Source organism: Nocardia vinacea (genome assembly GCF_035920345.1).
Taxonomy (GTDB): Bacteria; Actinomycetota; Actinomycetes; order Mycobacteriales; family Mycobacteriaceae; genus Nocardia; species Nocardia vinacea_A.
In genome coordinates, this window is sequence record NZ_CP109149.1 from 5,906,925 (window position 1) to 6,022,267 (window position 115,343).

At 66.2% G+C, this 115,343-nt stretch carries 49 protein-coding genes and 1 pseudogene (2 of these 50 cut by a window edge); 20 read left to right on the forward strand and 30 right to left on the reverse strand.

What is annotated here, in order from left to right:
- Window positions 1-786, forward strand: the 3' portion of a protein-coding gene (locus OIE68_RS27110) for a YafY family protein (protein WP_327093898.1). 165 nt of this gene lie to the left of the window's left edge; only the last 786 of its 951 coding nucleotides appear in the window; its start codon lies off the left edge, out of view; it ends in the stop codon at window positions 784-786.
- 296 nt (window positions 787-1,082) lie between these two features.
- On the opposite strand, the gene OIE68_RS27115 is transcribed toward OIE68_RS27110, so the two are convergent.
- On the reverse strand, window positions 1,083-1,556 hold the full coding sequence (locus OIE68_RS27115; protein ID WP_327093899.1) for a MarR family winged helix-turn-helix transcriptional regulator: 474 nt from the start codon (window positions 1,554-1,556) through the stop codon (window positions 1,083-1,085).
- A 110-nt stretch (window positions 1,557-1,666) separates the two neighbouring features.
- On the opposite strand from OIE68_RS27115, the gene OIE68_RS27120 reads away from it, so the two are divergent.
- Window positions 1,667-2,794: a GDSL-type esterase/lipase family protein gene (locus OIE68_RS27120; RefSeq protein WP_327093900.1), complete on the forward strand. Its 1,128-nt coding sequence runs from the start codon at window positions 1,667-1,669 to the stop codon at window positions 2,792-2,794.
- On the opposite strand, the gene OIE68_RS27125 is transcribed toward OIE68_RS27120, so the two are convergent.
- Window positions 2,795-3,406: a TetR/AcrR family transcriptional regulator gene (locus tag OIE68_RS27125; RefSeq protein ID WP_327093901.1), complete on the reverse strand. Its 612-nt coding sequence runs from the start codon at window positions 3,404-3,406 to the stop codon at window positions 2,795-2,797.
- Window positions 3,407-3,478: 72 nt separating this feature from the next.
- On the opposite strand from OIE68_RS27125, the gene OIE68_RS27130 reads away from it, so the two are divergent.
- From OIE68_RS27130 to OIE68_RS27140, 3 genes are all read left to right on the forward strand, one after another.
- Window positions 3,479-4,039 (forward strand): peroxiredoxin-like family protein, encoded by a 561-nt coding sequence (locus tag OIE68_RS27130; protein ID WP_327093902.1) that lies wholly within the window; start codon window positions 3,479-3,481, stop codon window positions 4,037-4,039.
- Window positions 4,040-4,182: 143 nt separating this feature from the next.
- Window positions 4,183-4,560, forward strand: a complete 378-nt coding sequence (locus OIE68_RS27135) for a serine hydrolase domain-containing protein (RefSeq protein WP_327093903.1) — start codon at window positions 4,183-4,185, stop codon at window positions 4,558-4,560.
- A 159-nt stretch (window positions 4,561-4,719) separates the two neighbouring features.
- Window positions 4,720-5,103, forward strand: a complete 384-nt coding sequence (locus tag OIE68_RS27140) for a hypothetical protein (protein ID WP_327093904.1) — start codon at window positions 4,720-4,722, stop codon at window positions 5,101-5,103.
- A 59-nt stretch (window positions 5,104-5,162) separates the two neighbouring features.
- Here the strand turns inward: OIE68_RS27140 and OIE68_RS27145 are convergent, their stop codons facing one another.
- Window positions 5,163-6,050 carry a helix-turn-helix transcriptional regulator gene (locus tag OIE68_RS27145; protein ID WP_327093905.1) on the reverse strand — a complete coding sequence of 296 codons (888 nt, stop codon included), beginning with the start codon at window positions 6,048-6,050 and terminating at the stop codon, window positions 5,163-5,165.
- The gene (locus tag OIE68_RS27150) at window positions 6,002-6,523 is read right to left on the reverse strand and encodes a DUF6879 family protein (protein WP_327093906.1); all 522 of its coding nucleotides are present in this window, start codon (window positions 6,521-6,523) and stop codon (window positions 6,002-6,004) included. Before OIE68_RS27150 ends, OIE68_RS27145 begins: the two co-directional genes overlap by 49 nt.
- A 531-nt stretch (window positions 6,524-7,054) precedes the next feature.
- Here OIE68_RS27150 and OIE68_RS27155 point away from each other — a divergent pair.
- Complete coding sequence (locus tag OIE68_RS27155; RefSeq protein ID WP_327093907.1) at window positions 7,055-7,288, forward strand: hypothetical protein; 234 nt, start codon at window positions 7,055-7,057, stop codon at window positions 7,286-7,288.
- Between the two features lie 386 nt (window positions 7,289-7,674).
- Entirely contained in the window at window positions 7,675-7,959 is a 285-nt protein-coding gene (locus tag OIE68_RS47185) for a DUF6968 family protein (protein ID WP_419150806.1), read from the forward strand.
- A 287-nt stretch (window positions 7,960-8,246) separates the two neighbouring features.
- Here the strand turns inward: OIE68_RS47185 and OIE68_RS27165 are convergent, their stop codons facing one another.
- The 5 genes and pseudogenes from OIE68_RS27165 to OIE68_RS27185 all read right to left on the reverse strand — a co-directional run.
- Window positions 8,247-52,142, reverse strand: coding sequence for a non-ribosomal peptide synthase/polyketide synthase (locus OIE68_RS27165; RefSeq protein WP_419150807.1), 43,896 nt, complete (start codon window positions 52,140-52,142; stop codon window positions 8,247-8,249).
- Between the two features lie 336 nt (window positions 52,143-52,478).
- Window positions 52,479-53,243, reverse strand: coding sequence for a precorrin-4 C(11)-methyltransferase (gene cobM / locus OIE68_RS27170; protein WP_327093910.1), 765 nt, complete (start codon window positions 53,241-53,243; stop codon window positions 52,479-52,481).
- A 16-nt stretch (window positions 53,244-53,259) separates the two neighbouring features.
- Window positions 53,260-53,685 carry a PPOX class F420-dependent oxidoreductase gene (locus OIE68_RS27175; RefSeq protein ID WP_327093911.1) on the reverse strand — a complete coding sequence of 142 codons (426 nt, stop codon included), beginning with the start codon at window positions 53,683-53,685 and terminating at the stop codon, window positions 53,260-53,262.
- A 128-nt stretch (window positions 53,686-53,813) separates the two neighbouring features.
- Window positions 53,814-54,431, reverse strand: a complete 618-nt coding sequence (locus OIE68_RS27180) for a response regulator transcription factor (RefSeq protein WP_327093912.1) — start codon at window positions 54,429-54,431, stop codon at window positions 53,814-53,816.
- A 323-nt stretch (window positions 54,432-54,754) separates the two neighbouring features.
- Window positions 54,755-55,909, reverse strand: a pseudogene (locus tag OIE68_RS27185) (sensor histidine kinase); the annotation flags it as partial.
- 130 nt (window positions 55,910-56,039) lie between these two features.
- Between OIE68_RS27185 and OIE68_RS27190 the strand changes: the two are divergent.
- Together OIE68_RS27190 and OIE68_RS27195 are read left to right on the forward strand one after the other, a co-directional pair.
- On the forward strand, window positions 56,040-57,098 hold the full coding sequence (locus tag OIE68_RS27190) for an ABC transporter permease (RefSeq protein WP_327093914.1): 1,059 nt from the start codon (window positions 56,040-56,042) through the stop codon (window positions 57,096-57,098).
- 31 nt (window positions 57,099-57,129) lie between these two features.
- On the forward strand, window positions 57,130-57,843 hold the full coding sequence (locus OIE68_RS27195; protein ID WP_327101821.1) for an ABC transporter ATP-binding protein: 714 nt from the start codon (window positions 57,130-57,132) through the stop codon (window positions 57,841-57,843).
- A gap of 144 nt (window positions 57,844-57,987) precedes the next feature.
- Here the strand turns inward: OIE68_RS27195 and OIE68_RS27200 are convergent, their stop codons facing one another.
- Window positions 57,988-58,917: a LysR family transcriptional regulator gene (locus OIE68_RS27200; protein ID WP_327093915.1), complete on the reverse strand. Its 930-nt coding sequence runs from the start codon at window positions 58,915-58,917 to the stop codon at window positions 57,988-57,990.
- A gap of 141 nt (window positions 58,918-59,058) precedes the next feature.
- Between OIE68_RS27200 and OIE68_RS27205 the strand changes: the two genes are divergently transcribed.
- Together OIE68_RS27205 and OIE68_RS27210 are read left to right on the forward strand one after the other, a co-directional pair.
- A complete protein-coding gene (locus OIE68_RS27205; RefSeq protein WP_327093916.1) occupies window positions 59,059-60,468 on the forward strand; it encodes an MFS transporter in 1,410 nt (469 codons plus the stop codon).
- Between the two features lie 106 nt (window positions 60,469-60,574).
- Window positions 60,575-61,321: a 3-hydroxybutyrate dehydrogenase gene (locus OIE68_RS27210; RefSeq protein WP_327093917.1), complete on the forward strand. Its 747-nt coding sequence runs from the start codon at window positions 60,575-60,577 to the stop codon at window positions 61,319-61,321.
- 325 nt (window positions 61,322-61,646) lie between these two features.
- Here the strand turns inward: OIE68_RS27210 and OIE68_RS27215 are convergent, their stop codons facing one another.
- Window positions 61,647-62,255, reverse strand: a complete 609-nt coding sequence (locus OIE68_RS27215) for a TetR/AcrR family transcriptional regulator (RefSeq protein WP_327093918.1) — start codon at window positions 62,253-62,255, stop codon at window positions 61,647-61,649.
- A 93-nt stretch (window positions 62,256-62,348) separates the two neighbouring features.
- On the opposite strand from OIE68_RS27215, the gene OIE68_RS27220 reads away from it, so the two are divergent.
- The 7 genes from OIE68_RS27220 to OIE68_RS27250 all read left to right on the forward strand — a co-directional run bounded on the left by OIE68_RS27220 (window position 62,349) and on the right by OIE68_RS27250 (window position 72,246).
- Window positions 62,349-63,938, forward strand: coding sequence for a carboxyl transferase domain-containing protein (locus OIE68_RS27220; RefSeq protein WP_327093919.1), 1,590 nt, complete (start codon window positions 62,349-62,351; stop codon window positions 63,936-63,938).
- A gap of 5 nt (window positions 63,939-63,943) precedes the next feature.
- On the forward strand, window positions 63,944-65,977 hold the full coding sequence (locus OIE68_RS27225; protein WP_327093920.1) for an acetyl/propionyl/methylcrotonyl-CoA carboxylase subunit alpha: 2,034 nt from the start codon (window positions 63,944-63,946) through the stop codon (window positions 65,975-65,977).
- On the forward strand, window positions 65,974-67,134 hold the full coding sequence (locus OIE68_RS27230; RefSeq protein ID WP_327093921.1) for an acyl-CoA dehydrogenase family protein: 1,161 nt from the start codon (window positions 65,974-65,976) through the stop codon (window positions 67,132-67,134). Before OIE68_RS27225 ends, OIE68_RS27230 begins: the two co-directional genes overlap by 4 nt.
- Window positions 67,135-67,207: 73 nt before the next feature.
- The gene (locus OIE68_RS27235; RefSeq protein ID WP_327093922.1) at window positions 67,208-67,696 is read left to right on the forward strand and encodes a MaoC family dehydratase; all 489 of its coding nucleotides are present in this window, start codon (window positions 67,208-67,210) and stop codon (window positions 67,694-67,696) included.
- Complete coding sequence (locus tag OIE68_RS27240; protein WP_327093923.1) at window positions 67,693-68,505, forward strand: CoA ester lyase; 813 nt, start codon at window positions 67,693-67,695, stop codon at window positions 68,503-68,505. Before OIE68_RS27235 ends, OIE68_RS27240 begins: the two co-directional genes overlap by 4 nt.
- Window positions 68,506-68,535: 30 nt before the next feature.
- Window positions 68,536-70,476, forward strand: a complete 1,941-nt coding sequence (locus tag OIE68_RS27245; protein WP_327093924.1) for an acetoacetate--CoA ligase — start codon at window positions 68,536-68,538, stop codon at window positions 70,474-70,476.
- Between the two features lie 147 nt (window positions 70,477-70,623).
- Window positions 70,624-72,246 carry an IS1182 family transposase gene (locus tag OIE68_RS27250; RefSeq protein WP_327093925.1) on the forward strand — a complete coding sequence of 541 codons (1,623 nt, stop codon included), beginning with the start codon at window positions 70,624-70,626 and terminating at the stop codon, window positions 72,244-72,246.
- Between the two features lie 153 nt (window positions 72,247-72,399).
- Here the strand turns inward: OIE68_RS27250 and OIE68_RS27255 are convergent, their stop codons facing one another.
- The 17 genes from OIE68_RS27255 to OIE68_RS27335 all read right to left on the reverse strand — a co-directional run bounded on the left by OIE68_RS27255 (window position 72,400) and on the right by OIE68_RS27335 (window position 88,639).
- On the reverse strand, window positions 72,400-73,641 hold the full coding sequence (locus tag OIE68_RS27255; protein WP_327093926.1) for a TetR/AcrR family transcriptional regulator: 1,242 nt from the start codon (window positions 73,639-73,641) through the stop codon (window positions 72,400-72,402).
- A 180-nt stretch (window positions 73,642-73,821) separates the two neighbouring features.
- Window positions 73,822-75,111, reverse strand: a complete 1,290-nt coding sequence (locus OIE68_RS27260) for a TetR/AcrR family transcriptional regulator (RefSeq protein ID WP_327093927.1) — start codon at window positions 75,109-75,111, stop codon at window positions 73,822-73,824.
- A gap of 100 nt (window positions 75,112-75,211) precedes the next feature.
- A complete protein-coding gene (locus OIE68_RS27265) occupies window positions 75,212-75,652 on the reverse strand; it encodes a type II toxin-antitoxin system VapC family toxin (RefSeq protein WP_327093928.1) in 441 nt (146 codons plus the stop codon).
- Window positions 75,649-75,918 (reverse strand): type II toxin-antitoxin system prevent-host-death family antitoxin, encoded by a 270-nt coding sequence (locus OIE68_RS27270; protein WP_327093929.1) that lies wholly within the window; start codon window positions 75,916-75,918, stop codon window positions 75,649-75,651. Before OIE68_RS27270 ends, OIE68_RS27265 begins: the two co-directional genes overlap by 4 nt.
- A gap of 74 nt (window positions 75,919-75,992) precedes the next feature.
- Window positions 75,993-76,682: a hypothetical protein gene (locus OIE68_RS27275; RefSeq protein ID WP_327093930.1), complete on the reverse strand. Its 690-nt coding sequence runs from the start codon at window positions 76,680-76,682 to the stop codon at window positions 75,993-75,995.
- A gap of 12 nt (window positions 76,683-76,694) precedes the next feature.
- Entirely contained in the window at window positions 76,695-77,873 is a 1,179-nt protein-coding gene (locus tag OIE68_RS27280) for an MCE family protein (RefSeq protein ID WP_327093931.1), read from the reverse strand.
- Window positions 77,870-78,949: an MCE family protein gene (locus OIE68_RS27285; RefSeq protein ID WP_327093932.1), complete on the reverse strand. Its 1,080-nt coding sequence runs from the start codon at window positions 78,947-78,949 to the stop codon at window positions 77,870-77,872. The genes OIE68_RS27280 and OIE68_RS27285 overlap by 4 nt, the downstream gene beginning before the upstream one ends.
- Window positions 78,946-80,046, reverse strand: coding sequence for an MCE family protein (locus OIE68_RS27290; RefSeq protein WP_327093933.1), 1,101 nt, complete (start codon window positions 80,044-80,046; stop codon window positions 78,946-78,948). Before OIE68_RS27290 ends, OIE68_RS27285 begins: the two co-directional genes overlap by 4 nt.
- Complete coding sequence (locus tag OIE68_RS27295; protein ID WP_327093934.1) at window positions 80,046-81,050, reverse strand: MCE family protein; 1,005 nt, start codon at window positions 81,048-81,050, stop codon at window positions 80,046-80,048. The genes OIE68_RS27290 and OIE68_RS27295 overlap by 1 nt, the downstream gene beginning before the upstream one ends.
- Window positions 81,047-82,069, reverse strand: a complete 1,023-nt coding sequence (locus OIE68_RS27300) for an MlaD family protein (RefSeq protein WP_327093935.1) — start codon at window positions 82,067-82,069, stop codon at window positions 81,047-81,049. The genes OIE68_RS27295 and OIE68_RS27300 overlap by 4 nt, the downstream gene beginning before the upstream one ends.
- A 4-nt stretch (window positions 82,070-82,073) precedes the next feature.
- Window positions 82,074-83,483 carry an MCE family protein gene (locus OIE68_RS27305; RefSeq protein WP_327093936.1) on the reverse strand — a complete coding sequence of 470 codons (1,410 nt, stop codon included), beginning with the start codon at window positions 83,481-83,483 and terminating at the stop codon, window positions 82,074-82,076.
- Window positions 83,484-83,489: 6 nt separating this feature from the next.
- Window positions 83,490-84,353: an ABC transporter permease gene (locus OIE68_RS27310; RefSeq protein WP_327093937.1), complete on the reverse strand. Its 864-nt coding sequence runs from the start codon at window positions 84,351-84,353 to the stop codon at window positions 83,490-83,492.
- Between the two features lies 1 nt (window position 84,354).
- On the reverse strand, window positions 84,355-85,215 hold the full coding sequence (locus OIE68_RS27315) for an ABC transporter permease (RefSeq protein ID WP_327093938.1): 861 nt from the start codon (window positions 85,213-85,215) through the stop codon (window positions 84,355-84,357).
- Entirely contained in the window at window positions 85,212-85,400 is a 189-nt protein-coding gene (locus OIE68_RS27320) for a hypothetical protein (protein WP_327093939.1), read from the reverse strand. Before OIE68_RS27320 ends, OIE68_RS27315 begins: the two co-directional genes overlap by 4 nt.
- On the reverse strand, window positions 85,400-85,624 hold the full coding sequence (locus tag OIE68_RS27325; RefSeq protein WP_040695729.1) for a hypothetical protein: 225 nt from the start codon (window positions 85,622-85,624) through the stop codon (window positions 85,400-85,402). Before OIE68_RS27325 ends, OIE68_RS27320 begins: the two co-directional genes overlap by 1 nt.
- Before the next feature lie 349 nt (window positions 85,625-85,973).
- Complete coding sequence (locus OIE68_RS27330; RefSeq protein ID WP_327093940.1) at window positions 85,974-86,867, reverse strand: NAD-dependent epimerase/dehydratase family protein; 894 nt, start codon at window positions 86,865-86,867, stop codon at window positions 85,974-85,976.
- 29 nt (window positions 86,868-86,896) lie between these two features.
- On the reverse strand, window positions 86,897-88,639 hold the full coding sequence (locus OIE68_RS27335; protein WP_327093941.1) for a hydroxysqualene dehydroxylase: 1,743 nt from the start codon (window positions 88,637-88,639) through the stop codon (window positions 86,897-86,899).
- 356 nt (window positions 88,640-88,995) lie between these two features.
- Here OIE68_RS27335 and OIE68_RS27340 point away from each other — a divergent pair, with 356 nt between their 5' ends.
- Together OIE68_RS27340 and OIE68_RS27345 are read left to right on the forward strand one after the other, a co-directional pair.
- Window positions 88,996-89,802 (forward strand): carboxymuconolactone decarboxylase family protein, encoded by an 807-nt coding sequence (locus OIE68_RS27340; RefSeq protein ID WP_327093942.1) that lies wholly within the window; start codon window positions 88,996-88,998, stop codon window positions 89,800-89,802.
- Between the two features lie 580 nt (window positions 89,803-90,382).
- A complete protein-coding gene (locus OIE68_RS27345) occupies window positions 90,383-91,723 on the forward strand; it encodes a helix-turn-helix transcriptional regulator (protein WP_327093943.1) in 1,341 nt (446 codons plus the stop codon).
- Window positions 91,724-91,780: 57 nt separating this feature from the next.
- Here OIE68_RS27345 and OIE68_RS27350 read toward each other — a convergent pair whose 3' ends face one another.
- The gene (locus OIE68_RS27350) at window positions 91,781-91,999 is read right to left on the reverse strand and encodes an MbtH family protein (RefSeq protein ID WP_327093944.1); all 219 of its coding nucleotides are present in this window, start codon (window positions 91,997-91,999) and stop codon (window positions 91,781-91,783) included.
- A gap of 26 nt (window positions 92,000-92,025) precedes the next feature.
- Window positions 92,026-115,343, reverse strand: the 3' portion of a protein-coding gene (locus OIE68_RS27355) for a non-ribosomal peptide synthase/polyketide synthase (RefSeq protein WP_327093945.1). 1,933 nt of this gene lie beyond the right edge of the window; the window shows 23,318 of its 25,251 coding nt (coding positions 1,934-25,251); the start codon falls outside the window, past its right edge — the gene reads right to left on this strand; its stop codon occupies window positions 92,026-92,028.

The following is a 115,343-nucleotide window of genomic DNA, read 5'->3' on the forward strand; positions in this document are numbered from 1 at the left end:
GGTGTCGCGGGATACCGCCTCGGGGCGGGTGCGAAACTGCCGCCGCTGCTGCTCGACGACGATGAGGCGGTGGCCGTTGCCGTCGGGTTGCGCACCGCGGCGGGTGGCACCATCGCGGGCATCGCGGACAGCTCGTTGCGCGCGCTCACCAAACTCGAGCAGGTACTGCCGTCGAGGCTGCGGCATCGGGTCAGCCTGCTCCAATCGGTCACCGTCACAGTGCCTTCCGCGGGTCCCATCGTCGATCCCGATGTGCTGACCGCCGTCGCCGGTGCCATCCGCGACAATCATCGCCTGCGCTTCGACTACCGAACCCACGGCGGCACCACATCATTGCGCACCGCCGAACCGCATCGCCTGGTGCACACCGGTCGGCACTGGTACCTCGTCGGTTGGGATATCGACCGCGCGGACTGGCGCACCTATCGCGTCGACCGTCTGCGCCCCCGCATTCCCACCGGCCCGCGCTTCACCCCGCGCGAACCACCCGAAACCGACCTGGCCCACTACATCACCAGCGGCACAACAACTTCCCCCTACCGCTATGCCGCCCGCGTCACCCTGTATGTACCCGCCCAGGTCGCCGCAGAACGCATCGCCCCGACCGTCGGCGTCATCGAGGCCATCGACGACCAGACCTGCCTACTCCGCACCGGCGCCAACTCGCTCGACGAACTGGCCATCTACATAGCGACTTTCGGCTTCGACTGCCGAATCCACGAACCCGCCGAACTGATTGCCCATGTCCGCGAACTCACCAACCGCCTCACCGCGGCGATCGACTAGCGGCACACCGGTACGGCGGCGACGGTCTAGATTCGAGGACCGCACCGGGTACGGCGAGTCCGGCCCACCTTGGCGAGGGTGATGGCAGGCGGATTCGGCCGTCGGCCCAACACTTCGCCGAACGCCGCGAATCCAACCGATATCGGCTGGCCGTCGACAATCAGAATCGTCCACTTTGAGACGTGCTGGATGGATGCGCCTGCGGCTTCGAGGCAGGTCACCTCGCCAACGCCTGCCGGTTGCGCGGGGTCCGGTCCGGCCAACTGTCCGTCGGCCCAGGAAGGGATTTCGGTGTTCTAGTCGTCCTCGCGCGCGGTGGCTTCCGGGTTCACCTGATCACGAATGGCGCGCAGACCGGCGACGAACGCGTCCAGTTGATCGGGGGGCAGCAGACCGGTGAACCAGCGTTCGATGACCTCGAGGTAGTCGGGGAGTACGCGCGCCAAGCGGGTCGCACCGGCGGCGGTGAGAACGGCGTAGGAGCTGCGGCGGTCCACCGAGTCGAGTTCGCGGCGCACGAAACCATTGCGCTGCAGGCGGTCGACCAGTCGGGTGACGCCGCTGGTGGACAGGTTGGTCTGGGTGGCGAGATCGGTCATCCGCAGACGACGCTCCGGTGAGCGGCTCAGGCGCATCAGCGCGTTGACGTCGAGGCCCGACAGACCGTGTTTCTTCCAGGTCGGTTCCAACTTGCGCGTCAGGCCTTCGTACGCCTCGTAGAGCAGGCCCATGGTGGTGAGCCTGGGATCGTCGAAGAGTTCTGCGTCCACGGTGGCGAGCTTAGCCGAGATACTTGCGATGAGGATAGTTGACATGCGGAACATATGCGCTAGATTGTTGTCATCGCAATATTCCTCACCGCAACTAAATGGAGATTCCGATGACTACCTCTTCGCGCTGGGTCGCGGGCTTCCGTTCCACACTGGTCGACCCCACCGAGCGGATTCGTTTGGCCGAGCCGCGCAGTTTCGCCGATGAGACCGTGCGTCAGGTGCTGCACCTGGTCGGGGGCGGCGAGCAGCTGCGGGTGCGGCTGACGAACCGTTACGGTTCGACGCCGGTGACTATAGGCGCGGCCCGGATCGCGGTGCGCAAGTCCGGGGCCGAGCTCGTCGCGGAGACCGATACCGAGCTGCGTTTCGACGGCCAGGCGCAAGTGATCATTCCGGCGGGGGCCGATATCGTCAGTGACCCGGTCGATTTCGCGACAACGGCGAGTACGGATCTGGTGCTGAGTATCTACCTGCCGAAAGAGACTGGCCTGGCACCCTTTTCGCACCTGCCGATGGAATCCAGTTTCGTGGCCGCCGGTGATCAGGTCGCCGCGATCGCGCTATCCGAAGCCGAGGAGACCACCTCGCGCTTCTATGTGACCGGTGTCGACGTGCTCACCTCGACGAATGACCCGATCGTTGTCGCGTTCGGCGACTCCTGGTTCGAAGGCGTCGGGTCCACACCCGGCGCCAACCATCGTTCCGTCGACGTCCTCAACGAACGTCTCACCAGCGGTTGGGTTCTCAATCAGGGCATCGGCGGGACCCGCTTGCTGACCGACCAGATCGGCGAACACGGGCTGGCCCGTTTCGACCGCGATGTGCTCGGAGTTCCCGGCGTGACGCATGTCGTCCTGAACTTCGGTATCAATGATCTGATCCTCGACAACAGCACGTCATCGGCCGAGGCGCTCATTGCCGGTTTCACAGAATTGGCCGGACGTGCCCGTGCGGCGGGACTTGCGGTGTACGCCAACACCATTGGCCCGTTCGCCGGTGTCATCTATCCGGACCTGAATGTCGCCGAGGGCCGAGTGGTTCGCCGTGATGTCAACGAATGGCTCCGCACCACAAGTATTTTCGATGCCGTGTTCGATGTGGCTGCTGCCGTCGAGAATCCAGACGATCCCGACTTCATTCGACCCGATCTGGACAGCGGCGACGGTCTGCATTTGAACGATGCGGGTCACCGCATCATGGGTGAGACCATGGCGATCCCGGGGCTTACCGACTAGTTACGGGGCCAAGCCGCGCAGGACGATTTCGATGCCGAGACGGAATTCCGTCTCGGCATCGACATTTCGGGCGTCGGTGGCGGTTTCGACGAGTACCGGGTAGTCGGCCGGGGCCAGTCGGGTCATCGCGGCGGTGCCCGCGCCGGAGAGTGGGCCGTAGTGCTCGTTCTCGAGGTGGCCGAGCAGGAAGGCCATCAGGGTGCGCTGGGCCAGGACTCGGCCGATTCCGGTGAAGCCCGCATCGGTGAGGATGGTCAGCATCGCCTCGATCCAGCGCAGGCTGTTGGGGGCGGACTGGCGGTGGCGCACGACCAGCGGGACCGTGGCCGGGTGGGTGGATACCGTCGTGCGCATGCGATTCAGGAGGGCCGCGACGCGATCGCGCCAGTCCGGGTCGGTCGGTGGCGTGAGGTCGATATCGGCCAAGAGATGGTCGACGACCAGCAGCTCGAGTTCGTCGCGGTCGGCGACGTAACGGTAGAGCCCCATGGTGGCTATGCGGAGTTCCTTGGCAACCGCGCGCATGGTGAGGCCGGACAGACCATCGCGGTCGAGCACCGCGACGGCAGCGCCCGCGATGGCGGAGCTGGTCAGCGAGCGAGGGCGGGGCACGGGTTGACAGCGTACAAGGTACGCGCATACTTGTTGTAGGCGTACGTCGTACACCTACGAAAGGGAGTTTCCATGCCATTGCCGACCACGGTGCCCACCCGACAACTGGTCACCATCGCCGACAGCACAATTCGGATTCCGGACCAGGATTGCCTGATCCACCTGCAATTTCGCCGCTTCGCCGGCTGCCCGATCTGCAACCTGCACCTACGCTCGTTCGCGGTGCGGCACGCCGAAATCCTCGCCGCCGATATCCGCGAGGTGGTCGTATTTCATTCCAGCGCAGCCGAATTGCGCACATACGAAGGCGACCTCCCCTTTGACCTGATCGCCGACCCGTCCCGAACCCTCTACCGCGAATTCGGCATCGAAGCCAAACCCCGCGCCCTCGTCGACCCCCGCGCCTGGCCCACCATCCTGCGCAGCGTCGCCACTGTAAGCAGGGCCGTCCGCCGCAAGGAAAAGCCCGCTCCCCCATCGAACCCCGAAGGCGGGCGGCTGGGGCTGCCCGGCGACTTTCTCATCGCGCCCGACGGACGCGTGCTCGCCAGCAAATTCGGTAAACACGCCGACGACCAATGGTCCGTCGATGAACTGCTCGCGCTCGTACCTGCCCCGGAAACTCGGCCTTGACCAGGAAGTCAGCGTCTGTGGACTCCGTCCGACTTCAGGTCTTTGAGCCGTGTCAGCGGCGCGTCAGCGGGGGCGGGCATGTTCTGGGCAGGCCGCACGGGAGACCTCCCTGGTGTGGCGGACAGAACGGAAAGGGTTGGACAATGGCTGAGGTTGCGCTGGATCGATTCGTTGCGGAGATGGCTGCGAAGTTCGAGGTTCCGGGGGCGGCGGTTGGAGTGTGGGTTGATGGGCGGGAGGTCTTCGCCGCACATGGGGTGACGAGTATCGAAAGTCCGGTGCCGGTGGATCGGGACACGATGTTCGTATTGGGGTCGGTGAGTAAGACGTTCACCACGACGGCGTTGATGCGGCTGGTCGCGGAGGGCAAGGTCGATTTGGCTGCGCCGGTGCGGCGGTACGTGCCGGAGCTGGAGCTGGCCGATGACGCCGTCGCGGCGGAGATGACGGACGAACGCGGCCGGATCGTGGGCGCAGATATGGCCGGACGGATGTTCAACCGGGTCTCGACCACGGCCTGATCTGCGAACAAGTGATAGCCGTTGCCCAGCTCGGCAATGGCTATCACGTGCTGTGCCAGCCGCATCAGCGGCACGGTCCGGTGAGTGAAGAGCGGTTAAGGCGTTGTAGCGCTTCGGCTTTCTTCGCTTCCGACTTGCGAATCCCTTGCCGCACATGCCGTGGCAACATCAGGGATCGCCGTCTCTTCTGTTGTGGTCGCGGTGTTTTCGGTAGCACTGGTTCGACAGTCGCGTATCGTCCGAGCGATATCGGTGCTGCTTGCGATACTCGCAACAACCTCCTGCCTGTTGCAGGTAGCGAAAATCTACTTTGCCGCCGTCGGCCACCGCGAGCTGGTTTTCCAGGATCACGTGGTGGTCAATCCTCGTGGACTACTGGGGTATTTCAACATTCCGCTCGTGCTGACCTACACAGCCGACATCGCATTGTGGTTCGTCTGCCTTTTGTTGTCGATGGCATCCACAGCGGCATTCAAGAGCCGGACAACCGACCGAAATTCAACTGAGCCCACAGATCTGCCAGGCCGTCCCGGTTCTTCATAGACGGCGGAGAACCAAGGCTCATTGTTGGCGTTCAGACCGACGGCATGTCGTTAGTACCGCTAGGGCTTGCTACGCCAGCGGCCGAGCGCGGCCCCGACCAGCGCCCGAGCATCCTTGCCGGTCACGGACTGCCTTGCGAGTGTTTCGAACGCTCGGGCGTACAAGGCGATCTCTCGGGGTTGAGTGATTGTCAGCTCTGCTGTGATCGCTTCAACCATCACCATTCGTTCATCGAACATGACGAAGTTGGTTGCAGGCGTGAGCCATTCAGCATTCGAGGGCACCACGCCGAACAGCATCCGAGGTAGCCCCATGACGGCTAGGAGCCGGTCCAGCTGACCGATCATGACCTCGGCGTTGCCCACGGTCGTAGACAACGACTGCTCGGTGATCACGATGTGGAATCGGTGGTCACCGTGGTAGAGGACCTTTTGCTGCTCGAGCCGTTTCGACACTCCTTGGTCTACGTCGTTGGGAATCCGGTAGAACTCGGTGACCCGGCGTAGTACCGCCTCGGCGTACTCGGCGGTCTGGAGCATCCCCGGGATCAGCACCGGTTCGTAGATCCGCATGAGCTTGGCCTGTTCAGCGAGCGTCACCGACTGTTGTTGTCGGCGTTTGGTGCCAGTGTGTAGCAGGCGCTTGTATTCGAGGTACGCCGATTCGATGTTGCGGACGGTCGCGACGAGGTCGGACAACTGGCTCTCTGTGTCCGTGTGGATACAGTACGTGCGCAGTTGCGCCTCGGTGGGGGTTCGGTGGCCGGTTTCTATCTTGGACACGAGCGACTCGTGCCAGCCCGCCAAAGCGGCGAGCTGGCGTCCGGTGAGTCCGGTGTCCTTCCTCATCTCGCGGAGGCGCTTCCCGAGCGCTTCCCGCTGTTCATAAACCGAGTTGGTCACAGCGTGGCGTGCGCGAACTCGGCGTAGGGCGTGGCCAGCTTCCACAGCCGTTCTCGGATGCTGCGGCAGTAGGCGACTATGTGCGGGTCGTCGGTCGTGACGCCCCCTACCCCGGAGCCGTTGGTGTCGACGACGTTGAAAGTGACGAGCGAATCGTCGTACAGCCACCAGTCATCTGCCGGGAGTTCTCCGGCGAGATGCCTTGGAACGTAACGGATGTCCTCTCCAGCGTCGGCGTTCTCGGGTGTGATCGACAACAACCAACGGTGATAGTCCGGCAGCGGCACCGTGACCACTCGTACCCGCGAGACTGCGATGCCCCGGTTAGTGGCATCCCGCATCAGGTTCAGCCACGGCTGAAACCACGCGTAGTCATCGTCTCTGTGTCCAGCAAGGAACCGGTCGAGCTGCGGGTTCTCGTCGTCAACGTCGTAGGCGTCCTTGGTTTCGAGGTGGAACGCTGAGCGCTCAGCTTGCCGAAACAGATCCCAGAACGCCTCGCCTTGCAGCAGCTGCACCGTAGAACTTCCTTTCTCGCCTCGGCACCTCGATAGCCGTCTCGTCCTCGGCTAGGTCGAGTCGATCCAGCGTCTCAGCATCCGTAATCGGTCGTCCAGCGAGGATGAATGTTCCCCGGCCGGTGTCGGTCATAGTCGCCCCGACGAACGTATCCGGCTCAGCGAACCCGAGTAGCAAGTGGGGAATCTCGATAGTGCCGGGATGGTCGGTTAGTCACCCCTGGACGAGGTAGCTGTCTTGGTCGGTGGCGTACAACGTCGGGCAATGGCCTTGTCCTGACCCGCCGCTGCCCAGGAACTTCAAGCGCATGATCTTGGCTCCCGTCTAGGAGTGTGACCGTGTGTGACACTCCCGTAAGCAATAGTGCCTCATTTCGACCGGCTATTCCGCCTGTAAAAGAACTTTTGTCAAGTTCCGTCAAGTTACTAGATGCCACGGCTCTGGACTCCTTAGCGTCTGAGCTGGCCCCCGTGACATGTGACGCCAACCGGTCACGGGGTGCCTACCAACACCGGACTACAGGAGTCGAGATGGACAGGCCCACACGACTGTTCGTGTTCCCAGGCGGGTTGCTGGAGGTCGCCGACTACGGCGACGAGAACGACGGTCCGGGGGTGTACCTCGAGTTGCGGAGTCCAGCCGATCGTGTGCTACCGCAACGGGTTCCGGGTGCAGCCGTCGTGGATCACCGCGTCAGCCCTGTCGAACCTGCCGACGCCGAGACGTGCGCCACGGTGCTGCGACTCCTCCAAGATCTGCCGTGATTGCGCTCGGCTGGGTTGTCGCGATCGGGCTACCGCTGGCGGTGACTGTTGGAGTGATCGTGTGGCCGGAACGGATTCCGAAGGACCGCCGTCAGGGAAATCCGCGGACGGATCGAACGTGAGGACACGAGCATCTCCGGCCAAACTAGCACCGGTACAACGCATTTGGTTCTTCTGTCCCTGCTACCGCGCGGGCTCCTCGCAAACCGACGCACCCGGGAGCAGACGCTACCCGGGACGTCCGAACCACGGACGCCGAACATCTGATCAGCAATCTGAATTCCTCGGGGGAATCATGCGAAACCTAGTGATCCGGTCCTTGGTCATTCTCGGTATCGGCCTATCGGCCGGTCTGCCCGCCACTCCGAGCGCGCCCCGCCATGGCAATGACCTGGGAGCTCGGGGAACCGATCGCGACCCGCGAACTCCGCAAGGGCGATGATCCAGTGGTCGTCTCGTTCGGGAAGCCAGAGCCGTCCGAAGGCGGTTCATACTCATGCCCCGTTCGGATCGAAGGCATGGAGGCGGAGCCGTTGACACGGGCTATCTTCGGTGTGGATGCGGTACAGGCCCTTATCGAGGCAATGACCTTCGCTGGTCGTCTGCTCGAAGCCAACGAAGGCGAGTACACGTTCCTCGGGGAATCCGACCTCGGATTTCCTCGAAGCTGACACACAGCCCCAGATGCGCACAACCCCCGACCGGAGCGACTCGGTCGGGGGTTTTCTGTTGAACTCCGGAAGGCCACGGAGACACGCACCCCATTGCTGCCGGATGGGTAAACCGTAGAACCGCGAGGCCAAGGTGTCGGCCGCGCATGCTGCACATGATCTCGAGCAGCGGTATCGACCACGGGGCAGCAGTGCCCGGTCGGCGATAGAACTCGGAAAGGCAAGAGCCCCGTACCGTTATCTGTTCGAGGTGCGGGGCTCTTGCCTGCCGCGCGGGGCGGTCTCGGCTACTCGATGACCACGATTCGCACGTCCTCGTCCGCGGCATCCGTCGACTCGTGCACGGTGACGAACCAGTGGGTGACCTCGCCGTCGGCCAGGTCGTCCGCGATGTCGTCCGCGCCGGGGAGCACCGAGAGTGCGCCTGCGGTTGCTGCGGCCAGGGATTCGAGGAAGGCGACTCGACCCGAGACCGCGGTGGTGAAGGTCGTCGACTCGTAATCGATCTCGTATTCCGAGCGGAACTGCTCGGCCTGTTCGAGGGCCTCGGTCTGACTGAAGGCGCGGGGGGCGCCGTCGGCTGCGAGGACTACGAAGGCCGGGTGCTCCTCAGCGAGCGGGCGGACCCGATCGGCGTAGGAGACCGGGTGCGATGGGGCGGCTGCCAATTCGGCCTGGACCGTCGGGTCGCTCGGGACCAGCCAGTTGATCGGGCCGTCGGTCGGTTCCAGCGTGATACCGAAACCTGCTCCGGCGGTGGTCATTTCGGCGGCGGACAGATCACCGGCGAAGAGGCAGGCGGCACCGGCCTTCTGGATGGCCCAGACCGCGACCGCCGCGTCCACCGAACGCGGCAGCGCCAGGGCCACCACATCGCCGGGTCCGGCACCGTGCGCGATGAGCACCCGGGCCAGTTGCGAGGAACGGCGATCCAGGACGTGGTAGGCGATTTCGTCGCCGTCCACCAGCAGCGCGGGCGCCTCCGGATCCGCCTCGACCACCTCGGCGAGCACCTTCGACACCGTGCGCGCACCGACCCGGCCCACCGGTTCCGGTGCGGCCGCCGTTGCCGCGATACCGGATTCGACGAGCAGGCGGGCCCGCTCACCGGCATCGAGGATATCGATATCGCCGACCAGTCCGGCGGGATCGCCGAGCAGTGCGTCCAGTACGCGGATCAGCCTGGTGGACAAGGTTTCCACCTCTTCGGCGGTGAACCGGCTGAGCAGGTACTCGAAGGTGAATTCGAGGGTGGACTCCGCGGTCACCTGCAGGGTGAGCGGGTAGTGCGTCGCGCTTTCCATACCGACACCGGTCACCGACATGCCGTCGATCGAACTCGCCGCGGCGATCGCCTCCCGATCGATCGGGTAGGACTCGAACACCAGCAGGGTGTCGAAGTGCGAGGCGATTCCGGCGGCCCGCTGGATATCGGACAGGCCGACGTAGTGGTGGTCGAGCAGGTCGGTCTGGTCGCGCTGCAACCGCTCGAGCTGATCGTCGATGGTCGCGCGGTCATCGATGCGCACCCGGACCGGGAGCGTATTGATGAACAGACCGACCATCGACTCCACACCGGTCAGCTCGGCGGGCCGACCCGACACGGTGGCGCCGAAGACCACATCGGCGCGGCCGGTGAGCCTGCCGAGCAGGATGCCCCAAGCCGCCTGCACCAGGGTGTTGACGGTAATGCCGAGTTCGGCGCAGTGCTTGGTCAGCTGACGGGTGCGGTCGGCGTCGATCTCGGTGACCAATTTTGCGGTCTCGTAGGTCTCGGCCGTCCGCGCCGGCGGCGCCAATTCGGTCGGTTCGGTCGCACCGTCGAAGGCATCGGCCCAGACCCGCAGCGACGCGTCCTGATCGCGAGTGGCGAGCCAGTCCAGGAAGTCGCGGTAGGAGGAGACCTGCGGCAGTGCCGACTGGTCGCCACGCGTCGCGTAGAGCACCAGCAGATCCCGCATCAACAGCGGCATCGACCAGCCGTCGATCAGCACGTGGTGCGTGGTGATCGCCAGCGTCCATTCCTCGGCCGCGGTGCGCAACAGCGTGTAGCGCACCAGCGGCGGGCTGGACATATCGAAGCGGTCCGCATGGTCGGCATCGATCCGGCGACGCAGTTCGTCGGCCCGCTCCGCCTCCGGCACATCGGTGAGATCCTCGATGCGCCAGGGCACTTCGATCCGATCGAGCACGACCTGCCGGACCTGACCGGTGGAATCGGTGACGAATGCGGTGCGCAGGTTCGGGTATCGATCCAGGATCGCCTGCGCGGCCGCGTGCAACCGCTCCACATCGACCGCTCCGGCCAGCTGCACCACGGCCTGCATGGTGTAGACGTCCACGGTGGCCGTGGTCATCAGCGCGTGGAAGAGCAGGCCGGACTGCAGCGGCGAGACCGGCCAGACATCGTCGAGGCCCGGGTAGGTCTGCTCCCACAGGTCGATATCGGCCTGGCCGACCTGCACCAGCGGCAGATCCGACGGCGTATGACCGCCGGCGTCCGGCCGCTGCGCGTGCTTCGCCAGCGCGGTCAGCGCGGCAACCCACAGCTCCGCCAACTCCTGTACCTGCTCCGGGGACAGCAGACCGACCGGGAACTCGAAGGTGGCCAGCAGCCGCGGACCATCGTCCTCGTCGCCGACGGTGACGGCGATATCGAGCGCACCGTTCGCGGGCATGGTGGCATCCCGCTCGGTCTTGATCGCCGCTTCCTGGTACCGGAAGCCGACCTGACCCGCCAGCGGGAGATTCAGCAGCCCGTGGCCGACGCCCTGATCGGGCACCGCGAGCAGTTGTTCCTTCACCGACTTGATGATCGAACCCGCGGCAGCGCCGCCGTCGAACGCGTCGGCCAGATCGATCCCGCTCAGCGCGAGACGGGCCGGGTAGACGGCGGTGAAAGCACCGACGGTGCGCGACAATTCGGCACCGCTGACCGCCGCCCGAGCGTCACCGTCGAGCCGGATCAGCACATCCGATCCGTGCTCTGCACCGCGCCAGCGCACCAGCGCCATGGCCAAGGCCGACAGCAGCCCGTCCGGCACGCCGCCGTGGAACCGCGCCGGAACCGTGGTGAGCAGGACCTCGGAGATCTCCGTCGGCACCTCGATGCGGACCCGTCGCGTCGTGGCGACGGTATCCAGCGCCGGATCGAAGGCGCGCGCGCCGAGCAGCGGATCGGGTGTGGCCGAAACCTTTTGCCAGAACGGCAGTTCGGCGGCGCGGCCGCTCGCCTGCTCGGTCAGGCCGTAGGCCCAACGCCGCAGCGAGGTACCGACCTCCGGCAGGGCGACCTGGTCGTCGGCGAGCAGATCGAGCAGATCGCCGGTCAGGATGCCGAGGGACTTCGGATCGGCCGCGAAGCCGTGCACCACGACGAGCATGAAGTTGCCGCCGTCGAGCCGGTCGGCGGTGCAGCGCACGAACTGCGCCATTACACCGTTGGCCGGATCGAGGCGATCCGCGGCGGCCGCGCGTTCGTTGTCGGCGAGCCGCATGAGCTCGTCATAGCCGTAGTCGTCGTCGAGGGCGGTATCGAATGCGACCTCTTGCACCAGCGCATCGATATCGATGGCACCGCGCTCGAGTGCTTCGAATTCCCAGACCTCGTCGACCTGGCGCAGACGAGTGCGCAGCGCATCGTGCCGATCGACCAGGGCGGCGATCGCCGCACGCAGCCGATCCCCGTCGAGGTCGCTCGGCAGTGCCACCGCCGCCTCGTAGGAGAAGCGCTGGTACGCCGTGCCGTTCGCCAGCACCGCGGCGATGCCGGGCGGCAGCGGGATCTCGCCGATCCCACCACCGGGCAGCTCCGCCATGGTCGCCTGCCGCAGATCTGCGGCCGAGGTCGCGATCGCGGCGAGTCCGGCGACGCTGCGCTGGTCGAAGACGTCGCGCACGGAGAACACCACGCCCTGTGCCTTCGCCCGCGATACCAGCTGGATCGACAGGATGCTGTTACCGCCGACTGCGAAGAAGTCGTCGTCCGCGCCGATCCGTTCGATACCGAGCACATCGGCGAACACACCGGCCACGATCTGCTCGACCGGGGAGACCGGCGCGCGGAAAGCGGCATGTTCGAAGGTGGGCTGCGGCAAGGCGTTTCGATCGAGCTTGCCATTCGCATTGAGCGGCAGGGTGTCCAGCGCCAGGAAGGCGCTCGGCACCATGTAGGAGGGCAGCTCCGCGGCCAGTGCAGACTGCACTGCACCCTTATCGAGCTCACCGGTGGTCGGGACCACATAGGCGACCAGGCGGTCACCGAGTGCCGGATCGGTATGCGCGAGCACCGCTGCCGAGGCGATCGAGGTCTGCCGCAGCAGGGCCGCCTCGATCTCGCCGAGTTCGATGCGGAAACCGCGGATCTTGACCTGGAAGTCGGTGCGGCCGCGATACTCCAGCTCACCAACGGCATTCCAGGCCACCAGGTCACCGGTACGGTACATCCGGGCGCCGGATTCGAACGGATCGGCCACGAACCGCTCCGCGGTCAGATCGACCCGGCCGAAGTAGCCACGCGCCAATTGCGCACCGGCCAGATACAACTCACCCGAAACACCCACCGGCACCGGGCGCAACCGCGAATCCAGCACGTAGACACGGCTGTTCCACTCCGGAGCACCGATCGACACCGAGACGGTGTCCGCATCGGTCACCTCGTGGTTGGTGATCGAGACCGCGGCCTCGGTCGGACCGTAGAGGTTGAACAGGCCGGCCGCATTCGACTCCCGGAACCGCTGCGCCGTCGCGGCGGGCAGCGCCTCACCGATGGCGAGCACCCGGCGCAACGACTCGGGCAGTTGTCCGTCCGATTCGATCAGCAGCGCATCCAGCATCGACGGCACCGCATGCAAGGTGGTGACGGCGGTATCGCGCATCAGCGTGTTGAGGTAGGACGGATCGCGATGTCCGTCGGCGGACGCGATGACCAGTCGGCCACCGGAAACCGCCGCCGACCAGAACTCCCACACCGAGAGGTCGAAGGTCGCGGCCGTCTTCAGCAGCACCGCATCCTCGGCGCCCAAGCCGAATTCGGCTGTCTTCCACAGCAACTGGTTGACGATCGCCGCATGCGGCACCGCGACACCCTTGGGGCGACCGGTCGAACCCGACGTGAAGATCACGTAGGCCGTATTCGCCGCGCGCAATGGCGCGATCCGCTCCGCGTCGGCGATCGGCGCGTCCGTGACGTCCGCGACTGCATCCATCCGGACGACGGCGGTCACCGAGGTCTGGAAATCGGTGTCGGCGTTGGTCACCACACACAGTGGCCGAGCGGTTTCGAGAATGTAGTCGGTCCGCTCACCCGTCTGATCCGGATCCAGCGGCACGTACGCGCCACCGGCCTGGGTCACCGCGTACATCGCGACCACCAGGTCCACCGAGCGGCGCAGCGCGAGCGCCACCCGCGCCTCCGGTCCGACGCCCAGCGAAATCAGGTGCCGCGCAAGCTGATTCACCCGGGAGCCGAGCTCGCCGTAGGTGACGGCGGTTTCGTCGTCGCCGACCAGCGCCACCGCGTCCGGTGTGGCGGCCACGGTCCGATCCAGCAGCGAGGCCAGCGTCGCGGAGGCATCCACCTGGTGCGCTGTCGCATTCCGGCCGGAGACCAGTTCGCGGCGTTCGTCCGCGGCCATGATCTCGAGATCGCCGACAGCCGAGCGCGGCGCCGCGATGATCTCCGCGAGCACACGTGCGAAGCGATCGGCGAAGCCACGGACGGTATCCGGATCGAACAGGTCGGTGGCGTAGGTGAAGTACCCACCCATACCCGACGGAGTGCCGTGCTCGTCGTAGCTGTCCGCCACGATCAGATGCAGATCGAACTGCGACAGCTGGGTGTCGATATCGAATCCGGCCACCGTGAGCCCGGGCAGTTCCAGCGTGGTCCGCGCCAGGTTCTGGAACGACAGACCCACCTGGAACAGCGGATGCCGAGCCTGCGAACGCACCGGGTTCAGCACCTCGACCAACCGCTCGAACGGCACATCCGCATGCGCGAACGCCTGGATATCCGTTTCGCGCTGGCGCCCGAGCAGATCCGTGAACGCCTCGCCGCGCTCCAACTGGGTACGGAACACCAAGGTGTTCACGAACATGCCGATCAGATCGTCGAGCACAGCCTCACCACGACCGGCCATCGGTGTGCCGATCGCGATGTCATCGGTTCCGGAGAGCCGCGAGAGCATTACCGCGAATGCGGTGTGCACCACCATGAACAGCGTCGCCCCCTCGGCCCTGGCCAGACCGACCAGCGCACGATGCGTTTCGGCATCGATACTCAGCTCGACCTTGCCGCCCGTGAAGGACTGCACGGCGGGACGCGGGCGATCCGATGGCAGATCCAGCTGATCCGGCACATCCGCCAATGCCGACTGCCAGTAGGCGATCTGCTTGGCCGCCAACGACTCCGGATCATCCTCGCTGCCGAGCAGTTCGCGCTGCCAGATCGAGTAGTCCGCGTACTGCACCGGCAGCGGCGCCCACGTGGGCGACTCGCCGACCGAGCGGGCCGCGTACGCCGTCATCAGATCCCGGGTCAGCGGGCCCATCGACGAACCGTCACCGGCGATGTGGTGCACCACGAGCACCAGCACGAACTCGTTCGGGGCAGGAGCGGAGCCTGCGGAGCGACCCGAGGACACAGCGGCGGGTGCGTCCGTCACCTGGAACAGCTCGATCCGCACCGGCACCTCGGCGGTGACGTCGAACGGCGCCGCCATCACCGCGATCACCGTGGATTCCAGCTCGGCGGCCGCGATCGGCCGCAGGTCCAGAGCCGGAACAGCCTGCGCCACCGGCAGAATCACCTGCGCCGGGGCGCCTGCGGTCTCCGGGTACACCGTCCGCAGAATCTCGTGCCTGCCGACCAGATCCGCCATGGCCGCCCGCAGCGCGTCGACATCCAGCGCACCGGTCAACCGGACCGCGATGGGCAGGTTGTAGGCCGCCGACTCGGTGTCGAAGCGGTTCAGGAACCACATCCGCTGCTGCGCCAGCGACAACGGCACCGGATCCGGCCGCGGACCGGCGACCAGCGGCCGCCGCTCGCCCACACCGGACAGCTGCTCCAGCTTCACCGCCAGGGCCGCCACGGTCGGCGCCTCGAACAGCGCGCGCACCGGCACCCGCCCACCGATCGCGGCGCTCAGGCGCCCGACCACCTGGGTGGCGACCAGCGAGTTGCCGCCGAGGGCGAAGAAGTCGTCGTCGGCGCCCACGCGCTCGATACCGAGCACATCGCTGAAGACGCCCGCCACGATCTCCTCCACCGGCGTTGCCGGGGAGCGGAATTCGCGAGTGGTGAAGGTCGGTTCGGGCAGGGCCTTGCGGTCGAGCTTGCCGCTGGAATTCAGCGGGAAGGCGTCGAGCACCACGACGGCCGCCGGAACCATATAGGCCGGAAGTACATCCGACACCTCGGCCAGCAGTGTCCGCTGGTCGATCGACTGCCCCGGCGCGGGAACCACGTAGGCGACCAACTGGTCGCCCAGCGCCGACGCGGCTACCAGCGCCACCGCCTGGCTCACCGCGGCATGGGCGAGCAGCGCCGTCTCGATCTCGCCGAGCTCGATCCGCTGTCCGCGGAACTTCACCTGGAAGTCGGTGCGCCCCAGATATTCGAGGCGATGATCCGCATCCGCCGGTTCGCGCCAGACCACCAGGTCGCCGGTGCGGTACATCCGCGCACCGGGCGCGAACGGGTTGGCCACGAAGCGATCCGAGGTCAGATCCGGCCGCGCGACGTAACCGCGGGCCAGCTGATCACCGGCCAGGTACAGCTCACCGGCCACCCCGGCAGGCACCGGCCGCAGCCGCGCATCCAGCACGAACACCTGGGTGTTCCACTGCGGCAAGCCGATCGGCACGGTGCGCACATCCGTGTCGCGCGCGGGCCAGTAGGTCACCGACACCGCGGCCTCCGTCGGCCCGTACAGGTTGTGCAGCACCGCATCCGAAACGGACCGCCACGCCGTCACCGTTTCCGGCGGCAGCGCCTCACCGATCACGAACACGTCCCGCAGCGTCGGCAGCGAGCCCGCTGCCAGCTGTGCGGCGAACACCGTCAGCATGGACGGCACGAAGTCGGTGACGGTAACCCCGTGCGCGGCAATCGCATCCGCCACGTAGGCCGGGTCGCGATGGCCGTCGTGGGTGGCGACCACCAGCTTCGCGCCCGCGCGCAGTGGCATGAAGTAGCCCCACAGCGACACATCGAACGTGGTGGCGGTCTTCTGCAGGTACACGTCGGCCGAGCCGAGCGGGTACTCCGCGAGCATCCACTCGATCTGATTGTTGATCGCCTCGTGCGATACCGCGACGCCCTTGGGACGCCCGGTCGAACCCGAGGTGAAGATGACGTAAGCCGGGTTGTCCCGGGTGACCGGGCGCAGCAGCTCACCGGGTTCGATCGGAGCGGAGGAGAACCCGTCCAGCTCCAGCGAATCCAGTTCGAGCACCGGGATGTCCGCGGGAACCGGCACCGCGTCGGCCGCGGTGGTGACCACGCACGCGGGCTGGGCGGTATCCAGAATGTGCGCGATCCGCTCCGCCGGATGATCCGGATCCAGCGGCACATACGCGCCACCGGCCGTCACGATCGCGTACATGCCGACAACCAGATCCAACGACCGCCGAACTGCGAGGCCGACCAGCGACTCGGCACCGACACCCTGCGAAATCAACAGGCGGGCAAGTCTGTTCACCCGTTCGTCGAATTCGCGGTAGGTAAGGGCGGCGCCTTCGAACACCACCGCGACGGCATCCGGATGCGCCGCTGCGGCGCGCCGGTACCCGTCGAGCAGCAGTTCGGGCTGCACCGGATGCGCGCTGGCATTCCAGCCATCCAGCATCCGTTCCCGCTCCACCGACGTGAGCAGCTCGAGATCGCCCACCGCCGCACGCGGCGCGGTGATGATCTCGCCGAGCAGCCTGGTGAACCGGTCCGCGAACCCTTCGACCGTGCTCCGGTCGAAGAGATCGGTGGCGTAGGTGAATACGCCGGCGATGCCCGCGGGAGCCCCGGACTCGTCGTACAGGTCGCTGAGAATCAGGTGCAGGTCGAACTGGGAGATGCGGGTATCGAACTCCACGCCGGAGACCGTGAGATCCGGCAATTCCAGGGTGGTCTGGGCCAGGTTCTGGAACGACAGACCCACCTGGAACAGCGGATGCCGCGCCTGCGAACGCACCGGGTTCAGCACCTCGACCAACCGCTCGAACGGCACATCGGCATTGGCGAACGCCTGGATGTCGGTTTTCCGCTGCCGTCCGAGCAGATCCGCGAACGGCTCGGCCGAATCCAGCCGGGTACGGAATACCAAGGTGTTGATGAACGTGCCGATCAGGTCGTTCAGCGCCGCCTCACCGCGGCCCGCCATCGGCGTACCGATCGCGATGTCGTCTGTGCCGGACAGCCGGGACAACAGGACGGCCAGCGCCGTGTGCACGATCATGAACAGCGTCGCACCCTCGGCCTGTGCCACGCCGCTGAGACCGCGGTGGGTATCGGCGTCGATGCGTACCTCGACGGTGCCACCCGCGAAGGACTGCACCGCGGGCCGCGGGCGATCCGCGGGCAGGTCCAGCTGCTCCGGCAGATCGGCCAGTGCGGTCCGCCAGTAGGCGACCTGCTTGGACATCAGCGATTCCGGATCGTCCTCGCTGCCGAGCAGTTCGCGCTGCCAGATGCTGTAATCCGCGTACTGGACCTCCAGTGGCGCCCAGTTGGGTGCGACACCCGCCGAGCGGGCCGCGTACGCCGTCATCAGATCCCGCGTCAGCGGTCCCATCGACGAGCCGTCACCGGCGATATGGTGCACGACCATCGCGATCACGTACTCGGGAGCCGAACTTTCGGTGTCGATCTCGAACAACCGCACCCGCACCGGCACCTCGGCGGTGACGTCGAACGGCGCCGAAATCAACTCGACCACAGCGGTTTCGACCTGATCCGGTGTGACCGTCCGGACGTCCAGCTCCGGAATCGCCTGTCCCACCGGCAGAATCAGCTGCACCGCACCCGACGCGGTCTCCGGGTAGATGGTGCGCAGGACCTCGTGCCTGCGCACCAGATCCGCGATCGCGGCGCGCAGTGCGGCCACATCGAGCGCGCCGGTCAGCCGCACCGCGATCGGGACGTTGTAGGCAGCGGACTGGGTGTCGAAGCGGTTGAGGAACCACATCCGCTGCTGCGCCAGCGACAGCGGAATATGTTCCGGCCGTGGACCGGCGACCAGCGCGTGCCGTCCGCGCCCGTCGGCGTGCTGTTCGACCCGGATGGCCAGTGCGCCGACGGTCGGCGCCTCGAACAGCAGTCGCACCGGGACGCGGGTGTTCAGCGCCGCGCCGAGGCGCGCCGCGACCTGCGTCGCGAGCAGCGAGTTGCCGCCCCACGCGAAGAAGTCGTCATCCAGGCCGAGCCGCTGCGCCTGCGCTCCGGAACCGAGGTGCAGCACCTCGGCGAAGGTATTCGCGACGATCTCCTCGATCGGGGTGACCGGCGCGCGGAAGACGGCCTTCTCGAAGGTGGGCTCCGGCAATGCCTTTCGATCCAGCTTGCCGTTCGCGTTCAACGGCAGCGCATCGAGGGTGAGGAAGACCGACGGCACCATGTAGGACGGCAGCTCGGCGGCCAACGCCGATTGCAGCCGCGTGTTGTCGAGCTCATCGACTTCGGGCACCACGTAAGCGACCAGCCGGTCGCCCAGATTCGGGTCGGTGTGTGCGAGCACCGCAGTGGCCGCAACCTCGGGCTGCCGCAGCAGGGCCGCCTCGATCTCACCGAGCTCGATCCGGAAACCGCGGATCTTCACCTGGAAGTCGGTGCGTCCGCGATACTCCAGCCCGCCCTCGCTGTTCCAGGCCACCAGGTCACCGGTGCGGTACATGCGCTCGCCGGTGCCGAACGGGTTGGCCACGAAGCGATCCGCGGTCAGCTCCACGCGTCCGAAGTAACCGCGCGCCAACTGCGCACCGGCCAAGTACAGCTCACCGGAGACACCGACCGGAACCGGACGCAGCCGCGAATCCAGCACGTACACCTGGCTGTTCCACTCCGGAGCACCGATCGGCACCGAAACGGTGTCGGCATCGGTGACGGTGTGCGCGGTGATCGACACCGCGGCCTCGGTGGGGCCGTACAGGTTGAACAGCTCGGCCGCGTTGTCACGCCGGAATCGCTGCGCGGTCGTCGCGGGCAGCGCCTCACCGATCGCCAGCACCCGCCGCAGCGACTGCGGCAGGCGGCGACCGGATTCGGTGAGCAGCGCGTCCAGCATCGACGGCACCACGTGCAGTGTCGTGACGCCGGTGGAGCGCATCAACTCGTTGAGGTAGGCGGGATCGCGGTGACCATCGGCATCGGCGATGACCAACCGGCCACCGCAGACGGCGGCCGACCAGAACTCCCAGACCGACAGGTCGAAGGTGGCCGCGGTCTTGAGCAGCACCGCGTCATCGGCGCCGAGGCCGAATTCGGCTGTCTTCCACAGCAACTGGTTGACGATCGCCGCATGCGGCACCGCCACGCCCTTCGGCTGGCCGGTCGAGCCCGACGTGAAGATCACGTACGCCGTATTCGCCGCGGCCAGCGGCCGCAACCGGTCGCCGTCGGTGATCGGACCGTCCGCAACGCCGGATAGATCCAGCTCGTCGAGCGACACCACCTCGGTCACGGCGCTGTGGAAATCATCGCGTCCGGTGGTCAGCACACAGACCGGTGCCGCGGTGGTCAGGATGTAGTCGGTGCGCTCGGCGGGCTGATCGGGATCGATCGGCACATACGCCGCACCGGACTTCGCCACCGCGTACATCGCGACCACGAGATCCACCGAGCGCCGAATGGCCAGCGCCACCCGGTCCTCCGTACCGACACCGAGCGTGATCAGGTGACGCGCCAGGCGGTTGGCCCGGCCGTCCAACTCGGCGTAGGTGAGCGTCGCGTCCTCGGCCACCAGCGCCACCGCATCCGGGCTCGCCGCCACCGTGCCGTCCAGCAGCGACACCAGCGTGGTCGAGGCGTCGATGTCGAGCGAATGCGCGGTGTCGTTCCAGGCGTGCAGAATTCGCGTGTTCTCGGCGGGCGAGAGCAGATCGATCTCGCCGACCCGCACGTCGGCGTCGGCCAGCACGGCATCGAGCACCAATACGAAGCGGTCGGCGAAACCCTGCACCGTCGCCTCGTCGAACAGATCGATGGCGTAACCGAATTCGGCGACGATCTGGGCGGGCGTACCGTCCTCGGCGTAGCGGTCGTACAGCGTGACGTGCAGATCGGTCTTGGCCAGCTGCGAATCGAAGTTCACCGCACTGACCGACAGGCCGGGCAGCGTGAAGGTGGTCTCGGCCAGGTTCTGGAACGAGAGTCCGACCTGGAACAGCGGATTGCGCGCCGTCGAACGCTCCGGGTTGAGCACCTCGACCAGCCGCTCGAACGGCACATCGGCGTTCGCGAATGCCTCCAGGTCCCGGTCGCGCACATCGGCGAGCAGGTCGGCGAAGGTGTCACCGGGCTCGATGATGGTCCGGAACACCAAGGTGTTGACGAACATACCGATCAGATCGTCGAGTTCGCGTTCACCGCGCCCCGCGATCGGGGTACCGACCGCGATGTCGTCGGTACCCGAGAGCCGCGAGAGCAGTACGGCCAGCGCCGCGTGCACGACCATGAACAGCGAGGCGTGCTTGGCCCGCGCCAGCTCGTGCAGCTTGGCGTGCTTGTCCGGTGCGATCTCGAAGCGAATCGCCTTGCCCTGGAACGACTGCGCGCGCGGGCGCGGCCGGTCTGCGGGCAGCTCCAGCTGATCGGGCATACCCGCGAGCGCGGACTGCCAGTAGGCGACCTGCTGCGCCGCGAGCGATTCCGGATCCTCCTCGGAGCCGAGTACCGTACGCTGCCACAGCGCGTAGTCGGCGTACTGCACCGGCAGCGGCTGCCACTGCGGGATCTCACCCTGCGCCCGTGCCACATACGCCGCCATGACGTCGCGGGCCAGCGGACCCATCGACGAACCGTCGGCAGCGACATGGTGCACCGTGAACGCCAGCACGTGTTCCTGTTCGGCGAGCCGGAACAGCCCCACCTTCAGCGGCACCTGCACGGTGACATCGAAGGTGGTGAGCGCGAATTCGATCACCGCGCCGACCAGGTCCGATTCCGAGATATCGATGACGGTCAGCTCCGGCACGGCCTGGTCGGCGGGCAGGATCACCTGGTGCGGGCCACTGGCCGAACTCGGGTAGGTGGTCCGCAGCACCTCGTGCCGGGCGAACACATCGCCGAGCGCCTTTTCCAGCGCCCGCACATCCAGCGCACCGGACAACCGCACCGCGAGCGGGATGTTGTCCACGGCCGAGGTGGTGGTATCGAACTGGTTGAGGAACCAGTACCGCTGCTGCGCGGGCGAGAGCGGCACCCGGGCCGGGCGCTCCCCCGCGACCAGCCGCGGCCGGGTGCGGCCGGATCCGGCATTGTGTTCGGCCTTGGCCGCCAGCGCGGCGACCGTCGATGCCTCGAACAGATCGCGGACCGCGAGCTGGGTATCCAGCGCCGCGCCGATGCGCGCGGTCACCTGGGTGGCCAGCAGCGAGTTGCCGCCGAGTTCGAAGAAGTCGTCGTCCAGGCCGACCCGTGCGACGCCGAGCACATCGCTGAATACGCCCGCCACGATCTCCTCGATCGGGGTGGACGGTGCGCGGAACACCTTCGCCTCGAATACCGGCGCGGGCAGCGCCTTGCGATCCAGCTTGCCGGAAGCGTTGAGCGGGAACGCATCCAGTACGACGAAGGCGGTCGGCACCATGTACGCGGGCAGATCACCCGCGAGTTCGGCGCGCACCTGGTCGATATCGATCGAACGATCCGCCGCCGCGATCACATACGCGACCAGCTGATCACCGAGACGGTCGTCGGAGCGAACCACCACGGCCGCCTGCGCGATCGTCCCCAACGCGGTGAGCGCAGATTCGATCTCGCCGAGTTCGATGCGCAGACCGCGCAGCTTCACCTGGAAGTCGGTGCGGCCCAGGTATTCCAGCTCACCGTTCGCGGTCCAGGTGACGAGGTCACCAGTGCGATACATGCGCGCGCCGGTGCCGAACGGGTTGGCCACGAAGCGATCCGCGGTCAGATCCGGACGCGCCACATAACCGCGCGCCAACTGTTCGCCCGCGAGGTACAGCTCACCGGCGACACCGACCGGAACCGGGTGCAGTCGCGAATCCAGCACGTACACCTGGGTGTTGAATACCGGCGCACCGATCGGCACCGACACCGTATCGGCATCGGTGACCTCGTGATAGGTGACGTCGACCGCGGCCTCGGTCGGGCCGTACAGGTTGTGCAGCCAGACACCGGTCAGCTCGCGCAAGCGCTGTGCGGTCACCGCGGGCAGCGCCTCACCGGAGGCGAAGACATTGCGCAGGTCGAAGCATTCGCCCGCGCGGTCGTCGGCCACGAAGACCGACAGCATGGACGGCACGAAGTGCACCGTGGTGACCTGCTCGTCGGCGATGGTCCGCACCAGGTACGCCGGATCGCGATGGCCGTCCGGCTTCGCGATGACCAGGCGCGCGCCGACCTGCAGCGGCCACCAGAATTCCCATACCGACACGTCGAAGGTGGCGGGCGTCTTCTGCAGGACCACATCGCCGCGGTCCAGCCCGTATTCGGCCTGCATCCAGACCAGGCGGTTGACGATCGCGGCATGGCTGACGGCCACACCCTTCGGACGACCGGTCGAACCCGAGGTGAAGATCACGTACGCGGTATTCGAAGGCCGCAGCGGCGCAAGGCGTTCCGCATCGATCAGCGGTTCGTCGGAGAATGCCGAGAGATCCAGTGCCTCGATCTCGAGCGTCGGCGTCGATGCCGCGTCGAACTCGTCCGCGGCGGTGGTCAGCACGCAGACCGGCTGCGCGGTGTCGAGCACATACCGGGTGCGGTCGGCCGGATGATCCGGATCCAGCGGCACATACGCGCCACCGGCCACGCTCACCGCGTACATGCCGATCACCAGCTCGAAGGATCGGCGCATGCCGAGCGCGACCATCGAATCGGGTCCGACACCCAGCGAAACCAGGTACCGGGCAAGGCGATTCACCCGGGAGGTGAATTCACCGTAGGACAGACTTGTCCCCTCGAACGTCAGCGCGATCGACTTCGGGCTCCGGACCGCCTGCTCCTCGAACATCGAGACCAGGGTGGCCTGGGCATCGACGACATACGCCGTCTCGTTCCACTTTTCGAGCACCAAGGTGTGCTCGGCGGCATCGAGCAGATCGACGTCACCGACCGCGACGGCCGGATCCGCGACCACCGCATGCAGCAGGCGGACGAGCCGCTGTGCGACACCGGCGATCGTCTTCGCGTCGAACATATCCGTCGCGTAAGCGAATTCGGCGGTCATGCCGTCCGCACTACCGGCCGCGTCGAGCCGGTCGGCGAGGTTCAGGTGCAGATCGAACTTCGCGGTCACCACGTCGAGCGGCACACCGGCCACCTCGAGACCGGGCAGTTCGAACGATGCCTCACCGGTGTTCTGGAACGACAGCATCACCTGGAACAGCGGATGCCGCGCCTGTGAACGGGCCGGGTTGAGGATGTCGACCAGCCGCTCGAACGGCAGGTCGGCGTGGCCGAAGGCGGCCAGATCGGTTTCCCGTGCCCGCGCGACCAAGTCGGCGAAGGACGCACCGGAATCGACCGGCGTGCGCAGCACGAGCGTATTGACGAACATGCCGATCGCGTCGTCGAGCACGGCCTCACCGCGACCCGCGACGGCGGTGCCGATGGCGATATCGTCGCTGCCGGACAAACGGGACAATAGGGCAGCAAACGCCGCGTGCACCACCATGAACAGGCTCGCGCCGTTCGCGCGGGCCAGTGCGTTGAGCTCGGTCAGCAACTGCGCGTCGATGCCGAATTCGTAGACGTCACCGCGGTTGGACGCGACGGCCGGCCGCGAACGATCCGACGGCAGGTCCAGCTGATCGGGCAGACCGGCCAGATTCCGCGACCAGTACGCGACCTGCTGGGCGATCAGCGATTCCGGATCGTCCTCGGAGCCGAGGGTGTCGCGCTGCCAGAGCGCGAAGTCGGCGTACTGCACCGCCAGCGGCGCCCAGGCGGGCGATTCGCCGCGGGTGCGGGCCGCGTAGGCGACCATCACATCGCGGGCCAGCGGACGCACCGACCAGCCGTCACCGGAGATGTGGTGCACCACGAAGACCAGCACGTGGGTATCGGGCAGCGAGCCGTCCATCGGCGCCCCGAGCCGGAACAGCTTGGCCCGCACCGGAACTTCGGCAGTGACGTCGAAGCCGGTCAGCACCAGTTCGCTGATCCGATCGCGAATATCGGTCTCGGACACCACGACCGGGGTCAGGTCGAGGTGGACCTGACCGGTGGGCAGCACGACCTGTACACCCTGACCGTCGGCGGTCTCCGGGTAGACGGTGCGCAGCACCTCGTGCCGGTCCATCACATCGGCGACGGCCATGCGCAGCGCATCGGTGTCGAGTGCGCCGGTGAGCCGGACCGCCAGCGGGATGTTGTTGACGGCGGTCTGGTTGTCGAAGCGGTTGAGGAACCACATCCGCTGCTGGGCCAGCGAGAGCGGAATCTGTTCCGGCCGCGGTCCGGCCGTCAGTTCCCGACGCCCGCCGGTGCCCTGCTGCCCCTCCATCCGCGCGGCGAGCGCGGCGACATTCGGCGCCTCGAACAGCAGCCGCACCGGAACGCGGGTGTCGAGTGCGGCGCCCAGGCGAGCGACCACCTGGGTGGCGATCAGCGAGTTGCCGCCGAGGTCGAAGAAGTCGTCGTCGAGACCGACCGGACGCGCGCCGTCCGCGGTCGACAGACCGAGTACCTCGGCGAAGGTGTCGGCCACGATCTCTTCGATCGGGGTCGACGGTGCGCGGAATTCCTTGGCTTCGAAGGCGGGTTCGGGCAGTGCGCGGCGGTCGAGCTTGCCGTTGGGGTTCAGCGGCATGGCGTCGAGCACCATGAGCGCCGCGGGGACCATGTACGACGGCAGTTGTGCGGTCAGGTGGGTGCGCAGCGCGTCGAGGTCGACGGTGGCGCCGTTCGCGGGTACCACGTAGCCGACCAGCTGATCGCCGGTCCTGGCGTCCGAACGCACCAGTGCCACGGCCTGTGCCACCGAATCGTGTGCGGTGAGTGCGGTTTCGATCTCACCGAGCTCGATGCGCAGACCGCGCAGCTTCACCTGGAAGTCGGTACGGCCGAGGTAGACGATCGAACCGTCGGCGGCCCGGGTCACCAGGTCACCGGTGCGGTACATGCGAGCGCCCGGTGCGCCGAACGGGTTGGCCACGAAGCGATCCGCGGTCAGATCGGTACGCCCGAAGTAGCCGCGCGCCAACTGCGCACCGGCCAGGTACAACTCACCCGCGACACCCGGCGCCACCGGGTGCAGACGCGAATCCAGCACGTACGCCTGCGCATTCCAGACCGGCAGGCCGATCGGCACCGCGCCTTCGACCCGCTCGGCCACCGGGCCGTGGGTCGCGTGGACGGTGAATTCGGTCGGGCCGTACAGGTTGTAGAGCTCGGCCGAGCTGACCCGGCGGATGGCGGTCGCGGCATCGGCGGTGAATGCCTCACCGGCGATGAGGAGTGCGCGCAGCGATACCAGTGCCTCGCTGCCGACAGCCGCGTCGACGCTGCTCGCGAAGACGCTCAGCATCGAGGGCACGAACGAGGTCATGGTGACCCGCTCGGCCGCGATCACATCGGCCAGGTACTGCGGGTCACGATGGCCGTCCGGGCCGGCCACGACGATCCGGCCGCCGGTGCTCAGCGGGCCGAACAGCTCCCACACCGACACGTCGAACGTGGCAGGGGTCTTGAACAACACGACGTCATCGGCACCGATGCCGTATTCACCGGTGATCCAACGGATCTGGTTGACGACGGCCGCATGCGACACCGCCACACCCTTCGGCCGCCCCGTCGAACCGGAGGTGAAGATGACGTACGCGGGGTTGCTCGGCCGCAGCGGCGCAATCCGCTCCGCATCGGTGACCGGCTCGTCCGAGTACTCGGACAGATCCAGGTCATCGATGACGATTGTGGGCAGACCGGTGCCGTCGAAGTCGTCACGCGAGGTGGTCAGTACACACACCGGCGCGGCCGAATCGAGCACGTAGCCGATCCGCTCCGCGGGCTGATCGAGGTCCAGCGGCACATAACCACCACCGGCCTCCTGCACGGCGTACGCCGCGACCACGAGGTCGACGGAGCGCCGAAGACCGAGGGCCACCAGGCTCTCCGGGCCGACACCATCCGCGATGAGGCGACGCGCCAAGCGGTGCACGCGGGCACCGAATTCGGCATAGGTCAACGACGCACCCGTCGCCGGGTCCACGATCGCGACCGCATCCGGTGTCGCCGCTGCCTGCCCGGCGAATTCTTCGACCAGCGTGCCGACCGCACCGAGGTCGCGCTCGGTGTCGTTCCAGCCGCGCAGCGCCAGTTCGGCTTCGGACGCATCGAGCAGGTCGATATCGCCGATGGCCCGATCCGGTTCGACCGCGACGGCTTGCAGCAGTCGGTTGAACCGCTGTCCGAACGCCGCCATGGTGTCGGCGTCGAAAAGGTCGGTGGCGTAGATCAATTCGGCCGCGATACCCGAAGGTGCGACCGTGGTGGCACCGGCACCGTTCGAATTGCTGATGGGAGTCGCGGTCTGCTCCGAAAGCACCAGCTGCATATCGAATTTGGCCACATCGATCGGCAGTTCGACACCGCTGACCGTGAGTCCGGGCAGTTCCAGGCTGTTCTGGCCGGTGTTCTGGAACGACAGCATCACCTGGAACAGCGGATGGCGCGCCTGCGAACGGGCCGGATTCAGGATCTCCACCAGCCGCTCGAACGGCAGGTCGGCGTGTCCGAAGGCGCCGATATCGATGGCGCGCACGGTGCGCAGCAACTCGGTGAAGGTGGCCTCGCCGTCGATCGGAGTCCGCAGCACCAGGGTGTTGACGAACATGCCGATCAGATCGTCGAGCGCACGCTCACCACGTCCGGCGATCGGCGTACCGATCGCGATGTCTTCCTCGCCGGACAGCCGCGACAACAACACGGCCAGCGCGGTGTGCGCGACCATGAACAGCGTCGTACCCCTGGTGCGCGCGAGTTCGGTGAGCTTGCCGTGGGTTTCGGCATCGATCTCGAAGATGTGCGTCGCACCGCGACCCGATGCCACCGCCGGCCGCGGCCGGTCGGTGGGCAGGTCGAGCTGTTCGGGCAGGCCGCGCAGGGTCTTGGACCAGAACTCGATCTGCGCCGAGATCACCGATTCCGGATCGGATTCGGCGCCGAGCACCGCGCGCTGCCACAGCGCGAAGTCGGCGTACTGCACCTCGAGCGGCCGCCAGGAGGGCTCGCCACCCTCGACGCGCGCGGCATAGGCCGTCATCACGTCGCGGGTGAGCGGGCCCATCGAGAAGCCGTCGGCCGAAATGTGGTGCACCACCAGGGCGAGCACATGTTCAGTCGGGCTGATCTCGAACAGCTTGGCCCGGAACGGAACTTCGGCGGTGACGTCGAAGCCGGTCAGGATGACCTCCGCAACACGCTGCGGCAGTTCGGCCTCGGTGACGTCGATGGGCGTCAGATCCGGGATCACCCGGGCGGTGGAGACGGTCTGCTGGTAGGCGGTGCCGTCGTATTCCGGGTAGAAGGTGCGCAGCGATTCGTGGCGGGCCAGCACATCGGCGACCGCGATCTGCAGTGCCTGCCGGTCGAGCAGACCCGACAGCCGCACCGCGGCCGGGATATTGTCCACGGCCGATTCCGGATCGAAGCGGTTGAGGAACCACATGCGCTGCTGTGCCAGCGACAGCGGCACCCGCTCGGGACGCTGCTGCGGCACCAGGGCCGTCCGGCCACCGGCACCGGCCCGGGACTCCGCGCGGGCCGCGAGCGCGGCCACCGAGGACGCCTCGAACAGTTCGCGGACACCGAGATCGGTATCCAGTGCGGCCGAGAGCCGGGCGGCGACCTGGGTGGCGCTCAGCGAGTTGCCGCCGAGTGCGAAGAAGTCGTCGTCGAGTCCGACGCGTTCCAGGCCGAGCACATCGGCGTAGGTGGCCGCGATGATCTCCTCGACCGGCGTGGTCGGCGCGCGGAATACCGCGGCCTCGAACACCGGCGCGGGCAGTGCCTTTCGATCCAGCTTGCCGGAGGCGTTGAGCGGGAAGGCGTCGAGCACGATGACCACCGACGGGACCATGTACGCGGGCAACTGCCGCGCCAGATCCTCGCGCACCGTCTCGATGTCCAGCCGCAGGTTCGGCGTCGCGATGACATACGCGACGAGCTGGTCGCCGGTGTGCTGGTCGCCGCGCACCACGACGACGGCCTGGGCGATCTCGTCCAGCGCGGTGAGCGCCTGCTCGATCTCGCCGAGCTCGATGCGCAGACCGCGCAGCTTCACCTGGAAGTCGGTGCGGCCCAGGTAATCCAGCTCACCGTCGGCCGTCCAGGCCACCAGGTCGCCGGTGCGGTACATGCGCGCGCCATCGACGGCGAACGGGTTCGCGACGAACCGATCGCTGGTCAGATCCGGACGTGCGACATAGCCGCGCGCCAACTGGGTGCCCGCCAGATACAGCTCACCCGCAACACCCACCGGAACCGGGCGCAGCCGCGAATCGAGCACGTAGACCTGGGTATTGAAGACCGGCGCACCGATCGGCACGGTGTCGGTATCGGTCGCGACCACCTCGTGGAAGGTGACGTCGACGGCGGCCTCGGTCGGGCCGTACAGGTTGTGCAGCGCCGCACCGGTCAGCTCGCGCAGGCGATGCGCGGGCTTGGGCGGCAGCGCTTCACCGGAGGCGAATACCAGTCGCAGCGAATCACACCGCGCCGCGGCGGCATCGGCCACGAAGACCGACAGCATGGACGGCACGAAGTGGGTGACGGTGACCCGCTCCGCGGTAATGATCTCGGCGAGGTAGGCCGGATCGCGGTGCCCGTCCGGCTTCGCGATGACCAGCCGTGCACCGATCTGCAACGGCCAGAAGAACTCCCACACCGAAACGTCGAAGGTGGCGGGTGTCTTCTGCAGTACGGCATCGGCGCCGGTCAGCCCGTAGGCCGACTGCATCCACACCAGGCGGTTCACGATCGCGGCATGGCTGACCGCCACACCCTTCGGACGGCCGGTCGAACCCGAGGTGAAGATCACGTACGCGGTATTCGACGGGCGCAGCGGCGCACGCCGTTCCGCCTCGGTCACCGGCTCGTCCGACAACCCGAACAGGTCGAGCAGATCTATGCGCACCTGGGCGGTATCGATCTTCAGATCGTCACCGGAGGTCAGCACGCAGACCGGATCGGCCGTGGCGAGAATGTATTCCGTGCGCTCGGCCGGATGATCCGGATCAAGCGGCACATACGCGCCACCGGCCACGGCCACCGCGTACATGCCGACCACCAGATCGATGGAGCGCCGCATACCGAGGGCCACATACGATTCCGGGCCGACACCGCGTTCGATGAGCCAGCGCGCCAGGCCGTAGACCCGGGCGCCGAACTCGGCGTAGGTCAGACTGGTCCCCTCGAACGTCAGCGCGGTCGCGTCCGGTGTCGCGGCGAGCTGGGCCTCGAACATCGAGACCAACGTGGACCCGTGCGCGGAGCCTGCGGAGCGAGCCGACAACACAGCGTCTACGTCGTGTGCGGTGTCGTTCCAATCGGACACCACGAGCTCACGCTCGGCGGTATCGAGCAGTTCGATATCGCCTACCGCTGCAGCGGGTTCGGTAGTGATCGTGGTGAGCACCCGCACCAGGCGGTCGGCGATGCGGCGCACGGTCTGCTCGTCGAAAAGGTCGCGCAGGTAACCCGCGCGAACCCGCAGCTGGGAGTCCAGCTGCGCGATCAGGGTCAGCGGATAGTGCGTGGCATCGGCGGCCTGCATATCGACCACAGCCATGCCATCGATATCGGCGGCCTGCGCCCGGATGCCCTCGGCGTCGACCGGGTAGGACTCGAAGACCACCAGCGTGTCGAACAGCCCGCCGATACCGGCGGCGGACTGGATATCGGCCAGGCCGACGTAGTGGTGATCGAGCAGATCCGCCTGCTCGCCCTGGGTCCGGGTGAGCAACTGCTCCACCGATTCCGACGGATCGAAGCGCACCCGCACCGGGACGGTGTTGATGAACAGGCCGACCATCGATTCGACGCCGGACAGCTGTGCCGGACGGCCGGACACGGTGGTGCCGAACAGGACATCGTCACGGCTGGTCATCCGGCCGATCAGGATGCCCCAGGCAACCTGCAGCACGGTATTCGGCGTGACGCCGAGCGAGGCGGCCAGTGCGGTGAGTCGCGCGGTCGCCTGCTCGTCCAGCTCGAAGAAGTATTCGCTGGACAGCGAGGTGATTTCGCGGCTCGCATCCGGGCGCGAGAGCAGCGTCGGTTCGCTGACACCGCGCAGTGCGGCGGTCCACGCGGCCACCGACGCCGCATGATCCTGCTGCCTGGTCCATTCCAGGAAGTGCCGGTAGGAGCGCACCGCGGGCAGCACATTGGCATCGGCGTGCGCCGCGTAGAGCACCAGCAGATCCCGCATGAGCAGCGGCATGGACCAGCCGTCGAGCAGGATGTGGTGGTTGGAAACCACGAACTGCCAACTGCCTGTGTCCGATTGGCGGCGGCCGCGGGTCCCTCCGTGGTCGCGCTCCGCCACCGCCTCCGGGCCCGTCGCGGCCGCCGCGGAAGCAGTTTGGATCAGTGTGAAGCGGATCAGCGGCGGCGCGGTCAGATCGAAGCGCTGGGTGCGGTCGGCGGCGATGAGATCGGCGGCGTCGCCGGATTCGATCCGGTCGTGCTCGGCCCAGGCGACGCGGGCGCTGTCGAGGACGACCTGCACCGGGTTGCCGTCGTTATCGGTGACGAAGGCGGTGCGCAGGTTCTCGTAGCGATCCACCAGAGCCTGTGCGGCCGAACGCAATCGGGTCGGATCCACCCGGCCGGTGAGCGTCACTACGGCCTGCGCGGTGTAGACGTCCACCGAGGTGGCGGCCAGGCGCGCGTGGAACAGCAGACCCGCCTGCAGCGCGGACAGCGGCCAGATATCGGCCAGTGCCGGGAAGCGCTGCTCCCAGTTGTCGATATCGCGCTGGGTCGAGCGCACCAGGGCGAAGTCGGACGGTGTGTGCCCGCCCGCGCCGTTCGAATTGGCATGCCGGGCAACCGCTTCCAGTGCGGTAGTCCACAGTTCGCCGAATTCGCGGACCTGCGCGGCATCGAGCAGGGTGCTCGGGTAGCCGATATTCGCGGTCAGCTTGTCGCCGACCACGATGGCATTGATATCCAGCGGCGCCATCGCGGGCATATCCGCGTCGTAGGCACCACCGAGCGCACCGAGTTCGGCGGCCGGGATCCAGCCGAAGCCGCGCAGCGCCTCGGGCACATCGCCCTCGGAGACGCGGCCCAGGTAGTTGAAGCTCACCTGTCCCGGCTGTTCGACAGGCAGGTCCGTCGCGGTGGCCGCATTCATGTAGCGGAGCAGGCCGTAGCCGATGCCCTTGTCCGGCACCGCGAGCAGCTGCTCCTTGACCGCCTTGACGGCCTTGCCGAGCGCGGGGCCGCCGGTCAGTGCGGCATCGATATCGACGCCGGAAAGGTCGAAGCGGACCGGGAAGATCGCGGTGAACCAGCCGACGGTGCGCGAGAGATCCGCGCCGGGCACGATGCCCTCTTCACGGCCGTGGCCCTCCAGGCGGATCAGCAGCGCATCGTCGGTGCGAGCGGTGGTGCGGCCAGCGCGCCACTTCGCGGTCGCCAGGGCGAGCGCGGTGAGCAGACCGTCGTTGACGCCGCCGTGGAACAGCGCGGGCACGGTGGTCAACAGCGCCTTGGTGACCTCCGCCGACACCTCGACCTGCAGCTTCTCGATGGCGCCCGAGGTATCCACGGCCGGGTCCAGTGCACGCTCGGTCAGCAACGGATCCGCCGTGCCGACCACCGAGCGCCAGTAGTCGAGTTCGGCCACCCGCTCGGCACTTTCGGCCTCGCGCCGCAGCGCGTCCGCCCAGGCCCGCATCGAGGTCGCGGGCGCGACGAGCTGTGGTTCCTGGCCCGCGGTGAGCTGGCCCCAGGCGGCGACGAAGTCCGGCACCAGAATGCGCCAGGACACACCGTCCACCACGAGGTGATGCGCGGCCACGATCAGGCGGCCGCCGCGGCTGCCGTCCGACGGTTCCAGCCAGACGAACCGAACCACCACGCCGGCAGCCGGATCGAGTCGATCCAGTGCGGCATCCAATGCGGCGGAAGCGATTTCGAACAGTGCGGCGTCGTCGATACCGGCATCGAATTCGGTGCGATCGATCAGCGCGTCCACGTCGATGCTGCCCGGCTCGACGGTTTCGAGGGTCCAGTCGTCACCCTCGCGGTACAGCCGGGCCCGCAGCATGTCGTGGCGGTCGACCACCGCGGCAACGGTTTTCGCGATGCCCGCGCGATCGATGCCGACCGGCAATTCGAGCGCCATGGTCTGGTTGAACCGGCCGAACGAACCGTGCCGCTGCGCCATGAACCGGACCACGGGGGTCAGCGGCATGGCGCCGATGCCGCCACCGGGCAGCTCGGCCAGCGCCTCGACGGCGGTATCGGTGCTGTCGGCGGTCTCGGCGACCGCGGCGAGTCCGGCCACGGTGCGCTGCTCGAAGACATTCCGCGGGGTGAAGACCACACCGCGCGCCTTGGCCCGCGAAACCAGCTGGATGGACACGATGCTGTCGCCGCCGAGGGCGAAGAACGAATCGTCGACACCGACGCGCTCGACGCCGAGCACCTCGGCGAAGACCTCGGCAATGGTGTGCTCGATCGGCGTGCGCGGTGCGCGGAAGACCACCTCGGTCGCGAACACCGGCTCTGGCAGGGCCCTACGGTCCAGCTTGCCGACCGGGGTCAGCGGAATGTGGTCGATCACCATCACCGACGACGGCACCATGTACGCGGGCAGGCGTTCCTCGACGTGCGCGGTCAGCTCGGCGACATCGATCGAATGACCCGGTACCGCAACCACATACGACACCAGCGAGGTGGCACCCGCCGCGCCCTTGTGGCCGACGGTGACCGCGAAGTCGACGGTCTCGTGCGATGCCAACGCCGCGTCGATCTCACCGAGTTCGATACGGAAGCCGCGCACCTTCACCTGGAAGTCGGAGCGGCCCACATATTCGACCTCGCCGGTACGGGTCCAGCGCACCACGTCACCGGTGCGGTACATGCGCGCACCCGCGACATACGGATTGGCCACAAAGCGTTCGGCGCTCAGCCCGGCGCGAGCGTGATAACCGCGCGCCAGCTGGATGCCCGACAGATACAGCTCACCCGCGACACCCACCGGCACCGGCCGGAGCTGGGCGTCCAGGATCAGCGACTGCATACCGCGGATCGGCGCACCGATCACCACCGTGTCACCGACCACCAGCGGCTCGCTGATATTGGTCATGATGGTGGTCTCGGTCGGACCGTAACCGTTGTGGAAGTTGCGGACGGATCCGTTCTCCAGCGGCACTGCCCATTTCGCGACCAGATCCGCCGGAACCGCCTCGCCACCGGCGACCAGCACGCGCAGCGAGTCCAGGCCGGTCGGATCGAGGGTTGCCAGCGCGGCGGGTGTGATGAACGCGTGTGTGACCCGCTCGGTGCGGATCAGCTCGGACAGTTCCTCACCGCCGTACACGCCGGGCGGCGTCACCACCAGCGCGCCGCCCGCGCCGACCGCGAGCAGCAGTTCCAGGATCGAGGCGTCGAAGCTGGGCGAGGCGAAATGCAGTGCGCGCGAACCGGAATCGAGGTCGTAGCGCACGATCTGCTCGACGCTGAAGTTCGCGAGTCCGGCATGTGTGACCACCACACCCTTGGGCACACCGGTGGAGCCCGAGGTGTAGATGACATAGGCCGGATGCGCCGGACGCAGCGGGCGGACCCGATCGGCGTCGGTGATCGGACCGCCGTCGAATCCGTCCAGGTCGAGCTCGTCGAGCACCAGCCAGCGCACCGAATCCGGCAGGCCGTCGCGAACCGCCGCGACCGTCAGGCCGACGGGGGAACCGGAATCGGTGACCATATGCGCGATGCGCTCGGCCGGGTAGTTCGGGTCGACGGGCACGAATGCCGCACCCGTCTTCGATACCGCCCAGGCGGCGAAGACCGAATCCGCGGACCGCGGCACACCGACGGCGACCAGATCCTCGGTGCCGATGCCCTCGGCAATGAGCAAGCGCGCCAACCGGTTCGACCGCTCGTCGAGGTCGCCATATGTCAGCGTCGCGTAGCGACTCGATGAGGGGTGGTGGTCGGGCGACGGGTGGGCCACACGTGCACCCTGGAACACCACGGCGGTCGCCTTCGGATCCATCGCGGCGGCCTCGGCCAGCAGTTCGGGCAGGGTGCGCGCGGGCACCGCGGGCGCACCGGTGCGGGCGATCAGATCGGCCCGCTCCTGCGCGTCGAGCACATCGATGGCACCCACCGTGACGGTCGGGTCGGCGGCAATGGCCTCCAGCACCCGCCGCCAACGCTGCGTGATCAGCTCGGCCGTCGACTCGTCGAACAGCTCGGTGGCGTAGGTGAGCGCCAAAGTCATTCCAGCGGAACCGGTTTCGGACAGCGTGAACTGCAGGTCGAAGCGGGCCACATTCTCTGCGAGGTCCAGGGCGGACACCGAGAGACCCGGCAATTCGAGTGTGGTGCGCTCCAGGTTCTGGAATGCGAGCATCACCTGGAACAGCGGATTGCGCGCCTGCGAGCGTTCCGGCGCGAGCAGTTCCACCAGCCGTTCGAACGGCACGTCGGCATTGCCGAAGGCGTCCAGGTCGGTCGAGCGCAACCGGTCCAGCAGCGCCGTGAACGATTCCGACTGATCGATACCGGTGCGCAGCACAAGGGTGTTGACGAACATGCCGACCAGATCATCGAGCGCCTGCTCACCGCGTCCCGCGATCGGCGAGCCGACGGCGATATCGTCGGTGCCCGACAAACGGGCCAGCAGCACCGTGAGCGCACTGTGCATCACCATGAACAGCGACGCACCGCGTTGGCGCGCAATACCTTCCAGCGCCGCCACCAGTTCGGCGGACAGTTCGGTCTGCAGGGTCGCACCGCGATGCGAGGCGATCGCGGGACGCGGCCGATCGGTGGGCAGCGGCAGTTCGTCCGGGATGCCGTCGAGTGCGCGCCGCCAATGCGCCACCTGACGCGCCATCAGCGAAGTCGGATCGTCCTCTGCACCGAGGACTTCGCGCTGCCAGATGGCGAAGTCCGCGTACTGCACCGGCAGTGGCGCCCAGCCGGGCGCGGCGTCCTGGGCACGCGCGGTGTAGGCGAGCATCACGTCGCGGGTCAGCGGGCCGATGGAGAAGCCGTCGGCCGCGATGTGATGCACCACGACGACGAACACATGCTCGTCGGCACCGGCGGAGAAGAGCCTGGTGCGCAGCGGAGCCTGTTCGGACACATCGAATCCGGTGGTCACGAATTCGGTCACCACCGCGGTCAGCTCGGCCGGATCGACCGAAACCGGCTGCAGGTCGAGCGCGATCGCGTCGGCGGGCACGATCACCTGGACCGGGGTGCCGCCGTGCTCCGGATAGCGGGTGCGCAGCGATTCGTGCCTGCGCACCACATCCGCCACCGCCAGCCGCAGCGCCTCGATATCGAGCGCACCGGTCAACCGGATGGCAACCGGGAGGTTGTACGCCGCCGATGCGGTGTCGTACTTGTTCAGGAACCACATGCGCTGCTGCGCGAACGACAGCGGCACGAGTTCGTCGGCCTTGCGCGGACGGGCCACGAGCCGGGCGCGCGCGGCGCCGTCGGCATGCGATTCCACCCGGGCCGCGAGCGCTTCCACGGTGGAGGCCTCGAACAGCGCGCGCACCGGGACGGTGGTGCCGAGCGCCGCGCCGATCCGGGCGACCACCCTGGTCGCGATGAGCGAGTTGCCGCCGAGGTCGAAGAAGTCGTCGTCGACACCGACCCGAGGCACGTCGAGCACATCGGCGAAGACCGCGGCGACGGTCTCCTGGACCGGTGTCACCGGGGCGCGGAAGGCCCTGGCCTGCACCGCGGGCGCGGGCAGCGCGCGACGGTCCAGCTTGCCGTTGACGGTCAACGGAATCCACTCGAGCCGCACCAGCGCCGCGGGCACCATGTAGGACGGAAGTCGTTGCGCCGCACCGCTGCGCACGACGTCGAGATCCGGGATCACATCGGGTTCGGCGACCACATAGGCCACGATCCGCTGATCGCCCGGCTGGTCCTCGCGCACGATGACCGCGGCCTGGGCGATGCCCGGCTGGGCCAAAATGGCGGATTCGATCTCACCGAGTTCGATGCGGAAGCCGCGCACCTTGACCTGATCGTCGGCGCGGCCGAGATATTCGAGTTCGCCGAAGCGGTTCCAGCGCGCGAGGTCGCCGGAGCGGTACAGGCGCGTGCCCGCGGCCTCCGCGTCGGCGAGGGGGTTCGCGATGAACCGGGTGGTGGTCAGGTCCGAGCGACCGAGGTAGCCGCGGGCCAACTGCGGTCCCGCGACATACATTTCGCCCGCGACGCCGACGGGCACCGGCCGCAGCCGATTGTCGAGGACGTACACGCGCAGACCCGCGATGGCGCGACCGACCACACTGCCGGAGGCGGCGGCGATGGTCGCGGCGTCCAGCGCACGGTAGGACACGTGCACCGTGGTCTCGGTGATGCCGTACATATTGACCAGCAGCGGAGCGGTATGCGCCGAGCGCCTTTCGGTGCCGTCGCCGTGTCGGGCGACCCAATCCGACAGCCTGCGCAGTTCGAGGGCTTCACCGCCGAACACCACGTAGCGCAAGGCCAGCGGATCGGCATCCGGTGCGGCATTGCGATCCGCTTCGGCCAGTTGGTAGAACGCGGACGGCGTCTGGTTGAGCACCGTGACCTGCTCCACCCGCAGCAGTTCCAGGAACTGTTCGGGCGAGCGCGAGGTGTAGTAGTCGACGACCACCAGGGTGCCGCCGAACAGCAGCGGACCCCACAGCTCCCACACCGAGAAGTCGAAGGCGTAGGAGTGGAACAGCGTCCACACATCGCGGGGGCCGAAGCCGAAGTCGCGATCGGTATTGGCGAAAAGCCGCACCACATTCCGGTGCGCGACCGCCACACCCTTCGGGCGGCCGGTCGAGCCGGAGGTGTAGATCACGTACGCGACATTGTCCGGGGTGAGCGCCGCGAGGCGGTCGGCGTCGGTGATCGGGGCATCGTCGGCGTCCTCGACATTGCCGGTCTCCACCGCGAATCCGTCGAGCACCACGGTCGGCAGTTCGTCGGGCACGGTCACCTGGACCGTGGAATCGAGGATCACGCTGGTCGGACGCGAGTCCGCGAGCACGTAGGCGATGCGGTCGGCCGGGTAGGTCGGATCGACCGGCACATAGCCCGCACCGGTCTTCACCACCGCGAGCAGTGCGACCACGAGATCGAGCGAACGCGGCAGGATCACCGCGACCAGCGATTCGGGACCCGCGCCGTCGGCGATCAGCCTGCGCGCCAACACATTAGCGCGCCGATCCAGTTCCGCGTAGGTAAGCGATTCGATGCCGAATTTGGCCGCCGTATTGTCCGGATGCGCGGCCACCGCCTGCTCGAACAGGTCGACCAGCGTGGTACCCGGTGCACTGAATCGCGGTGCGCTGTATCGGATTGCGGCGCTACCGGTGCCCTGCGTGGTTACACGGGCTGCCGTCTCCGGGCCCGTCGCTCGCGCCAGGCTATCGAATCCGGACGACACCCAGCGCTGCGACACATTGAGTCGCTCGGCCTCACCGAGCAGATCGATATCGCCGATGACGATCTCGGGATCCTCGACCACACTCTGCAGAATCCGGACCAGGCGATCGGCGAACGATGCCACCGTCTCCGGATCGAACAACTCGGTGGCGTAATTCCACGACAGGCCCAGCGCACCGTCGGCGGTCTCGCCGACGGTCAGCTGCACATCGAATTTGGCTGTGCCAGGGTCGAATTCGACCACCGACAGCTCGACACCCGGCAGCGCGACGGTGCCCATATCCGCGGCCGAGGCGGCCTCGAAGGTCAACGCCACCTGGAACAGCGGGTGGTGCGCCTGCGACCGGGCCGGGCTGATCACATCCACCAGCCGCTCGAACGGCACATCGGCATTGGCGAAGGCCGCGAGATCGGTGCGGCGCACCTGCGCGAGCAGATCGCCGAACTTTGCGCTCGGCTCGACCTCGTTGCGCAGCACCAGCGTGTTGACGAACATGCCGACCAGATCGTCGAGCGCACGTTCACCGCGGCCGGCGATCGGGGTGCCGATGGCGATATCGGTGCTGTTGGACAGCCGGGCCGCCCAGGCCGCCAGTGCCGCGTGCATGACCATGAACAGCGTGACCCCGCGAGCGCGGGCCAGCTCGGCCAGTGCGGCGTGCAGTTCGGCGTCGATCGAGAAGCCATGGGTGCCACCGGCATTGGACGCGACCTCGGGCCGCGAACGGTCGGCGGGCAGTTCGATCTGATCGGGCAGATCGGCCAGCTGCTCGGTCCAGTACGCGAGCTGCTGTGCCGCGACGGATTCCGGATCGTCCTCGCTGCCGAGCACGTCGCGCTGCCACAGCGCGTAGTCGGCGTACTGGACATCCAGCGGCGCCCAGGCGGGCACCTCACCGCGACTGCGCTCGGTGTAGGCCAGCACCACGTCACGCAGCAGCGGACGCAGCGAGAAGCCGTCACCACTGATGTGGTGCATGACGAGCACCGCGACATGGTTCTGCTCATCGATGCTGAGCAGGTTGGCCCGGAACGGCACCTCACTGGTCACATCGAAGTGCACGCTCGCCAGCTCGACGATGCGCGCGGGCACCGCGCCCGGCGCGATCGCCTCGGTGGCCAGCTCGAAGCGCACCTCGTCGGTGTGCAGTACGTGCTGGTAACCGGTGCCTTCGACCTCCGGGTAAATGGTGCGCAGCGCCTCGTGGCGGGCCAGCACATCGCCGACGGCAGCGTTCAGCGCCGCGATATCGACATCGCCGGTGAGCCGGACTGCGACCGGGATGTTGTTGACCGCGGTGCGGTTGTCGAAGCGGTTCAGGAACCACATCCGCTGCTGGGCCAGCGACAGCGGGACCAGTTCGGGACGCGGCTGCGGAGTCAGCGGTGCGCGACCGCCTTCGCCCGCCGCCGATTCGACCAGTGCGGCGAGTGCGGCGACATTCGAAGCCTCGAAAAGGGCGCGCACCGGGATCTGGGTGTCCAGCGCCGCGCCGAGACGTGCGGCCACCTGGGTGGCGATCAGCGAGTTGCCGCCGAGCTCGAAGAAATCGTCGTCCAGACCGACACTGTGGCCGGCGCCCTGCAGTCCGAGCACCTCGGCGAAGGTGCCCGCGACGATCTCCTCCACCGGGGTGGTCGGCGCGCGGAATACCTTGGCCGCGAACGTCGGTGCGGGCAGCGCCTTGCGATCCAGCTTGCCGGAGGCATTGAGCGGGAACTCATCGAGCACCATGTAGGCTGCGGGCACCATGTAGGCGGGCAACTGCTCGCCGAGCGTGTTCTTGACGGTCTCGATTTCGATGGCCCGGTCCGGATTCGCGACCAGGTAGGCGATCAGCTGATCGCCGGTCCGCTCATCCGAATGCACCAGCACGACCGCCTGCGCCACCGCGGCCTGCGCGGTGAGCGCCGACTCGATCTCACCGAGTTCGATGCGCAGACCACGCAGCTTCACCTGGAAGTCGGTGCGGCCCAGGTACTCCAGTTCACCGCGCGGCGTCCACATGACGAGGTCACCGGTGCGGTACATGCGCTCGGCGGCACCGAACGGGTTCGCGACGAAACGCTCGGTGGTCAGGTCCGGGCGGCCGACATAACCGTGCGCCAACTGCGCACCCGCCAGATACAGCTCACCCGGGACGCCCGCGGGCACCGGACGCAGGCGCGAATCCAGTACGTACACCTGAGTGTTGAACACCGGCGCACCGATCGGCACCGAGCTGATATCGGCATCGGTGACCTCGTGGAAGGTGACGTCGACCGCGGCCTCGGTGGGACCGTACAGGTTGTGCAGTCGCGCGCCGGTCAGCTGGCGCAGCCGCTGCGCGGCCACGGCGGGCAGCGCCTCGCCGGAGGCGAAAACATTACGCAGACTGGTGCATTCGGCCGTGCGGTCCTCGGCGACGAAGACCGAGAGCATGGACGGCACGAAGTGCACCGTGGTGACCTGCTCGTCGACGATCAGGCGCGCCATATAGGCCGGATCGCGGTGGCCGTCCGGCTTGGCGACGACCAGGCGGGCGCCGACCTGAAGCGGCCAGAAGAACTCCCACACCGACACGTCGAAGGTCGCCGGAGTCTTCTGCAGCACAACGTCTTCGGCGGACAGACCGTATTCGGCGTGCATCCACACCAGGCGGTTGACGATCGCGGCGTGCGAGACCGCAACACCCTTCGGACGACCGGTCGAACCCGAGGTGAAGATCACGTACGCGGTATTGCCCGGACGCAGCGGGCGATGCCGATCCGCGTCGGTCAGCGGTTCACCCGAGAAATCGGAGAGGTCGAGTTCATCGATGCGGACCTGGCGCGACACCGTGGTCTCCAGCTCGGTGCCGGAGGTCAGCACGCAGACCGGTCGCGCGGTCTCCAGGATGTAGTCGATGCGCTCGGCCGGATGATCCGGATCCAGCGGCACGTACGCACCGCCGGCGGCATTGATCGCGTACATGCCGACGACCAGATCGATCGAGCGCCGCATGCCGAGAGCCACATAGGATTCCGGGCCGACGCCGTTCTGCTTGAGCCAGCGCGCCAGCCGGTGTACCCGGGCGGCGAACTCGGCATAGGACAGACTTGTCCCCTCGTAGGTGACCGCGTCCGCGGCCGGCGTGCGCGCCACCTGTGCCTCGAACAGCGACACCAGCGTCGCGGCCGCATCGCCGACCGGGGAGGTCAGTGCCGCGTCCACCGGGAATTCGGTGTCGTTCCACCGGTCGAGCACCTGGACCCGCTCGGTGTCGTCGAGCAGGTCGATATCGCCCACCACGATCGCCGGTGCGGCGGTGATGCCGTGCAGCACCCGGACGAAGCGCTCGGCGAAGGCGTCCGCGAACCGATCGTCGAAAAGGTCGGTGGCATAGACGAGTTCGGCGGCCATCTCCGATTCCGCGCCCTCGCTCAGCGTGAGCTGCAGGTCGACCTTGGCGGTCGGCGGATCGATGCCGAGTTCGGAAACCGCGAGTCCGGGCAGCTCCAGCGAGGTGCGTCCGAGGTTCTGGAACGAGAGCATCACCTGGAACAGCGGATGCCGCGCCTGCGAGCGAGCCGGGTTGAGCACCTCGACCAAACGCTCGAACGGTACGTCGGCGTGCGCGAAGGCCTGCAGATCGCGTTCGCGCACCTGGGCGAGCAGATCGGTGAACGCTTCGGTCGGATCGACCTGGGTGCGCAGCACCAGGGTGTTGACGAACATGCCGACCAGGTCGTCGAGGACCTGCTCGCCACGACCGGCCACCGGGATGCCGATCGCGATGTCATCCGAACCGCTCAGCCGCGCGAGCAGTGTCGCGAAGGCGCTGTGCACCACCATGAACAGCGTGGTGTTGTGCTCGTGCGCGACGCGGTTCAGTGCCTCCACCAGTGCGCCGGGCAGCTGGAATCGGTGCGTGCGCGCCGCATACGACGCGACGACCGGTCGCGGCTTGGGCGAGAGACGCAGTTCCTCCGGCAGTCCGGCCAGGGTTTCCCGCCAGTAGCCGAGCTGTTCGGAGATCAGCGAGGTCGGATCGTCCTCGGAGCCGAGCGTTTCGCGTTGCCACAGTGCGTAATCCACGTACTGCACCGCCAGCGGCGGCCAGACCGGCGCGGATTCCGAACTGCGCGCGATGTAGGCCGACATCAGATCGCGGACCAGCGGACGCATCGAGAAGCCGTCCGCCGCAATGTGATGCACCACGACCGAAAGCACGTGGTTCTGAGTGTTGTCGCGCCACTTCTTGCTGCTCAGCGGCGCGCGCTCGACCTGGTAGAGCCGAATCCGCACCGGGGATTCGGTCGTGATATCGAAACCGCGACCGATGAATTCGAAGAGGGCACTGCCCAATTCGCTTTCGGCGACCGGGACGATCTCCAGTTCCGGAATCGCCCGCGCGGCCGGGAGCACCTGCTGGTAGGCCACGCCCTCATGCGATGGGTAGATCGTGCGCAGCGACTCGTGCCGGGTGATCACATCGGCGATCGCGCCGCGCAGCGCGGGCAGATCGAGATGCCCGTGCAGCCGCACCGCCGCCGGAATATTGTCGGCGGCCGAATCGGCGTCGAAGCGGTTGAGGAACCACATCCGCTGCTGTGCCAGCGACAGCGGCGGGTACTCCGGCCGCGGCCGCACAGTCAGCGCCTGGCGGGCGCCGGCCCCGGCGCTGGCCTCCATGCGCGCGGCGAGCGCGGCGACGGTCGGCGCCTCGAACAGCAGTCGCACCGGAACCTGGGTATCCAGTGCCGCGCCGAGCCGCGCCACCACCTGGGTGGCGACCAGCGAGTTGCCGCCGAGATCGAAGAAGTTGTCATCGATGCCGATGCGCTCGTGGCTCAGCACATCGCTGAAAATGTCGACGACGATCTCTTCGATCGGGGTCGACGGTGCGCGGAATTCCTTGGCCTCGAAGACGGGTTCGGGCAGCGCGCGCCGATCGAGCTTGCCGTTGGGGTTCAACGGCATGGCGTCGAGCACCACGATGGCGGCGGGAACCATGTACGACGGCAGCTGCTCGCTCAGGTGCGCGCGCAGCTCGTCGAGGTCGACCGTGCCGCCGTTGGCGGGCACCACATAGGCCACCAGCTGATCGCCGGTCCGCGCATCCGCACGCACCAGCGCGACCGCCTGGGCCACCGAATCGTGTGTGGTGAGCGCGGTTTCGATCTCACCGAGCTCGATGCGCAGACCGCGCAGCTTCACCTGGAAGTCGGTGCGGCCGAGGTAGACGATGGCACCGTCGGCATTGCGAGTCACCAGGTCGCCGGTGCGGTACATCCGGGATCCGGAGGCGCCGAACGGGTTGGCCACGAAGCGATCCGCGGTCAGATCGGTACGCCCGAAGTAGCCGCGCGCCAACTGCGCACCGGCCAGATACAACTCACCCGCGACACCCGGTGCGACCGGGTGCAGGCGGGCATCGAGCACATACGCCTGCGCATTCCAGACCGGCAGACCGATCGGCACCGCGCCGACCAGCCCCTGTGCCACCGGACCGTGGGTCGCGTGCACCGCGAATTCGGTCGGGCCGTAGAGGTTGTAGAGCTCGGCGGAGCTGACTTTGCGAATGGCGGCGACGGTGTCACCGGTGAAGGCCTCACCCGCGACCAGCAATGCGCGCAACGACTCCAGCGCCGCACCACCGGCGGCATCCACACTGCCCGCGAAGACGGTCAGCATCGAGGGCACGAACGAGGTCATGGTGACCCGTTCGGCCGCAATGACTTCCGCCAGATACTGCGGATCGCGATGCCCGTCCGGGCTCGCGACGACAATCCGGCCACCGGTGCTCAGCGGGCCGAACAGCTCCCACACCGACACATCGAACGTGGCAGGGGTCTTGAACAACACGACGTCATCGGCACCGATGCCGTATTCACCGGTGATCCAACGGATCTGGTTCACCACCGCCGCATGCGGCAGCGCCACACCCTTCGGCCTACCGGTCGAACCGGACGTGAAGATCACATACGCGGTGTTCTCCGGCCGCAGCGGCGCGACCCGCTCCGCATCGGTGACCGGTACATCCGAGTACTCGGACAGCTCGAGCTCATCGATGGAAAGCGTGGGCAGCCCGCCGCTTTCGAAGTTGTCCCGCGAGGTCGTCAGCACACAGACCGGTGCCGCCGACTCGAGCACATAGCTGATCCGCTCGGTCGGCTGATCCAGGTCCAGCGGCACATAACCGCCGCCGGCTTCCTGCACCGCGTACGCCGCGACCACGAAATCGACCGAACGCCGCAGACCGAGGGCGACAAGCTTTTCCGGACCGACGCCCGCCTCGATCAACCGACGCGCCAACCGGTGCACGCGCGCACCGAATTCGGCATACGTCAACGAGGTTCCGGTCGCCGGATCCACGATCGCGACCGCATCCGGTGTGGCGGCGGCCTGCGCCGCGAACTCGCCGACCAAGGTGAGCCCGCCACCCTTGCGAACACCGGAACGACGCGGCGCGCGGCCCGGCTGACGACGCGGCAGCAAATCGTGCTCGGTGTCGTTCCAGCCGACCACCGCGAGCGCGGTTTCCTGATCGTCGAGCAGCTGGATGTCGCCGATCGGCACGGTCGGATCGGCGATGATGGCCGCCAGGATCCGATCGAGGCGCCGCGCGAAGGCGGCCACCGTGTCCTCGTCGAAAAGATCTAGGGCATAGGAGATTTCGGCCGACATACCGGCGGCCTCGCCCGATTCCTGGGTCTCCTGCAGGGTCAGCTGCAGATCGAATTTGGCCAGTCGGGCGTCGTAATCGATGCCGTTGACCGACAGTCCGGGCAGTTCGAGGTTGGCCTGCTTGACGTTCTGGAACGCCAGCATCACCTGGAACAGCGGATTGCGCGCTTGCGAGCGGGCCGGGTTGAGAATTTCGACCAGGCGCTCGAACGGCAGATCCGCGTGTGCGAACGCCTGCAGGTCGGTTTCTCTTGCCAGGGCGAGCAGATCCGCGAAGCTCGCCGAGCCCGCGACATCGGTGCGCAATACGAGCGTATTGACGAACATGCCGATCAGGTCGTCCAGCGCGGCCTCACCACGACCGGCGGCCGGGGTACCGATCGCGATATCGCTGGTACCGCTGGCCCGCGCCAGCAGCACGGCGAGCGCACTGTGCATGACCATGAACAGCGACGAATTGTGCTTGCGACCCAGATCTATCAGCGCGCGCTGGGTCTCGGCGGAGATCACGAACGCGTAGGTGCCGCCGCGGTAGGAGGCGATCGCCGGACGTGGGCGGTCCGAGGGCAGCACCAGTTCGTCGGGCAGATCGGCGAGTTGTTCGGTCCAGTACCGAATCTGGCTGGAGATCAGCGAAGTCGGATCGCCCTCGGAGCCGAGCACCTCGCGCTGCCACAGCGCGTAGTCCGCGTACTGCACCGGCAGCGCGGACCAGGCGGGCGACTCCCACGAGGTGCGCGCCGCGTACGCCACCATGACGTCACGCGCCAGCGGCCCCATCGACCAACCGTCGGCCGAAATATGGTGCACCACCATGCCGAGTACGAACTCGGACTCGCTGATCTCGAAAAGCCTTGCGTGCAAAGGCACTTCGTCGGTGACGTCGAAGGCCATGGAGGCCAGGTCGATCAGATGCTCGACCAGTGTCTCCTCGGTGACCCGGTACGGAGTCAGGTCGGGCACGATCTGCGCCGCGTCGAGCACGACCTGAACCGGACCGCTCTTGGTCTCCGGGAAAACGGTGCGCAGCGATTCGTGCCGGTCGATCACGTCGATGACCGCGACCTGCAGTGCGGCGACATCGAGATCACCGGAGAGCCGGATCGCGACCGGAATGTTGTTGACCGCCGAGGCGGTATCGAAGCGGTTCAGGAACCACATGCGCTGCTGCGCGAGCGACAGCGGCACCTCCTCCGGGCGCTCCCGGGGGACCAGCGCACTGCGGGCGCCGGCACCGGCATGCGACTCCACCCGGGCCGCCAGCGCGGCCACGGTGGACGCCTCGAACACCATCCGCACCGGCACCCGGGTATCGAGTGCGGTGCCGATGCGCGAGGCCACCTGGGTGGCGATCAGCGAGTTGCCGCCGAGGTCGAAGAAGTCGTCGTCCACGCCGACGCGGGGCAGGTCGAGCACCTCGCCGAAGATCTGGGCGACGATCTCCTCGATGGGCGTACTCGGCGCACGGAAGGTGTGCACCTCGAAGACCGGCTTGGGCAGGGCGCGCCGATCGAGCTTGCCGTTCGCATTGAGCGGCATGGCCTCCAGCGTCACGAAGGCCGCGGGCACCATGTAGGTGGGCACCATGGCGGACAGATGCGTGCGCAGCGCGGTATCGAATCCCGCCTCCGGCTCGGCCTCGGTCGGCACCACATAGGCGACCAATTGGTCGCCGAGCCGGCTGTCGGAACGGACCAGCGCGACCGCCTGCGCCACCGCGGGATGGGCGCGCAAAGCGGATTCGATCTCGCCGAGCTCGATCCGGACACCGCGCAGTTTCACCTGGAAGTCGGTGCGACCGCTGTAGACGATCTGTCCCGCGGCATCGCGGGTCACCAGGTCACCGGTGCGGTACATGCGAGAACCGCTGGGGCCGAACGGATTCGCGACGAAGCGGTCGGCCGTCATATCCGGCCGGGTGAGATAGCCGCGCGCCAGCTGGGCGCCCGACAGATAGAGCTCACCCGCGACACCCGGCGGCACCGGGTGCAGCCGCGCGTCGAGCACATAGGCCTGGGTGTTCCAGACCGGCGCACCGATCGGCACCGCGCCGCGCACCACCTCGCCGACGACCGCGTGAGTGGCGTTGACGGTGAATTCGGTTGGGCCGTAAAGGTTTATCAGCGTGATGTCGGGGCGGCCGAGCTTGCGGAACGCCTCCACCGCCTCGCCGGTGAACGCCTCACCACCGACCAGCAGCATGCGCACCGAGCTCAGTGCCGCCGCATCGACGGTGCCGGCGAATACGGTCAGCAGCGACGGCACGAACGAGGTCACGGTGACCTGTTCGGCGGCGATGACCTCGGTCAGATATTGGGTGTCGCGGTACCCGTCGTGGGTGGCGATCACGGTCCGGCCACCGGTCAGCAAGGGCGCCAACGGCTCCCACACCGACGCGTCGAAGGTGGCCGGGGTCTTGTACAGCGCGACGTCGTCGGCGCCGATCCCGAATTCGCTGATGAGCCAGCGCATCTGGTGCACCAGCGCGGCATGCGACACCCCGACGCCCTTCGGGCGACCGGTGGAGCCCGAGGTGAAGATCGCGTATGCCAAATGCTCCGGGCGCAACGGCGAGACGCGCTCGGCATCGGTCACCGGGGCATCGGAGATCCCGGACAGATCGAGCTCGTCGACAACCAGCGACTCCAGGCCCTCCGGCGCGAACCGGTCCCGCGACGTGGTCAGCACATAGGCCGGCGCGGCGGTATCGAGCACATGGGCGATGCGTTCGGCAGGCTGATCGAGATCGAGCGGCACATAGGTGCCACCGGCCTCGAGCACCGCGTAGATCGCGACCATCAGGTCGAGCGAACGCCGCATACCGAGCGCGACCGGGACATCCGGACCGACGCCCGCCTGGATCAGCCAGCGCGCGAGCGCGTGCACCCGAGACCCGAACTCCGCATAGGTCAGCGTCGCGGAGCGACTCGATGAGGGGTGGTGGTCGGGCGACGGGTGGGCCAGCGACGCACCGACCGCCGGGGTGAAGCCGTCGACGGAACGGTCGACTACGGCGATGGCGTCCGGTGTCGCGGCCACCTGGCGGGTGAACAGATCGCTCACCGTCTCGGCCGCCTCGAGCTCACGCGGCGCGCCGTGCCAGCCGTCGCGTGCCAGCTCGACCTCGCGCTCGTCGAGCAGATCGATATCGCCGACGATCGCCGCCGGATCCGCGGTAACGCCGTGCAGAATCCGCACCAGTCGATCGGCGAACGACGAGACGGTCGCCTCGTCGAACAGATCGGTGGCGTAGGAGACGACCACCGAAACGCCCGCGGGCTCCCCCTGGTTGCCGCGCTGTTCGGTCAGCGTCCAGAGCAGATCGAATTTGGCGATGTGGACTTCGAGTTCCGCCGCGGACACCGACAGTCCGGGCAGTTCCAGTGTGCCGTGCGACATCTCCTGGAACGACAGCATCACCTGGAACAGCGGATGCCGCGCCTGCGAGCGGGTCGGGTTGACCACCTCGACGAGACGTTCGAACGGAACGTCGCTGTATGCGAACGCCGCGAGATCGACTTCCCTGGTGCGCGTGAGGAATTCGGTGAACGAGTGTCCCGGATCGACCTCCGAGCGCAGCACGAGCGTATTGACGAACATGCCGATCAGGTCGTCGAGGGCCTGTTCGCCACGTCCGGCGACCGGGGTGCCGATGGCGATATCGGTGGTGCCGGAGAGCCGGGCCAGCAGCAGCGCGAGCGCGGCGTGCAGCACCATGAACGGGGTCGCGCCCTCGGCGCGGGCCAGTGCACTCAGCCGGGTGTGCAGTTCGGCATCGAGATCGAAAGCGAACTGCGCGCCGCGGAAGCTCTGCACCGGCGGACGCTGCCGATCGGTGGGCAGATCCAGCTGATCCGGCAGTCCGGCCAGCGCATCCCGCCAGTAGGCGATCTCGCGGGCGGCCATGGACTCGGAATCGCTTTCGGCGCCGAGCAATTCGCGCTGCCACAGGGTGTAGTCGCGGTACTGCACCGGCAGCGGTGCCCAGGCGGGCGCTTCCCCGGCCGCACGGGCGAGATACGCGGTCGTGACGTCGCGCGCGAGCGGCCCGAACGAGAAGCCGTCCGCCGCGATGTGGTGCACGACGAAGGCGAGCGCGTACTCGGGCGTGTCATCCGAGGACGCACCGATGATCTGATAAAGGCGCACCCGAATGGGCAGCTCGGTCGAGACATCGAAGCCGGCGGAGGCGAATTCGGTGAGCACGTCGAGCAGCTCGGACGCCTCGAGTGGCTGCACGTCGACACCGAGGTCGACCTCTTCGATCGGCAGCACCTGCTGATAGGCGCCGTCGCCCGAGTTGGGGAAGATGGTGCGCAGCGATTCCTGGCGAGTCAGCACATCGGTGAGCGCGGCCCGCATCGCGTCGAAATCGACGCGACCGCCCAACCGCACCACGAACGGCAGGTTGTAGGTCGGCACCGTGGAGTCGAACTGGTTGATGAACCACATCCGCTGCTGCGCCAGCGACAGCGGCACCCGCTCGGGCAGTTGCTGGGCCACCAGGGCCGGGCGTGGCCGCTCGGTGGGCGGCGCCGATTCGGCGCGGGCGGCCAGACCGGCCACGGTCGGGGTCTCGAACAGCGCACGCACGCCGATCCGGGTGCCGAACGCCGCGCCGATCCGCGCCACCACCTGGGTGGCGACCAGCGAGTTGCCACCCAGATCGAAGAAGTTGTCATCGATGCCGACGCGTTCCTGGCTGAGCACATCGGCGAAGATCGCCGCCACGATCTGCTCGGCCGGGGTACGCGGCGCCCGGAATCCGGCCGCGTCCACGCTGAACACCGGCTCCGGCAGAGCCTTTCGATCCAGCTTGCCGGAGGTATTGAGCGGGAACGCGTCCAGCACCATGATCGCCGCGGGCACCATGTAGCTCGGCAGCTTTTCCGCGACGAACCGGGTGAGTTCGATCGGTTCGATCGACTGGCCCGGCGCGGGCACGACATAGGCGACCAACTGCTGACCGGTCGCGGTATCGACCACCAGCACGGCGGCCTGGCTGACCACCGGATGGGCGAGCAGATCGGTTTCGATCTCACCGAGTTCGATGCGCTGACCGCGGAATTTCACCTGGAAGTCGGTGCGGCCGATGTATTCCAGAGTGCCCGCGACATTCCAGCGCACCAGGTCACCGGTGCGGTACATGCGCTCGCCGTTGCTGCCGAACGGGTTGGCGACGAACCGATCCGAGGTCAGGTCGGGGCGACCGCGGTAACCGCGCGCCAGCTGACGTCCACCCAGGTACAACTCACCCGGTGCGCCGACCGCCGCTGGGCGCAGCCGCGAATCCAGTACGTAGACCTGGACATTCCATTCCGGAATACCGATCGGCACCGTGACGGTGTCAGCGGAAGTGGCCTCCCAGTAGGTGACCGAAACCGCAGCCTCGGTGGGACCGTACAGGTTGTGCAGACCGGCCGAGGTGATCGCGCGGAAACCCGCGGCGGTCTCCGGCGGCAGCGCCTCACCGATAACGAAAACCGCACGCAGCGTGGCGCATTGGGCGGCGGTGGCATGGGCAACGAACACCGTCAGCATGGACGGCACGAAGTCGGTGACGGTGACCCCGTGCCGCTCGATCATCTCGGCGACATACAGCGGATCGCGGTGCCCGTCCGGGGTCGCGACAACAAGTTTCGCGCCGACCATCAGCGGCAGGAAGTAACCCCACAGCGATACGTCGAAGGTGGTCGCGGTCTTCTGCAGGTACACATCATCAGCAGTCAGGCGGTACTCGTCGAGCATCCACAGCTGCTGGTTGACGATCGCATGATGGGTTACCGCAACACCTTTCGGGCGTCCGGTCGAACCCGAGGTGTAGATCACATAGGCGGTGTTGTCCGGACGCAGCGACGCGCGCCGCTCCGAATCCGCCACCGGCGCATCGTCGTACGCAGATACATCGAGGGTGTCGATTTCCACCCGGCGCACCGATTCCGGCAGCTCGAGTTCGTCACCGGAGACCGTCAGCACGCAGACCGGTGCCGCGGACTCGAGGATGTAGGCGGTGCGATCGGCCGGATGATCCGGATCGATCGGCACATACGCGCCACCGGCCTCGAGCACCGCGTGCATACCGACGACGAGATCCAGCGAACGTCGCATGCCAAGCGCGACAAGCGATTCCGGGCCGACACCGTCGGCGATCAGGAAGCGGGCCAGACGATTGACCCGCGCACCGAACTCCGCATAGGTCAGCTGCGCGCCCTCGAAATCGAGGGCGACGTTGTCCGGGGTCAGCTGAATCTGCGCATCCAGCAGGGCCGCCAGCGTGGTTTCCGGGACGTCCTGCTCGGAGTCGTTCCACTCCGCGACGGTCAGCTCCCGCTCCGCCGCGGTGGTCAGCTCGAGGCCCCAGACCGGCGCATCCGCCTCGGCCCGCAGGAAGCGCTCGAAGAATTCCAGGAAGCGTTCGTGCTGACGATGCGTCTCCGCCTCGGAGTACAGGTTCGGGTTCGTCTCGAAGTCGATACGCGCGCGCGAACCGCCCTCGGACTGATAGAAGTTGACGCCGAGATCCTCGATGCTGCCGGTGGACAACACCACCATGGTGCCGACCATCGAGCCCATGCTGATCTTGTCCTGGAACAGCATGATGTTGATCCAGGGGCCGAAGAACTCCCTGGTCACCACGCCGTCACCGGCCGCGTCGCGGCGGATGTCCTCGTGCCGGTAGCGCTGGTGCCGCAGCGCGCCGGTCACCTCGACCTGGACCTGCTTGAGCACATCGGCCACGGTGGTCTCGTGCCCGATCCGCAGCCGCAACGGCACGATATTCGACGAGACACCGCCGGAGCGGCGCATCACGGCAGTGGTCCGCGCAGTCACCGGCAGGCTCAGGATCACGTCCTCGGAACTGGTCCACTGCGCCAGATATCCGGCGAACGCGGCGAGCAGCAACCCGGCCGGCGACGAATCATGGCGCGCCACAGCCGCTTCCAGCACCGCGTTCTGCTCGTCCGAGAGCAGCACACTGCTGAGGGTGTTGATCGGCGCCGGCCCCGCGGACCGGCCCGCCAGGCTGGTGCCGTCCCCCACGCCGGCGACCCGCTCGGCCCAGTACGTCTTGTCCGACTGGAACCGGGAACTGTCCCGGTAGGCCATCTCCTGCTCGAGGAGCGTGCGCAGGTGCGCGGCATTGGCCGGTGCGGGCTCGGTGCCGTTCAACAGGGCGGTGTACCAGTCGGCGACCCTGGAAAGGTTGGTCACCGCGCCGAAGCCGTCCAGCACGATGTGGTGCGCGCGCAGATACAGGTACCAGTGGTGATCGCCCACCTGCAGGCCCGCGAAGCGCAGCAGCCGATCCTCGAGCAGGTTCAGCGGGGCGCTGTACTCGGCGCGCATCCACGCCATGGCGGCGGCCTCGGGATCGGCCTCATCGCGGAAGTCGACGTAGTAGACCTTGTCCCGGTCCGGAATCGTGTAGTCGATCCACTGATACGGCTGGCCGTCGATCTCGGTGATGCACAGCATGCCGGAGCCGCGCTCCTGCCCGGAGCTGATCAGCGCCTCGCGCAGGACCTTCAGGTCGAGGTCGCCGTGCAGGTCGACGTACTGCGCGATGTTGATCGGCACCTGCGGGTCGACGTGCTGTGCGTACCAGATACCCAGCTGCGCCGGGGACAACGGGAACGGCTCACTCGACTCCCTCGAAGCAGCGTGCGCCCGTTCGCCACTAGTTTCGCCGTTTCCGCCGAAATCCAGCCGGTCCAACCGTAACCTCGCTTCCGGAACACCACACGAGCGCTCCCCGATGAACACCGGGACGCCGACGCGCACCTATATCAGCGTGGCGCCTGTGTTCCCGCGTTCAGTTCTCATCAATCAAGCAAAAATGTTCATTGGCACTATCTGCCCGTCAGGCCGGGCTTGTTACATGGGCGCGACCCTGCCCGCCACCCACCGACCGGCTTCGCCGGGAAGTTCAATGCAGATCACCGAAACAATCTACCGTCGCCCTCGCCAGCCGACCAATCAGCTCCCATAGCCGAGAAACATCAGCCCAGGCAGGGGGGTCATCGCAAGTTTGCTGGATGGCTGTCACCGATCTCACACTGCTTGCGAAGGTGAATGTCGGTCGCGAGCCGGGTCGTAGAGATGGGACTGGGTACAGGACAGATTCGGGGTGAGGGCGCGGCCGACGAGAATGACGGCGGCTTGGCGCAGACCCGCGGATTCGACCTGGTCGACGATATCGGTGAGGGTGCCGCGCAGGACCAGTTGGTCCGGTTGGCTGGCTCGGTAGACCACGGCGGTCGGGCAGTCGGCGCCGTAAGCCGGGATCAGCTCGGCTGCCAGTGGGCGGATTCGGGTGATGGCCAGATGCAGCACCAGCGTGGCCTGTGTCCGGGCGAAGTTCGCGAGGGCCTCGGACTCGGGCATGGCGGTAGAACGAGCCTGGGTGCGGGTGAGGACCACCGATTGGACGACTTCGGGGACGGTCAACTCGGTGCCGAGCAGCGCCGCCGCGGCGGCGTAGGCGGGGACGCCGGGGGTGATGTCCCACGGCACGTCCGCGGCGTCGAGACGGCGGGTTTGTTCGGTGAGGGCCGAATATATGGAGGGGTCGCCCGAGCAGAGGCGCGCGACATCCTTACCGGCGCGGTGCGCGCGCACCAGGTGCTCGGTGATCTGGTCGATGTCCAGGTATTGGGTGTCGACCAGTTCGGTATCGGGGGCACAGTGCGCGAGCACCTCGGGGTCGAGGTAGGTACCCGCGTAGAGGCAGACCGGGGCGCTGCGCAGCAGCTCGACCGCGCGGACGGTCAGCAGGTCCGCGGCGCCCGGCCCGGCCCCGATGAAGTGCACGGTCATGCGGGTGAGTCTAGGGCTAGGCCGTCGCGTCGAAGTGGGCGATCACCTTGGACGGGTGCACCCGGACCACCAGTTCGCCCGGGACGCCATTGCGCTTGCCGAATTCCTCGGCCCGGTCCGCGCCCATATAGCGGCCGCCGATCTCGGTGGCGGTGCGCAGGAGTTCGTCGGGATCCTCGGACAGGGTCACGGTGCCCTGGATCTGAATCGAGGAGTACGGCGCTTCCTCGAGGTCGACCACCACCGCAATGCGCGGATCGCGAGCGAAGGCCCTCCCCTTGGCCGTGGCCTTGCCGGTATTGAACACCAGCTCGTCCCCCTCCAGAACAAACCACACCGGGCTGACCACCGGTCGACCGTCGGCGGCCACGAATGCCACCTTTCCGGTTCGCTTGGCGTGGGTCAGAAAGTCGCGCACTTTGGGATCCGAAAGTGATGCCATCCCCCAACCCTAAAACCCTCCGCGGAATCCAAGCACCTCCCACACCCGGCTGGACAGATGATCACGTGGAAACTATGGCGGCATCGCCCGAGAAGCCCCCGCCACCAGTTCCACTTGATCTTGATCGCTCAGAAGGTGCCTTGTTCACGGGCGCGGGCGACGGCCGAGGTGCGGGAGCGAACGCCAAGCTTGGCGTAGATGTGCACGAGGTGGGATTTGACGGTGGTTTCGCTGAGGAAGAGTGCCTTGGCGATCTCCCGGTTCGAACTGCCGTCGGCCACCAGGCGCAGCACCTCGATTTCGCGCGGACTCAGGGTGGTATCGGCGCGGCGCACGCGGATCATCAGCTTGGATGCCACCGCAGGCGACAGCACGCTCTCCCCCGCGGCCGCCGAGCGCACCGCCACGAGCAGTTCCATCGGTGGGGTGTCCTTGAGGATGTAGCCGCAGGCTCCGGCCTCTATAGCGCTGAGAATGTCAGCGTCGGTGTCGTAGTTGGTGACCACCAGGACATTGGGCGGCTGAGCGAGCGCACGCAATTCGGCCGTCGCGTCGACGCCGGAGCGGCCCGGGCCGAAGCTGAGATCCATCAGCACCAGGTCGACCGGGGTGGTGGTACAGAAGGCGACGGCGGCCTCAGCGGTCGGTGCGTCTCCGACGACTGTGATGTCGTCATTGCTTTCCAGTAGTGCGCGCAGGCCCGCGCGCACGATGGCGTGATCGTCGACCAGGAGTAGGCGAATCATTGACCGCCCTCCTGATTCGTTGCCTTCGGTATGCCCTGGGCGGATTCGGCTGGCCGCGAACTGGCATGTGCTGCGGCCGCCCCGGGATCGTTCGGCTTCGTCGAGCTCTGCGCCACCGCAGGCAGGTCGGGGTCGTCCGGCGCAGACGCGGAATCCGCCGCACGCTGCGCCAACGCGGGCAGGTCGGGAGCGTTCGGCATGGGCTCGGAATCCGCCGCGTTCGTTTCCGTCGCGGACAGGCCCGAATCGGCCGCGGGCAGGTTCGAATCAGCCGCAGACAAGCCGGATTCCGCTGCGCGCAGGCCGGAATCGACTGCGCCGGAACCGGGCTCCAGCGGAAACATGACGGTGACCGCGGTGTGGCCAGGCTCGGACTCGACCGCCATTGTGCCGCCCTGCTGTTCGACGCGACCGCGCATGGCGGCCAGACCGAAGGTGCCCGTTGGCGGGCGGTCAAGCACCGACGGATCGATGCCCATGCCGTCGTCGACCACGTCGAGGTACACATCGGTATCGGAGTACGTCAGGGTCAACCGCATCCGGCTCGCGTCCGCATGGCGCACCACGTTCGAGATCGCCCCCTGCGCGATCCGAACCAGTGCCGCCTCGACGGGCATCGGCAGGCGCTCCGGCGTGCCCTCGACGACCATCTGGGTGAGCAGTCCCGGAGCCTCGGCGCGTTGACAGATGCGCTCGAGCGCCTGCGCGAGGCTCTGCCCCTCCAGGGCGGCCGGTGTCAATTCCGCTATCAGCCTGCGGGTTTCGGCCAGATTCTCCGCCGCCGTCTCGCGAGCCAGCTTAATCTGTTGCAGCGCAGGGTGATTCGGCGCTGACTGTTCCGCGGCGTGCAGCAGCAGCTGAATGCTGCTCAACCCCTGCGCGACGGTGTCGTGGATCTCCTGCGCCAACCGTTCACGCTCGGCCAGTTTGCCCGCGGTGCGCTCCTGTTCCGCGAGAGTCGCTCGGGTACTGAGCAATTCGTCGATCAGGCGCTGACGTTCGGCGGATTCGCGGAACATCGCCTCGTAGCCCAGCCCGATCCCCACCGCGACGGCCGCGCCGATAATCGGACCGATCGCACCCGCCACCGACCAGCCGCGATGCATCCCGAAACCGATCACCGCAACCGCCGTGGCCGCACCGACCGCGAGCAGACTCCACGGCCGTGGCAGCAGGTGCAGGTAGAGGAAGAAAACACCGAATGCGAGGTATCCGGCATCGGGTGCGAGCACCACGAGGCCGAGCCACAGCACCGTAAGCGCCGCCAACCAGATGCGGACGCCCGCCGGGCGGCGACCGACCAACGCACCGGCGAAGTACACGACCAGGAATGCCGCGGTCAGTGTGACGACGCCGAGCGGATGTCCGGCGCCCGGCAGCAGTGCGCGCACCGCGACCACCACGGCCAGCGTCGTCACCAGCACATGCAGCCCCAACCGCAGCGCGGTGAAGACAGGCGTGAACGGCGACGAATGCACTTAGCCAGCTTATGTGCGGCTATCCGGGCGGCATCCATCGAAAGGCGTAAAACACCGACCAACCTTCGATCGGGATGCATTCCTCCGCGTGCGCGATGGCATGGGAGCCGGCGCACGGCAGGGTGATGGCATGTTCGTCGCACTCCGGGATCTGCGGGCCGCACGCGGCCGTTTTCTGCTCATCACGCTGGTCGTCACCCTGGTGGCGCTGCTGGTGAGTTTCCTCAGCGGTCTCACCGCCGGACTCGCGCACCAGAACATCTCGGCCATCGAAGCGATCCACGCCGATGCCCTTGTCTTCGCCGATAACGGCGCGGCCCCTTCCTTCGACGCCTCCGCACTGACCGAGCAGCAGGTCGAGACCTGGCAGGCGGCTGCGGGCTCCGTGGATCCGATCGGCATCAGCCGGACGGAGGGCGCGGTGTCGGGTCCGGGTGCGACCAAACCCGCCCAGGTCGCGCTGTTCGGCACTACCGGAACCGCATTTGGCAACCGCGTCGCAACCGATTCCGGCACCGTCGTGCTCAGCACCGGCGCGGCCAAGGCCCTCGATGCCATCGTCGCTGACACCGTCACACTCGGCACGGGTACCTTCCGGGTGGCCGCCGTCCAGGGCGACGACTGGTACAGCCACACCCCAGTCGTCTGGATGACGCCCACCGACTGGCAATCGGTGAGTCCACGCGGCGGCACCGCCACGGTGCTCGCGGTATCCGGCATCCCGAATACCGCCTCCGTCAACGCATCTGCGCATACGACCTCGACCAGCGTCTCCGGATCGCTGTCGGCATTGAGTTCCTACAAGGCCGAAAACGGTTCGCTGACGCTGATGACCGTGCTGCTGTTCGCCATCTCGGCCTTGGTGATCGGCGCGTTCTTCACTGTGTGGACGGTGCAGCGCATGCCCGATATCGCGACCTTGAAGGCGCTCGGTGCGACATCCGGCGCACTGGTCCGCGACGCCCTTGCCCAAGCGACAATTGTGCTGACCGCGGGCGTCGCGGTCGGACTCGGAATCACCGTAGCCGCAGCAACATTCATGGGTGACGCGCCGCCCTTCGTGCTCAGCCTCTCGACAACCCTGTTCCCCGCAGCGGCCCTGATCGTCCTCGGTCTGCTCGGCGCGGCCTTCGCCCTGCGCTTCCTGTTCACCACCGACCCGCTGACCGCGCTCGGTTCGGCCCGCTGATTATTCGGAGCTCCGCATGACCATCGCGACCATGATGAAAACCGCTCTCACCGTACGCGAAACAACCCTCACCTACCCGGACGGCGCGGGTCGCCTCACCGCACTGAACCAGGTGAACCTGCACGTTACCGGCGGCACCATCGCCGCAATCACCGGCCCCTCCGGCTCCGGAAAATCCAGCCTGCTCGCCGTAGTCTCCACCCTGATCCGCCCCGACTCCGGTCGGATAACGCTCGAAACTTCCAACGGCACAGTCGATCTCACCACCCTCACACGCCGCGAAGCCGCCGCCGTGCGCCGCTCGTCCATCGGCATCGTCTTCCAGCAGCCGAACCTGATCCCCGCCTTGACCGCCGTCGAACAACTAGAAGCCATGTCCCACCTCGGCCAGCGCCTGTTCACCTCCCCCACCCGACGCCGCGAAACCCGGACCAAGGCAATGGAATTACTCGACGCCGTCGGCCTCGCCGACCAACACGCCAAACGCCCCGCCCAACTCTCCGGCGGCCAACGCCAACGCGTCAACATAGCCCGCGCCCTGATGAACGATCCGGCCCTCCTGGTCATCGACGAACCAACCAGCGCCCTCGACACCGAACGCGGCACCGCCATAATCGAACTGATCGTCACCATGGCCCGCACCCACGAGGCCGCCACCCTCCTGGTAACCCACGACCACACCCACCTCCATCAAATGAACGCCGTCTACCGCATGATCGACGGCACCCTCACCCCGATCCTCTGAACTCGACATATGGCTCGAGCAAGCCGCGTTCGCCGCCGCCGACGATCTCTTGCCGAAATAGCTGTAATCCTGATCATCCCGCAGTCGTTGACGACATCTCACCGAGTAACTCTTACCAACTGTCTTGATCAGCGTCGGCGTTTCTCATGAAGGACCCGGTAAACCGAGCAGAACGTTCCGCTGGTCCCGCACCCGAACCTGAATCGCATCGACGACCGCCGCCACCTCCGGCCTGCGCAATGTCTCGGTGCGAGTGACGAGCCAATAGGTGAGCCGAACGGAGACTTCCTTCCGAAGCACTCGGATCAGGTCGTCGTGACGATCGGCCATAAAGCAGGGCAGTAAGCCGAGGCCCGCCGCCGCCCGGGTCGCTTCGACGTGCACGAAAACATTGGTGGAAGTTACCGATTCACGCATCGCAGGCGCGAAACTGGAGGCCAGGTCCAAGTCATCCACCTGCAGCATGGAATCGATGAAGTAGACCAACGAATGACGCGCGAGATCCCCTATCGCCGTCGGTGTTCCGTGTTCACGGAGATAGTCGCGCGAACCGTAGAGCCCGAGACAATAATCGGCCAATCGAATTGCCCTGGCGCGGTGCACTTGCGGCTCACCCACCACCACTTCGATATCCAGACCCGAACGCTGCTGGGACGCGCGACGGGTCGCCGCCACGATCTCGACGGCGATCTTCGGATGCCGCCGCTGCACCTCGGCGGCGGCCGGTGCGGCCATATAGGCACTGAATCCGTCGGTCGCCGAAATCCGAACCACCCCCTCCAGTACCCGCATGCCATCGGCACCGGTAGCCAGCGACTTGACCGCGGATTCCACCGCCTCCGCCGCCGCCAACGCCTCCCGCCCGAGATCGGTCAGCTCCCAACCACCGGTCACCCGAGTGAGCACCCGCCCGCCCAGCGTCTGCTCCAGTGCGGCAATGCGGCGCGAGATGGTGGTGTGGTTGATCCCGAGCTCCTCGGCGGCCGAAACGAAGCGCCCGGAGCGCCCGACGGCGAGCAGAACCAGCAGATCATCCGCGCTGGGGCGGTTGGGGCCCGAGGCAGGCGGACTCATTTCTGCATTCTTGCAGACACGCACTGCACAACTGGTCATTGCGGCCGAAGATATGTGCACGAATACTCGTTCTGACCACGAAATGTGGGGGCCGTCACATCTTGTTGCCAGATATGGCCCCGGTCATGAAGGAGATGTTCGATGAGCGTGCGCGATGCAATGCGGCCGACGGGAAACGATCCCGGCGGGATACCGGCCGGACTGAGGCGGGTGGTGGCCGCGTCCATGGCCGGCACCGTGGTCGAGTGGTACGAGTTCTTCCTCTACGGCACGGCCGCGACGCTCGTCTTCAGCAAGGTGTTCTTCGCCAAGGGCACCAGCGATCTCGACGCGATCCTCGCCGCCTTCATCACCTACGCCGTCGGCTTCGCCGCACGTCCGTTGGGCGGCGTCGTCTTCGGACATTTCGGTGACAAATACGGCCGCAAGAAGCTACTGCAGTTCAGTCTGGTGCTGGTCGGTGCCGCGACCTTCCTCATGGGCTGTCTGCCGACCTTCGCCCAAATCGGTTATTGGGCACCGACATTGCTGGTGGTCCTGCGATTCATCCAGGGTTTCGCGGTCGGCGGCGAATGGGGTGGCGCGGTACTGCTCGTGGCCGAACACAGTCCGAACTCCAGGCGCGGATTCTGGGCGAGCTGGCCACAGGCCGGGGTGCCGGTGGGAAATATGTTGGCGACGGTCGCTTTGCTGGCATTGACCTCGACGCTGTCCGACGCCGCCTTCCTGAGCTGGGGTTGGCGCGTGGCATTCTGGTTGTCTGCGGTGGTCGTGCTGGTCGGGTACTACATCCGCACCAAGGTCACCGACGCACCCATTTTCGTTGCGGCACAGCAGGAAATCGAACAGATCAAGTCCGATTCGCTCAGTGTCGTCGAGGTGCTGCGGCGCTACCCGCGCGGCGTATTCACCGCCATGGGGCTGCGATTCGGCGAGAATATCCTCTACTACCTGGTGGTCACCTTCACCATCACCTATCTCAAGGTGCAGGTGCATGTCGACACCAAGGTCATCCTCTGGTGGCTGCTGGCCGCACATGCCGTGCACTTCTTCATGATTCCGTTGGCGGGCAATCTCTCCGATCGTTTCGGCAGACGGCCGGTGTATCTGGTCGGCGCGCTCACTGCGGGCACCTGGGGCTTCTTCGCTTTCCCGATGATGGACAGCGGCCACAACGCGATCATTATGTCCGCGATCATTATCGGCCTGGTATTCCATGCCTTCATGTATGCGGGCCAGCCCGCGATCATGGCCGAGATGTTCCCCACCCGGATGCGGTATTCCGGTGTCTCCCTCGGTTATCAGGTCACCTCGATCGTGGCCGGATCGCTCGCCCCGATCATCGCCGTGCGCTTGCTCAATACCTACAAGTCCGCGGTCCCGATCGCCCTGTATTTGGCTGCGGCCGCGGCGATTACCGCGATCGCCGTCCTGTTCGCCCGCGAAACGAAGGGCATAACCCTGGAGAGCATCGACACCGCCGACGCGGAAACCCTTGCCGCACAGAGCCCGGCAGCGCGAGCCGAAACCCTACGAGTGGAGCTCACATGAGCGAGCGCAGCGAGCGAACAAAAGGGACAGCCGAGCGCAGCGAGCGAACGACAGGCACAGCCGAGCGCTCGGTCATGACGGAACCGAGCGCCGGCGAGGTGCAGTCATGAGTGACCTGAACGGACGTTCCGCCCTGATCACCGGCGGCGCCAGCGGTATCGGCGCTGCCTGCGCCAGAGAGCTCGCGGCACGCGGCGCCACCGTCACCATCGCCGATATCGACGACGTGGGCGCGAAGGCACTTGCGAGCGAGGTAAATGGAAAGGCTTGGGCCGTCGACCTTCTCGACATCCACGCATTGGAACAACTCACCTTGGATGTGGACATCCTGGTGAACAACGCCGGTGTACAGAGCATCAACCCGATCGAAGACTTCCCGCCGGAGCGATTCCGGAACCTGATGGCCCTCATGGTCGAAGCGCCGTTCCTGCTCATCCGCGCGGCACTGCCGCAGATGTATCGGCGGGGCTTCGGCCGGATCATCAATCTGTCCTCGGTGCACGGATTGCGCGCGTCCGAATACAAGGTCGCGTATGTGACGGCCAAGCACGCACTCGAGGGCCTGTCCAAGGTGACCGCGCTCGAGGGCGGTCGCCACGGTGTCACGAGCAATTGCGTCAGTCCCGGCTATGTCCGAACGCCGCTGGTGGACAAGCAGATTGCCGATCAGGCCAAGGCGCACGGCATCGACGAGCAGGAGGTGCTGGAGCGGGTGCTGCTCACCGAGAGCGCGATCAAGCGCCTCGTGGAGCCGGAAGAGGTTGCGTCACTGGTGGGTTGGCTCGCCTCGCCGAATGCGGGCATGGTCACCGGCGCGTCCTACACCATGGACGGCGGCTGGACCGCGCGGTGATGCTGTATCTTTGGCCGCGCCTTCGGCGCGGCGTGTTCGCGGCCCCCGGGTGTCTCGCGTCCGAGCCGTCGAGACTCGCGCCTGCGGCGCATGCGCTTCGACGACTCGGACGCGAGACGGGCCGCGAACGGGTCACTCGTAAGACTCGCTCCGTTGCGGTCACCGATGGCGGATCGCTCGGCCACCGATGCACACGCGCCGGATGGTCAAGTCCCGCGACTGCTGCACACGCGCTTCGACGACTCGGACGCGAGACGGGCCGCGAACGGTCGCTCGTAAGACTCGCTCCGTTGGGGCTGGCAGAGGCTTGAGAAGCGGCGGGCGATCAACCCAGCGCAGCCTGAGTCATTGCGGACAGCGCCATTCGACGCAGTATCGGCCGGGCCCGGGTGGCGGTGGCATCGGTCGCGCTGTGCGGCGTGGAGTTCATCAGGCCGAAGCCCGCGTGGGCCTGCACCCGTGCGGTCTCCTCCGGCAGTTCCGGATGCAACTCCCGCAGCACCGCCACCCAGATCTCGACGTACTGACGCTGGGTGCGCCGCAGTTCGCGCCTGGGCCCGACCGGCACGTTCTCGAGGTCGCGGTCCTGGATCCGGATGAGTTCGGGCTCGCCGAGCGCGAAGTCCAGATGGAAATCGACCAGCCCGTCCAGCGCCTCCCGCGCCGACCCGGTCCGCGCCACCACCGCTTTCCCACCGGCGAGCAGCCGCTGACTGACCCCGATGAGCAGTTCGACCAGCAGTGCCTCCTTATTCGGGAAGTGCCGGTAGACCGCCGGGCCGCTGATCCCGACGGCCGCGCCGAGGTCGTCCAGGCGCATGCCGAGGAACCCACGATCGGCGATGAGCCGGGCACCCGCATCCAGCAGCTGCGCCCTACGCTGCAGCTTCAGTTGTTCCCTGCGGGTGGGCGCGACGGGGTCGGTGCTGGTCACACGCGCTCCTTTCAGCACACCTGGACATCTCGGTTAATCAACATTAACCTGAATTCCAGTTATCGGCGACTAACTGGATGGCAGGACGGCGTGATGACGGTGACCGAACAGGTCGAGGTCGACAACCGCGCGGCACACGGGGCGCTACTGGAGGATCTGCGCGCCCGACTGGCCGCCGCGGCGCTCGGCGGGCCCGCGAAGGCGCGTGAGCGGCACGTGGCCCGCGGCAAGCTGCTGCCCCGGCAGCGGGTGGATCAGCTGCTCGATCCGGGCAGCCCGTTCCTCGAGCTCTCGCCGCTGGCCGCGACGGGCATGTACGACGATGAATGTCCCGGCGCCGGGATCATCACCGGCATCGGCCGGATCTCCGGGCGGGAATGCGTGATCGTGGCCAACGACGCCACAGTCAAGGGCGGCACCTACTACCCGATGACGGTGAAGAAGCATCTGCGCGCCCAAGAGGTCGCATTGCAGAACCAGTTGCCCTGCGTGTATCTCGTCGACTCCGGCGGTGCGTTCCTGCCGCGCCAGGACGAGGTCTTCCCGGATCGGGAGCATTTCGGGCGCATCTTCTTCAACCAGGCGACCATGAGTGCCAAGGGAATTCCGCAGATCGCCGCGGTACTCGGTTCGTGCACCGCCGGCGGTGCGTACGTACCAGCGATGAGTGACGAGGCGGTGATCGTGCGCAATCAGGGCACGATCTTCCTCGGTGGACCGCCGCTGGTGAAGGCCGCGACCGGTGAGGTGGTCACCGCCGAGGAGTTGGGCGGCGGCGAATTGCATTCGCGCACTTCGGGAGTCACCGATCACCTGGCCGAGGACGACCAAGACGCGCTGCGCATCGTGCGCCGCATCGTGGCCACGCTCGGCCCGCGCCCGGCCAGCCCATGGGAGGTAACGCCGACCGTCGCGGCCGCGAAGCCGGAGTCCGAACTGTACGACGTGGTTCCGGTCGATCTGCGCACGCCGTATGACGTCCGCGAGGTCATCCACCGGCTGGTCGACGGCGAAAACGGATTCCACGAATTCAAGGCCGAATACGGTAAGACGCTCGTCACCGGATTCGCCCGCATCCACGGCCATCCGGTCGGCATCATCGCCAATAACGGCGTGCTGTTCAGCGAATCCGCCATGAAGGGCGCGCATTTCATCGAACTGTGCGATAAGCGCAAGATTCCGCTGCTGTTCCTGCAGAACATCACCGGTTTCATGGTCGGGCGCGATTACGAGGCGGGTGGTATCGCCAAGCACGGCGCGAAGATGGTCACCGCGGTGGCGTGTGCGCGGGTGCCGAAGCTCACGGTGGTGATCGGCGGATCGTATGGCGCGGGCAACTATTCGATGTGCGGGCGCGCGTATTCGCCGCGCTTCCTGTGGATGTGGCCCAATGCGCGAATTTCGGTAATGGGTGGCGAGCAGGCCGCCTCGGTGCTGTCGACGGTGCGTGGGGATCAACTCGACAGCAGCGGACAGCCGTGGTCGGCCACGGACGAGGAGGCATTCAAGGCGCCGATTCGGGAACAGTACGAACATCAGGGCAATCCGTACTACTCGACCGCGCGGCTCTGGGACGACGGCGTCATCGACCCCGCCGACACCAGAACCGTACTCGGACTTGCCCTTTCGGTGTGTGCGCAAGCACCGCTCGAACCCGTTTCCTACGGCGTCTTCCGGATGTGAGCGCGATGATGAACAAATCCCATCCCATCGATTTCGACACCGTGCTCGTCGCCAATCGCGGCGAAATCGCGGTCCGGGTCATCCGCACGTTGCGCGCCATGGGAATTCGCTCGGTCGCGGTTTACAGCGATGCGGATGCGCAGGCCAGGCATGTGCGTGCGGCCGATACCGCGGTGCGCCTGGGTCCGGCTCCGGCCCGGGAAAGTTATCTCGATATCGAGAAGGTCGTTGCCGCGGCGGTGCGCACGGGCGCCAAGGCCGTACATCCGGGCTACGGATTCCTTTCCGAGAATGCGGCTTTCGCATCAGCGCTGGCCGAGGCGGGCATTGTCTTCCTCGGGCCGCCCGCAAAGGCAATCCAAATCATGGGCGACAAGATCGCGGCGAAGAACACTGTCGCCGGCTTCGATGTGCCCGTCGTCCCGGGTATTGCCCGTCCGGGCCTCACCGATGCCGAATTGATCGACGCCGCAACCGATATCGGCTATCCGGTACTGGTGAAGCCCTCCGCCGGTGGCGGCGGTAAGGGTATGCGACTGGTCGAGGAACCGTCGGCATTGCCCGCTGCGCTGGCCAGCGCCCGGCGTGAGGCGGCCGCGGCATTCGGTGACGACACCCTGTTCCTGGAGCGATTCGTCACCCGGCCACGCCATATCGAGGTGCAGATCCTGGCCGACCAATTCGGCCACGTGATCCACCTCGGTGAACGCGAATGCAGCCTGCAGCGGCGGCATCAGAAGGTCATCGAAGAGGCACCGTCCCCGCTGCTGGACGCCGCGACCAGGGCGCGCATCGGCGCGGCCGCATGCAATACCGCACGCAGCGTCGACTATGTGGGTGCGGGCACGGTCGAATTCATCGTCTCCGCCGATCGGCCGGACGAATTCTTCTTCATGGAGATGAATACTCGGCTGCAGGTGGAACATCCGGTCACCGAGCTGGTCACCGGGATCGACCTGGTGGAGTGCCAGGTGCGCGTCGCGGCCGGGCAGAAGCTGGCGGTCGAGCAGGATGAGCTGCGGCTCGTCGGACATGCGATCGAGGCCCGCGTCTACGCCGAGGATCCCGGGCGCGGCTTCCTGCCCACCGGCGGCACGGTACTCGACCTGTCCGAGCCCGAAGGCACTGGCGTGCGGGTGGATTCGGGACTGCGCATCGGCACTGTCGTCGGCAGCGATTACGACCCGATGCTGTCGAAGGTCATCGTGCACGCCGCCGATCGCCCGACCGCACTCGCGAAACTCGATCGGGCACTGAGCGATACCGTCCTGCTCGGCGTCACCAGCAATATCGAGTTCCTGCGCTTTCTGCTGGCCGACCAGGATGTGGCCGCGGGGAAGCTCGATACCGGCCTGCTGGATCGCCGCGTCGGCGACTTCCGACCCGCCGCGGTCGGGGATGACGAATTCATCGCTGCCGCTGCCTATCACTGGGTGCGACGCTGGCCGGTCGGGCCGAGCGATCCGTGGGATATCCCGTCCGGGTGGCGCATCGGCACACCCGCGCCGACCACCATCAGGCTCGCCGGCGGTGACCGCACCGAGCACGTTTACCTGACCGGCGCTCCCGATGCCGCGGAGGTGCATCTCAACAGCAGCGAATCAGTCTCGCTCACTGCTGATTTCACCGGCGGAAGGCTGGTCCTGACATTGGACGGTCTGCGCCGGGAGTTCCGCGTCGTGGAACACGACGGTCAGCTCTGGGTGGCTGGACCGTCCGGTGTCGCGGTGCTGCGCGAGGTGGCCGAGATGAATGTCCGCGGCGGCGCCGAACACGTCGGTGACGCCGAAATCCGCAGTCCCATGCCGGGTTCGGTGATCGCGGTACCGGTTGCCGACGGTGCCATCGTTGCGGTGGGGGCCCCGGTCGTCGTGGTCGAGGCCATGAAGATGGAGCACACGCTCACCGCACCGGTCGCGGGCACCGTCGAAGTCCTGGTCGAGCCGGGTGCCCAGGTCCGCCTCGACCAGCCGCTGGTGCGCATCGCCGCGGCTGCCACCGAACCCGAAACCGCCGAGCGAGAAGGAACTTCCGCATGAGTGATTTTCTGTCCACCGGCACACTGCCCGAGGACTATCGCGACCTGGCACTGACCGTGCGCGATTTTGCCAAGTCGGTGGTCGCCCCGGTAGCCGCCGAACACGATGCGAACCATACGTTTCCGTACGAGGTCGTCGCGGGCATGGCCGATATGGGTCTGTTCGGCCTGCCGTTCCCGGAGGAGTACGGCGGTATGGGCGGAGACTACTTCGCGCTGTGCCTGGCGCTGGAGGAGCTCGGCAAGGTCGATCAAAGTGTGGCGATCACCCTGGAGGCCGGTGTCTCGCTGGGCGCCATGCCCATCTACCGCTTCGGCAACGATAAGCAGAAGCAGGAATGGCTGCCGCAGTTGACAAGTGGCCGCAATCTCGCCGCCTTCGGCCTCACCGAACCCGGTGCGGGCAGCGATGCGGGCGGCACCAGGACCACCGCGGTCGCCGACAGCGGCGAATGGGTCATCAATGGCAGCAAGCAGTTCATCACCAACTCCGGCACCGATATCACCAAACTGGTGACGGTGACCGCGGTGACGGGACAGTCGGGCGGTAAGAAGGAGATCTCGACCATCCTCGTACCCACCGACACCCCCGGCTTCGTGGCCGAACCCGCCTACAACAAGGTCGGCTGGAATGCCTCGGATACGCATCCGCTGAGCTTCACCGACGTCCGGGTGCCGGAGGAGAATCTGCTCGGCGAGCGCGGTCGCGGCTACGCCAACTTCCTGCGCATTCTCGACGAGGGCCGCATCGCCATCGCGGCGCTGTCGGTGGGAGCGGCTCAGGGCTGTGTCGACGAGAGCGTGCGCTACGCCAAGGAGCGCGAGGCCTTCGGCCAGGCCATCGGCCGTAACCAGGCCATCGCCTTCAAGATCGCCCGCATGGAGGCGCGCGCCCACACCGCGCGTACCGCGTACTACGACGCCGCCGCACTCATGCTGGCGGGTAAACCTTTCAAGAAGGAAGCCTCCATCGCGAAGCTGGTGGCCAGCGAGGCGGCCATGGACAACTCCCGCGACGCCACTCAGATCTTCGGCGGCTACGGCTTCATGAACGAATACGCTGTGGCCAGGCACTATCGCGACAGCAAGATCCTGGAGATCGGCGAGGGCACAACTGAGGTGCAGTTGATGCTGATCGGACGGGAACTGGGCCTGTGACCGAGCGAAGCGAGGGAACCATCAGCACAGCACCAACGGTCGCAGCGGAGCCGAGCGCCAGCGAGGCGGAGCTGTGACCGAGACAGACGCTCCACGCCGCGTGGTGCAGCGCGGCCTGTGGTTCGAGGAGTTCGAGACCGATGTGGTGTACGAGCACCGGCCGGGCCGGACCATCACCGAGGCCGATAACGTCCTGTTCACCACGCTGACCATGAACACCCAGGCGCTGCACCTGGACGCCGCCTTCAGCGAACAGTTGCCGCCGTTCCACCAGCGCCTGGTGAATTCGATGTTCACCCTGTCCACGCTGATCGGCCTCTCGGTCGCGCAGCTGACCCAGGGCACGATCGTCGCCAACCTGGGCTTCTCCGAGGTCGCCTTCCCGAAGCCGCTGTTCCACGGCGACACCATGTATGCCGAGACGGTGGTCACCGATAAGCGCGAATCCAGGAGCCGTCCGGGCGAGGGCATCCTCACCTTCGCGCACACCGCGCGCAACCAGCATGGCGATATCGTGGCGACGGCGGTACGAAAGACATTGGTACGCAAGGAGCCCGCATGAGTTGGCAATTGCCCGGACCGGCCTGGTTGTTCTGCCCCGCCGACCGCCCCGAACGCTTCGAAAAGGCCGCCGCGGCAGCCGATGTGGTGATCATCGATCTCGAGGACGGGGTCGCGGCCGGCGATAAAGCGGCCGCGCGCAAGGCGCTCGTCGAGACCCCGCTGGATCCCGAGACCACCGTGGTGCGGATCAATGCCGTCGGCACCGACGAGCACGAGCCCGATCTCGCGGCATTGGCGCGGACCGAATATCGGCGGATCATGCTGCCGAAGGCCGAATCCGCCGAACAGCTCGGCTCCCTCACCGACTATGAGGTGATCGCGCTGATCGAATCGCCGCTCGGCGCCATGGCGGTCGGGCGAGCGGTATTGGCGCGCAACGCGATCGGGGTCATGTGGGGTGCGGAAGATCTGGTCGCCGGGCTCGGCGGCAATTCCAGTCGGCATGCCGATGGCAGCTATCGCGATGTGGCACGCCATGTTCGGTCGACCACCCTGCTGGCGGCCAAGGCGTACGGCAAGTTCGCGCTCGACTCGGTGTATCTGAACATCCGCGACCTCGACGGGCTGCGCGCCGAAGCAGTGGACGCGGTCGCGAGCGGCTTCGACGCCAAGGTGGCGATCCATCCGAGCCAGGTGCCGGTCATCCGGGCCGCCTACGCGCCGTCTAATGACGAAATCGATTGGGCTCGAAGGGTACTCGACGAAGTACCGAACCATAGGGGAGTCTTCGCATTCGAAGGCCGCATGGTCGATGCCCCGGTGCTGCGGCATGCCGAGCAGATCGTGCGGCGCGCGAACCACACCTGATTCCCGAAGACTCAGCCAGGAGGTAATGCGGTGCAACCACAATGGGTGCCGACCGAATCAGATATCGCGGAGGCGCGCATCACCGACTTCGCCGGATTCGTGGCTGCGCGCACCGGACAGTCCGCGCCGGATTACCGGTCGCTGTGGCAGTGGTCGGTCGACGATCTGCCCGGCTTCTGGGGTGCGCTGTGGGATTACTTCGAACTCGGCCCGATCGCGGGCGAGGTGCTGGCAAGCGCTGAAATGCCGGGCGCGCAGTGGTTTCCAGGTACCCGGCTGAACTATGTCGATCAGGTCGTACGGCAGTTCCGCACCGATCGACCCGCCATCATCGCAGTCGCCGAGGACACTCCGGTGCGCGAGGTGTCCTGGAGCGAATTGATCGACAGCACCGCGGCATTCGCGCGCACACTGCGCTCGCTCGGCGTGCAGCCGGGTGATCGGGTGGCCGGGTACCTGCCGAATATTCCGGAGTCGGTGATCGCCTTTCTGGCCACCGCGAGCATCGGTGCGGTGTGGAGCGCCTGCGGTCAGGACTATTCGCCCAAAGCGGCGCTGGACCGGCTGGGCCAGCTCGAACCCACCGTGCTGATCACCGCAGACGGCTACCGGTTCGGCGGTAAGACGCATGACAAGCGCGACGATATCGCGGCATTGCGGGCCGGACTCGACACCGTGCAGACGACGGTCGCGGTATCCCAGCTCGGGCTGCCGGTACCGGACGCACTGGCCTGGACCGAGGCGGCCGCCAATACCGAGGCCGTTGTCATCGAAACCGAGACGGTCGATTTCGACCATCCGCTGTGGATCGTCTTCTCCTCCGGCACCACCGGACTGCCCAAGGGCATCGTGCACGGGCACGGTGGCGTCGTGCTGGAACATCTCAAAGCCGTTGCACTGCAGGCAGATATCGGCCCGGAGGACACCTTCTTCTGGTATACCAGCCCGAGTTGGATGATGTGGAACTTCCAGGTCGCCGGACTGCTGGTCGGTGCGACTATTGTCTGCTACGACGGCAGTCCCACCTATCCGACCCCGGATACGCTGTGGCACATCGCTTCTCAGGTCGGCGCGACCGTGCTCGGCACCAGTCCGGGCTACGTGCTCGCCTGCATCAAGGCGGGGGCGGTACCGCGCACCGACCACGACCTCACCGCACTGCGACAGGTCGGCATCACCGGTTCGTCATTGCCGCCCGCATCGGCGGTGTGGTTGGGCGAGAATGTCGGTGACCACGTCCAAGTCGCCTCGATCAGCGGCGGAACGGATGTGGTCTCTGCCTTTATCGGCGGTGCGCGGACCGTACCGACCTGGCCGGGTGAGCTTTCCGCGCCCTATCTGGGTGTCGCACTGGAGGCCTTCGACGCAGACGGTAAGCCGGTTCGCGACGAGGTCGGCGAACTCGTCATCACCAAGCCGATGCCGTCCATGCCGGTGCGCTTTTGGAACGATCCGGACGGAATCCGTTTCCACGACGCGTATTTCGACATGTTCCCCGGCATCTGGCGGCACGGCGACTGGATCACCATCACCGAACGCAACAGCATCGTGGTGCACGGCCGCTCCGACTCCACCCTCAATCGGCACGGCATCCGCATGGGTAGCGCCGACATCTACCAATCCGTCGAGCGCCTCCCCGAAATCACCGAGGCCCTCGTCATCGGCGCCGAACAATCCGACGGCGGCTACTGGATGCCCCTCTTCGTCACCCTCACCCCCGGAACCGACCTCACCGACGACCTGAAAACCCGCATCAACACCACCATCCGCACCGAGGTCTCCCCCCGCCACGTCCCCGACGAAATCATCGTCGCCCCCGGGATTCCGCACACCCGCACCGGCAAGAAGCTCGAGGTACCGATCAAGAAGCTCTTCCAGGGCGCCGACCCCACCCGCGTCGTCGAACGCAGTGCCGTGGACAATCCCGAACTCCTCGACTGGTACGCCAACGTCCGCCCAGCCCAGAACTGAACCAGCAGGCACGCCACCTGTCGGCTCGTCTTCCGCGCCAACCTCGTGATGGCACTCACCGTCGAATGGCTCGAGCGAGTGGAAGACACGTCCTAGGTGGCTGGTGTTTTTCGTGCGGTGACGGCCCGGCTCGAGCAGAATGATCGGGTGACGTTGGGGCAGTCGCCGAGGCAGGCGGATTTGTTGCGGTCGACCGCGAACTTCTGCGAGGGTCGTGTGGCGGAGGGCTCGATTTACGGTGTACTGCACCGTGATTGCTTCCAGTTGTTCCCGGATGAGATGTTCGCCGACCTGTTCACCGATGTCGGGCGGCGTTCGGTGCCGCCGATGATCGTGGCGGTGGTGATGGTGCTGCAACGCATCGAGGGGCTCTCGGATCGGGAAGCGGTGGAACGGTTCGCGTTCGATGCCCGCTGGAAATACGCCGCCGGTGGCTTGGATTTCGACTATCCGGGATTCGTGCACACGGTGCTGGTTGACATGCGGGCCCGGCTGGCCCGCTCGCAGCGGCCCAACCGCATCTTCGACGCCGTGCTGGAGGTGGCGCGCCAGGCTGGTTTGGTGGGTCGTAAACGGGTGCTGGACTCGACCCCGCTCTATGACGCGGTCGCCACGATGGACACCATCACCTTGATCCGGTCGGCGATCCGTGGCCTGCTCGCGGCCGTCGGCGCCGAACTGGCTGCGGCATTGCGGGCGGCGATCACCAGCGACGACGACTACACAGGCACTGCGAAACCCATGATCGACTGGGACGACGAGACCGCTCGTGAGCAGTTGATCGATTCCCGTGCCCGTGACGGGTCGGCGATGCTGACGCTGCTGGACGGGCTCGATCTCGACGAGCGTGTCGGCAAGGCCGCACAACTGCTGGCGACCGTGCTCGGCCAGGACATCACCACCGATGACGACGGGAACTTCCGGATCGTGCGCGGCACGGCAGCCGACCGGGTGATCTCGACCGTTGATCCCGAGACCCGCCACGGGCACAAGACCAGCGCCCGCGGATTCGACGGCTACAAAGGCCATATCGCCGTCGACCCCGATAGCGAGATCATCACCGCCACCACTGTCACCCCCGGCAACAGCAGCGACGCCGACGCCGCCACCGGCCTGCTCGCCGACATACTGCCCTCCGAAGCCGAAGCCGAAGCCGAAGCCGAAGCCGAAGCCGAAGCCGAAGCCGAAGCCGAAGAGGGTGGGGTGGTGGTTTTCGGTGATGCCGCATACGGGGCGGGAGGGTTGCTGAAACGGTTGGACGACAACGGGATTGGCAACCAGATCAAGGTGCAGCCGTCGCCGTCGGTGAAAGGGCATTTCTCCAAGGACCGGTTCAGCATCGACCTGGACCACCGCACGGTGACCTGCCCGGCTGGAGTCACCGCGACGATCGCGGCCCGCACCGGCCGCCACACCGGCGCCGCCTACTTCGGTGCCGCCTGCACCGGGTGCCCGCTGCGCGCGCAGTGCACAACGGCGGCCGGCGGGCGCACGATTACCGTCGGAGCCCACGAAAAATACCTGGCCACCGCCCGCGCCCGGCAGCTGAACCCGGCCTGGAAGGCCGCCTACCGCGCGACCCGCCCCAAGGTGGAACGCAAAATCGGGCACCTGATGCGCCGCCGCCACGGCGGACGCCGCCCTCGTCTGCGTGGACAAGCCAAGATCAGTGCCGACTTCGGGCTGCTCGCCGCCGCGCACAACCTCGCCCGCCTCGCCGTCCTCGGGATCGGCTACAGCACCAGCGGATGGACCACAGCCGCCGCCTGACATTCCGGGCGCACCACAGACAAAGCCCAAATCACCACGGACACAGCCTGATACGACAATCCTGGCACAGTCACCGCCAGCCGCCGTCAACCAACCACGACATACCAGCCCGGCGGCATCACCGCGCCGACAGGCGCGTTCGACACCAGCCACCTAGTGGCCGAAAAGGATGACCCGCATGAGGTGCGCGACTCGCTGCTGCGAGCACAGCGGGTTTTCCGGTCCGAGCCACTGACCGAGGTCGACCACCAGTGCCAGGGCGGCGTGCACCAGCACCCGCGCCTCGGCCGCGGAGAGCTCCGGCCGGACTCCGATGAGCAGCTTGGCCCACTCTTCTACGTTGAGCCGCTGGATATTTCGCAGTACGGTGCGATCCTCCGGCGGCACATTGCTGATCTCCGCGTAGTACACGAAGGTCAGCTCGCGCTCGGCGAACGAGCCCTGCACGTACAGCTCGATCAGGGTGCCGAGTGCCTGTTCCGGGGTATCCGATGCGGCGATGGCGGGTCCGATGGCCGCCGAAACCCGGTCCGCCGCACGGCGAAAAGCGGCCGCGAGCAGGTCGCCCTTGCCGCGGTAGAAGCGGTACACCGCTGACGAGGCGGGCAGGCCCGCGGCATTGGCGATATCCTCCACGCTCACATTGGGATACCCGTGCTCATGAAAAAGCTCAATGGCCCGCGCCAACAACAGCTCGTGTTTGAAGGTGAGCGGAACCTCCTTCGCGCCAGGGGATTCGGTGTCAGCGCCAGGCGCGGGCAGATCACATGCGGTCACCGTATGACAGGCCGACCGCAGCAGTGCCGCCAGCGCGCGCACCGGCACCGCGACATGATGGTCGGAGATGCTGCCGATCACGCTCATCGCAGCGGCCGAGAGCACCGTCCGATCCCCGTCGGGCAGCTCGGGTCGAGTCTCGGCCAGCAATTCGCGGGCCACCGCATCAGTGGTGATCAGGTGATCGATGAGGATCTGGCGATCGGGATCATCCAGATACCGGTTCTGCCAACGCAGCAGTGCGGCGCTGCGCCGATTCGCGATGGAGGCCGCGATGAGGGCATCGAGGATGTGGTCGAGGCGTTCGGCGGCGGGCCGGTCACGCAGTTGTTCGGGCAGGCGCACGGCCTCGGTGCTCAGCCCGGCCAACCGCAGCGCTTCCTCGCGGAACAGGGCGTATTTGCTCGGATAGTGCCGATACAGTGCGGTAGAGCTGATATCGAGGCGCGAGGCAATGTCCTCCATGCTCACGCCGTGGTAACCGAATGCGCCGAAGGCCTCCGCGGAGGCGGCGGCGATCTGCGCCCGTCGGTTGCGCGGGCGGCGGCGCACCTCACGCGATCGCGCGGTGCGGCCTGCGGTCGCGTCCTCCGGTGCGCGACGATCCTCGGCATCCATCCCGCGATGTTAGCCCAACCGGACGCTTGCTCGATGTCTCTTCCCAGGGCTGAAATCGTATTGAATGGACGATCACAAAAGCGCGGTATTACATGGAGTGCCTATGCTCAACCTGCATAGAATTGTCACTAACATACTCAGAACGGCGACGGGCGGCGTATCGAAGCGGAAGGGCGCGGACTAGGAGCGGGCCGGGCGGCCGAACAGGACCAGCTGCATGAGCAATCGAACTCGAGCCGGGGAGGCGATCGGTTCGACACCGAAGTTGCGCCCCAGATCCACCACCAACGCGAAGGCCGCGTGGATCAGGAAGCGGGCCTCGGCGGGTGAAAGCTCCGGTCGCACATCACGCAGCAGCCGCGCCCACTCTTCGACGCTGAGCCGCTGGATATTTCGCAGCACGGTGCGCTCGTCGCTCGGAACATGCTGGAACTCTGTGTAATACACGAAGGTCAGCGCGCGTTCGGAGAACGAACCCTCGACGTACTGTTCGATCAGTGTGGTGAGTGCCGCTTCCGAGTCAGCCGCCGCTGCCACCGCGGGGCCGATCGCACCGGAAACCCGGTCGGCGGCCCGTCTGAACGCGGCCGCGAGCAGATCGCTCTTGCCCCGATAGAACCGGTACACCGCCGAGGCAGCGGAAAGCCCTGCGGCAGTGGCGATTTCCTCGACGCTGACATTCGGATAGCCACGATCGTGGAAGAGTTCGACGGCCTTGCGCAGCAACAGCTCATGTTTGAACGAATCCGGAATCTCGACTGCCACCGGCAGTTCGGCATCCGCTTCCAGCGCGGGCAGCTCGGCGGGCACAATTGACCAGCAGGCCGAACTCAACAGCCGGGCAAGGGATTTCGCGGGCAGACTGGCATGGTGATCGGCGATACTGGTGATCGCGCTCAGCAAGGCGGCGCGCAGCACTCGCAGCTCGTCCTCCGCGAGTTCCGGTCGCAATGCGGCCAATTGCACACCGATCGCGCCGACGACGGCGAGCTGTTGGTCGGTCAGGACCGTCAGATCCTCCGGTTCGAGATAGCGACCCTCCCAGCGCACCAGGGTGACGGTCGGCCGATTCTCGATTGTGACGCCGATGAGGGCGTCGAGCACCTGGCGCAGCCGCCGCTCCGGCGTCCAGGGTTTACCCACCCCGCCGACTCCGTCGGCTGCCATCCCCCGGTCCGCCGCGGCCTCCGGCAGCTCGACCGATTCCGTCATGGCCCGGCCCACCCGCAGCAATTCCTCGCGGAACAGCGCGTACTTGCTCGGATAGTGCCGATACAGTGCCGCCGAACTGATCCCGAGCCCGGACGCGATGTCCTCCATGCTCACGCCGTGATAGCCCAGCGCACCGAACGCGGCCGCCGAGGCCGCCGCGATCTGGGCCCGCCGATTCTTCGGCCTGCGCCGAATCTCCCGCGGTGCCGAGTCGCCGCTGACCGCCTTGCGCGCCGTACGGCGATTGTCGACACTCATGCGGCCATGGTATCGACCCTCGGACCGCCCCAACTGTCTAGGTCGGTCTGATTTGCCCAGGTGGGAGCATCCGGCTCCATTTCGGGGTCAGCGCCTGCGTTCAGGCGGACTCGTCGGGCGCGTTTGTATCGAAGGTGGCCAACCCCAACGACTTCCACCCATCGAGAAGGCGTTTGTCGCCGGATGCGACGACTAGATCGGTGTCCTCCAATTGTTCGGCGCTAGCACAGTGGACGGCGTCGTACCCGCGCAGCGCGAGGCGGACGGCGAGTTCGGCCGCCCGCCGGGCCAATGCCTCATCCACCTCGATGATCTCGAGCTGTGGCCAAAGCTGGTCGAGCAGCCGTCGGCACGCTGCATACGCGTTAGCGTTGAGGCGCTCCATACGATGTGCCTGCGCGAGTGCCGCCGCTGTCTCGATATAGAGCAGTCTGCTCGATACCACGGCGTCAGCGTCATCCCAGAATCGGCGACATGCTTCGCTGCTAGGCTCGCTGACCAGCAACGGTACAAAGGCCGATGTATCGAGGTAGCCGATCACCGGCGCTGTTCTTCGATGAGCTCGGTGACCATGCCCTCCGCACGAATCGGCTCGGGCGCGGGCTGCTTTTTCTTACGGGCGGGCTGCACACGCCCTTCGGCGCGCAGTTGTTCCAGCCGCGTCGGTCGCCCGACGGGCACGATGCGGGCGACCGGTCGCCCATGGTCTGTGACGGTCACCGTGTGCCCGGACCGCACATCAGCCAGATGGCGACTGAGGTTATCGCGCAGTTCCCGAATGCCGACGTCCACGCAGCTCTCCCTCATATGGCTATTATTTTCCATATAATTGTAGCCACTTTCAGCGGTTTTGCTGTGCAGCACCCCCAGACATACCTGGGCTACGACCGTGGCGGCGTGGCGAGCGGTGAGTTCACCTTGTTGATCAGCCAGCGACCGTCCACCTTCTCCAGCCGCATAACCATGGACAACTGACCCGGCGCCGGCTTGCCCTGGGTGCCCATGCTGGTGATGGTTTGGCCGATTACCACGATTGCTTCGGCTGAGTTGGTGTCGCCGGACTTGATCGCGCACTGCACGTCGTTGGCCTTCGAGACCACCTCGCCCTGGGTGAGGACGTCGCGCAGTTCCTTGCTGGTGCTGTCGAATTGCTTCTTCCAGTCTCCGGTGGCGCCGTCGAGGACTGCGGCGAAGTATTTGTCGAGGTTCTTGGCGTCGTAGTCGGCGAGTACGGGTGCGTATTGGCAGGCGGCGAGGCGGGCATCCTCGTGGGCGGTGACTATGGCCTTGTTGTCCTTGTTCTGGAGGTAGTAGAACACCGTGGAGGCGACTGCGGCGGCGAGCAGTAGTGCGGCGGCGGCGCGGAAGGCGATCGCGGTGCGGCTGTTGGGCGTGCGGAGGAATGCAAACCGTTCGGCTGCAGGCACTTTCGAACCCACATCTGGCGTGGCGTCAACATTCGACGCAACATCCGTGTCGATATCCTTACCGAGCGAGACGGTAGCCTCCGGCACATCGGCCTGCGCATTGTCGATCTCGTTGTCGGCTGTGTCGATGGTTCGCTCGCTCATAGCTTCTCGTTCCTATCTGCCGGGTGCGGGGCGGGAGAGTTCATTGCCGGTGACGCCGGGCGGCGGGCCGGAACCGTTATCCGGCATATTCGGCCGTGGCGCATTCGCCGAACCACGCACCTGCAGTGCGGGGTTGGTGGTGATGCAGTAGTTGTAGAGCCGCACCCTGGTATCGACGGTCTTGTCGGTCGGCACCACGGGGATCGTGTCGTAGTCACAGGTCGGACGCGGCCACGGATCGACCATCGTGTTGAAGGCGTTGTCGTGTGCCGGAATTCCGATGGCCTCCGAACCCGCGCGCAGTGCCGGGAACAGCGCTTCGATCGCTGGTTGACGCAACTTGGCCGCCTTGGTGATGGCGACGAAGTTGGTGATCAGATTGGTCATCGGGTCCTGCGTGTCGTGCACGATGCCGCCGAGGGTGGCCAATTGGCCGGGGCCGAGTTCGAGGAATTTGCGCACTTCCTGATCGGCCGCGGTCAATTGCTGGAACAGTGTGCTCGAGCCGGTGGTCAGCGTGGTCAGATCGGGTTGGGCGTGGGTGGTGGTTTCGGCGATCACCTGCAGGTTCTCGATGAGTCGCTGGGTTTGCGGGAGCAGATCGGTCAGTCCGGACATGGCCCGGCTGATTCCGGCGACCATATTGCGCAACCGATCCGGACCACCGGCCAGCGCCTTGTCGAGTTCATCGATGATCACATTGAGTCGCGCCGGATTCATCCCGCCGATCAGCCCGCTCATATTCGTGAGCACCGACTGCACCGTCACCGGTGTGCTCGTCGCCGACCGATCGACGATCGAGCCGTCGGACAGATACGGTCCACTGTCGGAGTCGGGGCGGAAGTCCAGGTACTGCTCCCCCGCCGCCGAGAGCCTGCCGACGGCGACGGTGCCGCCCACCGGAATCCTTGCGGTGTCATTGATTTCGGCGATAGCGGCAACGCCGTCACCGGATACACGAACGTCGAGTACTTTGCCGACCCGACTGCCGCGGAAGGTGACGTCATTGTTCGGCGCGAGTCCGCCGGAGCTCTTCAGCTCGACCCGGACCCGGTAGCTGCTCGGCAGCGGATTGATCCGCAGCACGGCCGCACCGAGATAGGACATGCCGAGAATCAGCACGACGATCAGCCCGATATTGGCCACTGCGATCCGATGTCGAACCAGCCAGTGCCACAGCGGAATATTCATCGCCCACCACCCTGCAGCCGCCCGATGACCTTCTGGATCACCTCGGCCAGACTGCCGATGAATGCGGGTACATCGCCGACTTCCGGCCAACGGCTGCCCTTCGGATCGGTGAGCGCACCGATATCGAGATAGGAAACCGTGGCGGCGACCGCGAGCACCGGCCCGTCATAGCTGGCCATGACATCGGGATAGATGGCGTGCAGCCCGTCCAGCGTCCCCGCCAGGTTATCGCCCATTTGGGTGAATCCGGACATCAGCCGCTGGATACTGTCGAACAGGCTCAGGAACTCCGGGCCCGTGGTGTCGGTGAAATCACCGAGCGCGGACATGGTGACCGAGACCTTGGCGACGAGTTCGGCGATACTCCTGTTGTTTTCGGCGACCAGTCCGATCAGCGGTGGGAATGTATCCGCAGCCGCACCCAATTCTGCCTTGCGCCTGGCCAATTCGCCGGTGAGCACGTTCAGTCCGGAGAGCACACTGTCGACGTCGGCGGTGCGTGCGTTGAGTGCCGCGAGCACATCGGTCATTTCGGTGATCAGATGTGCGAGCTGTGGTGCGCGGCCGGCGAACATCGAATTCATCTCGGTGGTTATCCGAGCCACCTGATTGAGTCCACCGCCGTTGAGCAGCATGGAGATCGACATCATCAACTGTTCGACCGACGCGCCGGTGCCGGTATGGTCGGGCGCGATGGTGTCGCCGGGACGCAGCATTTCGGCGCTCTGCTGCTTGGCGGGCAGGTTCATCGCGACGAACATGTCACCGAGCGGAGTGGCCTGGCGCAGTTCGGCGGTGGTGCCGCGGGGCAGCTGAATATCCTGCCGGATCTGCATTTCCACATCGGCGAGGAAATTGATGGTGCTGATCTTGGAGACCATGCCGATATCGGTGCCGCCGATCTTCACGTGTGCATTCGCGGGTAGGTTGAGCGCATCCTTGAAAACGGCGTGCAACTCATAACCCGGCCCGCCGATGCCCGGCTTCGGCAGCGGCACGTTGTCGACCGTCACGGCACACCCCGCTGAGGAGACGACAACCATCGCCGCGACGAAAGCCGAACGCGCCGCCCTCATTTGGTGATCCCGAGCAGTGCGGCGGTCAACCCGAAGTCGGGGCCGAAGTCCTGGATCTTCCCGGTGCGGCAGCCGTCGAGACGCAGCTGGATTCGCTCACAGAACAGCGAAAGCGCCGCACCGTCCAGCACCGCTTTGTCCAGCAGACCGTGTAGGCGCAGCGCCCGGTTCTCACGGCTCACGGCATTCGAGAAGTTCTCGAAGAAGAGCGGCGTCACATCGGTGACTTCGGTGAGCCCGCGCGCATTGGCCCGCATCTGCGCGGTCAATGTCGTGAATCGGGTGAGCGCACCGAGCAGTTGTTCGCGATTCTGGCCGACCACGGTCGAGGTATTGGCGACGAAGTCGTTGAGCTGGGTGATCACCGCCTGCAAACCTGGCGCCTGCTGCCCCATCAGTTGCACGAGTTCGGTGAGCCGACCGCTGAAATCCCTTACCGTCTGGTCGTTCTGGGCGATGATCTCGGTGATCTCATTGAGTTTGACGATGGTATTGGAGATCTGGTCACCATTGGCGAGGGTGACCTCGAATGCGGAGGACAGATCGTCCAGCGTTTCGCGCAGCTTGTCGCCATTGCCGTTCAGCAGCGGAAACAACACCCGGCTCGCCATCGGTCCGGTTTCGTTGTCACCCTTCAAGGCCGCGCCGAGTTGATCGAAGGTTTCGAGAATGCGGTCGAGTTCGACCGGGGTACGGGTCCGGGCGAGCGGGATGTGCTGGCCGTCGGTCAGCACCGGACCATTGCCCTCGTATGCCGGGGCAAGTTCCACATGCCGATTGGTGATCAGCTGTGGTGAAACCAGCGCCGCCATGGCGTCGGCCGGAATGCGCACGCCCTTATCGATGGACATGGTGACTTCGACGTAACTGCCCTTGGGGGTCACGGTATCGACCCGGCCGACCGGAACACCGAGCACCGCAACGTCATTGCCCGCATAAAGACCGGCGACATTCTCGAAATCGGCACTGATCTGCAGATGTTCGCCGAGATACTGATCGGGAAGCGCGGTGAGGCTGCCGGGTAGCAGCGAACAACCGGTCGCCACCGTTACAGCGAGGCCGAGCACCGTCGATTTCAGCAAGGTACCCATCGTCATCAATTGCACCCCTGTACGGCTTGGGCGAAGCACAGCCAGTTGTCCGGGAACACCCATGGCGCCCACACATCGCCGTACGGGCCGTTGCCGAGGGCGTTGTTGAACTGCCGCAATGCGACCGGCATGATCTCGTAGAGCGAATCGAGGTTGTCCCGGTTCTTTTCCAGGCCCTCGGACATGGTGTTCAGATTCTGGATGAGCGGACCGAGCTGATCCTGGTTCTCCAAGCCCATGTCCTGCAGCAGCCGCGACAGGCTCGCGACATTGTCGAGCAATTGCTCGAGCAGGTTCTGCCGCAATGCGACGGCATTGCCGATGGCCTCGCCGCGGGTCAGTAGCAGCAGCACGCTATTGCGGTTGTCGGAGGCCAGCTCGGACACCTGATCCATGCTCTTCAGGAGTGTGTCCACCTCGTCGCGGCGATCATTGATCACCTTGGCCAGCGCGCCGATGCTGTTCAGCGCCTCGACGGTGAGCTGCGGAGAGTCACCCATCTGCCGGCTGAGCACATCCAGTGACTGCCGCAGTTTCGCCGGATCCAGGCGTTCGATGCGCTCGAAGGACGACTTGTAGTTCGGATCCCGGATGACCTTGCCGAGGTTGTAGGGCACCGAGGTCTGCTTCAGCGGAATTCGATTGTCCGGCAGTCCTTTTCCAGTACCAGGCACCAACTCGACGTGCAGCTTGCCGAGGATGGTTGTCATCTTGATGGCGGCCGAGGCGTCCGGACCGAGTCGAAGATCCTTGCGCACCTTCAGATCCACGACGACCTTCGCGCCATCGAGTCGCACGGCACTCACCGAGCCGACCTCGATACCGGAGACATCCACCGATGCTCCCGATCGCAGTCCCGCTGCCTGCGCGAATTCGGCATGAATCGTCTTATCACCGAGATGCGCCTGCGATAACGCACTCGAGCCGACCAGCAGCACGACGACCGAACCCGCCGCGAGCAGTCCTAGCCACAACAAGCGATTGCGCACCCGACCCACCAATGCCGTCATCGGCAGACCTCCGAATGAGAATTGCCGCCCACCTGCGAGAACAGCCCGGGTGGCAGCAGCACGCCCCACAGCGAGACGTCCAGCGAGCAGATGTAGGCGTTGGCGTATGCGCCGTAGCTGGTGAACCGGGCGAGGCCATTGAGGACGGTCGGCAGCTCGACCGCCGCCTGATCCAAGGACGCGCCGTTGAGGATCAGCAGCGCGACACCGCTGGTCGCATCGTTCTGTGCCCGAGCCAGATTCGGTTTCACCTGATTGATCAGAGCCGCCAGCGAATCGGTGGATTTCGCCACCGTATCGACCGACGACTTCAGCGATTCGCCCTGTGCGTAGAGCGATTCCACCAGCGAACGGGCCTGCGTGATCAGGGTTTCCAATTCGCCGCTGCGATTGGCCAGGCCCGCGATCACACTGCTGAGATTGCCGATGACATCGCCGAGAATTTTGTCGCGCTGACCGAAGGTGCCCGCCAGTTCGGCGGCCTGGGTGATCAGCGCACTGAGCGAGACATTGTTGCCTTGCAGGGCCTGAATCAAGGTCTCCGACAGCGAATTGACCTGATCAGGTTGCAGCACGCTGAATAGGGGTTCGAATCCCGACAGTAGCGATGACACATCGAACGACGGTTCGGTGCGTTCGACGGGAATCGCGGATCCGGCAGTCAGCACGGCGCCCTCGTCCTTGCCCGGAACCAACGCGATATAGCGTTGGCCGATCAAATTCTGGTAGCGCACAAGGGCTTTCGTCGTCGTGGACAGCCGCTGATTGTTCTGGATACGGAAGTCCACGCGCGCCTTGTAGTCGCCGTCGAAATCGATAGCGTCGACCCGCCCGACCCGCACGCCCGCCATCCGGATGTCATCGCCGACGCGCAGTCCGAGCACATCGGTGAAAGTGGCCGAGTACGAGTCGGTGTCGCCGGTTACCGAACGCTGCAGCGTCGACCAGATCGTGTACGTCAACAGCACCGCGACCACGGCGAACAGACTGAATCCGGCTAACGATTTCCCTGATTTCATGTACTCACCGCCCTTCATCCGGCGCGGTGTCGTACACAGTTACCGAACCACCGGCCAGTACCGGAGCCAAGAGCAGATACTGCGCGGTGGTCGGTCGCCCGCCGACGATCGCGGCGGCGGCATCGAGTCCACGCAGATCCGAATTCGGCTGGGCGGGTTGATCCGTCGCAGCGGCTGGCGCGGTGATGCCCGGAATCGTCGGCAGCCCCGGAATCGTCGGCAGCCCCGGAATACTCGGCAGCCCGGGAATACTCGGCAGCCCCTGCGCCGGAGCATTGGGCGCCGGTCCCGCGGCTGCCAACCGTTGCGGCAGCAGCTGCGGCGGAAACTCCTGCGGCGGTGCGACATCCGGCACCGAACTGCCCCCACACCGCGGACCGGCCATGGTGCCGTAGCGCGGACAGTCCTTGGCCGTGTACTGCTGGAACGGCGTGAAGCTGACATCCATCTTCCACACCATCTGCCGGCTGGGTCCGAATCCGAAGGTCGTGCGCACTCGTTGCAGCGCGGCATTGAAGTTGGCGGCGGTATCCGGGATGGCCTGCGGATCCCTGGCCAGACCACCGAACAGGCCGTCGAGTCCGACGACCAAATCCTTCCCGGCGTCCGGATTCCGTGCGAAAAGTGAATTGACCGAGTCGACCGCGCCGCTGGCATTGGTAAGCAGTGCGACGAGGTTGTCGCGCCGCTCGGTGAGCGTGCGTGCGGTGGTCACCGAATCCGACAGCACACCGACCAGCTCCGGCGCCGAAACGCTCAGTGCCGTCACGGCCCGGCCGAGGTTGCCGAGCAGATCGCCGATACCGGGAGTCGCGTGCACCTGGGTGAGCCAGGTATCGAGGCGTTCGATGGTGGAACCCGGCACCCGCGCGGCGGGATCGAGTGCGTCGGCGAGGGTTGCGAGCACCCGGCCCAGCTTCTCCGGCTGGATATGGTCGAGCACATCGCGCAGCACACTGAGCGTGGTCTGTAACTGCACGGTGCCTTCGCTGGTGTCCTCGGGAATTCGGGCCCCCGCCCGCAGGGTTTCGGTGGCGTGCCCGTTGTCGACGAGTTCGATGGCGGTCACGCCGAAGATATTGTTGGGGATCACCCGCGCCGTGACATTCGCCGGAATCGTGCCCGCCACAGCCGGTTTCAGATCGAGCGCGGCGTCTTGACGTTCACCCTTCGCGACTACCTCGACACCAGTCACCGAACCGACGACCATGCCACGGAACTTCACATCGGCATGGGTCGGCAGCCCGTCACCGGTGCTGGTGAGCACGGCGACAACCGAGACCTTGTCCTGGAAATAGCCGGTGTAGCGCAGGCCGAGCAGGTACAGCAGCAACGCCGCCGCCGTGACCATGGCAATTCCGGCCAGGGTGAGCTGACGTGCGGTGGGTCCGCGCCCACTTGGATCGAGCAGCATCGCCACCTACCCCGAAATCCGGAATCCGGGGTCGATGCCCCAGATCGCAAGGGTCAGAAACAGATTCACGAACACCATGACGACGATCACCATCTTGATCGCGCGCCCGGCCGCGTGGCCGACACCTTCCGGACCTCCGGTGGCGATATAGCCGTAGTAGCACTGGATGAAGGTCGAAATGAGTACGAACACCACGACTTTGACGACCGAGAAGAAGACATCGATACCGTTGAGGAACTGGAAGAAGTAGTGGTCGTAGGTCCCGGCGGAGGTGCCGCCGAGGAACAGCACGGACAGCTTCGTCATCAGATACGCGACGGCGAGGCCGACGCTGTAGAGCGGGACGATGGTCAGTGTCGCGGCGATCATCCGCGTGGTCACCAGATACGGAAGTGGCCGGATGGCAATGGATTCCAGCGCATCGATCTCCTCGGAGATCCGCATCGCACCCAGCTGCGCGGTGAATCGGCAGCCCGCCTGGATGGCGAAGGCCAAAGTCGCAAGGATCGGGCCGATCTCACGCGTCGTAGCGAAACCGGAGATCGCGCCGGTCAGCGGATTCATAGTCAGCAGATTCAGCGCGGTGTAGGACTCCATGCCGACGGTGATCCCGCCGAATCCGCACAGGATGATGACCACACCGACCGTGCCGCCGCCGACAATTAGTGAACCATTGCCCCAGCCGACATCGGCGGTCAGCCGCAGCACTTCCTTGCGATAGTGCCTGAGCACGAACGGAATTGCCGCCACCGCCTGGCAGAAGGTGATCGCCTGGTGGCCGAGTCGCCGGTTGGCCTGGACCGGCACGCTCGCGATCGCAGAGACCGCGCGAAATGGCTTCAGTGCGGGCGGGGTGTATCGGGTGCCCATCTCAGATCACCTTCGCCGGGAAGAGCGTGTTGTAGATCTGGGTGATGATGATGTTGGTCGCGAACAGCATCAGCGCCGAATTGACCACCGCCGCGTTCACCGAGTTGGCGACCCCACCTGGACCGCCCTTGGTATGCAGTCCGATGTCGCAGGCGATGATTGCGGTCAGCGCCCCGAAGATGGCCGCCTTGACCAGTGCGATCACCAGATCGTTCGCCACCGCGAAGGAGGCGAAGGTGCTGATGAACGAACCAGCCGTGCCGCCCTGGGCGTACACGTTGAACATATAGCCGGTGGCGAAGCCGACGAACACCACGAATCCGCACAGCAGAATGCTGACCAGGATCGCTGCCAGCAGTCGCGGCGCGACCAGTCGGCGCACCGGATCGACGCCCATCACCATCATCGCGTCGATCTCCTCACGAATGGTGCGGGAGCCGAGGTCCGCGCAGATGGCCGAACCGACCGCGCCCGCGATCATCAGCGAAGTGACCAGCGGTGCGCCCTGCCTAATGATGCCGAGACCACTGACCGCGCCGATAAAGGTCGTCGCACCAACCTGATTCACTAGCGCACCGACCTGGATCGACACGACAACGGCGACCGGAATCGCGACGAATACGGTCGGTGCGGCGGAAACGCTCGCCATGAACGCGCACTGCTTGATGAACTCGTGGAATGGGAAGCGGCGCACGAGCATTGCGCGCAGCATCTCGATGAAGGCATCGCGCATGAGCCGAACCTGGCGCCCCAAGGTCTCCAGCGACCGCTGCGGATGCCGTTGCCACAGGCCCTTCAGATCCTCGACTGCCCGCTCTAGATCCGTTGGCTCAGTGAGTCTTTCGGTGAGTCGAGTGCTCATGCCGACTCGCTGAGTTGATGCTGAAGCAAGACTAGGAGATAGCCGACCACGGCTATACCGGCGACGACAGTGCTGAGTACGGCGAGCCAGAGCCCGAACCGCAGCACCGGATTGACTTTCATACGCCCCCCGAGGATCTTGACGCCGATCACCAAGATGTCGATGAGCCAAACCAAGATCATCATCAGGTCATGCACACATTCGAGAAGGTGAGCACCGGCCAGCACACGATCGAGCCGAGGAAGGATATGACCACGTCGATGCCGTGCATGCGGTGCAGATGGCTGGTGTGGGTCAGCGTCCAGATGAGGCCCACGAGCCCGTAGGGAATGGCGAGAATGATGATGGTGCCGAGGAATTCGGAGACCTTCATCTCGTAGCTGAATATTCGATCCAGCTTCTTGAGCATGCGCCTGTGTCCTTTCCCCCGCCGCCTGAGCAGCACAGCCGAACACACGCCGGGGGCGAGGCATCGCTGCGGCGCGAGTGCGGCCGATCACGCTGCGATCGGTCGGGTATGGGTGCGTATGTTACGCATGATTCCGTCGACTGCGGAAGAACTTTCGAAAACTTAGGTCTAGTGAGTTCGATAGGGAACCCAGTACAAACAGCTACACTTGGTTCTCGATGCAGAGAATCTCTAGTAACATAATGGGAGGTTCGGCCAACTCGGTGTCAGTGGCGGCAGGAGATTCCGATGACGAGCACGCAGCTTCCACGGCATTCCAAGTGGCCGCCCCGCCACTTCGAGCCAAGACCTAGCGCGAGTCGGCGTGCCACATCTGGCCCACGATTGCCTCGATCTCGGAATACCTTGGGACCCAACATAATTGTTTCATCGCCTTGGCGGGATGGCCGACCAGCGAATTCGGCTCCGGCACCGCTGGGCGATGAGTGAGCGCCATACGTCGTCCCAATACCTTTTCGACAGCGGCAACTACCTGGCGGACGCTCGTGCCCCGACCGCTACCGATGACGTACCGCTCGGTCACGCCCGGCGGTGGCAGGTGTTCGAGCCCGGCCACGAACGCATTCGCGGCATCGGCCACGTGCACATAGTCACGGACCGTCGTGCCGTCGCCGTTGACCTCCAACGGTTCATTTCGTGCCGCAGCGCTGAGTACCCTCGGGATGAGTCGGGTGGGGTCCGGATCGCGACCGCCCGCCACATTCAACAGCCGAAGAACGACAGCGGCGGCGGCGCGGGCTTCGACAGCCTTTTCAGCCGCCAACTTGCTGCTTGCGTAGGGGTGAGGCGGGTTATCGGGCAGATCCTCGGTGATCGGCCGACCGCCCACATCGCCGTAGATCGCGCCGGTCGAGGCGAATACGAGCCGCGGCACCTCGGCGGTCGCCATGGCATCGAGCAGGGCGATGGTCCCGACCGTGTTGACCCCGAAGTACCGGAGGGGGTCGGCCATCGACTCCCGCACCCGGGTCAGCCCGGCCAGATGACACACCACGTCTACGCCGTCGACAGCCCGACGAAGCGTGATGGGGTCGAGCAAGTCGGCAACGCGAACCTCGTTGGCATGCACGATGTTCGGTCGCTCCGCGCGCACCATTGCGACCGCATCGTGCCCGGCCTCCGCCAAGGCAGAAACGACAGCTCTGCCGAGGTAACCCGCCGCTCCCGTGACAAGTACGCGCACGGTACGAGCCTATGGAAAGTCGTGGTCGGCTACCGGATCGGGTAGCGGCGGTCGATGAGGTCGAACATATTGGGTTGGCCTGCTTTGTAGAGTTCGCGGTCGATTAGTTTGAGTGGCTCCCAGAGGGGCATGGTGTACCGGGGTGTGACGGTGGCCAGTCCGGCCGACGAGCCGGAGGCGTGCAGGATGGCGTTGGCGGCGAGGCGGCCGCCTTCGTTCGCGCCCTCCATGCAGGCGACATTCATTCCGGTCTTGATCCAGTCGCCCGCGAGGAAGAGGTTATCGATCGCGGTGGCGGCGCCGGGGCGGTCGGACCATGAGCCGGGGTTCTGGATGAAAATGGCGTCGTCGTAGGCGATTTCGGACGTGCCCGCGTCGGTGAGGGCCGGGTCGATCATCCAGGAGTGCAACATATCGTCGGCGAGCTGGATTTCGCCGTCGTCATTGACGTGCGCCTTGATCTGCGCCCAGGTTTCGCGGGCGATCTCCTCGGGGCTGCACTGTTTGGCGGTCTTGCGGTTGAAGGTGCCCGGCTCCTCCCATTCGGAAATGATGGCGGACAACACATCCTGGACACTGCCGTCGCCATAGGTGGTCAATGGCCGTCGCCAGAACTGGGCCTCGCTGATCGAGGTCAGGCCCCATGGCGCGTCGTTGTAGCCGACGTGGCCGTTGGCCAGGTCGACACGTTTGCGCAGGAAGAATTGGATGCCGACCATCCAGGCGGCCTGCAGGTTGCGGATGCGCTCGAGATTCGGATCGGCCGCCGCCATATCGTCGGTGAGTACGTCGGGGAACTTGTCGAGCGGGATTGCGGAGAGGTAGAAGTCGGCCTCCACCCGGTGACGCGCGCCGCCCTGGTCGGTGACAGTGGCCGAGGTGAGGTGCGCGCCATCGCTGTCGAAGCCCGAAAGGCGCTGGCCGAGTTCGAAAGTCACGCCGATCGAGCGCAGATAGTCGATCCACGGATTGATCCACGCCTCGCTGGTCGGGCCGTTGAGCACGCGGTCATTGCCCTTGCCGTCGCTGTCGTTGTTGAGGTTCAGCACCGACCACACGTACTCCTCACCGACCAGCCCGATCGAATGTGCGCTGCAGTTACCGGATTTGGTGGCGACGAGTTCACGGATGAAGCCGTCGCCGAGGAAGCGGTTGTATTCCGGGGACGAGTTGTCCAGGCGCGCGAAATCGGTCCAGGTCATCCGCTCCCACTGCCCCAACTTGCGCTCGGTGCTGCTGGAGACGTAGACGGCCAAGCGCTCCGCGGCGAAGACCGCTTCGTGCAGCGGCAGCCGGAACAGCGATTCGAAGACCGATGCGACGGAGTCGACGAATCCCTTGGGAGTCATCGGGAATTGCGAGAACGGAAGCGGGAACGGCAGGGGGACGGTGAGATTGCGCCGGTCCATGCCCGCGATCATGGCCGCATTGAGTCGGACCAGGTTGTCCCACACGCCGTTCGCATTGCCGGGGAAGGGGATTCGGCGCAGCGTATCGGGCAGATTGTGATAGAAGCCGAAGAAGCTGCGGAATCCGTGTTCGCCGGGTAGTTCGTCGGCGTAGATGCTGCGGGTCTTGCCACCGAAAGCACCGAGCTTCTCGTACACCGTGACCGCGAAACCGCGTTCGGCTAGTTCGTGCGCGGCGGTCAGACCCGCCGGACCCGCACCGAAGATCGCCACGGACCGGCCCGGCTGAGCGCCCGCCCTACCGCCGGTGGGTGCCAATGTCATGGCGGCGGCGACACCACCCGCCATGGCGGCGTTCCTCATGAATGTTCGTCGCGACTGCTTGGTCCGCATGCTGAATCTCCCGACCATCCGGCCTGCCACGTCCATGTGAGCCGCGCACAGGCGCCTGCGATGTCGCAAGATGTTACTGACTATTCTGTGGTTGTGTGACGATTTTCGGCGATGCAGAGCGGAGCAAATCATCCTCGGCTATTCCATGATCACCCGTTCACGGCAGTCGCCCCGCCGCCATGATGTTGCTAGCAATTCTCCCGATTGACATAGAGCGCGCGAGAGTATGGTGGTCATAACGGGCATGGCTTTCGGCTAACACCGCACATGAGCCGCTACGAGTCAAGGCTTGCGTTGGAGCACACTCCAACTTTTAGAGTTCGGGCATGACCAACACACAGGCCTCTACCAGCGATGATCGTTTCGAGCGCGGACTGGAACTGCTTCGGCAGGTCGGTGGGCAGGAGCGGCCCGCGGTGCTGGACAGTCTCGCGGATATCGCACCGGACCTGGGGCGGCTGACCGTCGAATTCGGGTATGGCGACATTCTTTCGCGGCCGGGGCTGACGTTGCGGCAGCGGCAGTTGGCGACGGTGTCGGCGCTGGCTGCGATGGGAAATGCCGCGCCGCAGTTGCGGTTCCACATCGACGGGGCGCTGAATGTGGGGTGCACACGGGAGGAAATCGTGGAGACGCTGATCCATGTCAGCGTGTACGCGAGGTTCCCTGCCGCACTGAACGGGCTGGGGGCGGCGCGCGAAGTGTTCGACGCCCGTACCGATCTCCCGGCACCGGTCGAATCGGCACCGGCACCGACGGGTGACCGGTTCGAGCGCGGGAGCGCCAAACTCGCCGAGATCGACGGGCACGCAGGCGAACAGGTCATCGCATCGCTGCGCGATATCGCACCGGATCTGGGGCGCTACATCATCGAGTACAGCTTCGGCGATATCTACTCGCGGCCCGGTCTGGACCTGAAGACCCGTGAGATGGTCACCGTCGCCATGTGCACCGCGCTCGGCACGGCGGCGCCGCAACTGGGCGTGCACATCCACGGTCTGCTGAATGTCGGCGGCACCGAGACCGAAGTCGTCGAAATCATCACGCAGATGGCGGGTTACGCCGGATTCCCGGCCGCACTCAACGGAATCACAGTGGCACGTGCGGTTTTCGCGGAGCGCCCGGGCGACTGACGCGCCCTCAGTTGGAAGGTTCCGGCAGCAAACCATCGACGCCGGTAACGGTCGTCCCCCAAGGCCTGCCCATCCCGGTGCGGCACTTCTGCGGATAAGCGCCGCACCGGGACCCCCATCAGGGCAGCGGGTTACCTCTCGGCAGTGCGCCGGAAGCAGTGCGCGGAGGCGGCCAGATATTGGCGGCAGCGGGCGCCGTGTCCAGCATGAACGGAGAGGATGAAACGGGCCCGGTCATAACTGAGACCCACCGGCTCTTGATTGCAGTCACGGCTCTGCACGAGCCACAATTCCCGTATGTCCGAATGCAAAACGTCCATTGTTCACCTCCACCGAAGAGATAAGTGCACCCGGCACCGGCAGCGCCACCGGAGCCCGCCGTCTACGCTGCGGATCGGAACAGCGTTGGGACCGTGCGTCGGGTTCCGGAGAGCCGGCACCCCCGAAAGGGTTTGGGGTACAAACCCGGTGCCGGGTACCGCTTCAGCGTGCACGTTGCGATTCGGTGGATAACAGAGCCGAATGCGATAAATGCGAGTACTTTCCGATTGAATCAGCCTGGTACGAGGGAGCGGGACCTATGGTTGAGGTCGACTGGACCGGCGAAGACGTACTCGCTCTTCGCGTGGCGATGAAGCGAAGTCGCTATGAGTTCGCACGCCTGGTGGGCGTCACCCCGCGCACCGTGATCTTGTGGGAGAACGGCCGGACAACCCGGATGCATGCCGCAAGCAGGCGTTTGCTCGATCGAGTGCTATCGGAGGCCGACTCGGTCGTCGTCGCGCGATTCGAGCGCGCGATCGCGAGCCCGACAGCGGCCCGCGATACCGAAGAGACGAGCCCGGCGCTCGATCGGAAACAGCTCGGTAGGGACATCGGGCTCGACAAGGAAGTCGAGGATGACGACGTGAGAAGGCGATTGCTATTGGCCTGCATCGGTGCGGGCCTGGCCGGTCAGGCGGCCGATATGGTCGCGAGCGAACCGGAGAAGATGCTCGCCACCCTGGATGCGGGCTCGATGAGCGAACGGCGGCTCGGCCTGCTCGAGCAATCCGTCGAGGCCCTCGGCGCCCGCGTCGTGCAGGTGCCGCCGCACGAGTTGCTGCATGCCACGCTCGATCAATTCCGCGCGGTCCGTGGCTGTCTCGCGGAACGGCAGGCGACCCATCATCAAATCCGACTGGTCCGTACGGCCGGACGTCTGGCAAATGTCGTCGGCGAAATTCTGTTCAATGAGGGACATTTCGGCCAGGCTCGATTGTGGTACACCACTGCAATTCACGCCGCCCAGGACATCGGCGACCGCTATTCCGAGGACATCGCACTCGCCGGATTGTCGTATTTACCAACCTATAGCGATAATCCGAAGGAAGTTTTGAACCTGCTCAGCCCGCGCCTCGAAGAAAATCCGGGCAAAGGTCCGGCGGCGGCCTGGTTGTGGGGAATGGCGGCCCGGGCGCACGCCAGCCTCGGCAATTCCGACGGCTTCGCCCGCTGCATCTCGAGATCGGAGCAGGCGCTGGAAAATGTTCCCGCGGAACAACTCTCGATCGGCATCTTTTCCTTCCGCCCGGAGAAGCTCGCCTTCTATCAGGCCATCGGCTATTCCCGACTGGGCCGCACCGAGCAGACCGCCCTGGCATCCGAGCGAGCTATCGGGCTCTACGACCCGAGCGAGACCATGGAACCCGCACTGGTCCGGTTCGAACACGCCACCGCGTTGCTGGCCTCGGGCGAGGTGGACGAGGCCTGCGCGGTGGCGACCCGCGCGATCACCAATGGCCACACCTACGTCGGCCTCACCGTCACCAAGCGCGCGAAACAATTCGATGCCGCGCTGTCGGGTTTCCGGGGTCGCGCCGTCGCCGATTGGCGCGAGCAGGCTCGGATGATCGTCGATACTCCGCGCACCCGGGCATGAGGGGGTAGGGCGCACCGGTCGGCAGGGGGGATGTGCGAACCGGCGCACCCTACCTATTCAGTTGGCCTCGGGCTGCATCGCGGTAATGAGTGAATTGGGACGCATATCCCGCCAGTGGGATTCGACGTACTTCAGGCAGGAGCGACGCGCGGCCGCGCCGTAGGCGATGGTCCAGCCGCCGGGAACGGCGGCGAAGATCGGCCACAGGGAGTGCTGTCCTTCGGCATTGGTCAGGACGTAGAACTGGGCGTCATCGTCGTCGAACGGGTTGGTCATCTGGTCGGCCTTCCTGGTGGGAGAGTTCAGGCCCGGTCGGCGTGAGCCAAGACATTGGTCAGGACGTGGCCGATGCGGCCGAGGGCGGATTCGGAGGTCATGCGCCAGTGCGTGGCCTGGACGGCGTGGTTGTGCACGGTGCCGTCGACGGCGTCGGACCAACTGGCCGCGCCGGTGGCCCCGGTGGGGTCGTCGAGTGCGGCGGTGAAATAGACGAGATTGCCCTTATAGGGCCGAGGGCGGTAGCGGGTGATGAGCTCCAGGGAGTGCGTGCCCGCGTCGAGGAGCCGGCCGAGCCGATCGAATCCGAAGGATGCGAACGGTTCCGGAAGTTCGGCGATGCGCCGGGCGAGTCGGGTGCGATCGAGTTCGGTATCGGTGTCGTCGGCCTGTTCGCCGAGCAGCCCGCCGAGCAGATCGGCCACCGGTACCGTCGCCGTCTCGTCCACCGTGATGTGCAGCGGACTGTCCATCATGGCCAGCAGCGCGACATGTTGGCCCTGGTCCTGTAATTGGTTCGCGACGGCGTGTGCGAGTACACCGCCGAGCGACCAGCCGAGCAGGTGGTAGGGGCCGTCGGGCTGTACCGCGCGGATTTCGCGGACGTAGTGTCCGGCCCAGTTCTCGATGGAATCCGGCAGTGCCGCCGCCGAATTCAGTACCGGGGACTGGATGCCGTAGATGCCGCGCTCCGGATCGATATGTGCGGCCAGACCCGCGAACGACCAGGCGACACCGCCGACCGGGTGGATGCAGAACAGCGGTTCGCGAGAACCTCCGGGGCGCAATGGCAATAGGACATCGAAGGCGGCTTGCACGTCGACGCGGCCGCGGCCGGAGCGGTGCAGTTCCAGTTGCGTGATCAGGTTCGCGGGTGTCGGCGCGGCAAACAGCCATACCACCGGGATCTGTTCGGCGAGTGCGGTACTCAGCTGGGTTGCCAGTCGCGTGGCCAGGAGTGAATTGCCGCCGCGTTCGAAGAAGTTGTCGTCCATGCCGATTCGCTCGACCTCCAGCGACTCGGCGAAGACGGCGCAGACCAGCAGCTCCAGCTGTGTTTCCGGAGCCCGGAATTCTCGGATGTCCAACTCGGGCTCGGGTAGTGCGGTCCGGTCGACTTTGCCGTTGGCGTTGAGCGGCAGGGCATTCAGCTGGATCAGCACGGTCGGAACCATGTAGCTCGGCAGGGTTTCGGTCAGCGCGGATTTCAGCGCGTTCGGATCGATCGGCTCGGTGGCGGTGAAATACCCGACCAGCAGGTCACCGCGATGAGCGATCACGACGGCCTCGGCGACCGTCGGACGTGAGCGCAGCGCGTGCTCGATTTCGGCGAGTTCGATGCGGTAGCCGCGTACCTTCACCTGGAAGTCGCGGCGCTCCACATATTCGAGGTTGCCGTCCGCACCCCAGCGGACCATATCGCCGGTTCGATACATCCGGGTGCCGGGTGCGCCGAATGGGTTGGCCACGAACCGTTCCGCGCTCAGGTCGGGTCTGCCGTGATAGCCGCGGGCCAGCTGCGCGCCGCCCAGGTACAGCTCACCGGTCACGCCCGTCGGCACCGGGTGCAGCCGGTCGTCGAGTACGTAGACCCGGTTTCCGGATTCCGGTGTGCCGATGGGGACGACCGTCTGGCGGATACCGGCGCCGGTGCGGAACCGGGTCACCGAGACGGCTGCCTCGGTGGGGCCGTACAGGTTATCGATCCTGGCGGCGGTGCGAGCCCCGATCCGGTCGACGGTCGCGACGGGCAGTGCCTCGCCGATGACGAGCAGTCGACGCAGCGATCTCGGCAGTCGCTGATCGCCGCCGACGTCTAGCATGGCCAGCAGCGATGGCACCAGCGTCACCGTGGTGACCGAGGCGCGTCGGATCAGATCCAGCACGCTCGCCGGCTCACGTTGTGCGCCTTGTGGTGCCAGTACCACTCGGGCACCGGTACGCATGGCCCACCAGAACTCCCAGACCGAGAGATCGAAGGCCGCCGAGGTCATCAGGAGCGTGGCGTCGTCCGGCTCGAGCACGTATTCCATTTGCAGCCAATCCAATTGGTGTGCGACTGCGACATGGGGGACGGCGACGCCCTTCGGCGTTCCGGTCGATCCCGAGGTGAAGATGACGTAGGCGGTATGCGCGGAAGTCAGCGCCGACAGCCGCTCTTCAGCACGAATCGGTCCGCTGTCGAGCACACCGGCGGCAACCGAGATATCCAGCACCACATCGTGATCCGCCACCGACTCCGGCAGCATCGGCTGCTCGGCCGAGGTCAGCACCAAGGCCGGATCGGCGGCGGCGAGTACGCTCGTGGTCCGGTCGAGCGGGTGGGTCGGATCGAGCGGGACATACGCGCCGCCCGCGGTCACCACCGCGTACATTGCGACCAGCAGGTCGACACTGCGCGGAATGGCCAGGGCCACCAGCGATTCCGGGCCGACGCCGCGACCGATGAGCGCGCGGGCGAGTCTGTTCACCCGCGAGGCGAACTGGCCGTAGGTGACCGTTACTTCGTCATCGACAATCGCCACCGCATCGGGCGTCTCGACGACCTGTGCCTCGAAGGCGGCGATGAGGGTGGCGGGAGTGAATTCGTGTTCGGTCCGATTCCAGGACACCAGCATCCGGTCGCGTTCGGCGGTGTCGAGTAGCGCCAGATCTCCGACCGGCAGCCGCGGTTCGGCGCAGATCGCGGCCAGCAGGCGTTGCAGTCGTCCGGCGAAACCGGCGACCGTGGCTTCGTCGAACAGCGCGGTGGCATAGGTGATCGATGCGGCCATGCCTGCCGCATTTCCATCCGGGCCGTAGCGGTCGGTGACGACCAGATGCAGGTCGAATTGCGATACTTCGGAGTCGAAATCGACTGCGATGGCGGTCAATCCGTCCAGTGCGAATTTCGCTTCGGCCTGGTTGTGGAAGGAGAAGCCGACCTGGAACAGCGGATGCCGCGCGGTCGAGCGCTCCGGATTCAGCACCTCGACCAGCCGCTCGAACGGTACGTCGGCATTGGAGAAGGCGGCGACATCCGCGGCGCGTACCCGATCCAGGAGTTCAGTGAAGCCAGTAGCCGCGTCCACCTGGGTACGGAGCACGAGCGTATTGACGAACATGCCGACCACATCGTCGAGTTCGGCCGCACCACGGCCCGCGACGGGGGTACCGACCGCGATATCGGCGGTGCCGGACAGGCGGGCCAGCAGTACCGCGAAGGCGGCGTGCAGGACCATGAACAGTGTCGCGCCGGTGTTGCGGCCCAAATCCGCCAATCTCGCCTGCATGTCGGCGTCGATGGTGAAATCGACATGTCGCCCGCGGGTGGAGACGATGGCGGGTCGGGGGCGGTCGGTGGGGAGGGTGAGTTGTGCGGGCAGTCCGGTGAGGGTTTCGGTCCAGAAGCGGAGTTGCTGGGAGATCAGCGAATCCGGATCGCTTTCGCTGCCGAGCAGATCCCGTTGCCAGCGGCTGTAATCCGCGTATTGCACCGGCAGTGGCGGCCATTCCGGTGGCATGCCGTGCTTACGCGCGGCGTAGGCGGTCATTACGTCACGTGCTAGCGGTACCAATGACGAGCCGTCCGCGGCGATGTGGTGTACGACCACGACCAGCACGTGCTCACCGAGAGCTGTCGGGCCCGCCACCGGCCGGAATAGCCTGGTGCGCAACGGCACCGAGTCGGTGACATCGAATCCCCCGCCGACGAAATCCGCGACCGCGGAGGTCAGATCGTCGACGGGCACCGGAATTGCGGCCAGCACCGGCGCTCCCGCATCGGCCATCGGCAAAACAACCTGTACCGGGCCGCTTTCGTGCTGCGGGTATACGGTGCGCAGAACTTCGTGGCGTTCGACCACGTCGGTGATGGCCGCATTGAGTGCGGTGATATCGAGGCCACCGGTGAGTCGCACGGCCAGTGGGATGTTGTAGGCGGTGGACTGGCGGTCGAGGCGGTTGAGGAACCACATGCGCTGCTGTGCCAGCGAAAGCGAGATCGGACCGGTGTCGATGCGCCGGGTCAGTGCCGGACGTGCACGCATCGCAGTGGTGTCGAGAGCGGCGGCCAAGGCCGATACGGTCGAGTTCTCGAAGACAAGTCGCACGCCGACCGAGGTGTCCGATCGAGCACCCAGTCGTGCGGCCAATTGTGTCGCGGTCAGCGAGTTTCCACCGACGGCGAAGAAGTCGTCATCGCGACCGACCGCTGCCAAGCCGAGCACCTCGGCGAAGACCTCGGCCACGATCCGCTCGGCGGCCGTCTCCGGTGCGCGGAAGGTCGCGGTACGCAACTCGGGTGCGGGCAGTGCCTTGCGGTCCAGCTTGCCGACCGGGGTCAGCGGGATCTCGTCGAGGACCATGATGGCGGCGGGCACCATATAGGCGGCCAGCGATTGTGCGGCGAAGGCGGTGAGCTGCGCGGTGTCGATCGCTCGGTCCGCTACCACATACGCGACCAGCGAAACTGAACCTGCGGCATCGGTGTGTCCGATCGTCACCGCGAATTCGACGCTCTCATGGGCCGAGAGCACCGCGTCGATCTCACCGAGTTCGATGCGCAGACCGCGCACCTTCACCTGATGGTCGACACGTCCGACGTACTGGATAGCGCCGGATGTGGTCCAGCGCACCAGATCACCTGTCCGGTACAGCCGCCCGCCCGCTGGACCGTAGGGATCGGCGACAAAACGATCCGCCGTAAGTCCCGGCCGCGCGTGATATCCGCGAGCCAGACCCGGCCCGCGCAAGTACAGTTCGCCGGTCACCCCATCCGGGACGGGTTGCAATCGAGTATCGAGCACCACCGCGGACATGCCGTGAATGGTGGTGCCCAGATCGAATTCGCCGGGCCGCAGCGGTGCGCTGATATTGGTGATGATCGTGGTCTCGGTCGGACCGTAGGTGTTGTGGAACGCACGCCCAGTTCCCCAGCGTCGCACCATATCGGGGCCGTACGATTCGCCGCCGACGGTCAGGTGGGTGAGTTCCGGGAGTTCGTCGGGATCCAGTGTTCGCAGCACCGCCGGGGTGATGAAGGCATGGGTCACCCGTTGATCCCGGACGAACGCGGTCAACTCCGAGCCGCCGTAAACACCGGCGGGAGCGATCACCAGTGCGGCGGCAGCGGGCAGGGCCAGCAAGAGTTCGAGCATGGAGGCGTCGAAACTGGGCGATGCCACGTGCAGGACGCGGGATGTCGCGGTGACCTGGTAGCGATCCCGCTGTGCACGCGCCACTCCCGCGAGGCCGCCGTGGGTGGCGAGTACGCCCTTGGGGGTGCCGGTCGACCCCGAGGTGTAGATCATCCACGCGGGATTGGCCACGCGCACCGGACGGATCAGCTCATCGGGAGCAAGGGGTGCCGCGCTCGAATGCCGCATGCGGGCCGCCGTAGCCGGTGCGTCGAGTACCAGCCATTCGGTGGTGCCGGGCAGCGCCGGGCGGCATGCGGTGAGTGTAAGGCCCACGGTGGCACCGGAATCCGACAGCATGTGTGCGATTCGATCTGCCGGATACGTCGGGTCGACGGGGACGAAGGCCGCACCGGTCTTGGCCACCGCCCAGACCGCGAGCATGGATTCGGCGGAGCGCGGGATGGCCACGGCGACGAAGTCCTCGGCGCCGATGCCGTGTCCGATCAGCATCCTGGCCAGGCGGGACGAGTGTTCGTCCAGTGCACGATAGGTCAGCTCACGGTCGTTCGAAATCAGCGCGAGGGCATCGGGATTCATGGCGACCGCTGCGGCGATCAGTTCGGCGAGGGTATGCGGCGGCACAGGTTCATCGCCCCGCCTGGCCAGCAGTTCGGTGCGTTCGGCCGGAGTGAGGACATCGATGGTGCCGATCGGCGCGGACGGATTCGCGGTGAGTGCGCCGAGGACCCGACCGAACCTTCGGAGCAGTCCGGTGGCGGTCGCAGCTTCGAAAAGGTCTGTCGCGTAGTCGAGTTCGATTGCCAGGTGACCCTCGGCGTCGAGTTCCGCCGCGACGGTGAACTGGAGATCGAAGCGCGCCACCGGTTCATCGAATTCGACGGCCGCCAGTTCCAGGCCCGGCAGTGTGAGTTCCTCCGTGCCGGTATTCAGATAGCTCAGCGCCACGGTGAACAGCGGATGCTTGGACTGCGAGCGCTCGATGCCGAGTTCATCGACGACGCGCTCGAACGGCACGGTCGCATGGGCGAACGCGGCCAGATCGTTTGTTCTGGTCTGGTCGAGCAGATCGGTGAACGAACGGGACGGGTCCGGATATGTGCGCAGCACCAGGATGTTCACGAACATGCCGACCAGGTCGTCCAGCGCCGCCGCGCCGCGGCCCGCGACCGGGGTGCCGATGGCGATATCGCTCGAGCCCGAGAGCCGAGCCAGCAACACGGCAAGTCCGGCATGCACCACCATGAAGGGGGTTGCGTTGTGACGCGCGGCAAGTTCGTGGATGCGGGCGCCGACACCACCGCCGATGCGGGCACGCACCGTGCCGCCACGCTTTGACGCGACAGCTGGGCGTGGCCGATCGGTGGGCAATGCCAGTTCTTCCGGCAGATCCCGCAGCGCTTCGGTCCAGTAGGTGAGTTGTTCGGCTGCTACCGAATCCAGCTCGGCCGTCTGCCAGAGCGCGTAATCGGCGTACTGTGCGGCGAGTTCCGGCCAGACCGGGGTGCCGCCGACAACTCGGGACAGGTAGGCCGACAACAGGTCTCGCAGCAGTGGGCCCATCGAATAGCCGTCCGCCGCGATGTGGTGCAGCACGGCGACGAGCACATGGCTGGTCGCGTGCTCCCGCAGCAGTATCGCGCGCACCGGCACCTCGGCGGTGATATCGAAGCCAGTGCCGAGGAAATCGGCGATGCGCCCGTCCACCGAGCCGGCGGTCTCGACGACGAGGGATACCGGTGCCGGTTCGGCGGGCAGGATCACCTGGTGTCCGATCCCGTCCACATCGGCCGGGTATACCGTGCGCAGTGCCTCGTGGCGGGTGATCACATCCGTGAACGCGGCACACAGCGCAGCCTGGTCCAACTCGCCGCCGATGCGTACCGCGACCGGGATATTGTGGACGGCCGAGTCCGGGTCCAGCCGGTTGAGGAACCACATGCCGCGCTGTACCGGTGCGAGCGGAATGCGCTCGGGGCGTGGCCCGGCGATCAGTGGTACGACCTGGTCACGTGCTAGAGCGGCCAGGCGTGCCGCGAAGGCGTGCACGGTTGGTGCCTCGAACAGCAATCGCACGGGCACGCGACCGAGCCGGGCCAGAACCCGGGTGGCGATGAGTGAGTTGCCGCCGAGGTCGAAGAAGTTGTCGTCGGCACCGATCGGCGACCGCGCGAGTACCGCCTCGAATGCCTCGGCCACCAACCGTTCGGCCGGGGTGACCGGCGCACGGTAGGCGACGCTGTCGAATACCGGCTCCGGCAGCGCCTTTCGGTCCAATTTGCCGGAGGTGTTGAGTGGGAAGGCGGCCAGTACAACGATCGCCGATGGGACCATGTACGACGGCAACGCATCCACCGCGGCCGCCAGAACTGCCGTGCGCACATCTTGTGCATCACCCACCACATAGCCGACGAGCCGGTCGGCGACCACGCCGGCTGCGGCCTGTGAAACACCGGGCACCGTCGCGAGTACGGCCTCGATCTCGCCGAGCTCGATGCGCTGGCCGCGGAACTTCACCTGGAAGTCGGTGCGGCCCAGGTATACGAGTTCAGGGGTGAGGCCACTCGTGTCCCAGCGCACCAGGTCGCCGGTCCGATACATGCGTTCGCCCGCAGGTCCGAATGGGTTCGCTACGAACCGGTCCGCCGTCAGATCGGGCCTGCCGTGATAGCCGCGGGCGAGTTGGGTGCCCGCGAGATACAACTCCCCCGCGACCCTGGGCAGCGTCGGTCGTAGCCGGGAATCCAGCACGTACACGCGGCTGTTCCATTCCGGATTGCCGATCGGCATGACGGTGCGGTCGATTTCACCGGTGACGTCGCGGTAGGTGATGCTCACCGCGGCCTCGGTCGGGCCGTACAGGTTGTGCAGGCGCGCGGAACTCACCGCGCCGAAGGTTCGGACGGTCTCGGCGGGCAGTGCTTCGCCGATGACGAATACCGTGCGCAATGTGCCGAGATCGGCAGCGGTTTCGACATGTCTCGCGAACTCGGTCAACATCGATGGCACGAAATCGGTGACGGTCACGCCATATTCGGCGATTACGTCGGCGAGGTAGCCGGGATCGCGGTGGCCGTCCGGGGCAGCCAGCACCAGCGTTGCGCCGATGCGCAGCGGCAGGAAGTACCCCCACAGTGAGACATCGAAGGTGGTCGCCGTCTTCTGTAGGTATACGTCTTCGGCGGTCAGCTGGTACTCGGACTGCATCCACGTCATCTGGTTGACGATCGCGGCGTGGGAAATGCTGACGCCCTTGGGTTTTCCGGTCGAACCCGAGGTGAAGATCACGTAGGCAGGGTTCTGCGGGTGAATCGGTGCGGTCCGCTCGCTCACCGCGATCGGGTCATCGGCGTAGCCGTCCAGCGCAACGGTATCGACACACACTGTCGCCCCGTCATATCCGAAGTCCTGACGATCCCCCTCGGTGGTGAGCAGTGCAATAGGTGCCGCGGTGTCGATGATGTGCACGATGCGCTGGGCCGGATGATCCGGGTCGATCGGGACATAGGCGCCGCCCGCCTTGAGCACCGCGTACATGGCGACCACCAGATCGGGCGAACGCCGAATAGCCAATGCCACCAATGACTCCGGGCCGACGCCGGTCGCAATCAGATGTCGGGCCAGTTGGTTGGACCTGCCGTCCAGTTCGCCGTAGGTCATGGTGGTTTTGTCGAAGACCAAGGCAATATCGTCCGGCGTCGCGGCCGCCTGCTGCTCGAATTCGTCGAGCAGCATTTCCGCGACGAATGCGGTGTGCGCGGAGTCGTTCCACGCGGTCACCACTCGTTCCAGCTCACTGGTATCGAACAGATCGATATCGCCGACCACCTGTTCCGGATGGTCGATCACCGCGCCGAGCAGGCGGATGAAGCGTGCGCCGATCGTCGCGATGGTCGACTCGTCGAAGAGGTCGGTCGCGTAGGTGAAGCGAAGCGCGTCGTCGCCGACGGTCAGTTGCAGATCGAATCGTGTTGTCTCGTAGTCGATCTCGTATTCGGCGACAGTGACGCCCGCCAGCTCCACCGCTACGTGAGCGAGATTCTGGAAGAACAGCGCGACCTGGAACAGCGGATGCCGTGCCTCGGACCGCGGCGGATCCAACACCTCGACCAGCCGCTCGAACGGCACATCGGCATTGGCGAAGGCATCCAGGTCACCATCGCGGACCCGACGCAGTACGGCGGCGAAGGAGTCCGAGCCCGCCACCTCGGTGCGCAGCACCAGTGTGTTGACGAACATGCCGACGAGGTCGTCGAGGGCGGCGGCACCGCGGCCCGCGATCGGCGCGCCGATGGCGATGTCATCCATGCCGGAAAGTCGCGCGAGCAACGTGGCCAGCGCGGCATGGACGACCATGAACGGGCTGACGTCGTATCGTCCGGCAAGGGCGGCTATGCCGTCGCGGATCGCGGCATCGAGCCCGATGGTGGCGCTCGCGGCGGCGTGACCGGCAATGGCGGGACGCGGCCGATCCGAGGGCAGATCGAGCTGAGCGGGCAACCCGCCGAGTACGCCGCTCCAGTAGCGCAGTTGCTGTGCGGCCACCGATTCCGGATCGCCCTCGACTCCGAGGATCTCGCGTTGCCAGAGGGCGTAATCCGCGTACTGCACACGCAGGTCCGTCCATGTCGGTGCGGTGCCGGTGGCGCGTGCCGCGTATGCGGTCGTGATATCGCGGGCCAGCGGCGCCATCGAGAAGCCGTCCGCCGCAATGTGATGCACCACGAGAGCGAATAGGTGCTCGCGATCCGACAGGGTGGCCAGGCCGATGCGCAGCGGTACTTCAGTTGTGACATCGAAAGGTGTGGCAACCAGGTCCACCAGTGCCGACGGATCCAGCTCGACGATTTCGGGCACGTGCGTCGCATCCAGAATCCGCTGGAAACCGGTGCCATCGACATCCGGGTATATGGTGCGCAGGGTTTCATGCCGGGCGACGACATCGGCCAGCGCGGCGGCGAGCGCATCGGTGTCGAGATCTCCGGTGAGGCGGATCGCAACCGGAATATTGTTCACCGTCTCGCCGGGATCGAATCGGTTGAGGAACCACATCCGCTGCTGTGCGGGCGAGAGCGGAATCAGGTCGGGGCGCGGGCGCGCGGTGAGCTTCGGACGAGCGCCGGTGCCGGTGCGCAGGGCGGCGCGGGTGGCTATTCCGGCAACGGTAGGTGCCTCGAACACCATCCGCGCAGGGACTTCGGCATCCAGCGCGGTACCCAGCCGGGCGGCCAACTGGGTGGCGATCAGTGAATTGCCACCGAGTGCGAAGAAGTTGTCGTCGGCGCCGATTCGCTCGATGCCGAGCAGTTCGCTCATGATCCCGGCGACGGTCTGTTCGGTCTCGGTCGCGGGAGCTCGGTAGGTGGCGGTCTCGAATACGGGAGCGGGCAGCGCGGCGCGATCGAGCTTGCCGGAGGTATTGAGCGGGAAAGCATCGAGCACGACGAAGGCCGACGGCACCATATAGGCGGGCAGTGCGACGTCCAATTCCGCGCGCACGTCGTCGATATCGACTGCCAGGTCTGCCACCAGGTAGGCGACCAACTGATCGCCGAGCCGCTCGTCGCTACGCACCACGACGACGGCCTGATCGACGACATCCAGTGCGGTGAGCGCGGATTCGATCTCGCCGAGTTCGATGCGCAACCCACGCAGCTTCACCTGGAAGTCGGTGCGGCCCAGGTACTCCAGCTCGCCGTTCGCAGTCCACCGGACCAGGTCACCGGTGCGATACATCCGCTCCCCCACGCCGCCATGGGGATTCGCGACGAAACGTTCAGCGGTCAGCTGCGGCCGACGTACATAGCCGAGCGCCAACTGCTCACCCGCGAGGTACAACTCACCGGGTACACCCACCGGCACCAGCCGCATCCGTGCATCCAGCACCAGCAATCGGGTGTTGAATACCGGCTTGCCGATCGGCACCGACTCCGCGTCGGCATCGGTCACCTCGTGGAAGGTGACATCGACCGCTGCCTCGGTCGGCCCGTACAGATTGTGCACGCGGGCACCGGTCAGCTCACGGGCCCGCTGCGCGGTCGGTGCGGGCAGCGCCTCACCTGAGGCGAACAGCGCTCGCAGCGTGACGCATTCGCGCGCACGTGGTTCCGCCAGATATACCGCGAGCATCGACGGCACGAAATGCACGACGGTGATTCCTTCATCGCTGATCAACCGCGCAAGATAAGCCGGATCCCGATGACCGTCGGGCCGCGCGACCACCAGTCGCGCGCCGATCTGCAACGGCCAGAAGAACTCCCAGACCGAGACATCGAAGGTCGCCGGTGTCTTCTGCAACACCGCATCGTCGGCATTGAGCCTGTACTCGGACTGCATCCATGTCAGCCGGTTGACGATCGCGGCATGCGATACCGCGACGCCCTTCGGACGGCCGGTCGAGCCGGAGGTGAAGATTACGTATGCGGGGTGGTCCGGCAACAGCACGCCGAGCCGATCCATCGTGGTCAGCGGCGCGGGTGAATATCTCGTCAGTTCGAGACGATCGATCCTGACCTGGCGTGCCGCAACCGTTTCCAGATCAACACCCGAGGTCAGCACCCACACCGGGCGCGCTGTCTCGAGCACATATGCGATCCGGTCGGCCGGATGGTCGGGATCGAGCGGCAGGTACGCGCCACCGGCGACCGTGACCGCGTACATGCCGACCACCAAGTCGAGAGAACGCCGCATGCCGAGCGCGACAACCGAATCCGGGCCGACGCCGTGCCCGACGAGCCATCGCGCCAGCCGATGGACCCGGCCCGCGAACTCGGAGTATGTCAGCGTCGCGTAGCGACTCGTTGAGGGGTGGTGGTCGGGTGACGGGTGGGCCAGACTTCGCCCCTCGAACGTCACCGCGGCCGCATCGGGTGTCCGCAGTACCTGTTCCTCGAACAGCGAAACCAGAGTCGGTGACCGGTTTATCGCGAACGAAGTGTCGTTCCATCGATTGAGCAGGGACAGCTCGTTCCTGTCCAGTAGCTCGATATCGCCGACACGTATGGCGGAATCGGCGACCACCGCCTCGAGTACGCGTACGAAGCGGGCCGCGAACGATTCGACCGTCGCCCGGTCGAATAGATCCGTCGCGTAGCGCATGACGGCACGTAGCGCGGTACCGTCGCCCTCCGCGAGTTCGAGCGCGAGGTCGAACTGGGCGACCCGATTGTCGATGGGATACGCGGCGACCTCGAGTCCGGGTAGGCGCAGCACCGTATCGTCACGGTGCTCGAAGGTGAGCAATGTCTGCACGATCGGTGAATACGCTTGCGAGCGCATCGGATTCAGCTCATCGACCAGACGCTCGAATGGCAGGTCGGCATGTGCGAAGGCCCGGACATCGGTGGCGCGCACCCGCCCGAGCAGTTCGGCGAAGGCCGCTTCGGCCGCCACCTCGGTGCGCAATACCAGGGTGTTGACGAACATGCCGACCAGATCGTCCAGCGCCGCCTCGGCCCGGCCCGCGACGGGGGTCCCGATAGCGATATCTTCCACCCGGGCCGAGCGGGCCAGCAATACCGCGTAGGCGGCGTGCACCACCATGAACGACGACACCCCATGCTTACGCGCCAGCTGCGCGATCGCGGCGGTCAGTTCCGAAGTGATGGCGAACTCGACCGCGGCACCGCGACCTGAGGCCACGGCGGGACGCGGCCGATCGGCGGGCAATTCGAGCACCGGGGCGAGTCCGTCGAGTTCGGTGCGCCAATACGTGATCTGGCGGGCCAGTACGGAGTCCGGATCGTCGGCCGAGCCGAGCACTTCGTGCTGCCACAGTGTGAAGTCCGCGTACTGGACCGGCAGCGGCTGCCACCGCGGTGCCGAACCTTCGGTGCGAGCGCTGTATGCCACCATCAGATCCCGCGCCAGCGGGGCCGTTGAGACACCGTCGGCGGCGATGTGGTGCACCACCACGACGAGCACATGATCGTCGGACGCGATCCGGAACAGCGTGGCACGCACTGGCATCCGGGTGCGCAGATCGAACCCGATTCCCGCGAAGCCGACAACCGCTGCGGCGAGGTCGGCTTCGGTGATATCGACCCGCCGCAGCTCCAATTCGGTCGATTCGGTCACCATCTGCGCGGGACCGATACTGTCCGCAGGGAACACGGTGCGCAGCGACTCGTGCCGGGCGACAACATCGCCCAGCGCGGCGCGCAAGGCGGATTCGTCCAATGCACCGGTCAGGCGGATGGTGATCGGAATGTTGTAGACGGCCGATTCAGGATCGAGCCGGTTCAACAGCCACATCCGAGTTTGCGCCAGCGACAACGGAATTCGCTCCGGACGATCGCGCGCCACCAGCGCAGGCCGCACGACATCGGCGTGCGTCACCCGCAGCGCCAATTCGGCCACGGTCGGCGCTCCGAAGATCTCGCGCACGGTCAGCGCGCTGCCGAAGGCCGCGTTCGCTCGTGCCACGAGGCGCATGGCCAATAGTGAATTGCCACCGCGCGCGAAGAAATCGTCATCCGCGCCGATCCGCACGCCACCGATCAGGTCGGCTATCAGTGCCGCGAGTACCGATTCGGTGCCTTCCTGCGGTGCACGGAATTCCATTGCGCTACCGGCGACTTCGACTGCGGGAAGCGCCGCGCGATCGAGTTTGCCGACCGTGGTCAGCGGCATCTCGTCGAGCACAACCAAATGCGCGGGCACCATGTATCCAGGCAGTTGCTCACGCACCTGCGCGAGTACCGCATCCGAGGACAGCTCCGCCCCACTGATATAGCCGACCAGGCAGTCGTAGCCGGAGGTGTCGCGCGTCGATATCACCGCGGCATTAGTCACGCCCGCCACCCCGGTCAGCGCCGACTCGATCTCCCCGAGTTCGATCCGTTGACCGCGCAACTTGATCTGGAAATCATTGCGGCCCAGATAGATCAGATCGCCGCCGCGATTCCAGCGCCCCAGATCGCCGGTGCGGTACATCAGCCGCCCGGGCACACCGAACGGATCGGCCACGAAGCGCTCGGCGGTCAGTCCGGCGCGGCCGTGGTAACCGCGGGCCAGTTGGTCGCCCGCGAGATACAGCTCGCCCGTGACACCGACCGGGACCGGCCGCAACCGTGCGTCCAGCACATAGGCGCGGGTGTTCCAGCACGGACGGCCGATGGCGACATCACGGCCGGAATCGGCGTCGGTGAATTCGTGATAGATCGCCGAGATCGCCGCCTCGGTCGGGCCGTACGCGTTGTGCACCGCGCCGCCGGCATATTCGCGAATTGCGGCGAGCAGGTCCGGGGTGAGCGCCTCACCGCCGCAGTGCAGATGGCGAAAGGAGCGCAGCGCATCACCCATGCCTTCACCGATGAGCGCCGCGAGTACCGATGGCACGTATTCGGCGATGGTGATGCCGTGTTCGCGCAGCAGTCCGGCGAAATACGCCAGGTCGAGGTGGCCGCTCGGACGGGCAATCACCAGCGGTGCACCGACCGCGATCGGCAGGAAACACTCCCACACCGAGACATCGAAGGTGAGCGGGGCACGTTGCAGAATGCGGTCGGCGGCGGTGACGCCGTAGCGGAATTCGAGCCAGCGCAGCTGGTTCATGATGGCGCGGTGGGTGACCGCGACGCCCTTCGGTCGTCCGGTCGAGCCGGACGTGAACAGCACGTACGCCGTATTGTCGCGGCGGAGTGGCGCTCTGGCGCTCAGCTCGGCGTCGAAACCGCTCAGGTCGGCGAGATCGACAACGCGGACATCATCGAGGTCAGGCAGTTTCGCGCCGCCGACGGCCAACACCAGAGCCGGTGCGGCACTGTCGATCACCTGCGCGATTCGGTCGGCCGGATGAGTCGGATCCAACGGCAGATAAGCACCGCCCGCGCGCACGATCGCGAATATGGCGACGAGCATGTCGACAGATCGCAGGGCGGCGAGTCCGACGATCGTCTCCGGACCGACGCCTGCCGAAACGAGCCAGCGCGCAAGGCGATTCACCTTGGTTTCGAGTTCCGCGTAGGTCACCGAGGTTTCCTCGAAGATCACCGCAACGGCATCGGGTGTCGCGGCCACGCGGGCTGTCAGCAGGTCGTCGAGGGTCTCGGAAGGCAGTGGCCGCGCGGTGGCATTGCGATCCGAAAGCAGCAGTCCGCGTTCGGCCACCGACATCAACTCGACACTGCCGACGAGGGTTCGCACGTCACGCACTATGGCGCGTGCTACCCGCTCGAAACCTGCCAGGAACCCGTCAACGGTTGCCTTGTCGAAAAGGTCCAGTGCGTAGTGCAGATGCACATCGATGCCGTCGGCCGCGCCGGCGGTGTCGTAGCGGTCGGTCAGCGTCCAGTCCAGATCCAGTTGGATCGGTGCGGGCCCGATATCGAGCGCGGCAATACTCAAACGGTGCAGTCTGAAGTCCGGCTTGGACTGGTTCTGCAATGTCATCGCCACCTGATACAGCGGCGCATGTGCCTGCGAGCGGACGGGATTCACCACATCGACGAGCTGTTCGAAAGGCACCGCGGCGTGATCGAAGGCCGCCAGATCGGCTGTGCGGACGGTGGCCAAGAGCTCACCGAGCGTGGCATCGGCGCACACTTCGGTACGCAGCACCAACGTATTGACGAACATGCCGACGAGCTCGTCCAGGGCTTCGTCACCGCGTCCCGCGACCGGCGTACCGATGACGATGTCGTCGGTAGCGCTCAGGCGGCTCAGTAGTACCGCGAGCGCGGCGTGCAGCACCATGAACGGGGTGACCCGATGGGCGGCCGCCACATCCTGGATGCCCTGGTGCAATACCCGATCGAGACGGCCGGTAATGGCACCGCCTCGGTTCGAGGCGACCGCAGGGCGCGGCCGGTCCGTGGGCAGCGGCAATACCTCGGGAACGCCCGCGAGCCGGCCGGTCCAGTACCGCAGCTGATGGGCCAGCAGCGAACCCTTGTCATCGGCCCGGCCCAGAGCAACGCGCTGCCAGATCGCGAAGTCCGCGTACTGCAGGGTGAGCGGACTCCACGACGGTGCGACGTCCGCACAGCGGGCCACATACGCGGTAGCCAGATCCCTGGTCAGCGGCGCAAAAGACCAGCCGTCGGCGGCGATGTGGTGCACGACGAACAGCAGTACGTACACCTGTTGGCGGGACATACTGCCGGATTCGCCGTCGTCGATTCGCAGTAGCCGGACACGCAGCGGAACTTCGGTCGTGACGTCGAATCCGGTCTGGGCGGCGGTGGCGATGAGTTCGGGTAACTCGGCCGCCGGCACCGCACGAGCGACGAGTTCCACCAACTTGGTCCCGGCGGGCAGCACCACCTGCGTTGCGGCGCCGTCGTGTTCGGGATAGATAGTGCGCAGTGTCTCGTGCTTGGCGATGACATCGGCAATCGCACGTTCCAGCGCGGGCACATTCAGCACACCCGTGAGGCGCAGCGCGAACGGGATGTTGTATCCGCCACTCGCGGAGTCGAATCGGTTCAGGAACCACATGCGCTGCTGGGCGATCGACAGCGGAATCGGCTCATCGCGATCCTGAACCGTCAACGGCGGCAAGGCCAGAGGTGCCGCGTCCGGTTCGAAGGTGATTCGACGCGCCAGCTCACGCACTGTCGATGCGTCGAAGATGGTGCGCACGGGTACATCCCCGCCGGTCGCCTTGGACAGCCGGGCCGCGAGTTGCGTGGCGACGAGCGAATTGCCGCCGAGGGCGAAAAAGTCGTCATCCGCACCGACCAGGTCGACACCGAGCAACGCGGTGAACGTCTCGGCGACAACGGTTTCCGCGCGGTCGCTCGGCGCGCGGAATTCGGCCGCCGCAAAAGCTGGCGCGGGCAATACCTTTCGGTCCAGCTTGCCGGAGGCGGTGACGGGAAAGCCGTCGAGGACCACAAAGGCCGACGGAACCATGTATGCGGGTAGCCGCTGAGCGAGTTCGGCTCGAACACGGTCGGTATCGAGTTCACCGTCCGCCACCAGGTAGGCGACCAGTTGGTCGCCGTGGTCGTCGCGAACCAGGACGATGGCCTGCGCGATACCGGCAACCGACAGCAATGTCGACTCGATCTCACCGAGTTCGATCCGCAGGCCGCGGACCTTCACCTGGAAGTCGGTGCGGCCGAGGAATTCCAGCACACCCCGCTGATCCGCCGCCCGCCAGACGACCAGATCGCCGGTGCGATACATCCGGGCACCGGCCGGACCGAATGGATCGGCGACGAACCGCTCACCGGTCAGATCGGCGCGACCGAGATAGCCGCGGGCCAACTGCGTTCCGGCCAGATACAGCTCACCTGGCACACCGACAGGCACCCGACGCAACCGCGCATCGAGCACATACGCACGGGTATTCCAGATCGGCCGGCCCATCGGCAGCGGACCGCTATCGGCATCGGTCACCTCGTATGCACTGACCTCGACCGCCGTTTCGGTGGGCCCGTACATGTTGTGCACCCGCGCGCCGGTAACCGCCCGTGCCCGCTGCGCGATTGTGACAGGTAGCGCCTCGCCTGAGCAGAACACGTGCCGCAGTGTGGGCACATCGATATCGTCCGCGACGAAGACGGCGAGCATGGACGGTACGAAGTGCGCGACCGTAATCGACTCGCGCCGAATCAGATCCGCCAGATACACCGGATCCTGATGACCATCCGGACGTGCCAGAACCAGCCGGGCACCGGCCTGCAGCGGCCAGAAAAACTCCGGCACCGAAACATCGAAGGTCACCGGCGTCTTCTGCAGCAGCGCATCGGTGCCATCGAGCGCGACATGCGCCGACTGCATCCACAGCAGCCGGTTCACGATACCGCGGTGGCTCATCGCAACACCCTTGGGCCGACCCGTGGAGCCCGAGGTGAAGATGACATAGGCGGTATTGGCGGCCCGCAACGGCGCGCGCCGATCCGCATCGGTAACCGGCGCGGCCGAATACCTGGAAAGGTCGAGTCGATCGATACGGACCTGCGCGGCCTCGATACCCAGGCCCATGCCTGAGGTCAGCACGCAGAGCGGAGCGGCGGTATCGAGGATGTAGCCGGTGCGTTCGGCCGGATGATCCGGATCCAGCGGTACATAGCCGCCGCCCGCCACGGTGACGGCATACATGCCGACCACGAGATCGATTGAGCGCCGCATGCCCAGTGCGACAAGCGAATCCGGGCCAGCGCCCTGCGCTATGAGCCAGCGCGCCAGGCGGTTCACCCGTCCGGCGAATTCGGCATAGGACAGCGTTGTGCCCTCGAAGGTGAGCGCGGGCGCTCGCGGCGCTCGCGCCACCTGCTCGGCGAATAACGAAGCGAGCGTCGCGGTTTCGTCGAGGGGGTGCGTGGTGTCATTGCAACGGTCCAACAGAGACCGCTCGTCGGCAGCCAACAGCTCGATCTCGCCGATCCGGGTCTCGGGCGCATCCGCCACAGTGGCGAGCACGCGCCGAAAGCGGGTGACGAACGCAGCGATGGTCGCCGCATCGAACAGATCGGTGGCATAGCGCAGGCTGCCGGTGAGCCCGTGATCACCGGCGCGTTCGTTCACCACTAGGTGCAGATCGAATTTCGCGGTGGGATCGGGCGATTCGAGCGGTTCCACGGTGAGCCACGGGACTGCGAGCGCCCGACTGCCCGCGACAATGCGCGGTGCCGCACCGAAGCTGAACAGCACCTGGAACAGCGGGTGCGCGCCGGTGCTGCGATCCACGGCCATGGCATCGACAAGCCGCTCGAACGGCAGATCGGCATTCGCGAGGGCAGCAAGGTCGCAAGCGCGCACGCCCGCAAGGAGTTCGGTGAAGGTGGCTGCCGCATCGACCGGAGTCCGCAGTATCACGGTGTTCACGAACATGCCGATGAGCGCGTCGAGTTGGCGCTCGCCGCGACCTCCGACGGGCGAGCCGATCACCACGTCATCGGTGCCGCTCGATCTCGCAATCGTCGCCGCGAAGGCCGCGTGCACCACCATGAACAGCGTTGCGCCGCTGCGATGTGCGAGTACGCGCAGGGCGGCGGCCAACTCGGGAGCTATCTCGAAATCCACTGCGGCACCGCGATTCGAGGGCAGCGCGGGGCGGGGCCGGTCGGTCGGCAGCGCGAGTTGGGTCGGCATACCGTCGAGAACGGCGCGCCAGAATCGCAACTGCTGATATGCCAGATCACCCGGCCGGTCCTCGGCGCCCAGCAGTTCACGATGCCAGAGGCTGTAATCCGCGTACTGCACCGGCAGCTCACGCCAATCCGGCTTCCGGCTGGGCCCACCCATCGAATCGCCGCGCGATGCGGTACCTAATCTGGCCAGGTAGGCGTGCACCAGATCGGTGATCAGCGGTGTCATCGAAAGTGCGTCGGCCGCGATGTGGTGGACGACGAAGACCAGCACGTATTCGTCGCCAGAAATGCCGCGCCGGTCGTCCACCCGATCGACGATCAATAGTGCGACGCGCGACGGCAGTTCGGTGGTCACATCGAATCCGGCGGTCGTGATCGCGGTAATGGCGGCCGCCAGATCGGCACGTTCGACAGGTACTGGATTAAGGGTCAGGCCGATGTCGGCCGGTATCAGAATCGACTGGTACGGACCGGATTCGCTGTCCGGGTAGATGGTGCGCAGGGATTCGTGCCTGGACAGTACATCGAGCACCGCATGCTCCAGCGCGGTGACATCGAGCCTGCCGGTGAGCCGGAGCACGACCGGGAGGTTGTAAACGCTGGCGGCGCCGTCCTGGGTTTCGATCCGGTTGAGAAACCACAGCCGCTGCTGGGCGGGCGAAAGCGGAATGCGGGCCGGACGCTCACGGCGCACCAGCGGCCGCGCGGACGCACCCGCTCTGGTGAGCTCGTCGACGGCAGCCGCGAATCCCTCGACCGTCGAGGCGTCGAAAAGGGCGCGCACCGGGATGCGCGTGCCGGTGGCCTCCCCCGCCCGTGCGGTGACCTGGGTGGCATCCAGCGAACTGCCGCCGAGCGCGAAGAAATCGTCATCGAGGCCGACTCGTTCCACCCGCAGTACCTCGGCGAATACCGCGGCGACCAGCCGTTGTGCCGCATTGGTCGGTGCTCGGAAGCTCTGTTGCCGCAGCACCGGCACTGGCAGCGCCTTGCGGTCCAGCTTGCCGCTGGTGTTGAGCGGGAATTCCGGCAGCTCGACCAGCGCGGTCGGCACCATGTATCCAGGAAGACGACGGGCCAGCCCGGCCTTGACAGCATCGAGATCCAAAACGCTGCCCGGCGTGCGAATCACGTACCCCGCGAGATAGTCGCCATCGATCAGCCGTACCGCGGCCTGACTCACCTCCGGCACCGCGAGTAGTGCCGTCTCGATCTCGGCGAGCTCGATGCGCTGACCACGGAACTTCACCTGGAAGTCCATTCGGCCGAGGTAGCCGAGTTCCCCATCGGCGCTCCAGCGCACCAGATCCCCGGTGCGATACATTCGCGCACCCGCTCGGCCGAAAGGGTTGGCCACGAAGCGATCCGCGGTCAGATCGACCCGGCCGTGATAGCCCCGGGCCAGCTGGTCACCGGCCAAATACAATTCGCCGGGTACCCCGATCGGTACCGGATGCAGTCGCGCATCCAGCACGTACACCTGGGAATTCCACTGCGGTTCGCCGATCGGCACCAGCTCGTCGTCGACCGTGACCTCGCGGTAGGTAATGGATACGGCAGCCTCGGTCGGGCCGTACAGGTTGTGCAGCGCGGCATCGCTCACCGCGTGGAAGGCCGCGACGGCGTCCGGCGGCAATGCCTCCCCGATGACGAAAACATCGCGCAGCGAATCGAGTTCGTTCGCCTCGGCATGGGCGGTGAAAACCGCGAGCATCGATGGCACGAAATCGGTCAGTGTGACGCCGTGGCGGGCAATGGTTTCCGCGAGGTAGCGCGGATCGCGGTGGCCATCGGGCGAGGCGAGGAGCAGGGTCGCGCCCGCGCGCAGCGGCAGGAAGTATCCCCACAGCGAAACGTCGAAGGTGGTCGCGGTCTTCTGCAGATAGACATCGCCGACGCGCGGCCGATATTCGGCGTGCATCCAGGCGAGTTGGTTGGCGATGGCGCGGTGCTCGACCGATACGCCCTTCGGTCGGCCCGTCGAGCCGGAGGTGAAGATTACGTAGGCGGGGTGCTCAGGCCGCAGCACCGCACGGCGCTCGCTATCGACGATCCTCGCCGCGGAGTATTCCGACAGGTCCACTTCGTCGATATGGTGCAGGTGCACGCTCGGCGGCACGGTCGCGGGGAGGGCGAAGCCGGTACCGCGCGTGGTGAGTACCGAATGCGGCCGGGCGGTATCGAGGATGTGCCAGCTGCGTTCGGCCGGCTGCCCGGGATCCACCGGCACATACGCGCCGCCGGCGCGCAGTACGGCGTACATCGCGACAACCAGCTCGATCGAGCGCGGCATCGCGAGCACGACCAGCGATTCCGGGCCGACGCCGGTGCTGATCAGCAGGCGCGCAAGGCGATTGGCCCGCCCAGACAGTTCGGCGTAGGTGAGTTCGGCGGTATCGGACACCAGGGCAATGGCATTCGGCGTGCGACGAACCTGGCTGTCGAAACCTTCGTGCAGATAGCGATCGGCGACCTTGTGCCCGCTGGCATTCCAGCTGGCGGTGACGTAATCGAGTTCACCCGCATCCAGGAGTTCGATATCGCCGACCGCGATATCCGGATCGGCAACCGCCGCGCGCAGCAGCCGGAGAAATTTGATGCCGAACTCACGCACGGTCGCGGCATCGAACAGATCGGTGGCATAGGTGAATTCGGCGCGGTAGCCCGCCTCGATATCGGAAAGTGTCAGCTGCAGATCGAATTTTGCGAAGCCGGGATCGAAATCGACCAGCTCCGCATCCAAGCCGGGCATCGTCAATGCGATCGGCCCGATGTTCTGCATGAACAGCGCGACCTGGAACAGCGGATGCCTGCCCTGCGACCGCGCCGGATTCACCACCTCGACCAGACGTTCGAAGGGAATATCGCTGTGCGCGAATGCATTCAGATCGCGCTCGCGTGCATGGGCGACGAGGTCGGCGAAGCTCAGCTCGCCTCGAACCTCGGTACGCAGCACGAGGGTATTGACGAACATGCCGACAAGGTCGTCCAGGGCGCGTTCGCCGCGTCCCGCGACCGGTGTGCCGATGGCGATATCGGCGGTGCCGGACAGGCGCGCGAGCAGGACGGCGAGTGCCGCATGGACCACCATGAAGGGCGTCGCTCGACTGCGGGCGGCAATCCGGTCGATCGCATGGCGTAGCTCCGCGTCGATGGCGAACTCATGGGTCGCCCCGCGGTAGGACGCGACCGCGGGGCGGGGCCGATCGGCGGGCAGATCCAGCTGTGCGGGCAGGTCGGCCAATTCGGCGGCCCAGAACCCGAGCTGGTGCGCGGCCACCGATTCCGGATCTTCCTCGCTCCCGAGCACCTGCTGCTGCCACAGCGCGTAGTCCGCATACTGCACGGGCAGCGGCGCCCAGTCCGGTCGGCGTCCGGCGCGACGGGCCGCATAGGCGGTGACGAGATCGCGCATCAGCGGTCCCATCGAGACACCGTCGGCGGCAATGTGATGCACCACCAGGACCAATGTGTGGTCCTCGGGTCCGCTGCGCAGCAACCGCACCCGGACCGGGATCTCCTCGGTGACATCGAATCCCTGTACCGCACTGGCCAATACAGCGGCGGCGAGTTCGGCCTCGGGTATATCGCTCGGCGACAGGTCGAACACGGCGTGCACCGGCCGCACCACCTGGGCTGGACCATCGGCGGTCTGCGGGTAGACGGTGCGCAGGATCTCGTGCCTGGCAACGAGATCAGTGATCGCCGCGGACATGGCGGTGACCTCGAGTGCACCGCGTAGCCGCAGTGCGACCGGAATATTGTCCACCGCTGCCGTATCGAAGACGTAGGCGGATTCGGTGTGCGTGCCGAACCGGTTGAGAAACCACATACGCCGCTGCGCCGGGGACAGTGGAATATGCTGCGGTCGCGCGGCTGCCGTGAGCGCCGGTCGTGCGGCTCCGGTCCGTGCCGACCCGGCCAGCGCCGCTACCGTCGGGCGGTCGAAAAAATCGCGGACATCGACGGTAATGCCGCGCGCGGCCCCGATTCGGGCAATGGCGCGGGTGGCAAGGAGCGAGTTGCCGCCCAGCGCGAAGAAGTCGTCGTCCGCGCCGACTCGATCCATCGCCAGCAGCTGGCCGAAGATCTCGGCGACGGCCACCTCTGCCTCGGTCGATGGTTCCCGGTATGCGGCCGATCCGAATACCGGTTCCGGCAGTG

What these genes read in the sequence shown, in the direction of transcription:
- OIE68_RS27120 (WP_327093900.1), top strand. Translation starts at nt 1,667, where the DNA reads ATGACTACCTCTTCGCGCTGGGTCGCGGGCTTCCGTTCCACACTGGTC.
- OIE68_RS27130 (WP_327093902.1), top strand. Translation starts at nt 3,479, where the DNA reads ATGCCATTGCCGACCACGGTGCCCACCCGACAACTGGTCACCATCGCC.
- OIE68_RS27135 (WP_327093903.1), top strand. Translation starts at nt 4,183, where the DNA reads ATGGCTGAGGTTGCGCTGGATCGATTCGTTGCGGAGATGGCTGCGAAG.
- OIE68_RS27155 (WP_327093907.1), top strand. Translation starts at nt 7,055, where the DNA reads ATGGACAGGCCCACACGACTGTTCGTGTTCCCAGGCGGGTTGCTGGAG.
- OIE68_RS47185 (WP_419150806.1), top strand. Translation starts at nt 7,675, where the DNA reads ATGACCTGGGAGCTCGGGGAACCGATCGCGACCCGCGAACTCCGCAAG.
- cobM (WP_327093910.1), bottom strand. Translation starts at nt 53,243, where the DNA reads ATGACCGTGCACTTCATCGGGGCCGGGCCGGGCGCCGCGGACCTGCTG.
- OIE68_RS27175 (WP_327093911.1), bottom strand. Translation starts at nt 53,685, where the DNA reads ATGGCATCACTTTCGGATCCCAAAGTGCGCGACTTTCTGACCCACGCC.
- OIE68_RS27180 (WP_327093912.1), bottom strand. Translation starts at nt 54,431, where the DNA reads ATGATTCGCCTACTCCTGGTCGACGATCACGCCATCGTGCGCGCGGGC.
- OIE68_RS27190 (WP_327093914.1), top strand. Translation starts at nt 56,040, where the DNA reads ATGTTCGTCGCACTCCGGGATCTGCGGGCCGCACGCGGCCGTTTTCTG.
- OIE68_RS27195 (WP_327101821.1), top strand. Translation starts at nt 57,130, where the DNA reads ATGATGAAAACCGCTCTCACCGTACGCGAAACAACCCTCACCTACCCG.
- OIE68_RS27200 (WP_327093915.1), bottom strand. Translation starts at nt 58,917, where the DNA reads ATGAGTCCGCCTGCCTCGGGCCCCAACCGCCCCAGCGCGGATGATCTG.
- OIE68_RS27205 (WP_327093916.1), top strand. Translation starts at nt 59,059, where the DNA reads ATGAGCGTGCGCGATGCAATGCGGCCGACGGGAAACGATCCCGGCGGG.
- OIE68_RS27210 (WP_327093917.1), top strand. Translation starts at nt 60,575, where the DNA reads ATGAGTGACCTGAACGGACGTTCCGCCCTGATCACCGGCGGCGCCAGC.
- OIE68_RS27220 (WP_327093919.1), top strand. Translation starts at nt 62,349, where the DNA reads ATGACGGTGACCGAACAGGTCGAGGTCGACAACCGCGCGGCACACGGG.
- OIE68_RS27225 (WP_327093920.1), top strand. Translation starts at nt 63,944, where the DNA reads ATGATGAACAAATCCCATCCCATCGATTTCGACACCGTGCTCGTCGCC.
- OIE68_RS27230 (WP_327093921.1), top strand. Translation starts at nt 65,974, where the DNA reads ATGAGTGATTTTCTGTCCACCGGCACACTGCCCGAGGACTATCGCGAC.
- OIE68_RS27240 (WP_327093923.1), top strand. Translation starts at nt 67,693, where the DNA reads ATGAGTTGGCAATTGCCCGGACCGGCCTGGTTGTTCTGCCCCGCCGAC.
- OIE68_RS27255 (WP_327093926.1), bottom strand. Translation starts at nt 73,641, where the DNA reads ATGGATGCCGAGGATCGTCGCGCACCGGAGGACGCGACCGCAGGCCGC.
- OIE68_RS27260 (WP_327093927.1), bottom strand. Translation starts at nt 75,111, where the DNA reads ATGAGTGTCGACAATCGCCGTACGGCGCGCAAGGCGGTCAGCGGCGAC.
- OIE68_RS27270 (WP_327093929.1), bottom strand. Translation starts at nt 75,918, where the DNA reads ATGAGGGAGAGCTGCGTGGACGTCGGCATTCGGGAACTGCGCGATAAC.
- OIE68_RS27275 (WP_327093930.1), bottom strand. Translation starts at nt 76,682, where the DNA reads ATGAGCGAGCGAACCATCGACACAGCCGACAACGAGATCGACAATGCG.
- OIE68_RS27280 (WP_327093931.1), bottom strand. Translation starts at nt 77,873, where the DNA reads ATGAATATTCCGCTGTGGCACTGGCTGGTTCGACATCGGATCGCAGTG.
- OIE68_RS27285 (WP_327093932.1), bottom strand. Translation starts at nt 78,949, where the DNA reads ATGAGGGCGGCGCGTTCGGCTTTCGTCGCGGCGATGGTTGTCGTCTCC.
- OIE68_RS27290 (WP_327093933.1), bottom strand. Translation starts at nt 80,046, where the DNA reads ATGACGATGGGTACCTTGCTGAAATCGACGGTGCTCGGCCTCGCTGTA.
- OIE68_RS27295 (WP_327093934.1), bottom strand. Translation starts at nt 81,050, where the DNA reads ATGACGGCATTGGTGGGTCGGGTGCGCAATCGCTTGTTGTGGCTAGGA.
- OIE68_RS27300 (WP_327093935.1), bottom strand. Translation starts at nt 82,069, where the DNA reads ATGAAATCAGGGAAATCGTTAGCCGGATTCAGTCTGTTCGCCGTGGTC.
- OIE68_RS27305 (WP_327093936.1), bottom strand. Translation starts at nt 83,483, where the DNA reads ATGCTGCTCGATCCAAGTGGGCGCGGACCCACCGCACGTCAGCTCACC.
- OIE68_RS27310 (WP_327093937.1), bottom strand. Translation starts at nt 84,353, where the DNA reads ATGGGCACCCGATACACCCCGCCCGCACTGAAGCCATTTCGCGCGGTC.
- OIE68_RS27315 (WP_327093938.1), bottom strand. Translation starts at nt 85,215, where the DNA reads ATGAGCACTCGACTCACCGAAAGACTCACTGAGCCAACGGATCTAGAG.
- OIE68_RS27320 (WP_327093939.1), bottom strand. Translation starts at nt 85,400, where the DNA reads ATGATGATCTTGGTTTGGCTCATCGACATCTTGGTGATCGGCGTCAAG.
- OIE68_RS27325 (WP_040695729.1), bottom strand. Translation starts at nt 85,624, where the DNA reads ATGCTCAAGAAGCTGGATCGAATATTCAGCTACGAGATGAAGGTCTCC.
- OIE68_RS27335 (WP_327093941.1), bottom strand. Translation starts at nt 88,639, where the DNA reads ATGAGGAACGCCGCCATGGCGGGTGGTGTCGCCGCCGCCATGACATTG.
- OIE68_RS27340 (WP_327093942.1), top strand. Translation starts at nt 88,996, where the DNA reads ATGACCAACACACAGGCCTCTACCAGCGATGATCGTTTCGAGCGCGGA.
- OIE68_RS27345 (WP_327093943.1), top strand. Translation starts at nt 90,383, where the DNA reads ATGGTTGAGGTCGACTGGACCGGCGAAGACGTACTCGCTCTTCGCGTG.
- OIE68_RS27350 (WP_327093944.1), bottom strand. Translation starts at nt 91,999, where the DNA reads ATGACCAACCCGTTCGACGACGATGACGCCCAGTTCTACGTCCTGACC.